Source organism: Enterobacter sp. BNK-18 (genome assembly GCF_047456135.1).
GTDB classification, from domain to species: Bacteria; Pseudomonadota; Gammaproteobacteria; order Enterobacterales; family Enterobacteriaceae; genus Enterobacter; species Enterobacter ludwigii.
In genome coordinates this window covers 400,724-516,066 of record NZ_CP179899.1, presented here as the reverse complement: position 1 = coordinate 516,066, position 115,343 = coordinate 400,724, and the positions used below count along the sequence as shown (strand labels likewise).

The window sequence follows — 115,343 nt, the reverse complement described above, 5'->3', positions numbered from 1 at the left end:
AGACCTGACGCCAGTTCGCGGTGAACCTGAGATTCTGTAGTACGCGCACCGATTGCGCCCCAGCTCATCAGATCCGCCAGATATTGCGGCGTAATCATGTCGAGGAACTCACCGGCAGCCGGCAAACCGCTGTCGTTGATCTCCAGCAGCAGTTTGCGCGCAATACGCAGACCGTCGTTGATCTGGAAACTGTTATCCATATGCGGGTCGTTAATCAGCCCTTTCCAGCCAACGGTCGTACGCGGCTTTTCGAAGTAAACACGCATGACAATTTCCAGCTCGCCTTGCAGTTCTTCGCGAAGCTGGAGCAATCTTGCTGCGTACTCTTTGGCCGCAGCAGGATCGTGAATTGAGCAAGGGCCAATCACCACCAGAAGACGATCGTCATTACCTTTCAGGATCTTATGGATCGCTTTACGAGCATGAGACACCGTGTTTGCGGCATTTTCAGTGGCGGGGAATTTCTCAAGGAGTGCTACAGGAGGTAATAACTCATTGATCTCTTTAATACGTAAATCGTCGTTCTGATAATTCATTTTCTTTCCAGCTCTGCCATATCTTTAGTAATGAAAGCAATCCTTTCAATCTAACTTGCCGACCAGAAAGTGTAAACACGGTTTTACACTTCACGCAGATAATTCCTGGAATTCACCTAAAAATCGCCACAAAATAGCGAAAAACGAGATCTAACCTAAGCTTTTTAACTGTAACAACCACTTTTGTTTGATTAAACGCGATTCCATACTGACGTAAGTCCGTATGACGGAATCTTTCGCCTCTGAAAAAGATGCACTGTTGGAAAATGTTATCCAGCGTAACGATAAGAACAGGAGCACCAAGATGAAAATGACGAAACTGGCAACCCTCTTCCTCACAGCCTCCCTTACCCTGGCAAGCGGCAGCGTCCTTGCCGCTGAGACGGGCTCAACAGATAACAACGGTGATGCAAATGCCGCGGCGGCGGCGGGTCAGGTCGCCCCTGATGCAAAACAGAATATCGCCCCGAATAATGTCGATAACAGCCAGATCAATACCGGGAACACTAATACCGGAGGCACGATGTTGCATCCGGACAGTAGCGGCTCTGGCACCATGAATCATGACACGATGAGTACCGATGAAATGCATAAGAACACCATGTGCAAAGACGGTAAGTGTCCGAATTCGAATGACAAAGTGGGCGACGATGCCAATACCAAAACGGATGGCACAACCCAATAATCCGTGACGGATGTTAACGTAAAAGGAGAGCTCTGGCTCTCCTTTCTTTTTGGAGTAAGCCATTAAAAACGCTACACTAAAAACAATAACAACAAGGAAAACTGATATGGCGCACACGCATTCACACACCCCGTCTCCTGGCGATGACAACGCTAAACGCCTTATGCTGGCCTTCGGCGTCACGGCAACGTTTATGGTTATCGAGGTCATTGGTGGCCTGGTTTCCGGCTCTCTGGCGCTTCTGGCGGATGCCGGACATATGCTTACCGATGCCGCCGCCCTGCTCTTCGCTCTGTTGGCCGTGCAGTTTGCCCGTCGTCCGCCTAACGCGCGTCATACCTTTGGCTGGCTGCGACTGACCACTCTGGCGGCGTTTGTTAACGCTATTGCTCTGGTGGTTATCACCCTTCTTATCGTCTGGGAAGCCATACAGCGCTTTCGTCACCCACAGCCGGTCGCCGGAGCGACAATGATGGTTATCGCCGTAGCAGGTCTACTGGCGAATCTTCTGGCGTTCTGGATTTTGCATCGCGGCAGCGGGGAAAAGAACCTCAACGTGCGCGCTGCGGCCCTGCATGTCATGGGCGATTTACTGGGTTCCGTCGGTGCTATTGTGGCCGCGCTGGTGATCCTTTATACCGGCTGGACGCCCGTCGACCCGATTCTGTCCGTGCTGGTATCGTGTCTGGTATTGCGCAGTGCCTGGCGGCTGCTGAAGGAGAGCGTGAATGAACTGCTTGAAGGGGCGCCGGCATCCGTGGACATTGCCGAGCTTAAACGCAACCTGCGTCGTTCCGTACCCGAAGTGCGCAATGTGCATCATGTCCATGTCTGGCTGGTGGGTGAGAAACCGGTCATGACATTGCACGTCCAGGTGATCCCTACCCATGACCATGATGGCCTGCTTGAGCGCATCCAGCACTTTCTCGAACATCATTATGAGATTGGCCACGCCACCATCCAGATGGAGTACCAGCCCTGTAACGGCCCGGACTGCCACCTGAACGAGGCGCAGTCCGGCCATTCACATCATCACCATCATTAGTTCGAAAGCGCGCGAGAGCCTCGCTCACGCGCGCTGTTAATCCACATCCGGCTCCCGTTCAGGGCAATGAAGGTCAGCAGCAGATACTCCAGCGACATCGCATAGACGCCCTGAAGTGCAAAAATAACCACGCTAATGACGTTAATGACGACCCAGAGCAGCCAGTTCTCAACGTATTTACGGGTCATCAGGATCATCGCAGCAATCGACAGCACCATCATGCAGGAGTCCCAGAACGGGAAAGCATCCGGCTGGAGTGATGGCATAGCGACATTCAGCCCGAGGCCAGACATGACCGACACCGCGACACGGGTCAGGAATGCAAACACCGGGTTGATATAGACGGTCATTAAACCAATGGCGACAACGCAGGCGACAAACCAGGCGATAGCTTTCGGTAAGGGCAGCCAGCGGATTTGCAGCTCTGCCTCCTGCTGGCTGTTCTGCCGCGACCACGCGTACCAACCGTAAATGTTCGCCGCAAAGAAGAACAACTGCAAAAGCAGGCTGGCGTACAGCTGGATCTGGAAGAAGATAATCGCAAAGAGCGTAACGTTAATTAACCCGAACGCGTAGTTGCTGATCTTCTCCAGGCTTGCCAGCCAGATACACAATAACCCAGCCAGCGTACCCACGGCCTCAATCCATGACAGGTCATAGCCACCTGCACCAATCGGTATATGAACCAGAATGTTCTGTGTGCTAAAAAAATCCATCTTTTCCCCAGGGCGTATTGAATTAAGTACGTAGTGTAGCCGCAAAATCCAGCATGCGGTTAAGCGGAATTAACGCACCTTCACGCAGAGCAGCATCCACATGGATTTCATGCGCTGCTCCGCCTTTCTCCAGCCCCTCAGCAATAGCTTTCAGGCCGTTCATCGCCATCCACGGGCAGTGCGCGCAGCTACGACACGTCGCCCCCTCGCCCGCCGTTGGTGCTTCAAGCAGCTCTTTCTCAGGCACGGCCTGCTGCATCTTATAGAAGATACCGCGGTCGGTTGCCACGATGAGCTGCTTGTGCGGCAGCGTCCTGGCAGCATTGATAAGCTGGCTTGTGGATCCCACGGCATCCGCCATGTCGACAATGGACTGCGGTGATTCCGGGTGAACAAGGATCGCTGCGTGCGGGTAAAGCGCCTTCATGCGCGAGAGCGCCTGCGTCTTAAATTCATCATGAACAATACAGGCACCCTGCCAGCAAAGCACGTCAGCGCCGGTCTGCTTCTGCACGTAATTGCCGAGATGGCGGTCAGGCGCCCAGATGATTTTCTCGCCCAGGCTGTCCAGATGCTCAATCAGTTCAACGGCGATGCTTGACGTCACGACCCAGTCTGCCCGCGCTTTCACTGCGGCAGAGGTATTGGCATAGACCACCACGGTACGGTCCGGATGGGCATCGCAGAAGGCCGAGAACGCATCAATCGGACAGCCGAGGTCGAGTGAACACTCCGCATGTAGCGTTGGCATCAGAATGTTTTTTTCAGGGCTGAGAATCTTTGCGGTTTCACCCATAAAGCGAACGCCTGCGACCAGTAACGTGGAAGCAGGATGTCTGGCACCAAAGCGTGCCATCTCCAGAGAGTCAGAGATGCAGCCCCCGGTTTCTTCCGCCAGTTGCTGGATTTCCGGGTCGGTGTAGTAATGTGCAACCATCACTGCATCTCGCTCTTTGAGAAGACGTTTGATCTTCTCACGGTAAAACTGCTTCTCATCCTGACTCAGAGGGACAGGCTTTGGCGGGAAGGGATAGATTGCGGCTTCTGGATCAAACATCACGCTCATTATGGCTTCTCGTTTTACTGGCTTAACATTATTGCCTTTCTTTTGCATGACATAGCAAAACGGACGGCAAATGTGTTTTGTATACTAAACAAGATAGCGAATTTGCGAGAAAAAGTCACCGGAAATAGGTGTGCGTAGCACGCATCGGATGGCGACTTCGCCGGAGTCGACCTGCAAGGTCAAAATATGCGGAATACAGATAGCAAAAAAGCGCCTTTAGGGCGCTTTTTTACATTGGTGGGTCGTGCAGGATTCGAACCTGCGACCAATTGATTAAAAGTCAACTGCTCTACCAACTGAGCTAACGACCCCTTGCGGGATGTACTGCAAATCTATTCAGGCTGGTGGGTCGTGCAGGATTCGAACCTGCGACCAATTGATTAAAAGTCAACTGCTCTACCAACTGAGCTAACGACCCGCTTGGGTGTTGCCTGAATTTTTACTCATACCAATAACCTGGTGGGTCGTGCAGGATGACTCGGCTTTGCCTCGCCCTACGGGCCGTTGCTGTTGCAACGTTATCCTTCACGTTTAATATCTGAGTAAGACATTAAAATTGGTGGGTCGTGCAGGATTCGAACCTGCGACCAATTGATTAAAAGTCAACTGCTCTACCAACTGAGCTAACGACCCGGAGTGGTGGGTGATGACGGGCTCGAACCGCCGACCCCCTCCGTGTAAAGGAGATGCTCTACCAACTGAGCTAATCACCCACTCTGTACTACCGGAACTGCTTTAAGTGGTGGGTCGTGCAGGATTCGAACCTGCGACCAATTGATTAAAAGTCAACTGCTCTACCAACTGAGCTAACGACCCACTTTTACGCTGTTTTCACGTTGTTTGATATCCCGTGGCAACGGCGGCATATATTACTGATTTAAGAATTCAGCGCAACAAAAATTTCGATGAAGATCACTTAACTGCTTACGAATCATGCTGCACGACCAGAAATAACGCGATTTCTGGTCATGCGATAATCATCCCATCGAATTCAGACGTTTTTGCGCCTGCTTCGCACCTTCGGTGCCAGGGAATTTAGCAACCACCTGCTGATAAACCGCTTTCGCTTTCGCAGTGTCACCTTTGTCCTGCATGATGACACCGACTTTAAACATCGCATCAGGCGCTTTTGGCGATTTCGGGTAATTTTTCACCACTGAGGCAAAATAAAACGCCGCATCGTCCTTTTTACCCTTGTTGTAATTCAGCTGACCCAGCCAATAATTTGCATTTGGCAGATAAGTAGAATCAGGGTATTTCTTCACAAAGTTCTGAAACGCAACGATAGCGTCATCCTGACGAGATTGATCCTGTACCAGGGCAATGGCCGCGTTGTAGTCCGTATTCGCGTCACCGCTCTGAACAGGCGCTCCCGTCGAGGCCGAAGCATCTGCCGCAGGAGCAGGGGTCGACGTCGCCGCACCGCTCTGATCGCCTGCTGCTGGCTGCGCAGCTGCGCCACCGCTGCTGAGACTATCCATCTGCAGCAAGATTTGCTTCTGACGTTCCACAACCTGGTTAAGCTGATACTGGCTTTCCTGAATCTGACCACGGAGAGAATCAATATCGTTTTGGTTGTCGGAAAGTTGTTGCTGGAGTTGGGTTAAAAGCTGGCTGTGAGCGTTAGAAATACGCTCGAGTTGAGTGACCCGGTCTTCTACCGAGCCTGAGCCGACACTACTGATTGGTGCCTGAGCAAAAGCGGCCCAGGGGGCCGCTATTCCAACCAGTAACGACAGACTCAACAGATGATGTCTGAAGTTACTGCTCATGCAATTCTCTTAGTAAACCAGTACGGCACGACGGTTTTTGGAGTAAGCCGCTTCGTCGTGACCCAGTACTGCAGGTTTTTCTTTACCGTAAGAAACGATGGAGATCTGGTCAGCAGAAACGCCTTTACCCTGCAGGTACATTTTAACGGCGTTAGCACGACGTTCACCCAGGGAGATGTTGTACTCTGGAGTACCACGTTCGTCCGCGTGACCTTCTACGGTGACTTTGTAAGACGGGTTGCTACGCAGGAAGTTAGCGTGAGCATCCAGCATCGCAGCGAAGTCAGAACGGATGTCGTATTTATCCAGATCGAAGTAAACGATGTTGTTCTGCTGCAGCTGCTGCATCTGAAGACGCGCTTGCTCTTCAGAAGACATGTTGCCATTGCCATTCGCGTCCATACCGGTACCGGCACCCATCATGCCTTCGCCGCTCTGGTCATTGCTTGCATTCTTGTTAGAAGAACACGCTGCGATTGCCATTACAGGCAGAGCGATCATCAGCCCCTTCAGCACTTTGTTCAGTTGCATTTCTATGATTCCTTTAGTAATCAATTAATTATTATTTACAGATACGGCGACCAGGCAGGTGATTTTACCTGTCCATCAGTTGCCGGAATACGCGCTTTGAAACGCCCATCTGTAGAAACCAGATTCAGCACAGATCCCATCCCCTGAGAAGAGCTGTAGATTACCATAGTGCCGTTAGGTGCCAGACTTGGCGTTTCATCCAGGAACGTTGACGACAGAACTTGAACGCCACCCGCTACCAGATCTTGTTTGGCAATGTGCTGCTGCCCACCGTTGGAGCTGACCATTACCATAAATTTACCGTCGCTGCTCACGTCCGCGTTTTGGTTCTGCGAACCTTCCCAGGTAATACGCTGTGGAGCACCGCCGTTGACGTTCACTTTATAGATTTGTGGACGACCTGCCTGGTCAGACGTAAATGCCAGGTTCTGGCTGTCCGGGAACCAGGACGGTTCGGTGTTGTTGCTGCGACCATCGGTCACCTGGCGAATTTGACCAGAGCCAATGTCCATCACGTACAGGTTCAGGCTACCGGTTTTAGAGAGCGCAAACGCCAGTTTGGTACCGTCCGGAGAGAACGAAGGCGCACCGTTGTGACGAGGGAACGACGCAACCTGGCGAACAGCACCGTTAGCCAGCGTCTGGATAACCAGCGCTGAACGACCGCTTTCGAAGGTAACATAAGCCAGTTTAGAACCGTCCGGAGACCAGGCTGGAGACATCAGCGGCTGAGAAGAACGTTTCACCAGGAACTGATTGTAACCATCGTAGTCAGATACGCGCAGCTCATACGGGAACTGACCGCCATTGGTCTGTACCACATAAGCAATACGGGTACGGAACGCACCTTTAATGCCGGTCAGTTTTTCAAATACCGCATCGCTGGCAGCGTGTGCCGCGTAGCGCAGGTACTGTTTAGTGACCTTGTAAGAGTTCTGTGCCAGAACGGTACCCGGTGCACCGCCGGTATCAACCAGCTGCCATGCAACGTTGTAAGAGCCGTCCGGGTTAGGTGTAACCTGACCAACAACGACAGCATCGATACCGAGTGCAGACCATGCGGCAGGCTGTACTTCCTGCGCGCTGCCCGGCTGCTGAGGCAGACGAGAACGATCTAATGGGTTGAATTTACCGCTGTTACGCAGGTCAGCCGCAACGATGCCACCGGCATCTTCAGGCGCAGCGCCAGGACCGGCCCACTGGAACGGAACAACACCGATTGGGCGTGCCGAATCCACCCCCTGGGTGATCTCGATACGTACTTCTGCGTGCAGTACTGCTGCCCACAGCATTAAAAAACCAAATGCTACACGTAATGCCTGCTTCATCATATCTCCCTTATCCGGGTAACCTTACCCACGATAATTTAGCAGAATGTTAACAAACCCAAATAGACAAAACTACTAAACACTCGTTAGGACAATAGACTGTTTTTCATACTTCCGTAAGGACAGTCGATTACAGTTTAAAGTCCAGTTTGGCATCTTTTATCCGTTCATAAACAGCCTCACTAGGCGGTTTAGGAATGTTCGCCGACCTTGCAGCGGCCAATGCTGCCTGACAAAGCGCAGGATCGCCCCCTTCAGAGGTCACGCTTTTCAACCTACCGTCTGGCGCAAGGTTGATATGCAGTACACATTGTTTGCCCTGATAGATGCTTGCATCAAACAGGCGGTTCTGAATCGCAACCTGAATTTGCTTAGCATAAGCGCTGATATCAGCACCCGTCGCCCCACCATTGGCACCAGAAGTACCACTGTCTTTAGAGGGCTGACCACTGCCTTTCGCACCACCGCCCGCTTTCGGCGCATTCTTACCAGAACTCAGATCGCCCAGGAGATCGTCAACGCCAGCGGCATCCGCGGCTTTCTCAGCGGCGGCCGCTTTTTTGGCGGCGGCTTTCTCTGCAGCTGCTTTCTTATCGGCAGCAGCTTTTTCTGCTGCAGCTTTTTTGTCAGCAGCCGCTTTCTCGGCGGCGGCTTTCTTCTCTGCTGCGGCTTTTTCAGCAGCGGCCGCTTTTTCTGCTGCAGCCTTCTCGGCAGCAGCCGCTTTCTTCGCAGCATCGGCAGCAGCTTTCTTCTCTGCTTCCTGAGCGGCTTTCTTCGCGGCTTCCGCTTCAGCTTTTTTCTGAGCATCAGCAGCTGCTTTTTTTGCCGCTTCCGCTTCAGCTTTCTTCTGAGCATCAGCAGCGGCTTTCTTCGCCGCTTCGGCTTCAGCTTTCTTCTGAGCATCGGCTGCGGCTTTCTTCGCCGCTTCCGCCGCTAATTTTGCCTGGGCATCAGCTTGTGCTTTCGCGTCCGCCGCGGCTTTGGCTGCCGCCTCTTCCGCCTGCTTCTGCTGTTCCTGAGCTTTCTTCGCGGCCTCTTCAGCTTGCTTCTGCTGTTCCGCCTGCTCTTTCGCCGCTTCCTGCGCCTGCAAACGTTCTTTCTCAAGCTGCTTCAGTCGCTCCTGCTCAGCGGCCTGCTTTTCACGCAGTTCTTCCGCTTGCTGTTGCGCCTGTTTTTCACGCTGCTCTTCAGCCCGTTTTGCACTCGCCTTCTGCTGTTGCTCGCGGTTATAGTTCTGCACTACCGCACCGGGATCCACCATGACGGCGTCAATGGAAGAGCCTCCACCGCCGCCCGATGATGCATCAATGTGCTCGTCGAACGAACTCCAGATCAGCACTGCAAAAAGAATAACGTGCAGCACTGCGGAGACGATTATCGCTCGCTTAAGCTTGTCGTTCTGTTCGGTTGCCTTTGACACTATCGGTTCCCAAAAACTACGCAGATGATCAAATAGGCTGAGTCATTAAGCCAACTGACTTAACGCCCGCGCTATGTAGCAAGTTCAGCGCTTTAATAATTTCATCGTATGGTACGTCTTTCGCGCCACCGATTAAGAAGACCGTTTTCGGATTTGACTCCAGACGTCGCTGCGCTTCAGCAATAACCTGCTCAGGTGGCAGTTGATCCATACGATCTTTTTCTACCACTACGCTGTATTGCCCTACACCGGAAACCTCAATGATGACCGGAGGATCGTCATTGGTGCTTACCGCCTGTGATTCTGTCGCATCCGGCAGATCAACCTCCACGCTCTGGGTAATGATGGGTGCTGTCGCCATGAAGATCAGCAGTAGTACCAACAGAACGTCCAGCAGTGGAACGATATTGATTTCGGACTTGAGCTCGCGACGATTTCGTCCACGCGATCTGGCCATGGTTTACCCCTTGTTACTCTCGGTACTGGTAAACGCCTGACGGTGCAGAATCGCGGTGAACTCTTCCATAAAGTTGTCGTAGTTCAGTTCCAGTTTATTCACGCGCTGGTTCAGACGGTTGTAAGCCATAACCGCCGGGATCGCCGCAAACAGACCGATAGCGGTCGCAATCAGTGCTTCTGCAATACCCGGGGCAACCATCTGCAACGTCGCCTGCTTCACCGCCCCCAGGGCGATAAAGGCGTGCATAATCCCCCAGACCGTACCAAACAGACCGATATACGGGCTGATGGAACCAACGGTTCCCAGGAAAGGAATATGCGTTTCAAGGTTTTCCAGCTCGCGATTCATGGAGATACGCATCGCACGCGAGGCACCTTCCACAACCGCTTCAGGCGCGTGGCTGTTTGCGCGATGCAAACGAGCAAACTCTTTGAATCCGCTATAGAAAATCTGTTCGGAGCCTACGAGGTTATCACGGCGTCCCTGGCTTTCCTGATACAGACGAGAAAGCTCAATACCCGACCAGAACTTATCTTCAAACGCTTCTGCTTCACGGCCAGCCGCATTGAGGATACGCGTTCTCTGGATGATGATGGCCCAGGATGCGATTGAAAAACCAATCAAAATCAACATGATAAGTTTAACCAGAAGGCTTGCCTTCAGGAACAAATCAAGGATATTCATGTCAGTCACTGCTTAAACTCCGCGACAATAGACTTAGGAAGCGCACGAGGCTTCATTATGGTTGGATCAACACAGACGATCAGGACTTCAGCTGAGTTCAGTACCGTATTTTCTGCATTGACTATCCGCTGCGTGAAAACCATTGAGGTTCCGCGCATTGATGTAATTTCAGTTTGGACTTCGAGCATATCGTCGAGTCTGGCAGGCGCAAAATACTCAAGCGTCATCTTGCGAACCACGAAGGCAACTCGCTCAGCCAACAGCTCCTGTTGACTAAAGTGATGATGGCGCAGCATCTCTGTGCGTGCCCGTTCATAAAAAGCAACGTAGCTGGCGTGGTAAACCACACCCCCGGCATCGGTATCTTCGTAATAGACACGAACCGGCCATCGAAACAGCGTTGTATTCACTTTACATCCCGGTAATGCAACAAAAGTTAGAGCTTTTAAACTTCGCTACTATACGCGCGGGAAAGATGGTTTGGAATGGGAGAAAGTAAACGGAGAGTAAATTTTTATGGGCCAGGGTAAGCCCATATCATTAACGGACATTTCTTATTCAGAAGAAGAAGAAAATCAAGCCAGCGAGAAGCACCAGATCGGCGATAAGTGGGCAGAAAATCCCCTGCCAGTGCAGCGCTTTCGGACGAAAGCCTACGCCGTGGATCACACCTGCGCACACCGCCCACATAATGAGGAAGCCGTGCCAGATCTCAAGCTCGCTGGTCTTCGCTGCAAAGCGCGAAGGGTCCCAGAAGATACAACCTGCCAGCAGTAATGCCATCACTAAAGAAAGCGCCCTTAACGGGCGCTTATCCATTACCGCGTAAAGCGTCGCGATAATGTTCATTAGTGTTTGTCTTCACCTGCTTTAGACGCTTCGACGTGCTCAAGCGCCAGGGCAGTAATGACACCAAATGCACAGGCAAGAAGCGTCCCTAAAATCCATGCGAAATACCACATATTCAGCTCCTTACTTAGTACAGAGAATGAGTGTTGCTTTCAATATCTTCTTTCGTGATACGACCGAACATTTTCCAGTAACACCAGGCGGTGTACAGCAGGATAATCGGTACGAACACGCAAGCAACATACGTCATCAGGTTAAGCGTCAGCTGGCTGGACGTTGCATCCCACATGGTCAGGCTTGCATTCATCATCGTGCTGGACGGCATGACGAATGGGAACATCGCGATACCTGCAGTCAGAATAATGCACGCCAGCGTCAGTGAGGAAAATACAAATGCCAGGGCACCTTTTTCCAGACGTGACGTCAGTATCGTCAGCAGCGGCAGCAACACACCCAGAGCCGGAATAGCCCACAGAACAGGCATATTGTTGAAGTTCACCAGCCACGCGCCAGCCTGTCGTGCCACTTCTTTCGTCAGCGGGTTAGACGGTGCCGTGTGGTTAATTGCAGACGTAATGACATAACCGTCGATACCGTACATCACCCATACGCCGGCCAGTGCGAAGCACACCAGGGTAATAAGCGCAGCAACCTGCGCCGTTGCACGAGAGCGAAGATGCAATTCACCTACGGTACGCATCTGCAGATAGGTCGCACCCTGAGTAATGATCATTGCCACACTCACCACGCCTGCCAGCAGACCAAACGGATTCAGCAGCTGGAAGAAGTTACCGGTGTAGTAAAGACGCATGTATTCATCGATGTGGAACGGTACACCCTGCAGCAGGTTACCGAACGCCACGCCAATCACCAGCGGTGGAACGAAGCTACCAATGAAGATGCCCCAGTCCCACATGTTGCGCCAGCGGGTGTCTTCAATCTTGGAACGGTAGTCGAAACCAACCGGACGGAAGAATAAAGAAGCCAGCACCAGAATCATCGCCACATAGAAACCGGAGAACGCAGCCGCGTAGACCATCGGCCAGGCAGCGAACAGCGCGCCGCCTGCGGTGATCAGCCACACCTGGTTACCGTCCCAGTGCGGGGCGATGGAGTTAATCATGATTCGACGTTCGGTGTCATTACGACCGAGGAAACGGGTGAGCATCCCCACCCCCATGTCGAAACCATCAGTGACTGCGAAACCGATCAGCAGAATACCGACCAGCAGCCACCAGATAAAACGCAATACTTCATAATCGATCATTTGATGACTCCTGTCTTAGCGTGCCGGCTGAGTAGTCGCACCGGACTGCTCGTAGTGATAGCGACCGGTTTTCAGGCTGCTTGGGCCAAGGCGCGCGAACTTGAACATCAGGAACAGTTCAGCCACCAGGAACAGGGTGTACAGACCACAAATCAGCAGCATGGAGAAGATCAGATCGCCTGCAGTCAGAGAGGAGTTCGCTACCGCCGTTGGCAGCACCTCACCGATCGCCCATGGCTGACGGCCATATTCCGCAACAAACCAGCCGGATTCGATAGCAATCCACGGCAGTGGGATACCATACAGCGCGGTACGCAGCAGCCATTTTTTCTCACCGATGCGGTTACGAATCACGGACCAGAAGGACGCCGCAATGATCAGTAGCATGATGATGCCGCAGCCCACCATGATACGGAATGCGAAGTACAGTGGCGCCACGCGTGGAATGGAGTCTTTGGTCGCCATCTGGATTTGCGCTTCCGTCGCGTCGGAGACGTTCGGGGTATAGCGTTTCAGCAGCAGACCGTAACCCAGATCTTTCTTCACATCGTTGAACTGGTCACGCACGGCCTGGTCGGTAGAACCCGCACGCAGCTGCTCCAGCAGCGCGTAAGCTTTCATACCGTTACGGATACGGCCTTCATGCTGCACCATCAGCTCTTTCAGACCCGTCACCTGCTTGTCAACGGAGCGGGTGGCAATGATGCCGAGCGCGTAAGGAATTTGAATGGCGAAGCGGTTTTCCTGTGCATCCTGGTCGGGAACACCGAACAGAGTAAAGGCAGCAGGCGCGGGTTGGGTTTCCCATTCGGCTTCGATAGCGGCCAGTTTGGTTTTCTGCACGTCACCCATTTCGTAACCGGATTCATCACCCAGCACGATAACAGAGAGGATTGCAGCCATACCGAAGCTTGCAGCGATAGCAAAGGAGCGCTTAGCAAACGCGAAGTCACGACCACGCAGCATGTAGTAAGAGCTGATGCCCAGTACAAACATCGCGCCGCACACATAGCCAGACGCCACGGTGTGAACGAATTTAACCTGTGCGACCGGGTTCAGCACCAGCTCGGCAAAGCTGACCATCTCCATACGCATGGTTTCGAAGTTGAAATCAGACGCGATAGGGTTCTGCATCCAGCCGTTCGCGACCAGGATCCACAGTGCGGACAGGTTCGAACCGAGTGCCACCAGCCAGGTCACCGCCATATGCTGGACTTTGCCCAGACGGTCCCAACCGAAGAAGAACAGACCTACAAAGGTGGATTCGAGGAAGAAGGCCATCAGACCTTCAATGGCCAGCGGCGCACCGAAGATATCCCCAACGTAGTGAGAATAGTAAGACCAGTTAGTCCCGAACTGGAACTCCATGGTCAAACCGGTAGCCACGCCCAGTGCAAAGTTGATACCAAACAACTTGCCCCAGAACTTGGTCATATCTTTATAAATCTGTTTGCCGGAGAGGACGTAGACCGTTTCCATGATGGCCAGCAGGAACGCCATACCGAGCGTTAGTGGCACAAACAGGAAGTGGTACATCGCGGTCAAGGCAAACTGTAAGCGCGACAGTTCGACTATATCTAACATCATGACTCCTTGCTCATCGCATGAAGACTCCGAGAGTGAACCCCGTTAGAAAAGGATTCACACACATGCCCCAATACAAATTATTCGCATCCATGTCGTCGCGCTTAGCCTGAGAAAGGATAAAAGCAATGACGATAGGTTACAAATACGTTAATAAAAAACTCAAATTGATCCCGCAAATATAATACGCTGCAAAACCCTTACAATAAACAGGTTTTTATTGAATCACATTTACGTTTTTCGACGGCGATCAATTTATAGCAAAATTACCACTTTTCAGCCATTTTGATCGGGGACAATTTACCGCCTTTCGACACCTTTTTCCAAGGATTAAACTTTGATTTAAATCAAAAAGCACCGTTTCTGTTAACCATGTTTAAATGTAGTGTGAATGGTAAAAACCTTGTTAATGCTATGTGTACGACGAGATATTTGGAGTTATCAAAAGCAAGAAAGAATATAAACAGACGTGATTTATTTTAACGCTGAAGAACAACGCATCTTTACATTCGCGTTAACGTATAAAGGTAGTCGTCAGCGCGTTTTTTTTCCATTGTGCGACGATAGCGGCAGATAATTACATTTATTTTACCTGCGACACGCTTAAAATTAACACCACAATGTGACTATTCAATAAAAAAGGCTGCCCTGCGCGCAGCCTTTTGTTCACTTCAGACGCTACCTTTCCGTTTTCAGGCTAAAAGTCCGCGATTGCCCAGGCCTGAACAGGCCCGTAATGCCCTTTTCTTCTCCCCTGCCTGCCAGTACCTGTTCATTTAAATTCGTCTCGCAACAGCCTTTAAGCGCCTGATTCCACGATAAAGAGGCATCACAGGACACAGACTCCGACGGATTAAACAGACGAAGGATAAGCGCGTCCCGATCCTCCGCCTTTTTTATCGCGCTCATAACACAGCCTGTCGGCGAAAGGGTCAGCAGGCTGTATCTGTCCGGCGTGCTGAACGGCGCACGGTTAAGTTTCATGGCATCCCAGGGGATTTTGTTATAACACTGGACGGGGGTAAGCCACGCTTTCGCCTGCTGAGCAACGCCGGCGTTCTCGGGAGAGCCGCTAAAACTCAGAAGGCTAAAACGGCAATCGAGCCTGCCCCGAAGCTGCGAGTCCGGAACGGCCATTTTTATGCCGGACGGTCGGCCCGGGCGCAACAGCAAATCTTCCTTTCCCAGCACGCCCACACCGCGTAAAAGGGTCAGAGCAAACGCTTTTTCCGCCTCCCCCACCACTTCAAATTCGCGTAACCCTTCTGTGAACAGGGCGAGCCCGTTTCGTTCCTGCTGCAGCACGGCGTAGTTAAGTAAATTCCAGACGGGAACCGGTGCCTCTTTCCAGCCCTCTTCTTGCCAGTTAGCCATCGCGTCATCGCGAACCGGGCGCGTTATGGAGCCAAACTGCGTATCTGACAGTACCTGCTCCGTCATAAACGGCGTCGGGATAAGCACGCGGACCCGGTGATCGTCAGCCTGATTATCCAGACGCGCCACAACATCTACACGCCTGCTGTTATGGCTGAGAGTAACCTCAAATTCAACCGCAAGAGCGCCATTGCGCAGGCGGGCCGACCGCTCGACCAGGTTTGCCGGAACGGCGATGCGATGCTGGATCACCGCCCTGCTCTGCCAGGCTTCCTGTTTCACCTCAACATGATGCTGCCCGTGCGCTGAAGTGAGCCGCCACTCTTCCCGGGAAGGCGAGTAGTCGTACTCATCGCCATCATCCGACCCCTCTTCAATTTCCAGTACGCGGTCATAAATAAGTCCGGATTCTTTATCACGCAGGCGCAGCGTGCCATCGTCATTTATATCAATTTGCCAGAAGGCGTTTTCCAGCAGAGCATCCGTTTTTGCCCTCGCGGGAAGCCTCTTTTCAGGAGCCTGGGGCTCGATGTAAAGCGTGCGGTATCCCATCGCGGGCAGGATCTGACAGATTTGGATATCAAACTCCATAAACGGATCGTAATTACCATAGTGCACGATTTGCCGGTCAATCAGCCCCGGGTCTATTTCCCGGGCGCGGCGAATAAAACAGGGGATCTCATTGCCTTTATCATCCCGCAACCGGAACTGGCTCGCGCGCAGACGAAGGGTGGTGTTAATCACCTCTTCACGGGGCCAGGGCATCAGATTGAACATCACCAGCTTGTCGGCCTCGCTTTGCGGCATATTGTCGACAATCTTGCGCATCGAGAAACGCGTGAGGTTATCGGCCATGTCTTCAGCGAGCGCAAACCGGGCCATAATCTCACGATGCACTTTGTCGCTGCAGCAGCAGCCAATACTGTCGTGAGCATGATTCTTGAGGATCTCTTTCCACATTTTCTCCAGCAAACCGTGGTGATACTCGAAGCCCAGCATCCAGGCGAGCGCCGCCAGCGGTTCGAGGATATTCACGATTTTGTTTTCAATGCGGGCATGAGCAATTTTGATGTCCATCCGTGTGGAGCCGATTGTCCGGTGTACACGCATGTATTTGCCGTCGATAAACTCCCCTTTCAGCGTCGCCAGTTCGTCACGGTGCGCTTCAGTATGTTCAAAGACCTCCTCAAATCGGCTCATCACAAATTTCCGCTGCGGGTACATCTTTCGAAGGGTATCCATCACCGCGAAAATGTTCTGCTGGAGGGGCATCTGGTCGTGACCGTTAGGCAGCAGAATCTCTTTCGTCACGGAAGCGTTCTCCAGCAATGTAAGCCAGGTATCGAGCCGTTTACGCAGCCCCGCTTCATCCTCCGGTAAGTACTTACCAATCGCGTAGCCCAGCGGTAGTACCTGCGCTGTAACTTCGCTGCCGTCTGCGCTCTGCCATAAAAATTCTGTTTTATCGGTGCCGTGACGCTCAGAACATCCGCGCCAGAACAGCGTGCGGGTGATACCAAAGCCGTTATAGATATGCGGAAGTTGCCCGGACATGCCAAACGAATCCGGCAGATACCCTATTTTCATCGGCTCACCGAATTCCATGCAGTCGCGCATCCCGTACATCAGATTGCGAACGATCGATTCGCCGCTGACTATCGTGGTGTCGGTCTGGGTATACCACGGCCCGATAATCAGCTTTCCGCGCTCAACCAGCGCTTTAACCCGGGGCCGGTTGTCCGGCACAACGGCAAAGTAATCCTCCAGTACCGCGGTCTGTCCATCGAGAACGTAGTATTTATACTCTTCGTCCTGCTCCAGACGGGTCAGGATCTCCTCCATGTTATTGACCAAAAGGATCCGCGACGCTTCGGTGGTGAAATACCACTCACGGTCCCAGTGCATATGTGGCGTGATATGAACGCGAGATACAGCTTTCATCTTCGTTTCCTGTAAATGAATTTATGGCGTGACGTCTTCCGTCAGGTATTTGCCTTTTTTTACGCCCTGACGTCGCCAGAACAGTAAGATGAGCGTAGAGAGCATCGTTCCCCCCAGCGCAGCGCCAAACCAGCCTGCCGCCGCGATCGCGCCCCCCATCCCCGCGTCATGCAGTAAAAAGAGAGAGAAGATGCCCGCTCCCGGCGTAGACAACCCGATGCCCATTGCACCGATAATTGCCCCTGTTGCCATTGAGCCAACAACAAACGAGCCAATCACCCGCAGCGGATCTTCAATGGCCATCGGAATTGCCCCTTCGGTGATGCCCGCAAGGCCCAGCAGCCACGTCGACTTGCCGGTTTCGATTTCAAACGGTTTAAAGAGATGCGGTGCCAGCATGGTTGAAGCCGTGACGGTAAAAGCCGAGACCATTTTGACGGAAGCAAAAATGGCATACGGCCCGTAAACGCCGTTGGCCATCGCCCCCAGACAGAACGCATAGGCCGCTTTGTTGACCGGTCCCCCCAAATCGAACGAGCACATAAAACCGAGCAGAGTGCCCAGTAGCAGCGCATTGGCACCGGAGAGCCCGTTAAGCCATGCCGTGAGGGAGGAGTTGATCCACGCGACCGGCTCGCCGATCACGAACAGCATCAGGCTGCCCGCGCCCAGCACGCCAATCACCGGGTAGAGGTAATAGGTTAAAAAGCCGTTATAACGCTGACTCAGACGGATATGGTTTTTCACCCAGCGCATCAGATAGCCGGCAATCAGGCCACCTGCAATCGCCCCTAAAAAACCTGAACCGATCATATTAGCGGCAAGACCGGCCGCAAAACCCGGCGCCAGAGCAGGTTTATCTGCCAGCGAGTAGGCGGTATACGCGGCCAGTACCGGCACCATTAACGTGCCTAACATCCCCCCGCCGAGTTTGCGATACATCCACAGCCATGAGTTCTCTTGCTCAAACAGATGCTGTAATCCCAACATCTGTGCCAGCAATACCGCGACGGCCAGCACCATGCCTCCCGCCACAATCAGCGGCACGGCAAAGGAAATACCGCTGAGCAGGGCCTGCTTAAGCTCCGTTTTAAGGCTTTTGCTCACATCATTGCCGGTGTGTACCTGGCGAGCCGTTCCCGCGGGGGGTAAGGCCAACGCACGCTTAATAAGCGCTTCAGCATGGCGAAGCGGTTCCGCTACCGGCACGGACAGCGTCGGAATGCCGTGAAAACGCTCGCTCTCTTTGAGAGCCACTTCTGCAGCGATGATACAGGCCTGCGCAGTGCGTAACTGCTGCGCGGTCAACCGCCCTTCGATACCGTTCGCCCCCTGCTTTTCCACCACCACGTTTACGCCAAGCTTACGCCCCGCTTTTTCCAGATACTCAGCTGCCATATAGGTATGCGCAATGCCGGCGGGGCATGCAGTTACACAAACGATGGTTGGCGCATCCACGAACGCGACAGCGTCATCTTCCTGTGGCGCATCGTCCAGCGCAGCGAGTAGCGCTGCTGCCGTGGTAGCCGCCATGACGCGCGCCCGAAGAGTTTCATCCGCCAGACGAGAAGTAAGTTCCGTCAGCACCTGGATATGGGTTGAGCCAGCTTCAGCCGGCGGAATGGCAAGCAGGAAAATCAGCTCGACATTTTCCGGGCCATCCACGCCTTCCCAGCTCAGCGGTTCACACAGGGTGGCTACGGCAAAAGCCGCCTCTTTCACCACCGCTGATTTACCATGCGGGACTGCCAGCCCTTCGCCGAGCGCGGTAGGGCCTAGCGATTCCCGATGAAAGACTTCGGTTAAAAACGCATTGCCGTCGGTAATTTTGCCGAGCGTCACCAGCCGCATCGTGAGCTGGCGTATTGCTTCATCACGACTGGTGTACTGCGCCTGCACGCAGACAGCGTCGGGATGGGTCAGGGTCGTCAGGTTCATCAGGATCCTCACACTCAAGGGTAATTGTTCAGGATCGATTGTGACAGACGAACTGATACCTTTATGTGATCATTTTCACTAACACCGATAATTTGTATTTAATTTGTATTATTTACAAATTCTGTGCTGGAGGCATAATTCCGTGAAAAGGTATTAGAAGGCAGACGACATGGGCAATAAACCGATGTACCGGCAGATAGCGGATGCGCTTCGCGAGAAAATTACCGCCAGTGAGTTAAAACCCGGTGATGCGTTACCGACGGAATCCAGCCTGCAGGAGACATTTAGCGTCAGTCGCGTCACGGTGAGGCAGGCACTGAAGCTCCTCACTGAAGAGCAGATTATCGAGAGCATTCAGGGCAGCGGCTCCTATGTGAAAGAGGAGCGCGTCAATTACGACATTTATCAGCTTACCGGCTTTTATGAAAAACTGGCGGACCGAAACGTCGATACCCACAGCGACGTAAAAACATTCGAAGTGATCAAAGCGGATGTGAAACTGGCTGAGACGCTTAACATTCGCCCGGATGACAAAGTGTGGCATGTCAAACGGGTCCGCTTTATTAAGCAAAAACCGGTGAATCTGGAAGAGACGTGGATGCCGCTGGCGATGTTCGCCGACCTCACCTGGGAGGTGATGGAAAATTCCAAATATCACTACATCGAACAGATCAAGAAGATGGTTATCGATCGCAGTGAACAGGAACTGGTTCCGATCATGCCCTCACAGGAGGCGATCGACGCGCTGGCGCTGGATCCGGCAAAACCGATACTGGAAAAGGTGTCACGCGGCTTTCTGAAGGATGGGCGGGTGTTTGAATACAGCCGTAACGTGTTTAACAGCGACGATTACAAATTCACGCTGGTCGCGAAACGCAGGCATTAAAAAAGGCCGCTTTACAGCGGCCAACCATGTCGAAACGGACACTTATTACTTCAACGCTCCCTTTTACAGGGAGCAGAGAGGATTTACTTAATGATGGATTTCAGTGCTTCGCCGATATCCGCCAGGCTGCGAACGGTTTTCACGCCTGCGGCTTCCAGCGCGGCGAATTTCTCATCAGCCGTACCTTTACCGCCTGCGATAATCGCGCCTGCGTGACCCATACGCTTACCTTTCGGCGCTGTCACACCTGCGATATAACCGACGACCGGCTTGGTCACATGTTCTTTGATATACGCAGCCGCTTCTTCTTCTGCGCTACCGCCGATCTCACCGATCATCACGATCGCTTCGGTCTGCGGATCTTCCTGGAACATTTTCAGGATATCAATGAAGTTAGAACCTGGGATGGGGTCACCACCGATGCCCACACAGGTGGACTGGCCGAAACCGTAGTCGGTAGTCTGCTTAACCGCTTCATAGGTCAGCGTACCGGAACGGGAGACGATACCCACTTTACCCGGTTTGTGAATGTGACCCGGCATGATGCCGATTTTGCATTCGCCTGGGGTGATAACGCCCGGGCAGTTCGGGCCGATCATGCGCACGCCAGCTTCATCCAGCTTCACTTTCACGGTCAGCATATCCAGCGTCGGGATACCTTCGGTGATGGTGATGATGAGCTTGATGCCCGCGTCAATCGCTTCCAGAATCGAGTCTTTGCAGAACGGAGCCGGAACGTAGATAACGGTCGCGGTCGCGCCCGTCGCTTCAACTGCTTCGCGCACGGTGTTGAATACCGGCAGGCCCAGGTGCGTGGTGCCGCCTTTACCTGGCGTTACGCCACCAACCATCTGCGTGCCGTAGGCAATCGCCTGTTCGGAGTGGAAAGTCCCCTGGCTACCGGTGAAGCCCTGGCAGATAACCTTGGTATCTTTATTAATTAAAACTGACATTATTTCCCCTCCACTGCGGCAACAACCTGCTGAGCTGCATCCGTCAGACTTTTCGCTGCAATAATATTCAGGCCGCTGTCAGCCAGTTTTTTCGCGCCGAGTTCAGCGTTGTTACCTTCCAGACGCACCACAACCGGGACGTTAACACCCACTTCTTCTACCGCACCGATGATACCGTCTGCGATCAGGTCGCAACGCACGATACCGCCGAAGATGTTAACCAGCACGGCTTTGACGTTGTCATCAGAGAGGATGATTTTGAACGCTTCGGTTACACGCTCTTTGGTTGCGCCACCGCCCACGTCGAGGAAGTTTGCAGGCTCACCGCCGTGCAGCTTAACGATGTCCATGGTGCCCATCGCCAGGCCTGCGCCGTTAACCATGCAGCCGATGTTGCCATCCAGCGCCACGTAGTTCAGTTCCCACTGTGCAGCCTGCGCTTCACGCGGGTCTTCCTGAGACTGGTCGCGCATTTCACGCAGATCCGGCTGGCGGAACAGTGCGTTGCCGTCAGCGCCCAGTTTGCCGTCGAGGCAGATCAGGTCGCCCTGAGTGGTGATGACCAGCGGGTTGATCTCGATCAGCGCCAGGTCGCGCTCCAGGAAGATGGTGGCCAGACCCATGAAGATCTTGGTGAACTGCTGAACCAGCTTGCCTTCCAGACCCAGTTTGAACGCCAGCTCACGGCCCTGGTAAGGCATAGGGCCTGCCAGCGGATCGATCGCCACTTTGTGGATCAGGTGTGGCGTCTCTTCTGCCACTTTCTCGATTTCCACGCCGCCTTCGGTAGACGCCATGAACACCACACGACGGGAGCTACGGTCAACAACCGCGCCCAGGTACAGTTCTTTCGCGATGTCAGTTGCAGCTTCAACCAGGATCTGGTTGACAGGCTGACCGTTCGCATCTGTCTGGTACGTTACCAGACGCTTGCCGAGCCAATGTTCAGCAAACGCACGAATCTCTTCTTTACTCTTAACAACCTTCACACCGCCCGCTTTACCACGGCCACCAGCGTGAACCTGACACTTAACTACCCAAGGGCCGGAACCGATTTTAGATGCGGCTTCTTCTGCTTCACGCGGGGTAGTACAGGCATAACCCACCGGAGCCGGTAAGCCATACCGGGCAAACAGCTGTTTGGCCTGATATTCATGTAAGTTCATGTGTTCTATCCATCCTTCAGGTAATCGTTAGGTAGTGCTTTTGTAGGCCCGGCAGACAACGCGCCGCCGGGCAAGACTGCTAAAACTAGACGTCCAGCAGCAGACGCGTTGGATCTTCCAGCAGCTCTTTAATGGCAACCAGGAAGCCCACGGACTCGCGGCCGTCGATCAGACGGTGATCGTAAGAGAGAGCCAGATACATCATTGGCAGGATCTCCACTTTGCCGTCTACCGCCATTGGACGATCTTTAATGGCATGCATACCCAGGATCGCGCTCTGCGGCGGGTTGATGATCGGGGTAGACATCAGTGAACCGAAAACGCCGCCGTTGGTAATGGTGAAGTTACCGCCGGTCAGATCGTCTACGGTCAGCTTGCCGTCGCGACCTTTTACAGCCAGCTCTTTAATCTTTTTCTCGATGTCAGCCATACCCAGAGTATCGACATCACGCAGAACCGGGGTAACCAGACCGCGTGGCGTAGAGACTGCCATGCTGACGTCGAAGTAGTTGTGGTAAACCACGTCATCGCCATCGATAGAGGCGTTAACTTCCGGGTAGCGTTTCAGCGCTTCAACAACCGCTTTCACGTAGAAGGACATAAAGCCCAGACGGATACCGTGACGTTTTTCAAACGCGTCACCGTACTGCTTACGCAGGTCCATGATTGGCTTCATATTCACTTCGTTGAAGGTGGTCAGCATCGCGGTGGAGTTTTTCGCTTCCAGCAGACGCTCAGCCACACGCTTACGCAGGCGAGTCATCGGCACGCGTTTTTCGCTACGGGCACCCAGCGCAGGCTGTGCTGCCGGCGCCGCTGCCGCTGCTGGCGCTTTAGCTTCTGCCTGAGCAGGGGCTTTCGCCAGGTGCTTCTCGATATCTTCACGGGTCAGACGACCACCGACACCGGTGCCTTTAATGGCAACCGCATCCAGGTTGTGCTCGGCCAGCAGGCGACGGATCGCCGGGCTGAGCGCGTCGTTAGTTTGCTCTTCCAGAGAGGCCTGCTGACGCTGGGCTGGGGTAGACGCTTTTTCGTCAGACTTCGCGCTGGACTCTTTGCCCGCGCTGTTGCCTTCACGCAGGCGACCCAGGATCTGACGGGAGGTTACGGTTGTCCCTTCGTCTTCCAGGACTGCATCCAGAATGCCATCCGCTGAAGCCGGTACTTCCAGTACCACTTTGTCAGTTTCGATTTCTACCAGCACTTCATCGCGCTTAACGCTATCGCCCGGTTTTTTGTGCCAGGTGGCGACGGTCGCATCTGCTACGGACTCAGGCAGGTCGGGAACAAGAATATCTACGCTACTCATTATGTATCCTTTAATTAATCGACGTTCAGCGCGTCATTGACCAGATCTTGTTGCTGCTTCTGGTGAACGGACATATACCCTACCGCCGGAGAGGCGGAGGCCGGGCGACCTGCATAACGCAGGGCAGACCCAAATGGAATGACTTCACGGAAATGATGCTGACTGCAGTACCAGGCGCCCTGGTTGAGCGGCTCTTCCTGGCACCAGACAAAATCATGCACGTGAGCATACGGTTTCAACGCTTCCTGCACCGCCTGGTGCGGGAATGGATAAAGCTGTTCGATACGCACGATGGCGACATCTTTCTGGTCGTTCTTACGGCGCTGTTCCAGCAGGTCGTAATAAACCTTACCAGAACACATCACAACACGCTTAACGGCCTGCGGATCCAGTTCGTCAACCTCACCGATGGCAGGCAGGAAGGTGCCGTTCGCCAGTTCGTCCAGGCTGGACACCGCCAGCGGGTGGCGCAGCAGGGATTTTGGCGACATAACCACCAGCGGACGGCGCATACCGCGCAGCGCCTGACGACGCAGCATGTGGTAGACCTGAGCCGGAGTGGACGGCACGCAGACCTGCATGTTCTGCTCAGCACAGAGCTGCAGATAACGTTCCAGACGGGCGGAGGAGTGCTCCGGACCCTGACCTTCGTAACCGTGTGGCAGCAGCATCACCAGGCCACACATACGGCCCCATTTCTGCTCGCCGGACGAGATGAACTGGTCGATAACGACCTGGGCACCGTTGGCGAAGTCACCGAACTGCGCTTCCCAGATAGTCAGGGTGCGCGGTTCCGCGGTGGCGTAGCCGTATTCGAATGCCAGTACCGCTTCTTCAGACAGAACGGAGTCCCATACCTTGAACTGACCCTGACCGTTATGGACATGCTGCAGCGGAGTATAGGTTGAACCGTTAGTCTGGTTGTGAACTACCGCGTGACGGTGGAAGAAGGTGCCACGGCCCGCATCTTCACCGGACAGACGAACAGGAATGCCTTCATCAACCAGCGTTGCGTAAGCCAGTGTTTCCGCCCCGCCCCAGTCGAACAACTTCTCGCCCGCTGCCATTGATTGACGGTCAGCATAAATTTTCGCTACGCGAGACTGCATCTCGATAGCGTCTGGTACGGTGCTGATGCGTTTAGCCAGCTCCTGCAGGCGCTTCATCTCTACCTTGTTCGGGTAGCTCTCATCCCACTCGTGGTTGAGGTACGGCGACCAGGTAAAGGAGTGCATGTTCATCGGGCGCAGCTCTTTCACTACGCATTCACCCGCATCCAGCGCGTCGCGGTAGAGGTTGACCATTTCGGTCGCATCTTCCAGCGTCGTCACATTGTCGCCTTCCAGCTTGTCAGCATAGATTTTACGTGGCGTCGGGTGTTTTTTGATTTTCTGATACATCAGCGGCTGCGTTGCACTTGGCTCGTCAGCTTCGTTGTGGCCATGACGGCGGTAGCAGAACAGGTCGATGAACACATCGCGTTTGAAGGTGTTACGGTAGTCCAGCGCCAGACGGGTAACGAACGCCACGGCTTCCGGGTCATCCGCGTTAACGTGGAAGATCGGCGCCTGAACCATCTTACCGATGTCGGTGCAGTACGGGGTAGAACGCGCATCCAGTGGGTTAGAGGTCGTGAAGCCCACCTGGTTGTTGATAACAATGCGAACGGTACCGCCCACTTCGTAACCACGCGCCTTGGACATGTTCAGCGTTTCCTGAACCACGCCCTGCCCTGTGACCGCCGCGTCACCGTGAATGGTGATTGGCAGAACTTTGTTGCTGCTCGGCTCGTCCAGACGATCCAGACGCGCACGCACAGAACCGATAACCACCGGGCTCACGATTTCCAGGTGTGACGGGTTAAACGCCAGCGCCAGGTGAACCAGACCGCCTTCGGTTTCGATATCAGACGAGAAGCCCATGTGGTACTTCACGTCACCGGTGCCGAGGTGTTCTTTATGTTTGCCCGCGAATTCGTCGAACAGGTCCTGCGGTTTTTTACCCAGCACGTTGACCAGTACGTTCAGACGACCGCGGTGCGCCATACCCAGCACCACTTCACGGGTACCGCTTTTGCCCGCGTGACGAATCAGCTCTTTCAGCATAGGTACCAGCGCGTCGCCGCCTTCCAGCGAGAAGCGTTTCGCACCCGGGAATTTCGCGCCCAGATAGCGCTCAAGGCCTTCTGCTGCGGTCAGTTCGCTGAGGAAGCGTTTTTTCTCTTCAGCAGAGAAATTCGCGTGGCCCGCCACAGATTCGATGCGCTGCTGGATCCAGCGTTTCTCTTCTGTAGAGGTGATGTGCATATATTCCGCGCCGATGGAGCCGCAGTAGGTTTGCTTGAGCGCGTCAATCAGCTCGCCCAACTTCATCGTGTCTTTGCCGATGGCAAAGGAACCTACGTTAAAGCTTTCCTGGAAATCGGCCTCGGTCAGATCGTGATACGCCGGATCGAGATCCGCCACACGATCTTGTTTCCACAGTCCCAGCGGATCGAGATTCGCATGCTGGTGACCACGGAAGCGATAAGCGTTGATAAGCTGCAGGACTTTAACCTGCTTCGCATTGGTGTCAGGGTCGGAAATCGCAGAAGAGTAACGTGAGGCATCCTTCGCCAGACGACGGAAATAATCACGTGTTTTGGAATGGAATTGATCCGGTTTGACTCCAGTGCCAGGTAACTGCTGGAACATGGAACGCCAGTTTGCGTCCACTGAGTCAGGATCGGTTAAGAAGTCTTCATAGAGCTGTTCTATCCAACTCTGGTTTGAACCAGAGAGGTAAGAAGAGTCCAGCCAGGCTTTCATTGCGCCGTTCTGCATCGTGATCCCTTAAGCATTTTTATGCTTACTTTCGCCGTAGAAACTACCACGTACAACACGTACGTGCCGGGGTTCACCTGCGAGCTCTTATGTTGTCTTGGGCTCGCGAAGGAACCTTTAAAAACTGTCTGCACCTCGGGGCAGTTTTTAGAGGTTTCCTACATTTTATCCCCTCTCCTGTCAGGAGAGGGTCAGGGCGAGGGGAACAACGCTCCCCTCCTGTTACTTATGCACTGCGCTGCAGCAGCATCGACTTAATATGGCCGATGGCGCGCGTCGGGTTCAGTCCCTTAGGACATACACTGACGCAGTTCATGATGCTATGGCAGCGGAATACGCTGAAAGCATCACTCAGTCCTTCCAGACGACTGTCGGTTTCGGTGTCGCGGCTATCGATCAGGAAGCGATAGGCAGCCAGCAGACCGGCCGGGCCGATAAACTTGTCCGGGTTCCACCAGAACGACGGGCAAGAGGTCGAGCAACATGCACAGAGAATACACTCGTACAAACCATCGAGTTTTTCACGCTGCTCAGGAGACTGTAAGTGCTCACGAGCCGGTGGATTTTGCCCATTATTCAATAAGTAAGGCTTAATCTTCTCATATTGTGCATAGAATTGCCCCATGTCTACCACCAAATCACGAACGACTGGCAGACCTGGCAAAGGACGGATAACAATTTTCTGACCCGCGCGCTGCAACGCTGAAATTGGCGTGATGCAGGCCAGACCATTTTTACCGTTCATGTTCACACCGTCAGAGCCACAAACGCCTTCACGGCATGAGCGACGGAACGACAGTGTCGGATCTTTTTCTTTCAGCTGGATTAAGGCATCCAGCAGCATCATGTCACGGCCTTCTTCCGCTTCCAGGGTGTAATCCTGCATACGCGGAGCATCATCTACATCCGGGTTATAACGATAAACTGAGAATTCGAGTTTCATTATCCTGTCTCCGCATTAGTAAGTACGAATCTTCGGCGGGAACGCCGGACGCAGTTTCGGTTCCATATTGACGCTACGACGCGTCATGGATTCCGACTCTGGCAGATACAGGGAATGGCACAGCCAGTTTTCATCGTCACGATCCGGGAAGTCGAAGCGGCTATGCGCGCCACGGCTCTCGGTACGGAAGTTTGCCGACATCGCGGTAGCGAACGCCGTTTCCATCAGGTTATCCAGCTCCAGACACTCAACGCGCTGGGTATTGAACTCGCTGGACGTGTCGTCCAGACGGGCATTTTTCAGACGCTCGCGGATCGCTTTCAGCTGCTCAAGACCTTTGGCCATCGCATCCCCTTCACGGAATACCGAGAAGTTGTGCTGCATACATTCCTGCAGCGCTTTGCGGATTTCCACCGGATCTTCACCATTACGGTTGCCGTTCCAGCGGTTCAGACGCTCAAGCGACGCATCAATTTCATCGTCGGTGGCATCACGCAGCGCACCCTGCTCGGCAATAGACTCTTGCAGATGCAGACCTACCGCACGACCAAATACCACCAGGTCAAGCAGGGAGTTCCCGCCCAGACGGTTTGCACCGTGTACGGATACGCAGGCAATTTCACCGACGGCAAACAGGCCCGGGATAACAACGTCTTCACCCTGCTCGTTCACGGTCAGCGCCTGGCCGGTCACTTTGGTCGGAATACCGCCCATCATGTAGTGACAGGTTGGGATTACCGGGATAGGCTCTTTCACTGGATCGACGTGCGCGAAGGTACGAGACAGCTCCAGAATGCCTGGCAGACGTGATTCCAGAACCTCTTTACCCAGATGGTCGAGTTTCAGCTTCGCGTGTGGACCCCATGGGCCGTCACAGCCGCGTCCTTCACGGATTTCGATCATGATGGAACGCGCCACCACGTCACGACCCGCCAGGTCTTTCGCATTCGGGGCATAACGCTCCATGAAGCGCTCGCCGTGTTTGTTCAGCAGGTAACCCCCTTCGCCACGGCAGCCTTCTGTTACCAGCACGCCGGCACCGGCGATGCCGGTTGGGTGGAACTGCCACATTTCCATATCCTGCACCGGTACGCCGGCGCGGATAGCCATACCTACGCCGTCACCGGTGTTGATGTGGGCGTTGGTGGTAGATTGATAAATACGGCCTGCACCGCCGGTCGCCAGCACGGTAGCACGCGCTTTGAAGTAGACCACTTCACCGGTTTCAATACACAGGGCAGTACACCCCACAACGGCGCCATCGGCGTTTTTCACCAGATCCAGCGCATACCACTCGGAGAAAATAGTCGTGTGGTTTTTCAGGTTCTGTTGATAAAGCGTGTGCAGCAGTGCGTGACCGGTACGGTCAGCCGCAGCTGCGGTACGTGCCGCCTGCTCGCCGCCGAAGTTTTTCGACTGGCCGCCAAACGGACGCTGATAAATGGTGCCATTTTCCAGACGGGAGAACGGCAGACCCATGTGGTCCAGCTCCAGAATCGCTTCCGGGCCAGTCTTACACATATATTCGATAGCATCCTGGTCGCCGATGTAGTCGGAACCTTTGACCGTGTCATACATGTGCCATTCCCAGTTATCTTCATGGGAATTGCCCAGCGCAACGGTAATACCGCCCTGCGCGGAGACAGTGTGGGAACGGGTCGGGAAGACTTTAGAGAGCAGCGCACAGGTCTGGCCGCTCTGGGAAATTTGCAGTGCTGCACGCATACCTGCGCCACCAGCACCAATCACAACAGCATCAAATTCTCTGACTGGCAGTTTCATTACACACCCCACACCACAACGAATCCATAAATAACGTAAACCACCAGTGCAACGACAATGACCAGCTGCAGAGGAAGGCGAATCGCCAGCGGTTTAACGTAATCGGTCAACACCTGCCACATACCAATCCAGGCATGAATAAGGATGGAGAACAGAGCCAGCAGGGTGAACACTTTGGTGAAGGCAGATCCGAAGAACCCACTCCAGGTTTCCCACGTCAGCGTGCCGCTGGTCGCGAAGAAACCAATCATATAGATGATATAAAGGGTGAGAACGATGGCGGTAGCACGGACCAGAATGAAGTCATGTACGCCGTTGCGTCCTAATGCGGAGGCGTTGCTTACCATACGAGAACTCCTGCGAGAAGTGAAAGCACGACAGTCAATACAAATGAAATATTAGCGGAGCGTTTACCGGCTTCGAAAGTCTCTTCCAGGTAGCCAAAGTCCATCAGCATATGACGAATGCCCACGACAACGTGGTACGCCAGCGCAGTCAGAATGCCCCACATGATAAATTTCACGAAGAAGCTGTTCATGATGGCAGAGGCCTGGAGGAATCCTTCAGGAGAAGAGAGGCTGGTACCCAGTAACCACAGCAGAATGCCGACCGCCACAAACGTAATCACACCAGAAACGCGGTGCAGAATGGACGCTATTGCTGTTACAGGGAACCGGATCGTTTTGAGATCCAGATTGACAGGTCTTTGTTTTTTCACATTTCTTATCATGAATAACGCCCACATGCTGTTCTTATTGTTTCCTTCCTCCGGACTGCGATGCGGGTCAGACAGCGTTCCTTTTCTATAACTGCGCGTCATGCAAAACATTGCTTCCAAATGCTAAAACGACACGTTACAACGCTGGGTGGCTCGGGATTGCAGGGTGTTCCGGAGACCTGGCGGCAGTATAGGCCGTTCACAAAATCATTACAATTAACCTACATACAGTTTGTCGGGTTTTCTCTGGAACAGTGATCAGGGTCACGATAACAACATCTTTTTAATTTTTAATCATCTGATTTGACAAATGTTAAACAATATTGTTACAAACGTCATCAGAAAAGGCATATAATGCGCAAAAGTTATGAGGTCTCACTTTCACCTGACAAATAGTTATGTAACAGTGTGATGGTATTGACCGAAGTTATCAGGACAGTTATTAGTGATATACAGGTTTGAATAATTCGGACTGCGAAGACACTGATTTGCTGTTGTTTCACTGATTTTTCATGTTTTTACCTGCAAGGCGCCATAGCTCTGTACCCTGGTTTCTCCTCGTGAGCTGAGCGGTAAGCCAAATAACAAACTGGTAACGGTGAGAAATCAGCAGAATGCAAATCCGGTAATTGGCAGTCTTAAGCAATAAGGCGCTAAGGAGACCGTAAATGGCTGATACAAAGGCAACGCTCACCCTAAATGGTGACACTGCTGTTGAACTGGATGTGCTAAAAGGCACGCTCGGTCAGGATGTTATTGATATCCGTACGCTGGGTTCTAAAGGTGTATTCACCTTCGACCCTGGATTTACCTCTACCGCATCTTGCGAATCCAAAATCACCTTCATTGATGGTGACGAAGGTATCCTGCTCCATCGCGGCTTCCCCATCGATCAGTTAGCCACCGAATCCAACTATCTGGAAGTGTGCTACATCCTGCTGAACGGCGAAAAACCGACGCAGGCACAATACGATGAATTCAAAACCACCGTCACCCGTCACACCATGATTCATGAGCAGATCACTCGTCTGTTCCATGCTTTCCGTCGTGATTCTCACCCAATGGCAGTGATGTGCGGTATTACCGGCGCGCTGGCAGCGTTCTACCACGACTCGCTGGACGTGAATAATCCACGTCACCGTGATATCGCGGCGTTCCGCCTGCTGTCCAAAATGCCGACCATGGCAGCGATGTGTTACAAATACTCCATCGGCCAGCCGTTTGTTTATCCACGTAACGACCTCTCCTACGCCGGTAATTTCCTGCGCATGATGTTCTCCACGCCGTGTGAAGAGTACGAAGTGAACCCGGTGCTGGAACGTGCGATGGACCGTATTCTGATCCTGCACGCCGACCACGAACAGAACGCCTCCACCTCCACCGTCCGTACCGCAGGCTCTTCAGGCGCGAACCCGTTCGCCTGTATCGCTGCGGGTATCGCCTCCCTGTGGGGACCGGCGCACGGCGGCGCGAACGAAGCGGCACTGAAGATGCTGGAAGAGATCAGCTCCGTTGAGCACATTCCTGAATTCGTGCGTCGCGCGAAAGACAAGAATGACTCCTTCCGTCTGATGGGCTTCGGTCACCGTGTGTACAAAAACTACGACCCACGCGCTACCGTTATGCGTGAAACATGCCACGAAGTGCTGAAAGAGCTGGGTACGAAAGACGACCTGCTGGAAGTGGCGATGGAGCTTGAGCACATTGCGCTGAACGACCCGTACTTCATCGAGAAGAAACTCTACCCGAACGTCGATTTCTACTCTGGCATTATTCTGAAAGCGATGGGCATTCCGTCTTCCATGTTCACCGTGATCTTCGCCATGGCACGTACCGTTGGCTGGATTGCGCACTGGAACGAAATGCACAGCGAAGGCATGAAAATCGCCCGTCCTCGTCAGCTGTATACTGGCTACGAGCAGCGTGATTTTAAGTCTGACATCAAACGCTGATGTTAACGGGGTGTGGCCTGATGTCCTCACCCCATCCCTCTCTTACTCCGAGAGAGTGAAGACATTAAAAACGGTAACCCCCTGGGTTACCGTTTTCATTTTACTTCTGGCAGTGCGGACACCAGTAAAACGGTCTCGATGACAGCGTGGTTTTCGCAATTAACCCGCCGCACCGCTCACACGCCTTCCCTTCACGATGAAACACCTTAAAGCGGAACAATGCCCCATGGTGCTTGTTGTCATCCACCACGCCACGCGTGTTGTAGGACAGGCGCGGGATATCCAGCAGTGCGTGGGATAACGCCTCCAGCTGTTCATCACTGAGTTGCGATGCCTTATGCTGCGCCGCCAGGCCCACTTCCCAGAGGATTTCCACCCGCAGGTAATTTCCTAATCCAGCCAGAAACGCCTGATCGAGCAACAATCCGGAAAACTGTCGGTTACGAAACCGAGGTGACACCAGACGGGCTTTCACCTCGCCCGGGGTCAGGCTCATATCCAGCACATCCGGCCCGACGCGCTGCAGGAACGGATGAGTGAGCAGCTGCTCTGGCGTTAACATTTCGATATCGGATGCGCTGTAGAGCAGAACCGCGTTGTCTGCCGTCTGGAGCCTGACGCGCAGCACGCGGGTTGTTTGCGGCTGCTCGTTTGCCTTCACCACGCGCCAAACGCCGTACAGCTGATTATGGCTATATAACGTCAGGTTATGGGAGAAATGCGTGAGCAGCGCTTTGCCGCGCGTTTCAATGTGCGTCACCGTCTGCCCCACCAGCTGGGCTTCAAACGGTTTCAGTTGAGGAAAAGCAAACCAGACATCCGTCAGCGGTTTGCCCTTTATCGCCGCCTCGAGGCTATCCGCTGCACGGCGGATCTCCGGGCCTTCAGGCATTTTTCTGTCCTTATCGTTATGTCATGCACTCACGAGAATACCCTGCTCCGCAAAGGCCGTCCGTAAGCGGCGTGCAAACTGCAGCGCATGCTCACCATCGCCGTGTAAACACACCGTATCCGCCTGGACTCTGGCCGTTGAACCATCAATTGCCTTTACCGAGCCCTCACATACCATCGCCAGCGTTTGCGCCAGCGCCTGTGATTCATCGGTAATAAGCGCACCGGGCAGTGAACGGGGAACCAGGCTGCCGTCCGGCTGATACCCTCTGTCAGCAAAAACTTCCTGACGGGTGGTTAACCCCAGCCGCTGTCCCGCGCGAATAAGCTCGCTCCCCGCCAGCCCCACCAGGATGAGCTGCGGGTTGCAGTCCCGCACCGCGCGGGCAATGGCATCCGCGAGAGCCGGATCTTTGGCCGCCTGATTGTAGAGCATGCCGTGGGGTTTCACATGGCGCAGCACGCCCTGCTGGGAACGCACAATCGCCTCCAGCGCGCCCGTTTGATAAAGCGTCTGGGCATACACCGTCTCAGGAGGGAGATCCATTGCCGTGCGGCCAAAATTATCCCTGTCAGGAAAACTGGGATGTGCCCCTATCGCCACGCCGTGCTTAATCGCATTACGCACGCTGTCCAGCATGGTTTGCGCGTCACCCGCGTGAAACCCGCAGGCAATATTGACCGAAGAGACCAGCGTCATCAGTTCAGCATCGGCACTTCCGCCCTCACCCAGATCGGCGTTTAAATCAATCTTTGCCATCGAGCCTCCATGCCAGTTGTTCCAGATAACGCTGCTGATCCTGGCGTGCCTTCAGCGCCTCCTCCAGCGAACATTGCACAAAATGAATCGGCTGTCCGAGAGGAATTTGCGCCAGATGGTAGCGATCTGCTTCAATGATGCAGGCAATACGCGGGTATCCCCCCGTGGTTTGCGCATCGTTCATCAGCACGATCGGCTGACCGTTACCCGGTACCTGAATGACACCAGGTAATAAACCGTGTGAGAGCAATTCCCGATCTGTCGTACGGGTCAATGGCTGCCCCTGCAGGCGGTATCCCATACGGTTACTTTGCGGGCTGATCTTCCACGGCGAACGCCAGAACGTCTCCTGAGCGACTTCATCGAACTCCTGATATTCCGGCCCCGGTAAGGCACGGATCTGGTTGGTCCATAACAGCTGTTTTACCCCCTGGGCCGTCGAGAAGTGGCGCGTTGAGGGGTTAACCGCCAGACGATCGCCGTCACGCAGCAGGCGCCCTTCATGACCGCCAATGCCGGCTTTCTGATCGGTACTGGATGAACCCAGCACCTCTGGCACATCAATCCCTCCTGCGACCGCAAGATAGCTTCGCACGCCGTGCACAGGACGTTTGAGGGTCAGACGCTGCCCGGCTTTCGCTCGCAGCCGCCAGCCTGTCCAGACCGCTTTGCCATCCAGCTCGGCGTCACAGGCGGCCCCGGTTAAGGCAAACCAGGTCTCCTCGCCGAATTCAATCACACACTGGCCAAGCGTAATTTCGAGTGCCGCCGTGCTGCCAGGGTTGCCCACCAGCACGTTAGCAATCTCCAGCGCAGGCCTGTCCAGCGCACCACAGTAGCTCACGCCCGACTGGCGCATGCCAAAGCGGCCGGCATCCTGTACGGACGTGTAAAGCCCGGCGCGAATCAGCGTTAACATACCCCCTCCTTCTGCGGGATAAAGCGCAGGGTATCGCCGGGACGAAGGAGTATGGGAACCTCCTGCCCTGGTTCAAATAACGGCCTGGACGTATGCCCGATAAGCTGCCAGCCCCCCGGTGACGTCAGAGGATAAATGCCGGTCTGTTCACCACCGATAGCCACCGTGCCCGCCGGCACGCTCAGGCGGGGTTCGGCGCGACGCGGCGTATGCAATTGCGGTGAGAGCCCCCCCAGATAGGGGAAGCCCGGCTGGAAACCTAAGAACCAGACCACGTAATCAACGCAGGCGTGCAATTCAACCACCTGCTTTTCCGTTAATCCGCAGTGTTCCGCCACCACGCCAAGATCGGGTCCATGCTCGCCGCCATACACCACCGGGATCTCAATTGTCCGGGAATCCGGCTCCAGCGCCTCGCTCTCTTCCCACCAGCGCTGCAAACGTTCAATAGCATCCAGCGCCAGCGTATGCGGATTACGCAGCACCACGGTGATGTTATTCATACCCGGAATCGCTTCAACCACTTCCGGCACATCGGCCAGGCGCTGCGTTAGCCGCCAGATACGCTTTTGCGTGGCAAGGGTCACTGGCGGTTCCAGCTCCAGAACCACTGCCGTTTCGCCCAGAAGATAACAACGCGCTCGCTGCACTCAGATACCTCTCATCAGGCCGGGTTAGGGATATCAATAAACGTGACATCCAGATCGGTATTTTCAGTCAGCCATTCACTGAGGGCGCGAATTCCGCCACGCTCGGTGGCATGGTGACCTGCCGCATAAAAATGCAGACCTTGCTCACGCGCCGAATGGACGGTCTGCTCGGACACTTCTCCAGTGATGAAGGCGTCGACACCAAAGCGTGCCGCGCTATCAATAAAGCCCTGACCACCACCAGTACACCAGGCAACCCGCTTCACCGTATCCGGACCGGTGTCACCGCACCAGAGCGGACGGCGTCCCAGACGCGCTTCAATCCATGAGGCCAGCTCCAGGCCGGGCACCGGCATGGCCAGCTCTCCCCAGGGCACCAGCGGCTCAATTTCACCCATTACGGTAATCCCCAACAGCTGCGCGAGCTGTACGTTATTGCCCAGCTCCGGGTGCGCATCCAGCGGCAGATGGTAACCGTACAGGTTGATATCATTTGCCAGCAGCGTTTTCAGGCGGTTTCGCTTCATACCGCGAATGATCGGTGCTTCGTTTTTCCAGAAATAACCGTGATGGACAATAACGGCATCCGCTTCCTGACGGACGGCTTCGTCCAGCAGCGCCTGGCTTGCCGTCACGCCAGTGATAATTTTCTGCACCGTTTCGCGTCCTTCAACCTGGAGGCCGTTCGGGCCGTAATCGCTGAAGGAGGCGCTGTTCAGTTTTTCGTTAATCAGGCTTTCCAGTTCGCTGTTTTTCATCATTACTCTCTTAAGCTTTGCGGGCGGCCTCGTACGCCGCCAGCGTGGCGACACGCGCCTGTTTATGGTCAACAATCGGACGGGGATAATCGAGCTTCACCCTCTGTTTATCCGCCCATGCCCACGGGTCGTGGATCGCTTTTGCAGGGACACTGCTCAGCGCGGGCAACCAGCGGCGGATAAACTCGCCGTCTGCATCAAATTTTTGTCCCTGCGTGGCAGGATTAAAAATACGGAAATAGGGCGCGGCGTCGGTTCCAGTGGACGCCGCCCACTGCCAGCCGCCGTTATTCGCCGCCAGATCGCCATCGATCAGCTGAGAAATAAAATACCGCTCCCCGACACGCCAGTCGATAAGCAGATCCTTCACCAGGAAGCTGGCGGTAATCATTCGCAGCCGGTTGTGCATCCATCCGGTTTCATTGAGCTGGCGCATCGCGGCATCAACAATCGGGAAGCCCGTTTCGCCTTTCTGCCAGGCCTGTAAGTGGCTCTCGTTGTGTTGCCAGTTTACGTTATCAGTCCAGGGTATAAACGGACGATGCTTACATAAATCAGGGTGATACGTCATCAAATGGCGATAAAATTCGCGCCAGATAAGTTCGTTAAGCCAGACGGAGCCGGGCCCCCCGTCCAGTGCCTGCGGTTGTTCCGCCAGAAGACGATGCAGACACTGGCGCGGAGAGAGCACGCCCAGCGCCAGACAGGCCGATAAACGACTGGTGCCCTCTGTCGCGGGAAAATCCCTGCGCGCGTCGTAATCGCCTGCCCCCGCTTTACAAAACTGGCGCAGCTTCGCAATAGCGTTTTTTTCGGTAGCCGGGAACAGAGTCTCATCAAACGCCTGTTGCGGATAGTCAAACTCCCGCTCGGGTATCTCCGTTATGGCCTCTCCCCTCACGGTGGGGGCAGCCACGCATTCCGGCAGCGCCTCCTTCAGTCTTTTAATGAAGGCATTTTTAAACGGCGTAAAGACTTTATACATCTCGTGGTTGCCGGTCATGACACTGCCCGGCGGCAGCATGACGCTGTCATCAAAACCCTGACACTCTACATCCTGCAGGATTTTCTCCAGCTGACGATCCCGCTGACGTTCATTGAATTCGTACTGATAGTTGTAAAAAAGGTGGGTGACATCGTACTGCTCACAGATTGCCTTCACAGCCTGGCATTGCGCGGAGAAGTCACTGACCTCTTTATAAATGAGCGGGATCCCTTTTTCGGCAAGCGAACACTGCAAGCCATTCAGATGTGAGCTGAGGTAAGCCGCCTGGCGTGGTGCCATAGCATGCTGCTGCCACTGCCCGGGGGTGGCGATAAACACCGCCAGCACGCGGGCTTCCGGGGAGCGGCAGGCAGCCGCAAGGGCGAGATTGTCATGTACGCGCAGATCCGCGCGAAACCAAACCAGATGGGTGGGCATAAAACTCCTGGCAATTATCCATTATGTCCGTAAGACCATGCCACTAAAGAGAAAATGCGGCTGGCTTTTATCTACTTTGCCATGAAGTGTAGACGCGATGAAATAAAAAAGGCCGCCCGGGGCGGCCTTAACGCTACGTATCTTGCGCCATCATGGTAAAAGCAATAAACAGTGTCGGTTCATCACGTCTTACCACGAGTACGCTGGCGATAATGAACGCAATGCAAAAAGAGCGTTTCATCATGCGGTCCCTGCTGCTAACCGCTCCACCGTTCACCACCGGTGATAAGTCGGTGGATACACGCTCTGACGGGTGCCCAAAAACGGCCCAACGGACCGCGGATCCTGAGGGATAAAAAAACCGCCACATTGCTGTAGGCGGTTTTTTTATTGCTGTGTGTCGTCTTCGTATCAGTAAAAATCGCAGGTCGCTTTCTCGGCCTGATCCATCCACACCGGCTTCTCGCTGGTTTTGGCCCAGACGCGGTGCAAATAGCTATAAAAACGTGCGCGGTCTTTCCAGAAGAGCATCACCGGCAGGGCCAGCACGCCAGCCACTACGGCGAAAGTGCGACGCATGAAAACGATATGAGCCGGATACGCTTTATAAAGATCCATATTTTCTCCCCTATAGTTGGCCGGAAACATGCTCCGGAAAATTTGAAATCTGTGATCTGGCTAAAATAATACCGCTTTGCTTGTAATTTTACTACTCATCAGACCAGTTATTTTCATCCATTTAGTGAATATTTACATTTCCGCCGTAAGTAAGTTACAAAAAAGTTAACGATTTACTTACCAACAGTTAAATTGTGCCTTTTCCATTTTTATACTTTTTTTACACCCACCCTGCCGATTTTTGCGAAATCTTTGCGCCATAAATCCTACCGTTAACACAAATACAAATGTCACTCGGAGGTGGATTGTGAGTGCAGGTCTGATTACCGGCATCGTGCTGGTGTTCCTGTTATTGGGTTATCTGGTATACGCCCTGATTAATGCGGAGGCCTTCTGATGGCTGCTCAGGCGTTTTTACTTATAGCCAGCTTTTTACTGGTCTTATTGGTGCTTGCCAGACCGCTGGGAACGGGGCTCGCGCGGCTGATCAACAACGTGTCCTTACCGGGTACGGGAAGTATCGAAAAAGGGATCTGGCGCGTACTGGGAATACGCGATCAGGAGATGAACTGGCGTCAGTATCTGGTCGCTATTCTGCTGCTGAATATCGTTGGGCTGGTCGCGCTCTTTGTCATGCTGATGTTGCAGGGTAGCCTGCCGCTGAACCCGCAACAGTTACCGGGCCTGTCCTGGCATCTTGCGCTGAATACGGCCGTCAGCTTTGTCACCAATACCAACTGGCAATCCTACGCCGGCGAAACCACGCTGAGCTACTTCAGCCAGATGGTGGGATTAACCGTACAAAATTTCCTCTCAGCAGCCAGCGGCATCGCGGTTGTCTTCGCGCTGACGCGTGCGTTTGCACGTCAGAATATGGGTACGCTGGGCAATGCCTGGGTTGATCTCACGCGCATTACTCTGTGGGTCTTACTTCCGATTGCTCTGCTCATCGCGCTGTTCTTTATTCAGCAAGGTACGCTGCAAAACCTGCTGCCTTACGCGCCTTATACCTCGCTTGAAGGGGCAAAACAGCTTCTGCCGATGGGGCCTGTGGCCTCACAGGAAGCCATTAAGATGCTCGGTACGAATGGTGGCGGTTTCTTCAATGCCAACTCATCGCATCCGTTTGAAAACCCAACGGCACTGACCAACGCAGTGCAAATGCTGGCGATCTTCCTCATCCCCGCAGCGCTGTGCTTTGCTTTTGGCGATGTGGTGAACGATCGTCGTCAGGGTCGCACCCTACTCTGGACCATGTCGCTCATCTTTGTCGTCTGTGTTGCGCTGGTGATGTGGGCCGAATGGCAAGGTAACCCGCATTTCCTGACGCTGGGCGCTGACGGCACCATGAATATGGAAGGGAAAGAGAGCCGCTTTGGCATTCTCGCCAGCAGCCTTTATGCCGTGGTCACGACGGCGGCATCCTGCGGGGCGGTCAATGCTATGCACGACTCCTTCACGGCACTGGGCGGCATGATCCCGATGTGGCTGATGCAGATCGGTGAAGTGGTATTCGGCGGCGTAGGCTCGGGTCTTTACGGCATGCTGCTGTTTGTTCTGCTGGCGGTGTTCATTGCGGGTCTGATGATTGGTCGCACCCCGGAATATCTGGGCAAAAAAATCGATGTCCGTGAGATGAAGTTAACCGCGCTGGCGATTCTGGTCACCCCCGCCCTCGTGCTGGCTGGTACCGCACTGGCACTGATGACGGAGGCCGGACGCAGCGGCATCTTCAACCCTGGCATCCACGGCTTTAGCGAAGTGCTTTATGCCGTCTCTTCTGCTTCTAACAATAACGGTAGTGCCTTCGCAGGCTTAAGCGCTAATTCACCGTTCTGGAACTGTCTGCTGGCGTTCTGCATGTTCGTGGGCCGTTTCGGGGTCATTGTGCCAGTGCTGGCGATTGCCGGGTCGCTGGTGAGCAAAAAAATTCAACCGACCACCAGCGGGACGTTGCCGACCCACGGCGCGCTGTTTATCGGACTGCTGGCCGGTACCGTGCTGCTGGTCGGCGCCCTGACCTTTATCCCCGCCCTCGCGTTAGGCCCGGTCGCGGAATACCTCTCTTTACGCTGATTTTGCGGAGAATTTGTCATGAGTCGTAAACAAATGGCCCTGTTCGAACCGTCGTTAGTTCGACAGGCCCTCATGGATGCGGTGAAAAAGTTGAGCCCGCGTGTGCAGTGGCACAACCCGGTGATGTTTATCGTCTGGATAGGGAGTTTACTCACCACCGCGCTGGCGATTGCCATGGGAACGGGTCATCTGCAGGGGAATGCGATGTTCACCGGCGCTATCAGCCTGTGGCTGTGGTTCACCGTACTGTTTGCCAACTTTGCGGAAGCGCTGGCGGAAGGCCGCAGCAAAGCGCAGGCCAATAGCCTCAAAGGGGTGAAAAAGACCGCTTTTGCGCGCAAATTACGCGAACCGAAATACGGTGCCCAGATGGACCATGTCCCGGCAGATGAACTGCGTAAAGGTGACGTGGTGCTGGTCGAAGCCGGGGACATTATCCCCTGCGACGGTGAAGTCATCGAAGGCGGCGCGTCGGTAGATGAAAGTGCCATCACCGGGGAATCCGCTCCCGTCATACGTGAATCCGGGGGTGATTTCGCCTCCGTGACGGGCGGGACACGCATTCTCTCCGACTGGCTGGTGATCCAGTGTAGCGTCAACCCGGGTGAAACCTTCCTTGACCGTATGATTGCCATGGTGGAAGGCGCGCAGCGTCGTAAAACACCAAACGAAATTGCCCTGACCATCCTGCTGGTGGCGCTGACGATTGTCTTTCTGCTGGCAACCGCCACGTTATGGCCATTCTCCGCTTACGGCGGTACCGCGGTCACCACCACCGTTCTGGTGGCGCTGCTGGTCTGCCTGATCCCGACCACCATCGGGGGGCTGCTGTCGGCCATCGGTGTGGCCGGTATGAGCCGTATGCTGGGCGCGAACGTCATCGCGACCAGCGGACGTGCGGTCGAGGCCGCAGGGGATGTGGACGTTCTGCTGCTGGATAAAACCGGGACAATTACCCTCGGTAACCGCCAGGCGTCAGAGTTCTTACCTGCCCCCGGAGTGGATGAAAAAACGCTGGCGGATGCGGCGCAACTCTCTTCCCTCGCCGATGAAACGCCGGAAGGCCGCAGTATCGTGATCCTCGCCAAGCAGCGCTTTAACCTGCGCCAGCGCGACGTTCAGAGTCTCCATGCGACTTTCGTTCCCTTCACGGCACAAACCCGAATGAGCGGCATCAACATTCAGGACCGCATGATCCGTAAAGGCTCCGTCGACGCAATTCGTCGCCACATTGAAGCCAACAATGGTCATTTCCCACCAGAAGTGGACAACCTGGTCGAGAGCGTGGCACGTCAGGGCGCGACGCCGCTGGTGGTGGCTGAAGGGGCACATGTGCTGGGGGTGATTTCGCTGAAGGATATCGTAAAAGGCGGGATCAAAGAGCGCTTTGCCCAGCTGCGGAAAATGGGGATCAAAACGGTGATGATCACCGGGGACAACCGTCTGACCGCCGCCGCGATTGCTGCCGAAGCGGGCGTGGATGATTTTCTCTCGGAGGCAACGCCTGAAGCCAAGCTGGCGTTAATTCGTCAGTATCAGGCGGAAGGTCGCCTGGTGGCGATGACGGGTGATGGCACCAACGATGCCCCAGCCCTTGCGCAGGCCGACGTGGCGGTGGCCATGAACTCCGGTACCCAGGCGGCGAAAGAGGCGGGTAACATGGTCGACCTCGACTCGAACCCGACCAAGCTGATTGAAGTTGTGCACATCGGTAAGCAGATGCTGATGACGCGCGGTTCACTGACAACGTTCAGTATCGCCAACGACGTCGCAAAATACTTTGCCATCATTCCCGCGGCGTTTGCGGCCACCTATCCGCAGCTTAATGCGCTGAACGTGATGCATCTGCACTCGCCAGCATCAGCCATTCTCAGTGCGGTTATTTTTAACGCCCTGATTATTGTCTTCCTGATCCCGCTGGCGCTCAAAGGGGTGAGCTATAAACCGCTGACCGCGGCCGCCATGCTGCGCCGCAACCTGTGGATTTACGGGCTGGGTGGGCTGATTGTCCCCTTCATCGGTATCAAGGTTATCGACCTGCTGTTGACGCTGTTTGGGCTGGTTTAAAAGGTGAATCAAATGACGATGTTACGTCCCGCTATACTTCTGTTTATTCTGTTGTCGCTTATTACCGGCGGGCTTTACCCGCTGGTGACCACCGCGCTGGGCCAGTGGTGGTTTAAGGATCAGGCCAACGGCTCGCTGATCATGCAAAACGGTGAAAACCGCGGTTCGCGTCTGATTGGACAGAATTTTACCGACGCCCGTTACTTCCAGGGACGCCCTTCCGCCACTGCCGAAAGCCCGTATAATCCGATGGCATCCGGTGGCAGTAACCTGGCCGGCAGCAACCCGGAGCTGGATAAAGCCATTGCCGAACGTGTAGCCGCCCTGCGCGCCGCAAACCCACAGGCCAGCCGGGAGGTGCCTGTGGAGCTGGTGACGGCCTCTGCAAGCGGGCTGGACTACAGCCTGACGCCGAAGGCGGTGGCATGGCAGATCCCCCGCGTCGCGGCGGCCCGTCAGCTGACGGTGGAACAGGTGAGCAAGCTGGTCGCAGAGCATACGCAAAAACCGCTGGTCAGCTTCATCGGCATGCCCGTGGTGAATATTGTTGAGCTGAATCTGGCGCTGGACGCGCTAAGGAAAAACTAAATGACCGACGAGCCCATGCGCCCGGATCCGGACAGGCTGCTCGAACAGACGGCTGAAGCCCATCGCGGCAAACTGAAAATCTTCTTCGGCGCCTGTGCTGGCGTCGGGAAAACCTTCGCCATGCTGACAGAAGCCCAGCGGCTTCGGGCGCAGGGGCTCGATATTCTTATCGGCGTGGTGGAAACCCACGGCCGGAAAGAGACGGCAGCACTGTTGAAGGGGCTGGCGACACAGCCGCCTCGCCGTATCAGCCATCGTGGGCGTCTGGTCACGGAGTTCGATCTCGACGCCGCCCTCGCCCGCAGGCCCGCGCTTATCCTGATGGACGAACTGGCACACAGTAATGCTTCAGGCTCGCGCCACCCCAAACGCTGGCAGGACGTTGAAGAGCTGCTTGAAGCAGGCATTGATGTTTTCACCACGGTAAATGTTCAGCATCTCGAAAGCCTGAACGACGTGGTCAGCGGCGTGACCGGGATTCAGGTTCGCGAAACCGTACCCGATCCCTTTTTCGACTCTGCGGACGAAGTGGTGCTGGTCGATCTGCCTCCAGACGATCTGCGCCAGCGACTGCATGAAGGAAAAGTCTATATTGCAGGTCAGGCCGAACGCGCCATCGAACATTTCTTTCGCAAAGGCAACCTGATAGCCCTGCGCGAGCTGGCCCTTCGTCGCACGGCGGATCGCGTGGACGATCAGATGCGCGCCTGGCGTGACCTGCAAGGGCAGGAGCGCGTCTGGCATACGCGGGATGCCATTCTGCTGTGTGTGGGTCACGGCAGCGGCAATGAAAAGCTCGTCCGCACCGCAGCGCGCCTGGCGGCCAAGTTTGGCAGCGTCTGGCATGCGGTCTATGTCGAGACGCCGCAGCTTCACGCGCTACCTGAAAACCAGCGCCGCGCGATCTTAAGTTCGCTGCGTCTGGCACAGGAGCTGGGCGCAGAAACCGCCACTCTCTCCGATCCCCAGGAAGATAAAGCCATTCTGCGCTACGCGCGTGAGCACAACCTCGGGAAAATTGTCATTGGCCGTCGTCAGCATCGTCGCTGGTTTAGCCGCGAATCCTTTGCTGACAAACTGGCCCGGCGTGCTCCCGACCTCGATCTGGTGATTGTCGCACTGGATGACAAACCCACCCCTTTACCCAACCGCGCACCGGACAGCCGCACTTTTAATGATAAATGGCGAATTCAGATCCGCGGCTGTCTTGTCGCCGTCGTGCTCTGCGCGCTGATCACCGTGATTGCCAGCCACTGGCTGATTGCCTTCGACGCGGCCAATCTGGTGATGATCTACCTGCTCGGCGTGGTCGTGGTGGCGCTCTTTTACGGGCGCTGGCCCTCGGTACTGGCAACGTTCATCAACGTCATCAGCTTCGATCTGTTCTTTATCGCGCCCCGCGGAACGCTCGCCGTTTCGGATGTGCAGTACATTCTCACCTTTGCCGTGATGCTCACCGTTGGGCTGGTGATCGGTAATCTGACGGCGGGTGTGCGCTATCAGGCCCGTATCGCCCGCTACCGCGAACAGCGCACACGGCATCTTTATGAGATGTCTAAATCGCTGGCGGTTGGCCGTACACCGCTGGATATTGTGCAGACCAGCGAGCAGTTTATCCGCTCGACCTTTCACGCCAGCAACCTGATTTTACTCCCGGACGAACACGGAAAACTACGCCCGCTGACCTCGGCCTCAGGTATGACGCCCTGGGATGAAGCCATTGCGCGCTGGAGCTTTGATAAAGGACTCCCTGCGGGTGCAGGGACGGACACCCTGCCCGGCGTACCGTATCAAATTCTGCCGCTGCGCAGTGCCGATAAAAATCAGGGGCTGGTGATCGTTGAACCTTCGAATCTGCGCCAGCTGATGATCCCCGAACAGCAGCGATTGCTGGAGACATTTACCCTGCTGGTGGCAAGCGCGCTGGAACGGCTGGCGCTTACCGCCAGCGAAGAACAGGCCCGTCTGGCAAGCGAGCGCGAGAGCATTCGTAACTCATTGCTGGCCGCCCTCTCCCACGACCTTCGCACCCCACTCACCGTGCTGTTTGGCCAGTCAGAAATTTTGACGCTGGATTTGGCAGCGGAAGGCTCGAAACATGCGTTGCAGGCCAGCGAGATCCGCCAGCATGTGCTGAACACCACACGCCTGGTAAATAATCTGCTTGATATGGCGCGTATTCAGTCGGGCGGATTTAACCTCAAAAAAGAGTGGCTCACGCTCGAAGAGGTGGTGGGTAGCGCTTTGAAAATGCTGGAGCCGGGCCTCGGTGGGCGCCACATTGCGCTGAACATGCCCGAACCGCTGACGTTAATTCACGTTGATGGCCCGCTGTTTGAACGCGTGCTGATCAATCTGCTGGAAAATGCCGGCAAATACGCAGGAGCAAACGCCCGGATTGGGGTGGATGCCACGGTGGAAGATCACACGCTACGGCTTGACGTCTGGGATACCGGGCCGGGTATCCCTGCCGGACAGGAGTTCGCTATTTTCGAGAAATTTGCCCGCGGTAATAAAGAGTCGGCCATTCCCGGCGTGGGTCTGGGTCTGGCGATTTGCCAGGCGATTATTGACGTTCATGGCGGTACCATTTCGGCGGAGAATCGCCCGGAAGGCGGCGCACGTTTTTGTGTTAAACTTCCTCTGGAAGCCCCGCCAGAACTTAATGAATTACCAGAGGATTTGTGATCAACGTTCTGATTGTTGAAGATGAGATCGCCATTAGCCGGTTTCTGCGTGCTGCGCTGGAAGGCGATGGCCTGCGCGTTCATGACGCCGGCACGCTCCAGCGGGGTTTGATTGAAGCGGCCACGCGCAAACCTGATCTGGTGATCCTCGATCTCGGCCTGCCAGATGGCGACGGCATCGATTTTATTCGTGAGGTTCGACAGTGGAGTCAGATGCCCATTCTGGTGCTGTCAGCCCGTACCGAAGAGTCGGATAAAATCGCGGCGCTGGATGCCGGAGCGGATGACTATCTGATTAAGCCTTTTGGTATTGGCGAACTGCAGGCTCGCCTTCGTGTCGCGCTGCGTCGTCACAGCGCCACCACCCCTGCCGACCCAACATACACGTTTGGTGATATTCGGGTTGATCTGGCAGCACGGCGCATTGTTCGCGGTGAAGAGGAAATCCATCTCACCCCCATCGAGTTTCGGCTACTCGCCGTTTTGCTCAATAATCACGGTAAGGTACTCACCCAGCGCCAGCTATTGAGTCAGGTGTGGGGGCCAAACGCCGTGGAACATAGTCACTATTTACGCATATATATGGGACACCTTCGACAAAAACTGGAAGTTGACCCCGCGCGTCCTCGTCATTTATTAACTGAAACCGGTATCGGTTATCGGTTCATGCTTTGAATAACTATTCAGTTTATTTTTAATAAACACCTACCCTCATCTAAAATACGCGCGAAAATAATCTCCGGGTTATTTTTTGGTGTATTTATGTCCACTCAGCACATTCATAACACAATCCGTTAACGCAACATCAACATATCAGCATTTTGATCTGCGATATTCATCAAAAGCGAATATTTATTTCTGATTTGATCGGTTAACGGTGATCTGTTTCACAGTTAATCGCTTTTTCCAGGATAAAATGTCCATGCTTTCAATTACTGAAAGGAAATGAAACATGGAAAACAATAATCGTTTAATGCCCCATATAAGGCGGACAACTCATATCATGATGTTTGCCCACCGAAACTGTTTTGACTTTCATATCTTTAATGCCCGGTAGTCCTTCGACTTCTGGCGCACCCGCTTGCAGGTTATCCTGAAACACCCTATTTTACAGGCCTTTGCCTGTGAACCCGTGCGCTCATTCATCTTAATTCAGGCTCATCCGCGACCGGGCGGACTGAATTCTATTCAGCAAAAAACGCATTACTGATTTTTTTAATCAGCGGCCTCCTTTTGCTGTTTTCCGGCATATTATCGATTTCTTTTCTGCAAGAAATCGAGGGAATGTTATTACCTAAAATAAAGAGAGAAAGATGAAAAGTTTAAAAATTGCAGCCAGCCGCGCCTGCCCTGATTGCTTTACCACTCACCGTGAACTGGTGGATATCAACGCCACGGATTATATTGATGTTGCCGCCATTGTTCTGGCCGTCAGCGATATTTTCACTGGTCGTATAGAAGAAATAGAAGCAACCGGATTTGGCATTCCTGTTTTTGTCGCGACGCATAAAGAAGAAATTATCCCGGCAGAGTATTTATCGCGGATCCACGGCGTATTCGAAGCATCAGACACCAGCAACGACTTCCACGGACGCCAACTGGAAGCGGCCGCGCAGAAGTATGAAACCCAACTGCGTCCGCCGTTTTTCCGGGCTCTGGTCGACTATGTCAAACAGGGTAACAGCGCCTTCGACTGTCCGGGTCACCAGGGCGGGCAATTCTTCCGCCGTCACCCTGCCGGCAATCAGTTTGTCGATTTCTTTGGCGAAACCCTTTTCCGCTCAGACCTGTGCAACGCCGACGTGGCGATGGGCGATCTGCTGATCCACGAAGGGGCACCCTGCATTGCGCAGCAACATGCGGCCAAAGTCTTTAATGCCGATAAAACCTACTTCGTGCTGAACGGAACCTCATCGTCCAACAAAGTGGTGCTCAACGCCCTTCTCACTCCGGGCGACCTGGTCCTGTTCGATCGCAACAACCATAAATCCAACCACCACGGAGCACTTCTTCAGGCGGGCGCAACGCCGGTCTATCTGGAAACCGCACGTAACCCGTACGGCTTTATTGGCGGCATCGACGCCCACTGCTTCGAGGAGAATTATCTGCGTGAGCTGGTGTCCGAAGTGGCGCCAGGCCGTGCCCGTGACGCGCGTCCGTTCCGCCTGGCGGTGATTCAGCTGGGTACCTACGATGGCACCATCTATAACGCTCGCCAGGTCGTGGATAACATTGGCCATCTGTGCGACTACATCCTGTTTGACTCTGCCTGGGTGGGTTACGAGCAGTTTATACCGATGATGGCCGATTGCTCTCCGCTGCTGCTGGAGCTGAATGAAAACGATCCGGGGATCCTGGTCACCCAGTCAGTCCATAAACAGCAGGCCGGTTTCTCACAGACCTCGCAAATCCACAAGAAGGACAGCCACATCAAAGGCCAGCAGCGCTATGTTCCGCATAAGCGGCTGAATAACGCCTTCATGATGCACGCGTCCACCAGCCCGTTCTATCCGCTGTTTGCTGCACTGGATATCAACGCCCGCATGCATGAGGGACAGAGCGGCCGCAACATGTGGATGGACTGCGTGGTGACCGGTATCGAAGCCCGTAAGCTGATCCTGCAGAACTGCCAGTATCTTCGCCCATTCGTGCCGGAACTGGTTGATGGCCGTCCGTGGGAAAGCTGGGACACCGCTGAGATTGCCACGGACCTGCGCTTCTTCCACTTCGTGCCCGGTGAACACTGGCACGCCTTCGAAGGCTATGCCGAACATCAGTATTTTATCGATCCGTGCAAACTGCTGCTGACCACGCCGGGTATTAACGCCCGGACCGGTGAGTACGAGGATTTCGGCGTCCCCGCCACTATTCTCGCCAACTTCCTGCGTGAAAACGGCATCGTGCCGGAAAAATGCGATCTCAACTCCATCCTGTTCCTGCTCACGCCTGCCGAGGATATGGGCAAACTGCAGCAACTGGTCGCGCAACTGGTGCGCTTCGAAAAACTGCTCGAGACGGATGCCCCCCTCAAAGAGGTACTGCCTTCTGTCTGTAAACAGTATCCGGAGCGCTATGCAGATTACACCCTGCGCCAGATTTGCCAGGAAATGCATGAGCTGTACGCCCGCCACAACGTGAAGCAGCTGCAAAAAGAGATGTTCCGCAAGTCTCACTTCCCGCGCGTCATGATGAACCCGCAAGAGGCGAACTATGCCTACCTGCGGGGTGAGGTCGAGCTGGTCTCACTGCGCGATGCGGAAGGTCGCATTGCCGCCGAAGGTGCCCTTCCTTATCCACCGGGGGTGTTGTGCGTTGTGCCGGGTGAAGTCTGGGGCGGTTCCGTGCTGCGCTACTTTGCTGCGCTGGAAGAGGGTATCAACCTTTTACCGGGCTTCGCGCCGGAACTGCAGGGCGTTTACGTTGAGGAGTGTGACGGTCGTAAGCAGGTTCGTTGTAACGTCATCAAACACGCTGCCGCTCAGCCATCGCTGCTGAAAGGAGAAAAATTATGAGCAAGTCCAATAAAATGGGCGTGGTGCAGCTGACCATTCTCACCATGGTAAACATGATGGGGTCCGGGATCATCATGTTGCCCACCAAGCTTGCGGAAGTAGGAACCATTTCGATTATCTCCTGGATGGTGACCGCCGTGGGGTCAATGGCACTGGCCTGGGCATTCGCCAAGTGCGGTATGTTCAGCCGCAAGCCCGGCGGGATGGGCGGCTACGCCGAATATGCCTTTGGCAAATCCGGTAACTTCATGGCCAACTACACCTACGGCGTCTCTTTGCTGATCGCTAACGTGGCGATTGCCATTTCCGCCGTGGGTTACGGTACGGAGCTATTCGGTGTGGCGCTGACCCCGGTGCAAATCGGGCTGGCCACCATCGGCGTGCTGTGGATCTGCACCGTGGCTAACTTTGGCGGCGCGCGTATTACCGGACAGATCAGCAGTATTACCGTCTGGGGGGTCATTATCCCGGTGGTTGGGCTGTGCATCATCGGCTGGTTCTGGTTTAGCCCCACGCTGTACGTCAACTCCTGGAACCCACACCATGTTCCGTTCTTCACCGCAGTGGGCTCTTCCATCGCCATGACGCTGTGGGCCTTCCTGGGGCTGGAATCTGCGTGTGCTAACGCCGAAGTGGTGGAAAACCCGGAGAAGAACGTACCGATTGCCGTGCTTGGCGGTACGCTGGGCGCTGCGGCCATTTACATTGTCTCAACCAACGTGATTGCAGGGATTGTACCGAACATGGATCTTGCCAGTTCCACGGCACCGTTCGGTCTGGCCTTTGCGCAGATGTTTACGCCGGGTGTCGGGAAAGTGATCATGGGGCTGATGGTGATGTCCTGCTGCGGCTCGCTTCTCGGCTGGCAGTTCACCATCGCTCAGGTCTTTAAATCATCCGCTGACGAAGGGTATTTCCCGAAAATCTTCTCCCGGGTCAGCAAAGCAGAGGCACCGGTTCAGGGCATGCTGGCGATTGTTATCTTCCAGAGTGGGTTATCTTTGATGACCATCAGCCCGTCGCTGAACAGCCAGTTCAACGTGCTGGTCAACCTGGCGGTAGTGACCAATATCATTCCGTATATTCTGTCGATGGCGGCGCTGGTCATCATTCAGAAGGTGGCGAAGGTGGACGCAGGCAAAGCGAGGGTGGCGAATATTGTGGCGCTGATTGGGGCAATTTACAGCTTCTATGCGCTCTACTCTTCCGGCCAGGAAGCCATGCTGTATGGTGCGATGGTGACCTTTATGGGCTGGACGCTGTACGGTCTGGTATCACCACGGTTTGAATTGAAAAATAAACACAGTTAATGCAAAAGCAAAACGGCAACCCTGGGGTTGCCGTTTTGACTGCATCGTGAGGGCATCAGCCCACAGCGATTTACGCGTTTTTCAGCACTTCGCTGACAATCTCTACCGCTTCTTTCTCAATCAGCTTACGGTGTTCGTCGCCGAGGAAACTTTCACAATAGATTTTGTACGCATCTTCCGTACCGGATGGACGCGCGGCAAACCAGCCGTTTTCGGTCATCACTTTCAGACCACCGATAGAGGCACCGTTACCCGGGGCCGCCGTCAGACGGGCCGTGATAGGATCACCGGCCAGCGTGCTGGCACTGACCATCTCCGGAGAGAGTTTAGACAGCGCCGCTTTCTGCGCGGAGGTCGCGCCAGCCTGAATACGGTTATAGCTTGGCGCGCCAAAGCGTGCCGCCAGCTCGTTATAGTGTTCCTGCGGATTTTTACCGGTGACAGCGGTGATTTCCGCCGCCAGCAGGCACATGATGATCCCGTCTTTATCGGTGGACCATGGCGTGCCGTCGAAACGCAGGAAGGATGCGCCCGCGCTCTCTTCACCGCCAAAACCGAAGCTGCCGTCGTGCAGACCGTCAACAAACCATTTGAAGCCTACCGGTACTTCCACCAGCTTACGGCCCAACGCCTCAACCACGCGGTCAATCATCGCCGAGGAGACCAGCGTTTTACCTACAGCCACCTCTTTGCCCCACTGTGGACGATGCTGGAACAGGTAGTTGATGGCAACCGCAAGATAATGGTTCGGGTTCATCAGCCCTGCCGGGGTGACAATACCGTGGCGGTCATAATCCGGGTCGTTGGCAAACGCCAGGTCGAATTTATCACGCAGCGCCAGCAGGCCCGCCATCGCGCACTCGGAAGAGCAGTCCATACGGATTGCGCCGTCTTTATCCAGGTGCATAAAGCGGAAGGTCTGATCAACGTGATCGTTAACGATGGTCAGGTTCAGCTTGTAATGCTCTGCGATGCGTTTCCAGTATTCGATACCGGAGCCGCCGAGAGGGTCAACGCCCAGCTTCAGACCGGCTCTCTGGATTGCCGCCATATCGACGATATCCGCCAGACCTTCCACAAATGGCTGTACCAGATCCTGCTCTTTCACATGGCCGGATGCCATGGCCGCATCCAGAGAGAGGCGTTTCACCCCATTCAGGCCATCCGCCAGCAGCGCATTGGCACGATCTTCAACCACTTTCGTGACGTTCGTGTCTGCCGGTCCACCGTTAGGCGGGTTGTATTTGATCCCACCGTCTTCCGGCGGGTTGTGTGATGGGGTGATCACAATCCCGTCAGCCAGCGCGCCGCCTTTTTTGTTGTGGACAAGGATCGCGTTAGAGACCGCAGGGGTCGGCGTGAAGCCGTTATTTTCCTGAACAATGACGTCAACGCCATTCGCCGTCAGCACTTCCAGCACGGAAATGAACGCCGGTTCAGACAGAGCATGGGTATCTTTTCCCACATAGCACGGACCGGTAACGCCGTTTTTAGCGCGCTCTTCCGCGATGGCCTGAGCAATAGCCAGAATGTGCGGTTCGTTAAAGCTATGGCGCGCCGCGCTACCGCGGTGGCCAGATGTACCAAACTTCACTGCGTGTTCTGCGTTGCCCACGACCGGTTTCAGCACGTAATACTGCGCGGTCAGCTGAGCGACGTTAATCAAATCGCTTTGTTGTGCAGGTTGGCCTGCACGGCTGTGATTTGCCATTACCGGGTCCTTCTGATGCAAGGGTTAAATTGTACCGCAAACCTTTTCAATCAATTCCGCCGGGAACTGCATGGACTGCATGATGTGTTCAACCATGCTGCACTTGCGGCCCGTATTGGTATTGGTGATGACCCAGTACGGTGTGCCCGGGACATGTTTAGGTTTGGTTTGGTTGCCATTTTGCAGCAGCGTTTGCTCGTCGCCCGCGAAATAGACGCGGGTACGACCGTGCAGCGACTCGGTCGCTTCAGCAAACGCTTTGTTATCCAGTGAATAGAGTGTAGACAGCACCAGCATGAAGCGGTTAACCGCTTTTTTCTGCTCGGCGTACTCATCAGAGAGCAGCAACTCGCGCATCGCACGTACTTTGTCTTTCACTTGCGCGACGGCAGGTTTTGCTTGTGCAACAACGTTTTGTTGAGACACGACATCTTTAGTGACTGGGGTAGCAGGCTGTGAGGCGGCGGAAATTTTAAGCATGCGCCGTAAAATGTCGGACGCACTCTCCCCGATATGCCGCGTCTGGCTGGCAATATACTGATAGAGTTCGTCATCAACTTCGATTGTTTTCATCTTAATCCAGTGCGATATCTTATCTGAATACAAGTCGTTGGGATTATAAAGTTAAATTCCAACAGCGGATAGCGTCAAACCAGGTTGGCGGCAAAAGTCAGATTAAACTGGAACCTTGCAGCCGGGCGGCAGAATGGTCAACATGATACCCTAACCTGACATACGTAAAAAAAGAACTTTGCCATGAAATTGAATACCCGAGCGCAAACTGCACAATCGCCGAACAATAATTCTCCCATCGTACTGGTTCACGGGCTTTTTGGCAGCCTGGATAACCTGGGGGTGCTGGCGCGCGATCTGGTTACCGATCACGATATTTTGCAGGTCGATATGCGAAATCACGGTCTTTCCGGGCGTTCAGAGGAGATGACCTACGCGGCAATGGCCCAGGATCTGCTCGATACGCTTGATGCCAACCATCTTCAGAAGGTGACGCTCATCGGGCATTCTATGGGTGGCAAGGCGGTAATGGCCCTGACGGCGCTGGCACCGGACAGAATCAACGGTCTGGTCGTGATCGACGTTGCCCCGGTGGATTACGACGTGCGCCGTCATGACGACATTTTTGCTGCCATCAATGCGGTAACAGAGGCTGGGGTTTCAACCCGCCAACAGGCCACAGCCGTCATGCGCGAACATCTTAATGAAGAAGGCGTTATTCAGTTTCTGCTGAAGTCGTTTGTCGACGGCCAGTGGCGTTTCAACGTACCGGTACTCTGGGCGCAGTACAACAACATCGTCGGCTGGGATACGGTGCCCGCCTGGCAACACCCTACCCTCTTTATTCGCGGCGGTAACTCCCTTTATGTCACCGACGCCTACCGCGACACGTTGCTGGCGCAATTCCCGCAGGCCCGCGCCCATGTCATCGCCGGTGCCGGACACTGGGTTCACGCGGAAAAACCTGACGCCGTGTTACGCGCCATCCGCCGCTATCTCTCTGATACTGCGAATTGATTAAAAAGAGAGCGACTGGAAGGTTGCGGGCTTCCAGTCGTTGGCGTGCCGTTTTTGGTGATGTATGATGGCGCGCTCATCGCCCGGGCAATAGCAGGGCGGCTTGTTTCCCCCGAAGTCTCAGAATCATGGCCAAAGAACAAACGGACCGTACGACACTAGATCTGTTCGCGAATGAGCGTCGACCGGGACGACCGAAAACGAATCCGCTTTCGCGCGATGAACAGCTGCGTATTAATAAACGCAACCAGCTTAAACGCGATAAAAATCGTGGGCTTAAGCGTGTCGAACTGAAGCTCAATGCCGACGCCGTCGATGCGCTTAACGAACTGGCTGAAGCGCGTAATATCAGCCGTAGCGAGCTCATTGAAGAGATGTTGATCGCCCAGCTTGAGACGTTGCGCCGCCAGGCATAAGTCTGAAAATCCCCTTTCTTACCCTTTTCATGTAGCACAGAGTGCAGTCCTGCGCGATAGCTGTTTCCGCGGGGTTGCCAGTTCTGCTATTATTGCCCTTATCCGTGGACAAATTGCGCCACCATACCATTAAGTTTCAAGAGGTTATTTTACTCATGGCAATCATCGGCATTTTCTTCGGCAGTGATACCGGCAATACCGAAAATATCGCAAAAAACATTCAAAAACAGCTCGGTAAAGACGTTGCCGATGTGCATGACATCGCCAAGAGCAGCAAAGAAGATCTCGAAGGCTATGACATCCTGTTGCTGGGTATCCCAACCTGGTACTACGGTGAAGCCCAGTGTGACTGGGATGATTTCTTCCCGACGCTGGAAGAAGTGGACTTCAACGGCAAGCTGGTCGCCCTGTTTGGCTGCGGCGATCAGGAAGACTACGCTGAGTACTTCTGTGACGCGCTGGGCACTATCCGCGATATTATTGAACCGAATGGTGCAGTTATCGTAGGCCACTGGCCAACTGCAGGTTACCACTTCGAAGCGTCTAAAGGCCTGGCCGATGACGACCACTTCGTGGGTCTGGCGATCGACGAAGACCGTCAGCCAGAACTGACCGCAGAGCGCGTTGAGAAGTGGGTGAAGCAGATCCGCGAAGAACTGCACCTGGACGATATTCTTAACGCCTGATTGTTATTGTGGCGCAACCCCGGTTGCGCCCAGGAACCAGGTCAAACGATTAAATTAATCGCTACAATCTTTTAACTTTTTCGCCCAGACCTGTACAATGTCTCCCAGGTAAAATGGGGTGCCATTGAGCAAGTTTGTCGGTGATACCACGTTTTTATAAGCATACTTTGCCTGAGACTTGCAGTTTTCATTTAGCCATGGCAGTTCTATAATGAGACGCATTATTCCAGGTGCATTTTCTGTCACTTCCTCCAGAAGTGAATCGTTTAGCAACAGGACAGATTCCGCATGACTGACAACAATACCGCATTAAAGAAGGCTGGCCTGAAAGTTACGCTTCCTCGGTTAAAAATCCTTGAAGTGCTTCAGGGTCCAGACAATCACCATGTCAGTGCGGAAGACCTTTACAAGCGTCTTATCGACATGGGTGAAGAGATTGGGCTGGCAACCGTCTATCGCGTGCTGAACCAGTTTGATGACGCGGGCATTGTTACCCGTCATAATTTCGAAGGCGGTAAATCTGTATTCGAACTGACCCAGCAGCAGCACCACGATCACCTGATCTGCCTGGATTGTGGCAAGGTCATTGAATTTAGCGATGATTCCATCGAAGCACGTCAGCGTGAAATCGCTGCTCGTCATGGTATCCGCCTGACCAACCATAGCCTGTATCTGTATGGTCACTGTGCTGAAGGTGATTGCCGCGAAGACGATCACGCACACGACGCCAAATAAGTCGAACTTTCATACTCTGAGCCAGCCGCAAGGTTGGCTTTTTTTTGCCTGTCACCCGGCGAAAAAAAGCCCGGTAAGCACAGCGCCACCGGGCCTTAACACACTTAATTAATTTCCGTTGTTACTGCGTATTTCCTTCCAGATCTGGTCGCAACGCTTCGCCACTTCCTGATCGTTACCGGTTTTACGCGCCTGAATGCAGGCCTGATAGTCCATCACGCGAACATTTTCCTGCGTCGCAAACTGCTCATGCGCCTTCTCTTTCTTCAGCACATTCAGCACGCTCTGGCAGGCTTCAATTTTCTCCGGTGAGCCTTCAGCGGTGTTAATGCAGGCGCTGTAAGCCTCCTTCAGGCGAGAATCTTCTTTCGGTGCCGGGTCCTGGGCGCAAGCCACCAGCCCCGAGGCCAGCAACGCGACGATTACCATTTTTTTCATCATGTGCAGTCTCCATTCCGGCGGGACGGAACCCGCCGGAGCGTTCATCAGAAGATAGTGAATGGTGCGATAACCATGAATTTCACGTCACGTTCATCCTGGAAGATGTTGCCGTAACCGCCCGCGTAGCTTGGAATATCAGAGTGGTTGTCATACTGCGTGAAGTGCAGCTTGAACATCGTGCCTTTCGCACGTCCATCCTGCACGGTATAGATGGCATCCAGGCTGTAAGAGGACTCTTTCAGACGGTAGTTCGGATCGTAGTATGCATCCGGTGTGGCCATGTCGCCCGGTTTGGCATCCCAGGCATACGCATAGGAGGCGCCCACCGCCCAGCCCGGCAGGTTCCAGTTTTTCAGGTCATACATTGCGCCGAAGAAGACCGCTTTTTCGCCGTCGGCGTTGAAGTCAGAGCGGTTATCCCACCAGATATCCAGACGACCGTTGGAAGATGCGTAAGTCGGGGTCATACGCTGCAGGAAGTAGCCCTGCTGCCCTTCCGCCTTCACCCATGTTCCTTCCAGACGCAAATCCACCTGACCCACTTTATAGCCAAAGGTCAGCGCCTGCAGCCAGGCCGTGCCGTCATAAATATCGTTGACGCCACCATCGCTGACTTTGTCTCGCGTGCCGTAGAACTGGTAACTGGTACTCAACGGACTCCCTGCGATATCAAATTTGTAGCTGGCTTTGGCAAAATACTGATCGATATAGCCTTCAGCCTGACCAAAGGCGGCTTCTAACACGAGGTCATTTTTAAAATCGTACTTCGCACCCAGCGAGTGGAGGTAATCCACTTTGGTCTTTTTATCGTTCTGGTAAAACTTATCCATTTCGATATGCCACGGGGCTTTGTATTCGTTGGTCCACATATAGGAGAAACTCAACGCACCCGCATCACCGTAGTCAAAGTTAGCGCCAGCTTCAGCGCCCTGGTAAGTACCAGGCATAAAACTCCAGTGTGGCGCTAACAGGGTTTGGCCAGTTGGCTGAATATATCCGCCGCGTGCCCAGACTGGACCATATTTGAATTTTGCAGCGGCTTTATACAGGCTGATACCGCTTTTATCGCCGGACCAGTCTTCTTTATAGGCCTTATTGCTGGACGAGAAGGCAATTTCGTTCGGATGTCCGCTGTCGCCATTTTCCGCCATTTCAATTGCCGTGAATGCGGCAATATCCAGGCCGAACATATCGGCGGCATAGCCTGACTGGAAGTCGAGGTTGGCGTTCCAGGTAGAGTGAGAAAGGTTGGTTTTGTATTTGTCTTCGGTAACGTCTTTACGGTCACGTTCACGCTGCCAGTAATAAATACCGCCCGTGAGGGTAGAATCTTCGATGAAACCTGCTGCCTTAGCCTCTGGCGCAATCACCAGGCCTGACATTGCTGTCACACCGGCGATAGCCAGCGCCAGCGCACTACGTTTGCCACTGAACGTACGCATAGATTATTCCTCTTTGACGAATTAAAACGCCTGAACGGCGAAAAATATAAAAGACCAAAAGGTCAGGGGTAGTCAGAAATACCCTCGAATTAACTACCGCCTTTAGGTTATTTTTCGCGACGCGAATTATCAATGCTTTTCCGTGGGCAAAAGTCAGGATTATGACGAAGTGCACATAATTAGTAGTGCTTTGTAACATTTAGCGGGAGACGAGATTTGGCGGGGCAAGTCATTAAATTTAAGCCAGTAATTGTGTAAATTACTGGCTATTTTCAGGCCTTCACTCTTTTCAGAAATCTACAAACTTTTTTTAGAAAAATAAGTAGCACCACATTGACCTGAATATTGCGCAGACATTATTTTTGCTCGCGCTTAACGATATGATCATTCAATAAAAAAACGCCGCATTGCGCGGCGTTTGTCTCTCATTGACCAGAGCAGCGTTATTATTCGCCGACTTTAGTCCAGGTATCACGCAGGCCAACGGTACGGTTAAACACCGGTTTTTCCGAGGTACTGTGACGGCTGTCGAGGCAGAAGTAGCCTTCACGTTCGAACTGGAACGCTTTGCCCGCTTCAGCGGCTTTCAGAGACGGCTCAGCATACCCCTGCTTGATGACCAGAGATTCCGGGTTGATTGTCGCCAGGAAGTCTTCTGCTGCACCTGGGTTAGGCACGCTGAACAGACGATCGTACAGGCGAATTTCAACCGGCAGCGCATGTGTTGCACTTACCCAGTGGATCACGCCTTTCACTTTGCGGCCATCTGCCGGATCTTTGCTCAGGGTTTCAGCGTCGTAAGAGCAGAAGATGGTGGTGATATTCCCTTCCGCATCTTTCTCAACACGCTCAGCTTTGATCACGTATGCGTTACGCAGACGCACCTCTTTACCCAGCACCAGACGCTTGTACTGCTTGTTCGCTTCTTCGCGGAAGTCAGCACGATCGATCCAGATTTCACCGCTGAACGGCACGTCACGGGTCCCCATTTCCGGTTTGTTCGGATGGTTAGGCATGGAGACCATTTCGCTCGCGCCCTGCGGGTAGTTTTCGATAACCAGTTTTACCGGATCGATGACGGCCATTGCGCGCGGCGCGTTGTCGTTCAGATCTTCACGGATGCAGGATTCCAGAGAGGCGATCTCAATGGTGTTATCCTGCTTGGTCACGCCGATGCGCTTACAGAACTCGCGAATAGACGCGGCAGTATAACCACGGCGACGCAGACCCGAGATGGTTGGCATACGCGGATCGTCCCAGCCCTCAACGTGCTTGTCGGTTACCAGCAGGTTCAGCTTACGCTTGGACATCACCGTGTATTCCAGATTCAGACGAGAGAATTCGTACTGACGCGGATGCACCGGGATCGTGATGTTATCCAGAACCCAGTCGTACAGACGGCGGTTGTCCTGGAACTCCAGCGTACACAGGGAGTGCGTAATGCCTTCCAGCGCATCGCTGATGCAGTGGGTAAAGTCGTACATCGGGTAAATGCACCACTTGTTACCGGTCTGATGGTGTTCAGCGAACTTGATACGGTACAGAACCGGATCGCGCATCACGATGAACGGAGATGCCATGTCGATTTTGGCACGCAGGCACGCTTTACCTTCCTCGAAGCCACCCGCACGCATTTTTTCAAACAGCGCCAGGTTCTCCTCAACGCTGCGATCGCGGAACGGGCTGTTTTTACCCGGCGCGGTCAGCGTGCCGCGGTATTCGCGGATCTCGTCAGCAGACAGCTCGTCGACATACGCCAGACCTTTATTGATAAGCTCGACCGCATAGGCGTACAGCTGATCAAAATAGTCAGAGGAGTAGCAGATATCGCCAGACCAGTTGAAGCCCAGCCATTGCACGTCATTCTTAATAGACTCAACGTATTCGATGTCTTCTTTTACTGGGTTGGTGTCATCGAAACGCAGGTTGCACTGTCCCTGGTAGTCTTGCGCGATGCCAAAGTTCAGGCAGATCGATTTTGCATGACCAATATGCAGGTAGCCGTTTGGCTCCGGCGGGAAACGGGTATGAACTGTGGTGTGCTTACCACTGGCCAGATCTTCATCGATGATCTGACGAATAAAGTTACTCGGGCGGGCTTCAGCCTCACTCATCGTGGATTCCTCAAAGCGTAAACAACGTATAACGGCATATGATCTTATAAGCCGGACGTAGTGACAACCCTTAAAACGTCTCTGAAGAAAATAATGGGGGCAATTGCTGCAAAAAAAAGCGGCGGAGGAAACCCCCCGCCGCTTAAGGCATGACTCTACTCAGGAGCGATTACTTGCCTTTAATCTCATACAGTGGCGTCTGGCCCGCAACGACCTGACCTTTCGCCTGAATCACCAGGCCGCTGAAGTCGTCGATATTGCTGCAAACGACCGGGCTAATCATGGAGCGCGCGTTAGCGTTCAGGTAATCCAGATCCATTTCCAGAATCGGCTGACCTGCCACCACGTCGGCCCCCTCTTCCACCAGGCGAGTAAAGCCCTGACCGTTCAGCGCGACGGTATCGATACCCATATGGACAACGATCTCCGCGCCCTTTTCAGTTTCGAGGCAAAACGCATGGTTGGTGTTGAAGATTTTAACGATGGTCCCGGCAGCCGGTGACACCACGGTTTTGTCCGTTGGTTTCACCGCCACACCGTCACCGACAGCTTTGCTGGCAAACGCTTCGTCAGGCACCTGCTCAATCGCAACCACTTCACCGGTAATCGGTGAAACCAGCGCGGCAATGGTCGTTGCGTTAGGGACGGCCTGCGGTTTTGCCACCGGGGCTTCCGTCACTGGCGCGCTGTTCGCTGCTGAAGCCGCGATCGGTCCACGGGCAACCACTTTCTTCATTTCATCGCCAATCGATTCCGCTTTCGCACCCACGATAACCTGGATGGTCTGCTTGTTCAGTTTCACCACGCCGGATGCGCCAAGGCGTTTACACATGGCATCGTTAACACGCGCAGAATCACCTACCGTCAGGCGCAGACGAGTGATACATGCATCGATAGCTTTCAGGTTATCCGTACCGCCTACTGCGGCAATATAATTGGTTGCCAGCTGGGTCAGCCCTTCTTCGGTATTGCTGTTAGCTTCGCCAGTAACGATGTCGTCTTTCGTATCTTCGCGGCCTGGTGTTTTCAGGTTAAACATACGAATGACTGCGCTGAACAGAACGAAGTAGATAACGAAGAACACCAGACCCATTGCGACCAGCATCCAGACGTTCTTGCTCGCCGCGGGCAGGTTGTACATCAACACGTAGTCGATCGCGCCGGCGGAGAAGGAGAAGCCCGCATGGATACCCAGCAGCGTTGCAACAAACAGGCTAATACCCGTCAGCACAGCGTGCATGAGGTACAGCAGCGGAGCCAGGAACATGAACAGGAATTCCAGCGGCTCAGTAACACCGGTCAGGAACGCGGTGATGGCAACTGACAGCAGCATCCCGCCAACCATTGGACGACGCGCTTTCGGTGCGGCCAGGTACATAGCCAGCGCCGCGCCCGGCAGACCAAACATCATGATAGGGAAGAAGCCCGACATGAACATGCCCGCGGTGCCGTCACCTGCGTAGAAGCGGTTGATATCACCGTGGAATACCGCGCCCGCGGCGTTGGTAAACTCACCAATCTGGAACCAGGCAATGGTGTTCAGCACCTGATGCAGGCCGGTTGGGATCAACAGACGGTTGATGAAACCGAAGATACCCGCACCCACTGCGCCAGCGGAAACAATCCACTCACCGCCCGCATGGATAGCGTGCTGCACCGGTGGCCAGATGTAGCCAAAGATCGCGGCCAGAATCAGACAGAAGAAGCCTGTCGCAATCGGCACAAAACGTTTTCCACCAAAGAAGCTCAGGAAGTCTGGCAGTTTGATCCCCGCCCAACGGTTATAAACAGCCCCGCCGACCAGACCGGTAATGATACCTGCCAGAACGCCCATGTTAATTTCTGGGTTTATCGTCACCATCGCTTTCGTCAGGATGAAGTAACCGACAGCCCCGGCCAGCGCCGCTGCACCCGCGCTGTCTTTTGACCAGCTGGATGCCACACCGATGGCGAAAATCAGCGCCAGATTGTCAAAAATCGCGCCACCCGCTTGCGCGATAAATGGCACATTAAGCAGATCGGGTTGCCCGAATCGCAGCAGCAGTGCTGCAACCGGTAGCACGGCGATAGGGAGCTGCAAAGCCCTACCGAGGCGCTGGAAAAAACCTAAAATATTCATCCTATTCCCCCTACGAGACCCTTATTAAGGCTCGTGCATAAACTATGTTTTTATTGTGTCGACAACGATAAATACAGTTGATGATTCACTGGCATTGTGAGTGTGTGAAAAATTAATTCGTATCGCAAATTAAACACGTATTTTTTGTGATTTTTGTCACCAAATATCGTTAATAACCCTCCCTTTCTCTGGCTAACAGTGAAAACTTATTTTATCATTCAAAAAATCAAGACGGATTGATCCGGCCTGAAAGGTTCCAGGTTACGCTTAGTTCAGGTTCCGATAGCCATCCGCCCACTCTTCTACTTTAACTCTTGAGGTGAACAATGAGACTGATTCCCCTGGCAACTGCTGAACAAGTCGGTAAATGGGCCGCCCGTCATATCGTAAACCGTATTAACGCGTTCAAACCCACCGCCGATCGTCCTTTCGTTCTCGGCCTTCCTACCGGCGGCACGCCGCTGACCGCGTATAAAGCCCTGGTTGAAATGCATAAAGCAGGCCAGGTTAGCTTTAAACATGTTGTGACCTTCAACATGGATGAGTATGTCGGCTTACCCAAGGATCATCCGGAAAGCTACCATAGCTTTATGCACCGTAATTTCTTTGATCACGTTGATATTCCGGCTGAAAACATTAACCTGCTCAATGGAAACGCGCCTGATATTGACGCAGAATGCCGTCAGTATGAAGAAAAAATCCGTTCCTACGGTAAAATCCACCTGTTCATGGGTGGCGTGGGCAACGATGGCCATATCGCGTTCAACGAACCGGCCTCTTCTCTGGCTTCCCGTACGCGTATTAAAACCCTGACCCATGACACGCGCGTGGCAAACTCCCGCTTCTTTGACGGTGATGTTAACCAGGTTCCAAAATACGCCCTGACCGTAGGCGTAGGCACCCTGCTGGATGCCGAAGAAGTGATGATTCTGGTTCTGGGCGGCGTGAAAGCGCAGGCGCTCCAGGCTGCCGTTGAAGGCAACGTTAACCACATGTGGACCATCAGCTGCCTGCAGCTGCATCCAAAATCAGTCATCGTGTGCGACGAACCGTCCACGATGGAGCTGAAAGTGAAAACGCTGAAATACTTCAACGAGTTAGAAGCTGAGAACATCAAAGGTCTGTAATTGAATAACCGCCTCTTCATCAAGAGGCGGCCGCTTTTTTTAACCGGGGGTCGTTATGTACGCTTTAACCCACGGTCGGATTTATACCGGCCATGATATTCTGGATGACCATGCGATTGTTATCGCCGATGGCCTGATTGAACGTGTTTGCCCGCTGGCAGAACTGCCGCCGGGGATTGAACAGCGCTCACTCAATGGAGCAGTAATCTCCCCCGGTTTCATCGACGTACAGCTGAACGGCTGCGGCGGTGTGCAATTTAATGATACCGCGGAGGCGGTGACGGTCGACACGCTGGAAATCATGCAGAAAGCCAACGAGAAATCGGGCTGCACCAGCTATCTGCCAACCCTCATCACCAGCAGTGATGAGCTCATGAAACAGGGTATCCGCGTGATGCGCGACTACCTGGCAAAACACCCTAATCAGGCGCTGGGTCTGCATCTTGAAGGACCGTGGCTGAACATCGTGAAAAAAGGGACGCATAACCCGGATTACGTGCGTAAACCTGACGCTGAGCTGGTCGACTACCTGTGTGCCAACGCCGATGTGATCACCAAAGTGACGCTGGCTCCTGAAATCGCGGGACCTGACGTTATCAGCAAACTGGCCGCCGCCGGGATTGTCGTTTCAGCGGGCCATTCAAACGCAACGCAAAAAGAAGCGAAAGCAGGTTTCCGCGCCGGCATTACCTTTGCGACGCACCTGTACAACGCGATGCCGTATATCACCGGTCGTGAACCTGGGCTGGTCGGGGCAATTCTCGATGAGCAGGACGTTTACTGCGGCATTATTGCTGACGGCTTGCACGTCGATTACACCAACATTCGCAACGCCAAGCGCCTGAAAGGCGACAAACTCTGTCTGGTAACCGATGCCACCGCACCGGCAGGGGCAAATATTGAGCAGTTCATTTTTGCCGGTAAAACAATATACTACCGCAATGGACTGTGTGTTGATGAAAACGGTACGCTGAGTGGTTCCTCCCTGACGATGATTGAAGGGGTGCGTAACCTGGTTGAACATTGCGGGATTGCGCTTGATGAAGTCCTGCGTATGGCGACCCTTTATCCTGCGCGCGCGATGGGCGTAGATAAACAGCTTGGCGGAATTGCACCAGGTATGGTTGCAAACCTGACGGCATTCACACACGATTATAAAATTATCAAGACCATCGTTAATGGTAACGAGGTCGTCACTGAGTAAGTAAAAGTATGACACCAGGCGGACAAGCTCAAATCGGTAATGTCGATCTCGTTAAACAACTTAACAGCGCGGCGGTTTATCGTCTGATTGACCAACACGGGCCAATCTCGCGCATTCAGATAGCCGAACAAAGCCAGCTTGCTCCCGCCAGCGTGACAAAAATTACCCGTCAGCTCATTGAGCGCGGACTGATCAAAGAAGTCGATCAGCAGGCCTCCACCGGAGGCCGCCGCGCCATCTCCATTATTACCGAAACCCGCAATTTTCAGGCGATCGGCGTCCGTCTTGGTCGTCATGACACCACCCTTACGCTCTATGATCTGAGCAGCAAAGCCATCGCGGAAGAACACTACCCGCTTCCGGAGCGCACTCAGGAGACGCTGGAACACGCGCTGCTGAATACCATTGAACACTTTATCGAGAGCTGTCAGCGCAAAATCCGTGAACTGATTGCGATCTCGGTGATCCTGCCAGGCCTGGTGGACCCCGAAAGCGGCGTGATCCGCTATATGCCCCATATAAAGGTTGAGAACTGGGGGCTGGTAGATGCGCTGGAAAAACGCTTTAAAGTGACCTGTTTCGTGGGGCACGACATTCGCTCTCTGGCCCTGGCAGAGCACTACTTTGGTGCGAGCCAGGATTGTGAAGATTCGATTCTGGTGCGCGTACACCGGGGGACAGGGGCAGGCATCATCTCTAACGGCCGCATTTTTATTGGCCGCAACGGTAACGTCGGTGAGATTGGTCATATTCAGGTAGAGCCGCTTGGCGAACGCTGCCACTGCGGAAACTTTGGCTGTCTGGAGACGATTGCCGCCAACACGGCGATTGAACAGCGGGTGCGCCATCTGCTTGAACAGGGTTACCAGAGCCGCGTCACGCTGGACGATTGCAAGATAGGGACGATCTGCAAAGCCGCCAACAAAGGCGACGCGCTGGCCTGTGAAGTTATTGAGCAGGTGGGTCGCCATCTGGGTAAAACCATCGCCATCGCCATCAACCTGTTTAACCCGCAAAAAGTGGTGATCGCCGGTGAGATTGTGGAGGCCGAGAAGGTCCTGCTGCCCGCCATTGAAGGCTGCATTAACACTCAGGCGCTGAAAGCCTTCCGCCAGAACCTTCCCGTCGTTCGTTCTAAGCTTGACCATCGCTCAGCGATAGGCGCATTTGCGCTGGTTAAACGCGCCATGCTCAACGGTATTCTGTTGCAACATTTGCTGGAAAGTTGATCGGGTCTTATAGTAACGCCTTCTTTTTTTGATGTCGGAATGTCCATGACCATTAAGAATGTAATTTGTGATATCGACGGCGTGCTGATGCACGACAACGTTGCTGTACCAGGTGCTGCGGAGTTTCTTCACCGCATCATCGACAAAGGAATGCCTCTGGTTCTTCTCACGAACTACCCTTCTCAGACCGGTCAGGACCTGGCAAACCGCTTTGCCACAGCAGGCGTCAACGTGCCGGACAGCGTGTTTTATACCTCTGCCATGGCCACCGCTGATTTCCTCAAGCGCCAGGAAGGAAAAAAGGCCTACGTGGTGGGTGAAGGGGCGCTGATCCACGAGTTATATAAGGCAGGGTTTACCATCACAGATGTGAACCCGGACTTTGTGATCGTTGGCGAAACGCGCTCCTATAACTGGGAGATGATGCACAAAGCCTCCTACTTTGTTGCCAACGGTGCGCGTTTTATTGCCACCAACCCGGATACCCACGGCCGTGGTTTTTACCCTGCCTGCGGTGCGCTGTGTGCCGGTATCGAAAAGATCTCTGGCCGGAAACCGTTCTACGTGGGCAAGCCCAGCCCGTGGATCATCCGTGCTGCGCTGAACAAGATGCAGGCCCACTCTGAAGAAACGGTGATTGTCGGCGACAACCTGCGCACCGATATCCTGGCCGGATTCCAGGCGGGCCTGGAAACCATTCTGGTGCTTTCCGGTGTCTCCACGCTCGACGATATTGACGCCATGCCCTTCCGGCCGAGCTGGATTTATCCCTCCGTCGAAGAAATTGATATTATCTGATCCCAAACCACGCCTCAGCGCGTGGTTTTTTATTTTCACGCCCGATAAACAACCCCGCATCTAACAAAACAGCCGATTTATTGCATAATCATCAATAAAAGCGTTCATGACGTACTCGTTTTTCACTATTCGGCAATCAGCATTGCACTATTTCCGTTTTATCCCGTAAAACCCTTGCGCGGCCTCCCCCTTTGCGGCATTTTCATAAGCAAGCAACATTACAAAGCAACAGGGTTAACGGAGAAGGTTATGTGTTCAATTTTTGGCGTACTGGATATTAAAACTGACGCAGGCGAACTGCGTAAAAAGGCACTCGAATTGTCCCGCCTGATGCGCCATCGCGGCCCGGACTGGTCCGGCGTTTACGCCAGCGATAAAGCCATCCTGGCACACGAACGTCTGTCCATTGTTGACGTCAACGCCGGTGCTCAGCCGCTGTATAACGAGAAAAAAACACACGCGCTGGCTGTCAACGGTGAAATCTATAACCATCAGGCGCTGCGCGCCGAGTACGGCGACCGTTACGCCTTCCAGACCGGTTCTGACTGTGAAGTGATCCTGGCGCTGTATCAGGAGAAAGGCCCGGAATTCCTCGATGATCTGCAGGGTATGTTTGCCTTCGCCCTGTACGACAGCGAAAAAGATGCCTATCTGATTGGCCGCGACCATATTGGTATTATCCCGCTGTATATGGGTCACGATGAACACGGCAACTTTTATGTCGCCTCAGAAATGAAAGCCCTGGTGCCGGTTTGCCGCACCATTAAAGAGTTCCCGGCAGGAAGTTACCTGTGGAGTAAAGACGGCGAGATCCGTCAGTACTATCAGCGCGACTGGTTCGACTATGATGCGGTTAAAGACAACGTGACTGATAAAGCCGAACTGCGTCAGGCGCTGGAAGATTCTGTTAAAAGCCACCTGATGTCAGATGTGCCTTACGGCGTACTGCTCTCCGGCGGGCTGGACTCGTCCGTGATCTCCGCGATCACCAAGAAATTCGCCGCGCGTCGTGTTGAAGATCAGGAACGTTCAGAAGCCTGGTGGCCGCAACTGCACTCCTTTGCTGTGGGCCTGGAAGGCGCACCGGATCTGAAAGCCGCGCAGGAAGTGGCAAACCATCTCGGTACCGTGCACCATGAGATCCACTTCACCGTGCAGGAAGGCCTGGATGCGATCCGCGATGTTATCTACCACATCGAAACCTACGATGTGACCACCATTCGCGCTTCCACGCCGATGTACCTGATGTCGCGTAAGATCAAAGCGATGGGCATCAAGATGGTGCTCTCCGGTGAAGGGTCTGACGAAGTGTTTGGCGGCTACCTCTATTTCCACAAAGCGCCGAACGCTAAAGAGCTGCATGAAGAGACAGTACGTAAACTGCAGGCGCTGCATATGTTTGACTGCGCACGCGCCAACAAAGCGATGTCTGCCTGGGGCGTGGAAGCGCGTGTTCCCTTCCTGGATAAGAAATTCCTCGACGTGGCAATGCGCATCAACCCGCAGGACAAAATGTGCGGCAACGGCAAAATGGAGAAACATATCCTGCGTGAATGTTTCGAATCCTACCTGCCGGCGAGCGTGGCATGGCGTCAGAAAGAGCAATTCTCTGACGGTGTCGGGTATAGCTGGATCGACACCCTGAAAGAGGTGGCGGCAAAACAGGTTTCCGATCAGCAACTGGAAACTGCGAGCTTCCGCTTCCCGTACAACACGCCAGGCTCCAAAGAAGCGTATCTGTACCGCGAAATCTTTGAAGAGTTGTTCCCGGTGCCGAGTGCGGCGGAGTGTGTTCCTGGCGGCCCGTCCGTTGCCTGTTCTTCGGCTAAAGCCATTGAATGGGATGAATCTTTCAAGTCAATGAACGATCCATCAGGACGTGCGGTAGGCGTACACCAGTCTGCCTATAAGTAATCGAAAAGCATCCAATCAGGCCCTGCGGGGCCTGATTTTTTTTGCCCCCTATTTCACTCCCTAAAAACGATAAATAACCAATAATTGCCGAATATTCGGTCACGCTGTTCGCAACCTAACCAAACAGTCACATTCCGGCTATTTTCGTTGAAAAAGGTGTTGACGCTGCAAGGGTCTATACGCATAATGCGCCCCGCAACGCCGATAAGGTAACGCGAAAAAAAGATGGCTACGTAGCTCAGTTGGTTAGAGCACATCACTCATAATGATGGGGTCACAGGTTCGAATCCCGTCGTAGCCACCATCTTTTTTGCGGGAGTGGCGAAATTGGTAGACGCACCAGATTTAGGTTCTGGCGCCGCAAGGTGTGCGAGTTCAAGTCTCGCCTCCCGCACCATTCCCAGGTAAGCGTTGTACGGATGGGGTATCGCCAAGCGGTAAGGCACCGGTTTTTGATACCGGCATTCCCTGGTTCGAATCCAGGTACCCCAGCCATATTTCTTCGATTTTGCGGTTCTCCGCGGTATTGGGGTATCGCCAAGCGGTAAGGCACCGGTTTTTGATACCGGCATTCCCTGGTTCGAATCCAGGTACCCCAGCCATCGAAGATTGCAGTACTGGCTACGTAGCTCAGTTGGTTAGAGCACATCACTCATAATGATGGGGTCACAGGTTCGAATCCCGTCGTAGCCACCAAATTAGTCATCTGTCGAATGATTCGGTAGACGAGAAAAAATTGTTGGGGTATCGCCAAGCGGTAAGGCACCGGATTCTGATTCCGGCATTCCGAGGTTCGAATCCTCGTACCCCAGCCAATTTAAAAAAGTCGTTAAGCACATTGTTTAACGCAATTGGGGTGTCGCCAAGCGGTAAGGCTCTGGTTTCTGATACCAGCATTCCGGGGTTCGAATCCCTGCACCCCAGCCACTTAGTAACAAAAAAGCCCGCTCTGCGGGCTTTTTTGTTTTTGTTGGATTATGTACCGCATCCGAAAGCCCTCTCCCGCAGGAGAAGGCACTCAGATTAAAGGCCTAACGCGTACTTCAGCGCCTGACGCTTCAGCCCACCGGCACGCTCCGCCGCCATCAACCCAATGTTACGCAGAATGCGCACCGGACCAAGATCGTTACTGAACCCGGCGTAAAACAGATCCATCCCCGACTGCATAATAAAGTTATCCGCCATACGCCGCGTCTGGTAACGTTTCAGTACCGGATGGCTGGCCCAGGCCTCCGCATGAGCGCGCGCATTGCCCAGCACATCCAGTAAAGCCTCAATGTCACGGTATCCCAGGTTCACGCCCTGCCCCGCCAGCGGGTGAATGGTGTGTGCCGCATCCCCCACCAGCGCCAGCCCTGCACGGGCATACTGCAATGCATGGCGACGCGTAAGCGGAAACGCCCCGGCGGCAACCGGCATGACGTAGCCCAGACGGCGTGGGAAGTGCTGATGGATCTCTCGCTGCAGCTGCTCCATTGAAAGCCCCTGCAACTGACGAATGCGCGCCGGTTTGTCATACCACACCAGCGACGCCCAGCGGTCAAACAACGGTAAAAAAGCATGCGGGCCATTCGGGGTAAAGTGCTGCCAGGTGCTCTCACCCGGGTCATTCTCACACTGCACGGTGATCAGCATGCACGCCTGCTGGTACTGCCAGGCATGAATGCCAATTCCCGCCATTTGCCTGACCTGTGAGTTGGCACCATCCGCTCCGACAACCAGCCTCGTAGCCAGCTCATCACCCTTATCCAGCTCAAGCAAATACCCGCCTTCGTGGGGATGCAGTGCTTTAAGTGACGCCGGGACGCGCAGCGCCACTTTCGGATGCGCCTCCAGGGCCTGCCAGAGCGCCAGCTGGAGGACCGTATTTTCCACCATATAACCCAGGCGGGGCAGCTTCAGTTCAGCGGCATCAAACGCGACATGCGCATTCTCCCACTCCCAGGTTTCGAGACGGCTGTAAGGGTGCGCGCGCATCCCGAGCACGGCATCCCAAACGCCCAGCCCGCGCAGCAGATCGACAGAGGCGGCGCTGATAGCTGAAATTCGCACATCCGGCTTTGCCGTCGGGTCAAACGCAACAGAGGCAGCCTGCTCGATAACCGTCACCTCAAATCCCTGCTGCGCCAGCCCCAGCGCGAGTGCGCCGCCGACCATACCGCCGCCGACAACGGCAATTTCGGTTTGTTGGAGAGTCATGGTCAATTATCCTTAATGGTATATACCTTAAGTTTACCGGATTTTTTCGGTCTTGAGGTTGACAACCTTCATACTGGTCACAACCGCAGCAAAGCATTACAATACGCGCCCTGCATTCCTGAGCATGAGCAAGTCGATGACAAAAAAACTCCATATAAAAACCTGGGGCTGTCAGATGAACGAATACGATTCATCCAAGATGGCCGATCTGCTGGATGCCACGCACGGGTATCAACTGACTGACAACGCGAACGAAGCGGACGTGTTGCTGCTCAATACCTGTTCGATCCGTGAGAAGGCGCAGGAGAAGGTGTTCCATCAACTGGGCCGCTGGAAGCTTATCAAACGCAAAAGACCCGATGTGATCATTGGCGTGGGTGGCTGTGTGGCCTCGCAGGAAGGCAAACTGATCCGCCAGCGTGCTCACTATGTTGATATTATTTTTGGCCCGCAGACGCTGCACCGCCTGCCGGAGATGATCAACGCCGTTCGCGAGAATCGCCGCCCGGTGGTTGACGTAAGCTTCCCGGAAATCGAAAAATTTGACCGTCTGCCAGAACCACGCGCGGATGGTCCAACAGCCTACGTCTCCATTATGGAAGGCTGTAACAAGTACTGCACCTATTGTGTCGTACCGTATACCCGCGGCGAAGAAGTGAGCCGTCCAACCGACGACATTCTGTTTGAAGTGGCGCAACTGGCGGCACAGGGTGTGCGTGAAATTCATCTGCTGGGCCAGAACGTCAACGCCTGGCGCGGCGAGAACTACGACGGTACCACCGGCAGCTTTGCAGAACTGCTGCGCCTGGTGGCCGCGATCGACGGCATCGACCGCCTTCGCTTCACCACCAGCCACCCGATGGAATTTACCGATGACATCATTGATGTGTATCGCGACACGCCAGAGCTGGTGAGCTTCCTGCATCTGCCGATTCAGTGCGGTTCCGACCGCGTGCTGAACCTGATGGGACGTCCACATACGGTACTGGAGTACAAATCCATCATCCGCAAGCTGCGTGAAGCCCGTCCTGACATCCAGATTAGCTCCGACTTTATCGTTGGCTTCCCGGGCGAAACCACGGATGACTTTGAGCGCACGATGAAGCTCATTGGCGAAGTGAATTTTGACGTCAGCTACAGCTTTATCTTCTCAGCGCGTCCAGGTACTCCTGCGGCCGATATGGTCGACGATGTGCCGGAAGAAGAGAAAAAGCAGCGTCTGTATATTCTGCAGGAGCGTATCAACCAGCAGGCCAACGCCTGGAGCCGTCGTATGGTCGGCACCGTCCAGCGTATTCTGGTGGAAGGCACTTCCCGTAAGAGCATTATGGAGCTGTCAGGACGCACCGAAAATAACCGCGTCGTGAACTTTGAAGGCACGCCAGACATGGTCGGTAAATTTGTGGACGTGGAGATTGTCGACGTACTGACCAACTCCCTGCGCGCGAAAGTGGTCCGTACCGAAGACGAAATGGGTCTGCGCATCGCACAGTCGCCGGAATCCGTCATGTCCCGCACCCGCAAAGAAAGCGACGCTGGCGTCGGTATTTACCAGCCATAACGCCATCCGGCCTGCCGTTTCGGCAGGCCTTGTATTTCCTCTCATCGCCCCCAATATCTTCCGCAACGCTTGCGCCTTTATTCTATGGCGTGAATAATTTCGGTAATGACCGTTTTATTACGCCAGGTGGCACCGGGTCAGTTAATCAATCAAAGAGGAACAGTTTGAACATAGATACGCGTGAAATTAGCCTTGAGCCAGCAGACAACGCTCGCCTGCTGAGCCTGTGCGGGCCGTTTGATGACAACATCAAACAACTGGAGCGACGTCTGGGTATCGAAATCAATCGTCGCGATAATCATTTCAAACTCACCGGACGCCCTCTCTGCGTCAACGCCGCTGCGGATATTCTGCGTAGCCTGTATGTGGATACCGCCCCAATGCGCGGTGAAATACAGGATATCGAGCCAGAACAGATCCACCTCGCGATCAAAGAGGCGCGCGTGCTTGAGCAAAGCGCAGAAAGTGTGCCGGACTATGGCAAGGCCATCAATATTAAGACCAAACGTGGCGTCATTAAGCCGCGTACGCCAAACCAGGCGCAGTACATCGCCAACATTCTCGACCATGACATCACCTTCGGTGTGGGCCCGGCGGGTACGGGTAAAACCTATCTGGCCGTTGCCGCGGCGGTTGATGCGCTTGAACGCCAGGAGATTCGTCGCATCCTGCTGACCCGTCCGGCGGTGGAAGCGGGTGAAAAACTGGGCTTCCTGCCAGGCGATCTGAGCCAGAAGGTTGACCCTTACCTTCGTCCGTTATACGACGCACTGTTCGAGATGCTCGGCTTTGAGAAAGTTGAGAAGCTGATTGAGCGTAACGTGATTGAAGTTGCCCCGCTCGCCTATATGCGCGGCCGTACGCTGAATGATGCATTCATTATTCTCGATGAAAGCCAGAACACCACCATCGAACAGATGAAAATGTTCCTGACACGTATCGGCTTTAACTCAAAAGCGGTCATTACCGGTGACGTCACGCAGATTGACCTGCCGCGCAGCACCAAATCGGGTCTGCGCCATGCCATTGAAGTGCTGGCCGACGTCGACGAAATCAGCTTTAACTTCTTCCACAGCGAAGACGTGGTCCGTCACCCGGTTGTGGCGCGCATCGTTAACGCTTATGAAGCATGGGAAGAAGCAGATCAGAAGCGTAAGGCCGAACTGGCCGCAGAACGTAAGCGCGAAGCGCAGGAGCAAGAACAAAAATGAGTCAGGTGATCCTCGATTTACAACTGGCATGTGACGATAATTCCGGCTTGCCAGAAGAGGCGCAGTTTCAGACATGGCTGGATGCGGTTATCCCCCCGTTTCAGGAAGAATCAGAAGTCACGATTCGTCTGGTGGATGAAGCCGAAAGCCATGAGCTTAACCTGACCTACCGCGGGAAAGATAAGCCGACCAACGTGCTCTCTTTCCCCTTCGAAGCCCCACCGGGAATTGAGATGCCGCTGCTGGGCGATCTGATCATCTGCCGCCAGGTCGTGGAACAGGAAGCTAAAGAGCAGCAAAAACCGCTGGAAGCTCACTGGGCGCATATGGTGGTACACGGTAGCCTGCATCTGCTCGGCTACGACCATATTGAAGATGACGAAGCGGAAGAGATGGAGTCCCTCGAGACAGAGATAATGCTTGCTCTGGGCTATGAGGATCCGTACATTGCCGAGAAAGAATAGTCAGTCGACCGACTGACTAACATGCCGCCGCGTAGGGAAATAGCGCGGCGGTAAACGTTGAACTAACAAGAGAACCCTTAACAAACGCCATGAGCGACGACAATTCACACAGTAGCGACACGACAAACACCAAAAAGGGATTTTTCTCCCTCATTCTGAACCAGCTTTTCCACGGCGAACCTAAAAACCGTGACGAACTGCTGGAGCTGATTCGTGATTCCGGGCAAAACGACCTTATCGATGAAGATACGCGCGAAATGCTCGAAGGGGTAATGGACATCGCCGACCAGCGCGTTCGCGACATCATGATCCCCCGCTCGCAGATGATCACCCTGAAACGTAACCAGACTCTGGACGAGTGCCTCGATGTGATCATCGAATCCGCACACTCGCGTTTCCCGGTCATCAGCGAAGATAAAGATCACATTGAAGGGATTTTGATGGCGAAAGATCTGCTGCCGTTTATGCGCAGCGATGCCGAAGCCTTCAGCATGGAAAAAGTGTTACGCCAGGCCGTGGTTGTGCCGGAAAGTAAACGTGTGGATCGGATGCTGAAAGAGTTTCGCTCTCAGCGCTACCACATGGCGATTGTTATTGATGAATTTGGTGGCGTTTCCGGTCTCGTCACGATCGAAGATATCCTTGAGCTGATCGTGGGCGAAATCGAAGATGAGTATGACGAAGAAGAGGATATCGACTTCCGTCAGCTTAGCCGTCACACCTGGACCGTTCGCGCGCTGGCCTCGATTGAGGACTTTAACGACGCCTTTAGTACCCATTTCAGCGATGAAGAGGTCGATACTATTGGCGGGCTGGTGATGCAGGCCTTTGGCCACCTTCCGGCACGCGGCGAGACCGTTGACATCGACGGTTACCAGTTCAAAGTGGCAATGGCCGACAGCCGACGTATTATACAGGTTCATGTCAGAACGCCGGACGACTCACCGGTGCCAAAACTGGAAGATTAATGTAAATGGCATTTGCCCCATTACTTGAACGCCAGCGTGTACGTCTGCTGCTGGCGCTGTTACTCGGAGCCAGCGGAACGCTGGCTTTTTCTCCTTACGATATCTGGCCTGCAGCCATTCTCTCCCTGATGGGACTTCAGGGTTTAACCCTGAATCGTCGTCCCGTCCAGGCGGCAGCGATTGGCTACTTCTGGGGACTGGGGCTGTTTGGCTCCGGCATCAACTGGGTCTATGTCAGCATCGCCCAGTTTGGCGGTATGCCAGGACCCGTTAACGTCTTCCTCGTGGTGCTGCTGGCCGCTTATCTCTCGCTCTATATCGGCCTGTTCGCGGGTATCCTTTCTCGCCTGTGGCCAAAAACCACCTGGCTGCGCGTTGCCATTGCTGCGCCGGTTGTCTGGCAAATTACCGAGTTCCTTCGCGGCTGGGTACTGACTGGCTTCCCGTGGCTGCAGTTCGGTTACAGTCAGATTGATGGCCCGCTAAAGGGGCTTGCTCCGGTAATGGGCGTTGAAGCGATTAACTTCCTGTTGATGGTGGTGAGCGGACTGCTGGTCCTGGCGCTGGTCACACGTAGCTGGAAGACGCTGGTCGTGGCGCTGGTGTTGTTTGCCCTGCCTTTCCCACTGCGTTATATCCAGTGGTACAGCCTGGTGCCAGAGCGCACTACACAGGTTTCAATGGTGCAGGGGAATATCCCTCAGTCAATGAAATGGGACGAGAAAGAGCTGCTGAACACACTGAAGATCTACGCTAACGCCACCGAGGCGGTCATGGGTAAATCGCAGCTGATCATCTGGCCAGAGTCGGCGATTCCGGATCTGGAAATTAACCAGCAGCCGTTCCTGAACATGATGAACGATCTACTGCTGGCTCGCGGCAGTACGCTGGTTACCGGGATTGTCGATGCGCGTCTGAATCAGCAGAACCGCTATGACACCTACAACACCATCATTACGCTGGGTAAAGACAGCGAATACAGCTACAACTCCACTGACCGGTATAACAAGAATCACCTGGTTCCGTTTGGCGAATTTGTACCGCTGGAGTCCATTCTGCGCCCGTTAGCACCGTTCTTTGACCTGCCGATGTCCTCATTCAGCCGTGGCCCGTACGTTCAGCCCCAACTGCATGCGCACGGTTTTGCCCTGACGGCGGCCATCTGCTACGAAATTATCCTCGGCGAGCAGGTGCGCGATAACTTCCGTCCGGACACTGACTTCCTGCTGACTATCTCCAACGATGCCTGGTTTGGTAAGTCGATTGGCCCGTGGCAGCACTTCCAGATGGCGCGGATGCGCTCCCTGGAGCTGGCGCGCCCGCTGCTGCGTAGCACCAACAACGGCATTACCGCCGTGATTGGCCCGCAGGGCGAAATCCAGGCCATGATCCCGCAGTTCACCCGTGAAGTGCTGACGACCAACGTCACGCCTGCGACGGGCCTGACGCCTTATGCCCGCACCGGCAACTGGCCGCTGTGGATCCTGACCGCGCTGTTCGGATTTGGCGCGGTGCTGATGAGCTTGCGTCAGCGTCGTCGATAATTTCCCCTCCCTTCCCCTCTCCCGTTGGGAGAGGGCATTTCTGGCACGTCTCTTGCTTTATTTCCCCACGTAAACGCAGTTTGGCTTAACGTGCAACTTCGTCGCACCAGCGTAGATCACCGGTAGCACCGAAACGGTGCAACGAGAGATATTTGCCTCTGATTGGTGCGGCGCGCTTCGCAAAAATAAACAATAACGCAGCAAAATCTTTACATTAAGCCAGACTAAATGTTAACAAGCTTGCATAACACTGCACTCGCATAGCGCGAGATATAACAACATCACAATGGGTATCAATGCGTCACTGGCGCTGATAAGAAAGGAGTTGGGTATGCAATTACGTAAACTGGCCACAGCAATGCTGGTTATGGGGATGTCGGCAAGCGTCGTTCACGCTGAAGATGCTCCGGCTGCCGGGAGCACTCTCGACAAGATTGCCAAAAACGGCGTGATCGTGGTCGGCCACCGTGAATCTTCTGTCCCGTTCTCTTACTACGACAACACGCAAAAAGTCGTGGGCTATTCACAGGATTACTCCAACGCTATCGTTGAAGCTGTGAAGAAAAAGCTGAACAAACCTGACCTGCAGGTGAAGCTGATTCCAATCACTTCACAAAACCGTATTCCACTGCTGCAAAACGGCACGTTCGATTTTGAGTGCGGTTCCACCACCAACAACCTTGAGCGTCAGAAACAGGCTGCCTTCTCTGACACCATCTTCGTCGTGGGCACCCGCCTGCTGACCAAGAAAGGCGGCGAGATCAAAGACTTTGCAGATCTGAAAGGTAAAGCCGTTGTTGTTACCTCCGGTACCACTTCCGAAGTGTTGCTGCACAAGCTGAACGACGAGAAGAAAATGGATATGCGCATCATCAGCGCGAAAGATCATGGCGACTCTTTCCGTACCCTGGAAAGTGGCCGTGCTGTGGCGTTTATGATGGATGATGCCCTGCTGGCAGGCGAACGTGCAAAAGCGAAGAAACCAGACAACTGGGATATCGTCGGCACGGCGCAATCTAAAGAAGCGTACGGTTGTATGCTGCGTAAAGACGATCCGCAGTTCAAGAAGCTGATCGATGACACCATCGCTCAGGTTCAGACCTCCGGTGAAGCGGAAAAATGGTTCGATAAATGGTTCAAGAACCCGATTCCACCCAAAAATCTTAACATGAACTTCGAACTGTCTGACGACATGAAAGCGCTGTTCAAATCACCAAACGACAAGGCTCTTAACTAATTAGAACAACAGGGGCGGGATCTCCTGCCCTCTCGATTGTCGGGAAGCATGGACAGACTATACGTTGAGTGGTCGTTCCCCACTCAGCGCGAAAAATGAGCTTCTCACCAATCTTCGAGGGTAGCGCTGCTACCCTTTTTTTTCTGGAGTTTATTATGTCAATAGACTGGAACTGGGGCATATTCCTGCAACAAGCCCCGTTCGGCAACACCACCTATCTTGGCTGGCTGTGGAGCGGTTTTCAGGTTACCGTCGCCTTATCGATCACGGCGTGGATTATCGCGTTTCTTGTCGGTTCACTGTTCGGTATTTTGCGCACCGTGCCTAACCGTTTTCTCTCATCTCTCGGCACCCTGTATGTGGAACTGTTCCGTAACGTTCCGCTGATTGTGCAATTTTTCACCTGGTATCTGGTCGTCCCGGAACTGCTGCCGGAAAATATTGGCATGTGGTTTAAGTCGGAACTGGATCCGAACGTGCAGTTCTTTGTCTCCTCCATGCTCTGCCTGGGGCTCTTCACCGCCGCGCGCGTTTGCGAGCAGGTGCGTGCCGCCATTCAGTCACTGCCGCGCGGACAAAAAAATGCTGGCCTGGCGATGGGCCTGACGCTGCCACAAACTTACCGCTATGTACTGCTGCCTAACGCTTACCGCGTCATTGTTCCACCAATGACGTCTGAGATGATGAACCTGGTGAAAAACTCGGCCATCGCCTCGACCATCGGTCTGGTGGATATGGCCGCACAGGCGGGCAAGCTGCTGGATTATTCCGCCCACGCGTGGGAATCCTTCACGGCGATCACACTCGCCTATGTTCTGATTAACACTTTCATCATGCTGGTGATGAACCTGGTTGAACGCAAAATCCGCCTGCCGGGCAATCTGGGGGGCAAATAATGTACGAATTTGACTGGAGTTCTATCGTTCCATCCATGCCTTACCTGCTGGATGGTCTGCTGATCACCTTAAAAATCACCGTGATTGCTATTGTGGTGGGTATCGTCTGGGGCACCCTGCTGGCGGTCATGCGCCTGTCGGCCTTTAAACCGTTCGCCTGGTTTGCCACGGCCTACGTTAACGTTTTCCGCTCCATCCCCCTGGTGATGGTACTGCTGTGGTTTTACCTGATTGTTCCCGGCTTTCTGCAAAACGTGCTGGGGCTATCGCCGAAAACCGATATCCGCCTGATCTCCGCGATGGTCGCGTTCTCAATGTTTGAGGCTGCCTACTATTCAGAGATTATCCGAGCGGGTATTCAGAGTATTTCCCGTGGGCAGTCCAGCGCCGCGCTGGCGCTGGGGATGACGCACTGGCAATCCATGCAGCTCATTATTCTGCCGCAGGCGTTTCGCGCCATGGTTCCCCTCCTGCTGACCCAGGGCATCGTACTGTTCCAGGATACCTCTCTGGTCTATGTATTGAGCCTGGCAGACTTCTTCCGTACCGCGTCTACCATCGGTGAACGTGACGGTACGCAGGTCGAAATGGTGCTCTTCGCGGGTGGCGTCTATTTTGTGATTAGTTTAAGCGCGTCGCTGTTGGTCAGCTGGCTGAAGAAAAGGACTGTATAATGATTTCCCTGAAAAATGTTTCTAAATGGTATGGGCACTTTCAGGTGCTGACCGACTGCTCAACCGAAGTGAAAAAAGGTGACGTGGTGGTGGTATGTGGGCCATCCGGCTCCGGTAAATCCACGCTGATCAAAACCGTTAACGGCCTGGAGCCGGTGCAGCAAGGAGAGATCCTCGTCAACGGCACCAAAGTCAATGACAGGAAAACCAACCTTGCTCAGCTGCGTTCCCACGTCGGCATGGTGTTCCAGCACTTTGAGCTGTTTCCGCACCTCTCCATTATCGAGAACCTGACGCTGGCGCAGGTAAAAGTGCTGAAACGCGATAAAAAGCTCGCGCGCGATAAAGGTCTGAAACTGCTGGAACGCGTGGGGCTCTCTGCGCATGCTGATAAATTCCCGGCGCAGCTCTCTGGCGGTCAGCAGCAGCGTGTGGCTATTGCCCGGGCCCTGTGTATGGATCCGGTCGCCATGCTGTTTGATGAACCGACTTCCGCTCTCGATCCCGAGATGATCAACGAAGTGCTGGACGTAATGGTTGAGCTGGCGCACGAAGGGATGACGATGATGGTGGTGACCCACGAAATGGGCTTCGCCCGCAAAGTGGCGAACCGCGTGATCTTCATGGACGAAGGGAAGATTGTTGAAGACTCGCCGAAAGAAGAGTTCTTCGCCAATCCTAAATCCGAGCGAGCAAAAGACTTCCTCGCCAAAATCCTGCACTAATCTCCCCGGTGCGCAATCTGCGGATTGCGCACTGCTTCACGCTTTAACTCTCTTCTTCTCGTCGGCGTCACATTGCAGCGTTAACCTTGTCACAAAATAATGCTACGTATGGAGCACGCTATGGCACAACCTATCCTTCTCGATTGCGACCCGGGTCATGATGACGCGATCGCCCTCGTCCTTGCACTTGCCTCCCCTGAACTGGACGTCAAAGCCGTTACGTCCTCTGCCGGAAACCAGACCCCGGAGAAAACGCTGCGTAACGTCCTGCGTATGCTGACGTTGCTCAAACGCACCGATATTCCGGTCGCCGGTGGTGCCGTCAAACCGCTCATGCGCGATCTGATCATTGCCGACAACGTGCACGGTGAAAGTGGGCTGGATGGCCCGGCACTGCCCGAACCGGGGTTTGAAGCGCAACCCTGCACCGCCGTAGAGCTGATGGCGAAAGTGCTGCGTGAAAGCGCGGAACCGGTCACGCTGGTGGCCACCGGCCCGCAAACCAACGTTGCGCTGCTGCTGAACAGCCATCCGGAATTGCACAGTAAAATCGCCCGAATCGTGATCATGGGCGGCGCAATGGGACTCGGGAACTGGACGCCAGCGGCGGAATTCAACATTTTTGTCGATCCGGAAGCCGCAGAGATTGTCTTCCAGTCTGGCCTGCCGATTGTCATGGCCGGCCTGGACGTCACCCATCGCGCACAAATAATGGCGCACGACATCGCGCGCTTTCGTGCCATTGGCAACCCGGTGGCGACAACCGTCGCAGAGTTGCTGGACTTCTTTATGGCGTATCACAAAGCCGAGAAATGGGGTTTTCACGGCGCGCCGCTGCACGATCCGTGCACCATTGGCTGGCTGCTCAAACCGGAGATGTTTACCACGGTAGAACGGTGGGTAGGCGTGGAAACCCAGGGGAAATACACTCAGGGTATGACGGTGGTGGACTACTATTCGCTGACGGGCAATCAACCCAATACCACGCTGATGGTGGATATCGACCGGGAAGCGTTCGTAGATTTGCTGGCGGAAAGACTCAGCTATTACAGCCATGCCCGGTAAGCGAAGGCTCCCGGGCATGATAGACTGCTCTGCGGCCTGATGCCCTCCCCCTGGCCTGCAGGGAGAGGGCGGCTTTTACTTAGGGCTCAAACGGCCGACGCTGGAACTGATCGTGTCCACACTTTGGACACAGCGGCAACACATCCGGCGTATAGACCGCAATGTGGTGATGGCATTTCTCGCACACCAGATTCCCCAGCCCGACCACTTCTCCGCTGTGATAGACCCCGTGGTGGTTGAGGTCCTGAAAAACTTCACGCCACTCCAGCTGCGTTTTATCGGTGATATCCGCCAGCTCCTGCCACAGGCTTTCTTTAATTACCCGCATAAAAACGCTGTCGGTAACCTCGTTCTGACTCTCTTCGTAGCTTCGCGCAAACTCTTCCAGGTCGCGGCGTACGGCGCGCGTCACCTCTTCCACTTCGGTTCGCGTTAACTCACCCGTTTGCGTCACGCGGGCCCGCGCCTGTTCCACCAGCGCATCGATATCACGCTCGCCGTTACGCAGCCGTTCCGTCAGTGTTGTCACCAGTTCTCGGTAAAATTGAGCAACCTTGTTCATCATTTTGCCTCCCGGGTAAGTAACTGACTCTAATAATAGACCTTATTTCGCCACCGCTTTGCCAGGTGAACCACAGACCCGACAAATTCCTCACGCGCGCATTTGTGCGAAAGGCTGTTTTGGCGCGGGCGTTTGGGCTATGCTATGCGGATCTGAATTACCACATCCATTGGCTACATTTGTAGCTGTATTGAAAACAGGACCACTGGCTGCCATGCAAGAGCAATACCGCCCGGAAGAGATAGAATCAAAAGTCCAGCAACACTGGGACGAGAAGCGCACCTTTGAAGTAACCGAAGACGAGAGCAAAGAGAAGTATTACTGCCTGTCGATGCTTCCCTATCCTTCTGGTCGACTACACATGGGCCACGTGCGTAACTACACCATTGGTGATGTGATTGCCCGCTACCAGCGTATGCTCGGCAAAAACGTCCTGCAGCCAATCGGCTGGGATGCGTTTGGTCTGCCTGCAGAAGGCGCGGCGGTCAAAAACAACACGGCACCTGCCCCGTGGACGTACGACAACATCGCGTACATGAAAAACCAGCTCAAAATGCTGGGCTTTGGCTATGACTGGAGCCGCGAGCTGGCGACCTGCACCCCGGAATACTACCGCTGGGAGCAGAAATTCTTCACCGAGCTGTACAAAAAAGGCCTGGTATACAAGAAGACCTCTGCCGTTAACTGGTGCCCGAACGACCAGACCGTACTGGCGAACGAGCAGGTTATCGACGGCTGCTGCTGGCGTTGTGATACCAAAGTTGAGCGTAAAGAGATCCCACAGTGGTTTATCAAAATCACCGCCTACGCTGACGAGCTGCTGAACGATCTGGATAATCTGGATCACTGGCCTGATACCGTCAAGACTATGCAGCGTAACTGGATCGGCCGTTCAGAAGGCGTGGAGATCACCTTCAACGTTGAGAACGACGATCGGACCCTGACCGTCTACACTACCCGTCCGGACACCTTCATGGGTGCGACCTATCTGGCCGTGGCCGCTGGTCACCCGCTGGCACAGAAAGCCGCGGAAAACAACCCGGAACTGGCGGCCTTCATCGACGAGTGCCGCAACACCAAAGTGGCCGAAGCCGACATGGCGACGATGGAGAAGAAAGGCGTTGATACCGGCTTTAAGGCTATCCATCCCCTGACGGGCGAAGCAATCCCTGTCTGGGCAGCCAACTTCGTGCTGATGGAGTACGGTACGGGTGCCGTCATGGCCGTTCCAGGCCACGATCAGCGTGACTACGAATTTGCCACCAAATATGGCCTGACCATTAAACCTGTCATCCTCGCGGCTGACGGTTCTGAGCCAGACCTCTCCGCACAAGCCCTGACCGAAAAAGGCACCCTGTTCAACTCGGGTGAATTCAGCGGTCTGAGCTTTGAAGATGGCTTCAACGCGATTGCCGACAAGTTAGCGTCGCTGGGCGTCGGTGAGCGTAAAGTCAACTACCGCCTGCGCGACTGGGGTGTCTCTCGCCAGCGCTACTGGGGAGCACCTATCCCAATGGTGACGCTGGAAGATGGTACCGTGATGCCAACGCCAGAAGATCAACTCCCGGTGATCCTGCCGGAAGATGTGATCATGGACGGTATCACCAGCCCAATCAAAGCCGATCCTGAGTGGGCAAAAACGACCGTTAACGGCCAGCCAGCGCTGCGTGAAACTGACACCTTTGATACCTTTATGGAATCGTCATGGTACTACGCGCGTTACACCTGCCCGCAGTATCAGGAAGGCATGCTGGATTCCGATGCAGCAAACTACTGGCTGCCTGTGGACATCTACATCGGTGGTATTGAACACGCCATCATGCACCTGCTCTACTTCCGCTTCTTCCACAAGCTGATGCGTGACGCAGGCATGGTCAACTCTGACGAACCAGCAAAACAGCTGCTGTGTCAGGGAATGGTGCTGGCCGATGCCTTCTACTACGTCGGGGCGAACGGCGAGCGTAACTGGGTGTCTCCGGTTGACGCGATCGTTGAGCGCGACGAGAAAGGCCGTATCGTGAAGGCGAAAGACGCCGAAGGTCATGAACTGGTTTATACCGGCATGAGCAAGATGTCGAAGTCTAAAAACAACGGCATCGACCCTCAGGTGATGGTTGAGCGTTACGGCGCAGATACCGTGCGTCTGTTTATGATGTTTGCCTCTCCGGCTGACATGACCCTGGAATGGCAGGAATCGGGCGTTGAAGGGGCTAACCGCTTCCTGAAGCGTGTCTGGAAACTGGTTTACGAGCACACCTCTCAGGGTGATGCTCCGGCAGTGAACGTCGCGGCACTGACTGAAGATCAGCAGGCGCTGCGTCGTGATGTTCATAAAACGATTGCAAAAGTGACCGATGATATTGGTCGTCGTCAGACCTTCAATACCGCAATTGCGGCTATTATGGAACTGATGAACAAGCTGGCAAAAGCCCCGCAGGACGGCGAGCAGGATCGTGCCTTAATGCGTGAAGCGCTGCTGGCCGTCGTTCGCATGTTGAACCCGTTCACCCCGCACGTCAGCTTCACCCTCTGGCAGGAGCTGAAAGGCGAAGGCGATATCGACAACGCACCGTGGCCAGTGGCTGACGAATCCGCGATGGTGGAAAACACCACGCTGGTTGTGGTCCAGGTTAACGGCAAAGTTCGCGGTAAAATTACCGTGGCGGTCGATGCTACCGAAGAACAGGTTCGCGAACGCGCAGGCCAGGAACATCTGGTTGCGAAATATCTTGAGGGCGTTACCGTACGTAAAGTGATCTACGTACCGGGTAAATTGCTGAATCTGGTCGTTGGCTAAGCGCGGGAGGAAACGTGCGACAACTGGCAACAATACTCTTATCTCTGGCGGTGCTTGTCACCGCTGGTTGTGGCTGGCATCTGCGCAATACCACGGCAGTGCCTGCTGAAATGAAAACGATGATTTTCGACTCATCGGATCCGAATGGTCCACTCAGCCGGGCAATTCGAAACCAGCTGCGTCTTAACGATGTTGAGTTGATTGAGAAAGGGACGTTACGTCAGGATGTTCCATCCCTGCGCGTTCTGGGCTCAACCTTAGCCAAAGACACGGCGTCCATTTTCCAGGACGGCCGTACCGCAGAGTATCAGATGGTCCTGTCGGTTAATGCCGCCGTTCTGATCCCGGGTAAAGACATCTACCCAATCAGCACGAAAGTGTACCGTTCGTTCTTCGATAACCCGCAGACGGCTCTGGCAAAAGACGCCGAGCAGCAGATTATCATTAACGAAATGTACGATAAGGCCGCAGAGCAGCTGATCCGTAAGCTGCCGGGCGTTGCCGCGTCAACGAAACAGGGTTCTGACATCATCGAAAAACCGGATGCCACCACGCCTCCTGTTTCTGCCTCCCTGGGTAACTGATGATCAGGCTGTATCCTGAACAACTCCGCGCGCAGCTCAATGAAGGGCTGCGCGCGGCGTATCTGCTTCTCGGAAACGATCCGCTATTACTTCAGGAAAGCCTGGATGCCGTCCGACAGGCGGCGGCCGCTCAGGGCTTTGATGAACACCACACCGTCCAGCTGGATAACAACACCGACTGGAATGCCCTCTTCTCGCTTTGCCAGGCGATGAGCCTCTTTGCATCGCGCCAGACCATCCAGATCCTGCTGCCGGAGAATGGCCCTAACGCGGCCATCAATGAACAGCTGGCAACGCTGGTCAGTCTGCTGCACAGCGATCTGCTGTTTATTGTGCGCGGCAACAAGCTCACCAAAGCGCAGGAAAACGCGGCCTGGTTTACCCAGCTCGCGGCCAATGCGGTTATGGTGACCTGTCAGACGCCTGAACAATCCCATCTGCCAAAATGGGTCGCGACAAGAGCGAAGCAAAACAATCTTCAGCTGGACGACGCCGCAAACCAGCTCCTCTGCTACTGCTATGAAGGTAACCTGCTGGCACTGGCGCAGGCGCTGGACAGGCTCTCCCTGCTCTGGCCAGACGGTAAGCTGACACTGCCACGCGTGGAGCAGGCCGTTAACGATGCCGCGCACTTTACGCCCTTCCACTGGGTGGATGCACTGCTGGCAGCGAAAAGCAAACGCGCCCTGCATATATTGCAACAGCTGCGTCTGGAAGGTAGCGAACCGGTTATTTTGCTGCGCACTCTTCAGCGTGAATTATTACTGCTGATTACGCTCAAGCGTCAGTCTGCACATACGCCATTACGTTCGCTGTTTGATAAACATCGGGTGTGGCAAAACCGTCGGGCGATGACCACCGAGGCCATCAACCGCCTGAGTCATGAACAGCTGCGTCAGGCCGTGCAGCTTCTGATGCGCGCTGAGCTTACGTTGAAACAAGATTATGGTCAGTCGGTCTGGGCGGAGCTGGAAAGTCTCTCTTTGCTGCTCTGCCATAAGGCGCTGGCAGACGTATTTATCGATGGATAGTATGCATTCTTTACAGGCCCTGTACGGTGGTACCTTCGACCCGGTCCATTACGGACATCTGAAGCCGGTTGAAATTCTGGCGAATCTGATCGGCCTTCAGCGCGTAATCATCATGCCCAATAATGTGCCGCCACACCGTCCGCAACCTGAGGCGAGCAGCGAGCAGAGAAAAGAGATGCTCGCTCTGGCCATCGCGGATAAACCGCTTTTTAGCCTTGATGAGCGAGAATTGCGCCGCAACACACCGTCCTGGACGTCGCAAACGCTGCAGGAGTGGCGAGCCGAGCAAGGGCCGGACACGCCGCTGGCCTTTATTATTGGTCAGGACTCCCTGCTCAATTTTCCCACCTGGCACCAGTATGAAACGATTCTGGAAAACAGCCACCTGCTTGTCTGTCGCCGTCCGGGCTATCCGCTGACCATGCGAGAAGAGCAGTATCAGCAGTGGCTTGAGGCGCATCTCACAGACAATATTGAAGACTTGCACAACCAACCTGCCGGGAAGATTTATCTGGCAGAGACGCCGTGGTTCGATATTTCTGCGACCCTCATTCGCGAGCGTCTGCAGCAGGGATTAGCCTGTGACGATCTGCTGCCATCAGCTGTGCTGGACTACATTCACGCGCATGGGTTGTATCAGAAAAGCGCAGACGCATAGCGGGGGCGCATGAAAAAGCGGCGTAATGATTATCCTGCCTTGACAGGTTAAGCCATACTGTTATCCTCCGCTGCCAGACTTTCCCGCCGATCATTGCTTTACAGAAATTGTTTTACAAAAATGGCGATGCAATCTCAGGCGGAGGGTGGGATGATACCCGCCTTCAAAAGCCCGGCCGGAGACATTTGTCCCGACACTGGCGTCAGTTCAGGTATACTGTCTGGCCACGAATTCATAGTTATACAATCTCATTCACCCCAGGGGGAAAACTTGCAGGGTAAAGCACTCCAGGATTTTGTTATCGACAAAATTGATGACCTGAAAGGTCAGGACATCATCGCTATCGACGTTAAGGGTAAATCCAGCATCACCGACTGCATGATTATCTGCACCGGTACTTCAACGCGTCATGTTGTTTCGATTGCCGACCACGTTGTTCAGGAATCGCGTGCAGCAGGCCTGTTACCGCTTGGCGTTGAAGGTGAAGCGACCGCTGACTGGGTGGTTGTCGATCTCGGCGATGTGATTGTCCATGTCATGCAGGAAGAGAGCCGTCGCCTGTATGAGCTGGAAAAACTCTGGGGTTAATGCGTGAAGTTGCAACTGGTCGCCGTCGGCACCAAAATGCCGGACTGGGTACAAACCGGTTTTACTGAATATCTGCGTCGTTTTCCAAAAGACATGCCGTTCGAACTGGTGGAAATTCCCGCCGGGAAGCGCGGCAAGAACGCCGATATCAAACGTATTCTCGATAAAGAGGGAGAGCTGATGCTGGCTGCCGCAGGCAAAAACCGCATCGTCACCCTCGATATTCCAGGTAAACCCTGGGATACGCCGCAGCTGGCGCACGAACTGGAGCGCTGGAAGCAGGATGGTCGTGACGTCAGTCTGTTGATTGGCGGGCCTGAGGGGTTATCTCCTGCCTGCAAAGCGGCGGCAGAACAAAGTTGGTCTCTCTCCGCGCTGACGCTTCCCCACCCGCTCGTTCGGGTACTGGTGGCAGAAAGCCTGTATCGCGCGTGGAGCATTACTACCAACCACCCATATCACCGCGAGTAGTGACTGACCAGGGTAGATTAAGCAGCGGATGAAACTACAGAATTCTTTTCGCGACTATACGGCTGAGTCCGCGCTGTTTGTGCGCCGGGCGCTGGTCGCCTTTACGGGGATTTTGCTGCTTACCGGCGTGCTGATCGCCAACCTCTATAATCTGCAAATTGTCCGCTTTACCGATTATCAGACGCGTTCAAACGAAAACCGTATCAAGCTGGTGCCCATCGCGCCCAGCCGCGGCATTATCTACGACCGTAACGGCACTCCGCTGGCGTTAAACCGCACCATTTATCAAATCGAAATGATGCCGGAAAAAGTCGATAATGTGCAGGATACGCTTGAAGCGCTAAAAGGCGTTGTCGATCTGACCGACGATGATATCGCCGCGTTCAAAAAAGAGCGTGCCCGCTCCCACCGTTTCACCTCAATCCCGGTTAAAACGAACCTGACGGAAGTCCAGGTGGCCCGCTTTGCCGTGAACCAGTATCGTTTTCCCGGCGTGGAAGTGAAAGGTTACAAGCGTCGCTACTACCCTTACGGTTCCGCGCTGACGCATGTCATTGGTTACGTTTCCAAGATCAACGATAAAGACGTTGAACGCCTCGATAAAGACGGCAAACTGGCAAACTACGCGGCGACGCACGATATCGGTAAGCTGGGGATCGAACGCTACTACGAAGATGTCCTGCACGGGCAGACCGGCTATGAAGAGGTTGAAGTTAACAACCGTGGCCGCGTCATTCGCCAGCTCAAAGAAGTGCCACCGCAGGCGGGGCATGACGTCTACCTGACGCTCGACCTCAAGCTGCAGCAGTATATTGAAACCTTACTGGCGGGCAGCCGTGCTGCCGTTGTCGTCACCGATCCGCGTTCCGGCGGCATTCTGGCGATGGTGTCCATGCCAAGCTACGACCCGAACCTCTTTGTCGATGGTATCTCCAGCAAGGACTATTCCGGTCTGCTCAATGACCCGAATACGCCGCTGGTGAACCGCGCCACACAAGGGGTTTACCCGCCAGCGTCAACGGTAAAACCGTACGTGGCGGTCTCTGCGCTGAGCGCGGGCGTCATCAACCGCAATACCAGTCTGTTTGACCCGGGCTGGTGGCAATTACCAGGCTCTGAAAAACGCTATCGCGACTGGAAAAAATGGGGCCATGGTCACCTCAACGTTACCAAATCGCTGGAAGAGTCTGCGGATACCTTCTTCTACCAGGTTGCGTATGACATGGGCATTGACCGCCTGTCAGAGTGGATGAGCAAATTCGGTTACGGACATTACACCGGCGTTGACCTTTCAGAAGAACGTTCCGGTAACATGCCAACCCGTGAGTGGAAGCTGAAGCGCTTTAAGAAGCCGTGGTATCAGGGTGATACCATTCCGGTGGGTATCGGTCAGGGCTACTGGACGGCGACCCCGATTCAGATGAACAAAGCGATGATGATCCTCATCAACGATGGCGTAGTGAAAGTTCCGCACCTGCTGCAAAGTACGGTTGAAGACGGCAAAAAAGTGCCGTGGATCCAACCGCATGAGGCCCCGGTGGGTGACATTCATTCTGGTTACTGGGAAATTGCCAAAGACGGTATGTACGGCGTGGCGAACCGCCCGAACGGGACCGCACATAAGTATTTCGCCGGCACACCGTATAAAGTGGCCGCCAAATCCGGTACTGCGCAGGTCTTCGGTCTGAAAGCCAATGAAACCTATAACGCGCACCGCATTGCTGAACGTCTGCGTGACCATAAGCTGATGACGGCCTTTGCCCCTTATGATAACCCGCAGGTTGCGGTGGCGATGATTCTGGAAAACGGCGGCGCAGGTCCGGCCGTGGGGACCATCATGCGCCAGATCCTCGACCACATTATGCTGGGTGATAACAACACCGAACTGCCGGCTGAAAACCCGGCCGCCGCTGCGGCGGAGGACCAATAATCATGACGGATAATCCAAATAAAAAATCGCTGTGGGATAAAATCCACATCGACCCAGCCATGCTGCTGATCCTGCTGGCTCTGCTGGTTTACAGCGCCCTGGTTATCTGGAGCGCCAGCGGCCAGGACATCGGCATGATGGAGCGCAAAATCGGCCAGATCGCGATGGGTCTGGTCATTATGGTGGTCATGGCGCAGATCCCGCCGCGGGTCTACGAAGGCTGGGCACCGTACCTGTACATATTCTGTATTGTGCTGCTGGTTGCGGTAGATGCCTTTGGGGCCATCTCTAAAGGCGCGCAGCGCTGGCTGGATCTGGGCGTTGTCCGCTTCCAGCCCTCTGAAATAGCCAAAATAGCGGTTCCCTTGATGGTGGCGCGTTTTATTAACCGTGACGTCTGCCCGCCTTCGCTGAAAAATACCGCCATTGCGCTGGTGCTGATTTTCCTGCCGACGCTGCTGGTTGCGGCGCAGCCTGACCTCGGTACCTCGATTCTTATCGCCCTCTCCGGCCTGTTTGTCCTGTTCCTGTCGGGTTTAAGCTGGCGTCTGATTGGCATTGCAGTCGTGCTGGTGGCAGCATTCATCCCGATTCTCTGGTTCTTCCTGATGCATGATTACCAGCGACAACGCGTCATGATGCTGCTCGATCCGGAAACCGATCCGCTGGGTGCGGGCTATCATATTATTCAGTCCAAGATTGCGATCGGTTCCGGCGGCCTGCGCGGTAAAGGCTGGCTGCACGGCACCCAGTCCCAGCTGGAGTTCTTACCGGAACGCCACACCGACTTTATCTTTGCGGTTCTGGCGGAAGAGCTGGGCCTGGTTGGCATCCTGATTCTGCTGGCGCTGTATGTGCTGTTGATCATGCGAGGGCTGTGGATCGCCGCGCGTGCGCAAACCACCTTTGGCCGCGTGATGGCAGGCGGGTTGATGCTGATTTTATTCGTTTATGTCTTCGTAAATATTGGTATGGTGAGTGGTATTCTGCCGGTTGTTGGCGTCCCGCTCCCGCTGGTGAGCTACGGAGGCTCGGCACTGATCGTGTTGATGGCCGGGTTTGGTATCGTGATGTCGATCCATACCCACAGAAAAATGTTGTCAAAAAGCGTATAAAAATAAGGGGATCGGAATGCGTAAGCAGTGGCTGGGGATCTGCATTGCGGCAAGTTTACTTGCGGCCTGCACAAGTGATGATGGTCAGCAACAGGCAACCGTCGCGCCGCCGCAGCCTGCGGTTTGTAATGGCCCGATCGTTGAAATCAGCGGTGCCGATCCCGTTTATGAACCGCTCAATGCCAGCGCGAATCAGGATTACGAGCGCGACGGCAAAAGCTACAAAATTGTTCAGGATCCCTCCCGCTTTAGCCAGGCTGGCTTTGCCGCCATTTATGATGCCGAGCCAGGCAGCAACCTGACGGCGACCGGCGAAGCGTTCGATCCGATGCAACTGACGGCGGCTCACCCGACCCTGCCTGTCCCGAGCTACGCCCGTATCACCAACCTGGCGAATGGTCGTATGATCGTGGTACGCATTAACGATCGTGGTCCCTACGGTAACGACCGGGTGATCTCCCTGTCACGCGCGGCTGCAGACCGCCTGAACACCTCGAACAATACCAAAGTCCGTATTGACCCGATTATCGTGGCGCAGGATGGCACCCTCTCCGGGCCAGGTACCGCGTGTACGACGGTGGCGAAACAGACTTACGCCCTTCCTGACCGCCCGAACCTGGACGGCGGCATGGGAAGCGTCTCTTCTCCGGCAGAGCCTTCTCAGCCAGCAGGAGAAGTGCGCCCAATCAGCAATGATACGCTGCAAAGCGAAGACACGACGGGTGCGCCGGTAAAGAGTAGCGGCTTCCTGGGCGCGCCGACAACGTTAGCCACCGGCGTGCTGGAAGGCAGCGAACCAACGCCAGCACCGGCTCCTGTTGCCGCTCCTGCCACAGAGCCTGCTCCCGTAACGGCTCCGGCGACGGCGCAAAGCACACCGGTTGCGGCTCCAGCGGCGGCCAGCGGCGGCTTTGTGGTTCAGGTTGGGGCGGTAAGCGATCAGGCCCGTGCGCAGCAGTATCAACAGCGTCTGAGCCAGCAGTTTGGTGTTCCGGGACGCGTTGCGCAAAACGGCGCAGTATGGCGTATTCAGATGGGGCCGTTTGCCAGCAAATCGCAGGCAGCGTCTCTGCAGCAGCGCCTGCAAAATGAAGCCCAACTACAATCATTTATCGCTGTTGCGAAATAATGAACTGGCGGCATCCTAAGTGTCAATTTGTGTAAAACACATTCACAAACTCATGCTTAAAGTCGGATGCCTGCCTGAATAGCATTTGCTATAGTAAGGCACTTTTTTTAATTCCATCACGGATGTCGTTGTTCTGACCATGAAGACCACTTTTTCTGCTCGTTTTGTGCAGCGCATGGCGCTGACCACGGCCCTTTGCGCAACTGCTCTCTCTGCAGCTCACGCCGATGACCTGAATATCAAGACCATGATCCCTGGCGTTCCGCAAATCGACGCGGAATCGTATATCCTGATCGACTACAACTCTGGCAAAGTGCTGGCTGAACAGAATGCCGACGCCCGCCGCGATCCGGCCAGCCTGACCAAAATGATGACCAGCTACGTTATCGGCCAGGCCATGAAAGCAGGGAAGTTCAAAGAAACGGATCTGGTCACCATCGGTAACGATGCGTGGGCAACCGGCAACCCGGTATTTAAAGGTTCATCATTGATGTTCCTGAAACCGGGCATGCAGGTTCCTGTTTCTCAGCTGATCCGTGGTATTAACCTGCAATCCGGTAACGATGCGTGCGTGGCAATGGCCGATTTCGCCGCGGGAAGCCAGGATGCCTTCGTCGGTCTGATGAACAGCTACGTCACCGCGCTGGGTCTGAAGAACAGCCATTTCCAGACCGTACATGGTCTGGACGCAGATGGTCAGTACAGCTCCGCACGTGATATGGCGTTGATTGGTCAGGCGCTGATCCGTGACGTGCCGAACGAATACTCCATCTATAAAGAGAAAGAGTTCACCTTCAACGGTATCCGTCAGACCAACCGTAACGGCCTGCTGTGGGATAACAGCCTGAACGTTGACGGCATCAAAACTGGCCATACCGATAAAGCTGGCTACAACCTGGTTGCTTCTGCCACCGAAGGCCAGATGCGTCTGATCTCTGCCGTGATGGGCGGTCGTACCTTCAAAGGTCGTGAGACGGAAAGCAAGAAACTGCTGACCTGGGGCTTCCGTTTCTTCGAAACCGTGAACCCGCTGAAAGCCGGTAAAGAGTTTGCTTCTGAGCCAGTCTGGTTCGGTGATAACGACCGTGCTTCCCTTGGCGTGGATAAAGATCTGTACCTGACCATTCCTCGTGGTCGCATGAAAGATCTGAAAGCCAGCTACGTGCTGAACACCACTGAGCTGCACGCGCCACTGCAGAAAAACCAGGTGGTGGGCACCATCAACTTCCAGCTGGATGGTAAAACCATCGATCAGCGTCCGCTGGTTGTTCTGCAAGAAATCCCGGAAGGCAATTTCTTCGGCAAAATCATTGATTACATTAAATTGATGTTCCATCACTGGTTTGGCTAAAAATTGAACACTTGAAAGTGTGATTTTGATCCCCATATACTAGATATCCTGATAACTCCCACCTGTCGTGGGAGTTATTCTTTTTGACGTTACGCCGGAGCTGACATGAAAACCAAACTTAACGAACTGCTTGAATTCCCTACCCCGTTTACCTACAAAGTAATGGGTCTGGCGAAACCTGAGCTGGTTGATCAGGTGGTTGAAGTGGTACAGCGCCATGCGCCGGGTGACTACTCTCCGTCAGTAAAACCAAGCAGCAAGGGCAACTACCACTCGGTATCCATTACCATTACCGCAACCCACATTGAGCAGGTTGAGACGCTGTACGAAGAGCTCGGCAATATCGAAATTGTTCGTATGGTGCTGTAGTCCCTCTGCGGTTACCCGGTTTGCCGGGTAACCCGCCTCCCCGCTTGTGATATACTCTTCCTCACCTTTTGTCCCTCGTCTTCGGAGACGTCCTTTTGTATCAGGATAAAATTCTTGTCCGTCATCTCGGGCTGCAACCTTACGAGCCTGTCTCCCAGGCCATGCATGATTTCACCGATTCACGCGATGACACCACCCCTGATGAGATCTGGCTGGTCGAACACCTGCCGGTATTTACACAGGGACAGGCGGGAAAAGCGGAACATTTATTGATGACGGGTGATATCCCGGTAATTCAAAGCGATCGCGGTGGGCAGGTCACGTACCACGGACCTGGGCAGCAGGTGATGTACGTTCTGCTGAACCTGAAGCGCAGAAAGCTCGGCGTTCGCGAACTGGTTACCCTGCTGGAACAAACCGTGGTTAACACGCTGGCGGAATACGGTATTGAAGCCCATCCGCGTGCCGATGCGCCGGGCGTCTATGTGGGAGAAAGTAAGATTTGCTCACTGGGGCTGCGTATCCGCAAGGGCTGCTCCTTCCATGGGCTGGCACTGAATATTAATATGGATCTTACCCCCTTCCAGCGCATAAACCCCTGCGGCTACGCCGGAATGGAGATGACGCAAATGCGCCAGTGGGTTGAAAGCGCAACGCCAGAGAATATTCGTCCTGTGCTTTTGAAGAACGTTTTAGCCCTACTTAACAATCCATCTTACGAATATATCGCTGCTTAATATATTATGCATCATGGCTCGATTATTTGACGGGCCACTGTTTATTTACCGCTTTTACGCTTTACAATAATCCGCTTATTCTATATTTTCGAAGCGCCCGAATATTACCGCTACATATTATTAGCCTCCAGCCAGAACTGCATACAGGGCGTAAGTAACTTGCGTGATAATCACACAACTGTTTGTTTTTGATAAACAAGTGAAACAAAACCAACACTTTACGAATCTCTACAAGCATAATAAATAAATTCAACTATCATTCATAATGTGAATGTATACGGAGTGAAAGCGTGGAGTATAATAATTTACCAGCCAAACGACTGAATGACCCAGGTGGTGAGGACAAGCCACAAATTTTTCGGACTTTACGTAATATTGATCTCAATTTGTTGACTATTTTTGAGGCAGTATATGTCCATAAGGGTATCGTTAATGCTGCGAAAATTCTTAATCTCACGCCTTCAGCAATAAGCCAGTCAATTCAAAAACTGCGCGCTATATTTCCCGACCCGTTATTTATTCGTAAGGGCCAGGGGGTTACGCCGACGGCCTACGCTACCCATCTGCATGAGTACATCAGCCAGGGGCTGGAGTCGATTCTGGGTGCGCTGGATTTAACCGGCAGCTATGACAAACAGAGAACCATCACTATCGGCTGCACCCCGTCTGTCGGCGTGCTGGTGATGCCCGCTATTTTTCAGGCGATAAAAGAGCATGTTCCCCAGCTCCTGCTGCGAAATGTGCCGCTCAACGAGCCTGATATTCAGCTTGCTCAGTTTCAGACCGACCTGATTATAGAAAGCGGCAGCTTTAGCGCCCGAGCGCTCGGACAACATGTCCTGTATGCGGATAACCTGGTGCTGGTATGCCGCCAGCAGCATCCCGCCCTGAGCGGGCCGTTGACCATTGAAAATCTGCGCAACTACGATCATTCGTCTTTCATGACCGAAGGCCAGTCCAACCATGCGCTGCGTCAGCGAATCGATGAGATATTCCCGGAACGCCAGATCAGCTTCAGTAGTTACAATATGTTCACCACTGCCTCCCTGATTGGCAGCAGCGACATGCTCTGCATCATGCCTTCGCGTCTGTATACCTTGTTGCGTAAATGTTGGCCGCTGGAGAGCATTCCTCTCAACCAGCTCAATGCGGAATCTATCGAGATTTCACTGCATTACAACAAACTCAGCTTGCGCGATCCGGTACTGGAAAACGTTATCCGCGTCATCCGCCAGGCCTTCTGACTGGTTGATACAGCACAAGCCCCTGCCCCCTGCCGGGCAAAACGCACAAAACAACAACTATTTTACAAATTGGCGACCTGGCAGGCTGCTTTACCGACCGTTTCAATGATATACTGCCTGTCGTTCGTTCAAAAATAGTTGATAAATACAACATTCCCTTGAATAGAAACGCTTTCCTTCGATATTCGCAACTGGAACACGCACGCTATGAGTAAACCCATTGTGATGGAACGCGGTGTTAAATACCGCGATGCCGATAAAATGGCCCTTATCCCGGTTAAAAACGTGGCTACAGAGCGCGAAGCGCTGTTAAGAAAACCGGAATGGATGAAAATCAAACTTCCGGCTGACTCTTCGCGTATCCAGGGGATCAAAGCGGCGATGCGCAAGAACGGCCTTCACTCCGTCTGTGAAGAAGCCTCTTGCCCGAACCTTGCTGAATGTTTCAATCACGGTACCGCGACGTTTATGATTCTGGGTGCCATCTGTACCCGCCGCTGCCCATTCTGCGATGTGGCTCATGGCCGCCCGGTAGCACCCGACGCCAACGAACCTCAGAAACTGGCACAGACCATCGCCGATATGGCGCTGCGTTATGTCGTTATTACCTCCGTTGACCGTGACGATCTGCGTGATGGCGGTGCTCAGCACTTCGCTGACTGCATTACCGCTATTCGTGAGAAAAGCCCGAACATCAAAATTGAGACGCTGGTTCCAGACTTCCGCGGCCGTATGGATCGCGCGCTGGACATCCTGACCGCGACGCCACCAGACGTGTTTAACCACAACCTGGAGAACGTGCCGCGTCTCTACCGTCAGGTACGTCCTGGTGCGGACTATAACTGGTCTCTGAAGCTGCTGGAGCGTTTTAAAGAAGCGCATCCCCATATTCCAACCAAGTCAGGCCTGATGGTTGGTCTCGGTGAAACGAATGCTGAGATCATCGAAGTGATGCGCGATCTGCGCCGCCACGGTGTGACCATGCTGACGCTGGGACAGTATCTGCAGCCAAGCCGCCACCACCTGCCCGTGCAGCGCTACGTGAGCCCGGATGAGTTTGATGAGATGAAAGCCGAAGCGATGGCGATGGGCTTTACCCACGCAGCCTGCGGCCCATTTGTTCGCTCCTCTTACCATGCCGATATGCAGGCAAAAGGCGAAGAAGTGAAATAAGACTGTAATATTCACTTACAGTAATACAAAAAAACCGGCCTCTTGAGCCGGTTTTTTTTCGCAAGCCCTCAGGCATTGCCGTTACTCTTTGTGAGAAAGCTTCTCTGCCGGGATGTCACCCTCGGCGCTTTTCTTCGCAGCCGCATCATCGTCGTTCATTGCTTTCTTAAAGCCTTTGATGGCGGCACCCAGGTCACCACCCAGCGTGCGTAACTTCTTGGTACCAAACAGCAGGACGACCAGTGCGGCAACCACCAGCAGTTTGGTAATACTAATCTCACCCATAGATACCTTCTTTACATAAACCAGGCTGCATTCAGCGCCAAAAACCTGATTGTATTAACGGTCATTTGACGCGTGCACACAATAGCAATCTGTAACAAGGTGAATCAAGCATTGTTGAAAAAAACATCACAATAATTGCGGTGGCGCAAACCGACGGTTGCGAAGAACCGGTAATTGCTGCCGTGCAAGCGTAATCCTCTCCCGCTGTAACTCTGTCATCAGCAAAACCGGGGCCTCCGCCGCAGCGGCTATCGTAACACCCAGCGGATCCACCACCCTGCTCTGCCCAATGTTCTTATTGCCGCACTCCCCCGAGGCCACAACATAACAGGTAGTATCCAGCGCACGCGCTGTAAGGAGCGTTGCCCAGTGATGCTCTTTAAGCGGCCCCTTGACCCACGCGGCAGGCACAACCAGCACGTCAGCCCCCTTTAACGCGAGCGTAAGTGCCAGCTCAGGAAAACGCAGGTCGTAGCAGGTCATCAACCCAATCTTAAAGCCATCGACATCAAGCAGCGGTGAGATGCTGTCTCCCGGATCCACCCGCCGCGATTCCTGAATGCTGAAGGCATCATAAAGATGGAGTTTGGCATAGCGCGCAACGATCGCGCCGTCACGGATGGCCACGAGCGTATTTACCGCCCGTCCCGCCGTCGAGGGGACATGCACCGTAAAGAGGGTGGTCAAACCATTGCCCGCGCTTTCCGCCAGCAGGTGCTGTAAAAATCCGCCGTCCAGAGGCTGGGCAGACTTCACCGACAGGTCCGGGTCGTTGTCATCTCTTGCCAGCAGCGCCTCCGGCAGCACCAGCAAGGAAGCTTCTTTCAGGCGGGCCTGCCTCATCAGAGAGACACATTTATCTGCATTCTCTTGCCAGTCAGGCGTAACCGCAAACTGTCCTACCGCAACATACATATTTGTCCCCTCAGCAAAAACCGCGTTAAACTCGCCACTCTTACACATCAAATAGCAGGTATTTACAGTGTTACAACTACTTTTAGCCGTTTTTATTGGTGGGGGTACGGGTAGCGTTGCGCGGTGGTTTTTGAGTATGCGTTTTAATCCCCTGCATCAGGCTATTCCAATGGGTACGCTGGCGGCTAACCTGATAGGTGCTTTCATTATTGGCGTGGGGCTGGCCTGGTTTAACCGTATGACGCATATCGATCCCGTGTGGAAGCTATTGATTACCACCGGCTTTTGCGGCGGTTTAACCACCTTCTCAACGTTCTCGGCGGAAGTGGTTTTCCTGTTTCAGGAAGGGCGTGTCGGCTGGGCGCTGATGAACATTGCGATTAATATGCTCGGCTCCTTTGCGATGACGGGGATCGCATTCTGGCTATTTTCTTCCGCCACGACGCACTAACAGACGCTGCGTTAATGTTGGCTTAATTTTTCTCTGTCACTCTGAACGCAATACTGAACAAGGGTGACAGAATGAAACAGAACCTGATGAGCGCAGGTGTGGTGTTGTTGAGCGTGCTGATCGTTGCCAGCTTCCTCAAAATGTATCTGCTTAGCTGATTCAACGCGAAAAAAAACCCGCTCAGTGAGCGGGTTTTGAAATTCTTGCTGACGCGTCTGAATTACAGAGCGATTACGTTAGCAGCAGAAGGGCCTTTGGCACCGTTAGTGATTTCGAACTCTACACGCTGACCTTCAGCCAGAGTTTTGAAACCATTAGACTGGATTGCAGAGAAGTGTACGAACACGTCTTTGCTGCCATCTTCAGGAGTAATGAAACCGAATCCTTTGGACTCATTAAACCACTTAACGTTACCTTTAATCTTAGACATCAAAATTACCTTTACATTAAAAAACGACACAAATGCTGTGTCGGGTACCAGTACATCAATTGTGGGACCTTTTGTCCAGCGGTTCTTTGATAAAAAGTGACTAAAGTCGCGTTAATTTCTGCTGACGGTTTTTTATCTCAACGGAATCAACGGCTGCACATTTTTTCACCAGTACGTGACGTTTTTTCAGTTAAAACTGAAAACGCATCCAGGCGAAGTAAACGTTACCGTTGTTGTATGTCCCCGGAATATAGGTCATCTGGAACGTTGCCGGACCATAGCCGATAGAGGCCAGAGGCAGCAGCACCGGAATCGGAATGTAGTTCCAGTTGTCGCGTGCGGTCACACCGGCGGTGTAGCCCAGCCCCACATGGAAGTTTTCATCGGCTAACGGACGCCAGGTTTTCTCCCAGCCATAACCCCCGATTGGTTCCCACTTGTTAAAGGAATCTTTAAAGGCCATCAGATAGATGCCATGCCAGTTCCCTTTTTCGTCCCAACGCGACTGACCAAAACCAGCCCCCCACGGGCGCTCGTTATATTTGTCAGTCTTTTCTTTGTCATAGGCAAAACGCGCATGCCACGTTATTGCCGGAACATACAGGTCATAATGCTCTGGCGCAGTCCAGGTCTGCGACACATTATCAGTGAAGGTGGAGAACCAGCCTTTATCGGTTGCATTGCTCTCGGCGTGTGCAACAGACGACAATGCTAACTGCCCAAAAATAAACAACAAAATGAGGAAAAATTTATTACGTACAATCACAATGCAATTACCATTCTTAGTATTCGAGGCAAAGTTTACCATAAAATAGTTTAATCAAAGCTTAACAGCATCAGCGTTATTCCTAATTAATCAGCGTCTTCCTGGGAATATTCTGAGAGGAACATACCTTCACGCCATAATAAGCACAACAAAAGTAAGCCTTTATTAGGCTTTAATACGCTGAACAACCTCACCAACGCCAGCAATGACGGTCTCCAGGGCCCGTTCCGGAGGGCTGCCAGCAGCCATTAAAAACCCAATTTCCAAAGGGTTTTTGCCTTTTCTTTCTGTGGCGAATTTAAACCCACAAAATATTTAACAACCCATTATCATTTAATTGACATATAGTGATATCTCTACCGGTCAATATGCTCATGAGATAAATGCCGGAGCGATGGCAAAAATACCGTTAATATCTTCTTTAGTAGTCTGTTTATTGATTTTAATCAGCAAGGACAGAACATTAATTCGGCACATTTCATCCTTCTTTTTTATTGATTATTTGTGCTCTCGGGCAGCAAGTACACAGGGGAAACCATGCTTACGTTTATCGAGCTCCTTATCGGAGTCGTCGTCATTGTCGGTGTAGCGCGCTACATCATTAAAGGTTACTCGGCCACAGGGGTGTTATTTGTCGGCGGGCTAACCCTGCTCATTATCAGCGCCATCATGGGCCATCAGGTGTTACCGGCCAGCGCAGACAGTACGGGCTACACCGCCACAGACATTGTTGAATACATTAAAATCCTGCTCATGAGCCGCGGTGGCGACCTGGGTATGATGATCATGATGCTGTGCGGTTTTGCGGCGTACATGACCCATATCGGCGCGAATGATATGGTGGTTAAACTGGCGTCCAAACCGCTGCAGTACATTAACTCCCCGTATCTGCTGATGGTCGCGGCCTATTTCCTTGCCTGCCTGATGTCCCTTGCCGTGTCGTCCGCAACCGGTCTTGGCGTACTGTTAATGGCCACCCTGTTCCCGATTATGGTTAACGTCGGTATCAGCCGCGGCGCGGCCGCCGCGATTTGCGCCTCGCCGGCCGCCATTATTCTTTCCCCCACCTCCGGTGATGTCGTGCTCGCAGCCAAAGCCGCTGAGATGTCGCTTATCGACTTTGCGTTCAAAACCACGCTGCCCATTTCTATCGTCGCCATTGTCGGCATGGGCATCGCGCACTTCTTCTGGCAGCGCTATCTCGATAAAAAAGAGAACATCAGCCACGAGATGCTGGACGTGAGTGAAATCACCACCACCGCGCCGGCGTTTTATGCCATTCTGCCGTTCACACCTATTATTGGCGTGCTTATTTTTGACGGTAAATGGGGCCCGCAGCTGCACATCATCACCATTCTGGTGATCTGCATGCTGCTGGCCGCCCTGCTGGAGTTTGTGCGTGGGTTTAACACGCAGAAAGTCTTCTCGGGTCTGGAAGTGGCCTATCGCGGTATGGCGGATGCGTTTGCAGGGGTCGTTATGCTGCTGGTTGCAGCAGGCGTCTTCGCCCAGGGCCTGAGCACCATCGGCTTTATTCAGAGCCTGATTTCCATCGCCACCTCGTTCGGCTCGGCCAGTATTATCCTGATGCTGGTTCTGGTAGTGCTGACCATGCTCGCCGCCATGACCACCGGTTCAGGTAACGCGCCGTTCTACGCCTTCGTTGAGATGATCCCGAAACTGGCTCACTCCTCGGGCATTAACCCGGCCTATCTCTCCATCCCCATGCTGCAGGCGTCAAACCTCGGTCGCACCATTTCGCCGGTATCGGGTGTGGTTGTAGCCGTTGCCGGGATGGCAAAAATCTCGCCTTTTGAAGTGATCAAACGCACCTCCGTCCCCGTGATTGTGGGGCTGATTATCGTGATTATTGCCACGCAGGTGCTGGTACCCGGCGCAGCTTAAGCTAAATTCCTGATATCCAGAAAGCGCCTGCGGGCGCTTTTTGTGCTTTAATAATTTCCAGAAATTATTCATGCTCATTCGATCAGGAAATCACATGTTCAGGAAGGATATCGTTATTCCGTCTGGCGCAATCGCGCTGGCACTCTGTGTATTCTCCGCACAGGCCGACCCACTCAAGGCAACGCAGTATGGCGATTTCGATCGCTACGTTCTGGCTCTTTCCTGGCAAACCGGGTTCTGCCAGAGCATGGCCGACCGTAACCGCAACGAGCCCGAAGAGTGCCGTTTACAAAAAGAGAGTGATAACAAAACCGATTTTCTGACCGTGCACGGATTATGGCCGGGGCTGCCAAAATCTGTTGCCGCACGGGGTGTGGATGAACGTCGCTGGATGCGTTTTGGCTGCGCGACCCGTCCAATCCCGAACATGCCGGAGGTGAAGGCCAGTCGCAAATGCGCTGCCGCCGAAACCGGACTGTCGCTTTCAGGTGCTGCGAAGCTGAACAGCGTTATGCCAGGTGCTGGCGGTAACTCCTGCCTGGAACGCTACGAATATGCCAAACACGGCGTGTGCTTTGGTTTTGATCCTGACGCGTATTTCGGCACGATGGTGCGCATGAATCAGGAGATAAAAAACAGCGCGGTCGGCAAGTTCCTCGCCGATAACTACGGAAAAACCGTAAGCCGCAGCGACTTTGACAGCGCCGTGGCCAAAGGCTGGGGCAAGGAGAATGTCAAAGCGTTCAAGCTTACCTGTAATGGCAACCCGTCCTACCTGACCGAAATGCAGATCTCACTGAAGGCAGACACCATTAATAACCCGCTTTCTGCGACCTCATTTGCTCCGCAGCCACATCCGGGTAACTGCGGAAAACAATTCGTCATTGATAAAGCCGGTCACTGATTGACGATCGGTCGGGTCATGTCAAACCGGTGCTCGTCACTAATGCCATAGTAAGCCGTCGGCCCACCCCCACGCAGGATGGGCTGCGCTTTCGCCGTCTGATAAATCCCCTCTTCCAGCAACGTTTCGGCGATGTGAATACCCACCACTTCGCCGAGCACCAGCCAGGTATCAACCGGTGTGCCGTCGGCCCCGGTAAGCTGAATACACTGCGACAGGCGACACTCAAAGTTAACCGGGCTTTCTGCCACCCGCGGGGCGTTCACCAGCTGGCTGGCCGCTGGGGTTAACCCCGCAAAGGTAAATTCATTTTCATCGTGGGGAAGCATAGCCGAGGTCGCATTCATCGCTTCAGCCAGATCGCGCGTCGCCAGGTTCCAGACAAACTCGCCAGTTTCGGTAATATTACGCACGCTGTCTTTCCAGCCGTTGCTGGAAAAACCGATGATGGGCGGACGATAGTTAAAGCAGTTAAAGAAGCTATACGGCGCGAGATTCAGCTGACCGGCGTTGTCGCACGAGGAGATCCAGCCAATCGGGCGTGGGCCAATAATCGCGTTCAGTGGGTCATGCGGCAGGCCGTGTCCCAGAGAAGGTTGATAGAAATACATAGTGCTCTCTTAATGGTGGGGCAGACACGAATTGCGTTTCGCTCAGTACCCTGGATCAGGACACTCAGCGTAACGCAATCCGCCAGGAATTAAGACTGAATAAATTTCAGCAAATCGTCATTGATCTGGTGCTTATGCGTGGTGCATATGCCGTGAGAACCCCCGGCATAGACCTTCAGCTCAGCGTTCGGCAGGATCTCTGCAGCCACCCGACCACAGGTCTCGATCGGGACTATCTGGTCGTCGTCGCCGTGGATCACCAGCGTTGGGATAGTCATCTTTTTCAGATCTTCACGCAGATCGGTTTCAGAGAACGCTTTGACGCAATCATACAGCGCCTTGATCGACCCCTGAAGCCCCTGCTCAACAAAGCTCTCCCGCACCGCTTTGGACTCTTTCGCCCCTGGGCGGTTATAGCCATAAAACGCCTCGGTCAGCGCATAGAAGAAAGCCGCGCGATCGTTAATCACGCCTTCCCGAATACCATCAAACACCTCTTTCGGCACACCGTTCGGGTTGAAATCGGTTTTGATCATAATCGGTGTCACGGCACCAATAAGTACCGCTTTCGCCACGCGATCCGTACCGTGGCGACCAATATAGCGCGCCACTTCGCCACCGCCGGTTGAATGCCCCACGTGAACAGCGTCTTTCAGATTCAGACGCGCCGTCAGCTCAGCCAGGTCGTCGGCGTACTGATCCATATTGTGCCCATCCCACGGCTGCGCTGAGCGGCCATGTCCGCGGCGGTCATGTGCAATTACGCGAAATCCTTTTGATCCCAGGTATAACATTTGGTCTTCAAAGGCATCCGCCGTCAGCGGCCAGCCGTGGCTAAACACCACGGGTTGCCCGCTTCCCCAGTCTTTAAAATATAAATAACTGCCGTCTTTCAACGTAATTTTGTCGTAATCGCTCATGAGATCTCCTGAGAAGAAACACTGAATGCGGATAGTCGCCCGCAGGGGGCGCTTAAAAAGAATAATGCAAATTGGCAAGGGAGCACGTTTTTCACCGAAAATTCATATGACCCATGAATGTGACCTGTATCACTTCAAAGTTGTGCGCTCAGCCAGTATCATCAGAAGAGTTAAACCCTCGCTGCCAGACGGCGAGGGTTTTCTTTTGGATTGGTTTCTGCGTTACACGCAGCATTAACGACATGGAGTAAAAAATGTCCAGACCCACCATTATCATCAATGAGCTTGACGCAGAACGTATTGACAGACTGCTGGAAAAAGCAGAATTCGCTTCGCTTCCGGTGGCTGACGCCCTGAATGAAGAGCTTGACCGGGCGCAGATGTGCACGCCTGAATCCATACCTCACGACGTGGTCACCATGAACAGCCGGGTTAAATTCCGTAACCTGGCCACCGGTGAAGAGCTGACCCGAACGCTGGTCTACCCGGCGCAGATGACCGACAGCAGTGCACAGCTTTCGGTCCTTGCCCCTGTGGGTGCCGCGCTTCTTGGTCTGCGTACGGGAGACACCATCAACTGGGCGTTGCCGGGCGGTGCTGCGGCGCATCTGGAAGTGCTGGAGCTGCTCTACCAGCCAGAAGCCGCGGGCGACTACCTGCGTTAACCCCATCTGAACAAACGCTCCCGCGTTGCACAGAGGATGCACCCGCATCCTCTTTCCGCAAATTCACCCGATTATCCTATATCGCCCGAAAACCCCTTAACCCACGCTTAATCTGTTTGGGTGCCGCGGGGACGGTCATGAGTGAGATAGTGGTTATCACACTTATTTTTCTCATTATTCTGGCGATCATCGTCATGGCGGTGCTTTATCTTGAGCGTCATCGGTAAGCGATAATCTCACACCACCCCACCCGGGAAAGCATTGACCAGGCCTTTCACCTGCTGTGCCGCCGCGTCAGGCGTTTCCGCTCCCGGCACCAGAATGACCTTGCGGCACTCCTCCTCCCGTTTTTCGAAAATCTTGTAGGCGCGTTCCGCATCCGCCAGCGGCAGATAGTGGGTCACAATCTCCTCCGGCGTAAGCAGCCCTTTTTCGATAAGCGGCAGCAACTCGCCCAGCCAGGCGTGGACGTGTGTCTGCCCCATCCTGAAACTCAGCCCTTTATCGAAGGCATCGCCAAACAGGAAGCCGTGAATAAACCCGGCGTAAACGCCAGGGACGCTGACAACGCCGCCGCGCCGGACAGCCGCGATACACTGACGCAACGCTTTGCCGCTGCTGCCTTCAATTTTAAGGTTGCTGAGGATTGTTTCCGTGGTGCTGCCTTTGGCTTCGAACCCGACGGCATCAATCACCGCATCGACACCACGCTGGCCGGCAGTTTGCTCAATGATTTTTTCGGCGGCATCGTTATCATCATCAAAGTTGACAGGGATTGCGCCGTAGCGCGACTGAGCGAATCGCAGGCGATACGGGTGATGGTCGATGACGAAGATCTGTTCCGCCCCGAGCAGCCGCGCGCAGGCAATGGTTAGCAACCCCACCGGCCCGGCACCGAAAACGGCCACGCTCGATCCTTTTTCGATCTGCGCATTTTTTGCCGCCTGCCAGGCGGTGGGTAAAATATCTGACAGGAACAGCGCTTTGTCATCGGACAACAGCGGCGGCACCTTGAACGGCCCAACGTTCCCCTTCGGTACGCGAACATATTCCGCCTGGCCTCCCGGCACGCCGCCGTAGAGATGGCTATAGCCAAACAGCGCGGCTGGCGCGGGAATCTGCTTTTTGTTCAGCGCGGCGCCTTGCCCGGCGTTAGTCGTCTCGCAGGCCGCGTACTGCTGCAGACGGCAGAAGAAACAGTCACCGCAGGCAATCACAAACGGGATAACCACGCGATCGCCCTTCTGTAAATTCTTCACCTCCCTGCCGCACTCAACGATTTCCCCCATAAATTCATGACCAAAAATATCGCCGTGTTGCACCTTCGGGATTTTGCCGCGATAGAGATGCAGATCGGACCCGCAAATCGCCGTAGCCGTGACCCGCAGAATAATATCGTCTGGCTGTTCAATGATGGGATCGGGGACATTCTCGACGCGAACATGATGCGGGCCGTGATACGTGAGTGCTTTCATGCAACCTCCGAAAGGATCCAGGACAGTGTATAAAGGGTAGCTACCCCAGAAGACTTGCCCGTGATGACGGATCTTTTGAGATTTTTCCTGGCGAGATCAAAAAGTGGCGCCGCGCTTACAGAAACCATTCATATTTTGTGGTTGAATGAATTCAGCGTTTATAAACAAGGAGAAACGGGTATGTATCAGACAATCATTATGCCGGTTGATGTTTTCGAGATGGAGCTGAGCGACAAGGCCGTACGCCACGCGGAGTTCCTGGCGCAGCAGGACGGGATCATTCATCTTTTACACGTGTTACCGGGTTCCGCCAGCCTGAGTCTGCACCGCTTTGCCGCCGATGTACGTCGCTTCGAAGAGCATCTTCAGCACGAAGCTGAAAATCGTCTACAAACCATGGTCGGGCATTTCAGCATCGACCCTTCACGTATCAAAACTCACGTCAGGTTCGGCAGCGTGCGGGATGCCGTTAATGAACTGGCCAATGAACTGAAAGCAGACGTCGTGGTGATCGGTTCCCGTAATCCTTCCATTACCACCCACCTGCTGGGCTCTAACGCGTCGAGCGTGATCCGCCACACCCACATTCCGGTGATGGTCGTCAGGTAAAAAAAAGAGGCCACCTTTCGGTGGCCTCTTGCTGTTGCAGGTGTAGTCTTGCTTTCTTTTTATGCCGTTTTGGTGCGAATCAGATAATCGAACGAGCTCAGAGACGCTTTCGCCCCTTCACCGGTGGCAATGATGATCTGTTTGTACGGAACCGTGGTGCAGTCCCCTGCCGCGAACACCCCTTTCACGCTGGTTTCGCATTTCGCATCGATAATAATTTCGCCCATGCGGTTGCGCTCAATCGTGCCGTCCAGCCAGGTGGTGTTTGGCAACAGACCAATCTGTACGAAGATCCCCGCCAGCGCCACGCTATGCACGTCACCGCTCACGCGGTCGCGGTATTCCAGACCGGTCACTTTGCTGCCGTCACCTTTTACTTCCGTGGTCTGCGCATTCAGCACGATATCGACGTTTTTCAGGCTACGCACTTTGTCCTGCAGCACCTGGTCCGCTTTCATTTCTGGGGCGAACTCCAGCAGGGTGACGTGTTCAACGATACCCGCCAGGTCAATCGCCGCTTCCACACCGGAGTTACCGCCGCCGATCACCGCCACGCGTTTACCTTTAAACAGCGGGCCGTCGCAGTGCGGGCAGTAGGTGACGCCTTTGGTGCGATACTGATCTTCACCCGGAACGTTCATGTTGCGCCATTTGGCGCCGGTGGCAATAATAATGCTGCGCGCTTTCAGCACCGCGCCGGAGGCGGTTTCAATCTGGTGTAATCCCCCTTCAACCGCGGCCGGAACCAGCTTGCTGGCGCTCTGGCTGTCGATCACATCCACTTCATAATCGCTGACGTGCGCCTTCAGTGCGCCAGCCAGTTTCTGGCCTTCGGTCTTCGGCACAGAGATGTAGTTTTCGATATCCACGGTGTCGAGCACCTGGCCACCGAAGCGTTCGCCCATCAGGCCGGTACGAATGCCTTTACGGGCGGAGTAAACCGCCGCCGCCGCGCCCGCCGGGCCGGAGCCGACAATCAGAACATCATACGCATCACGTTTGTTCAGCGCTTCTGCCGCACGTTTTTCGGCACCCGTGTCCACTTTGGCAACGATTTCGGTCAGCGTCATACGGCCCTGGCCAAACTCCTGACCGTTCATAAAGACCGCCGGAACGCCCATGACGTTACGGTCGGTGATTTCGTTCTGGAACGTACCGCCGTCAATCGCCGTGTGCTTAATGCGCGGGTTCAGCACCGACATCAGGTTCAGCGCCTGCACCACGTCCGGGCAGTTATGGCAGGAGAGTGAGTAATAGGTTTCAAACTCAAAATCGCCGTCAATATCGCGGATCTGCTCGAGCAGCGCCTGCGCCTCTTTTGACGGATGACCACCGGTCCACAGCAGTGCCAGCACCAGCGAGGTGAATTCGTGGCCCAGTGGAGAACCGGCAAAACGCGGCCCCTGGTCAGAACCCGGATTGGTGATCAGGAAGGAGGGCTTGCGCACCGCCAGACCGTTATCTTCTTTGAAGGTCACGTTCGGTGACAGTTCGGCGATCTCTGCCAGCAGTTCCTTGATCTCTGCCGATTTAGCGCTGTCGTCCAGCGTGGCAATCAGCTCAACAGGTTTGGTCAGTTTCTCAAGGTAGGCCTTGAGCTGGGTTTTCATATTGGTGTCGAGCATTGTTCTTCCCTCTCTAAAAACGTCATCATGCAAGCTGCCTTATTCGGGCGGCCTGAATGCAACTTGCATCATGGTGCTGGAATAAAATGGGCGCGGGCGCGCCCATTACGACTGTCATTTCCGGAGCCTGTCGCGTCAGAGCAGGCGATGCTCTGCGCGAAAGACGGCGGGAAACTTAGATTTTGCCAACCAGGTCTAAAGACGGTGCCAGAGTCGCTTCGCCTTCTTTCCATTTCGCCGGGCAAACTTCGCCTGGGTGAGAAGCAACGTACTGCGCCGCTTTCACTTTACGCAGCAGGTCAGAAGCATCACGGCCGATACCTTCAGCGGTAACTTCGATTGCCTGGATAATGCCCTGCGGGTCAACAACGAAGGTAGCACGGTCAGCCAGGCCTTCATCTTCACGCATGTTGTCGAAGTTACGGGTCAGGGCGCCAGTCGGGTCGCCGATCATCGCATATTTGATTTTCGCGATGGTTTCAGAGCTGCTGTGCCATGCTTTGTGGGTGAAGTGGGTGTCGGTAGAAACAGAGTAAACGTCTACGCCCAGCTTCTGCAGTTCGTCGTAATGGTCTGCAACGTCACCCAGTTCGGTAGGGCAAACGAAGGTGAAGTCAGCCGGATAGAAGAAGAAGACGCTCCAGCGGCCTTCGGTATCTTTCTCGGTCACTTCGATGAATTCACCGTTTTTGAACGCCTGGTTTTTGAAAGGTTTAATTTTGGTATTAATCAAAGACATCTGTACTTCCTCCGTGTTTTCGTTGAGATGTAAGGTAACCAACTTTCGCCGGGTGGGCTAATGCGTTTGCTTTATCAAATCAATCAGCCATACCTAACAACCCGAACAAGACAATGTGATGAACTGAATTAACGAATAGCCAAAAGTAAAAAGGCCGCCCTGGTGGGCGGCCCTGATACCTGAACTTTCCACAGGAACTTTCAGTGCCAGCAATTGCTGGCGTTGCGTTGCGCTCTACATACCTCATATCAAGGCCGTAACAGCGCCTTGATTACAACACCCGCACAGCGCGAGGGCAATGCACATGAGCGCCAATCGTATCTATGGCTGTGATAGGTTTCATCGAACACAGTTTATCGCGCAGGACTGAAGATGCGCCTACGAGGATTAATAAAAATGAATGATAATTATTTGTCTATATATAATTGAGACTATTTTAATGCAAACACTCTCGCAGTTTTAGAGATAAAAATATCTTAATATTCATTGAAGCTCTATTTTATAAATCTGCCATCGTGATATATTAAGTCAACATACAACTCTAATTAAGTAAGTTAATTGCATGGATGGCAAATGATTAACTTCCTTCTATAGTTATCAGTGATGTGTTAACGCAACGCAGTCCACTCAGGATGAAACATGGCTAATCTCTACGATCTGAAAAAATTTGATCTTAATCTGTTGGTAATTTTCGAGTGTATTTATCAGCACCTAAGCATCAGCAAGGCAGCAGAAACGCTCTATATTACGCCCTCGGCGGTCAGCCAGTCGCTGCAAAGGTTGCGTAATCAGCTCAACGATCCCCTGTTCATTCGTTCCGGGAAAGGGATTACGCCCACCACGGTAGGCGTGAACCTGCACCATCATCTTGAGCAAAACCTCAACCAGCTTGAGCAGACGATTAACATCATGCATGGCTCAACGCTAAAAAAGAATTTTGTGGTGTACAGCCCGCAAATCCTGACCACAGAAAACCTGCTGGGCCCGCTTAAATTATTGATGCGTGAGCACAATTACGAGATTGAACTGCATGACATGCTGCTCTCTGCTGACTCCGCAGAGGATCTGCTGGCATACCGTAAAGCAGACTTAATTTTCTCAATGGCCCCGGTTAGCAACCGTTCAATGATTTGTGTGCCATATGCATCCTATTCCGTCCTGCTGGTCTGCAGCCAGGATCATCCGCGGATGAAAGAGGTGGCCACCATGGAAGAGCTTCAGGAAGAGAAGTTTACGATATTCCTCAGTGATGAGCCGGGCGTTAAAACCTATCAATCGATGGCAGAAAAAGTGCATGCGGAAAAGACAATCGGTTTTCGCTGTGACTCTGTATTTACTATTATTTCTATGATAAGTGCCTCTCAGTTAATTGGTTACGTACCCGAAATTTTATTTGATAAATACAGTGAAGTGCTAAGACTCAAAAAAATCACTGCACCCTTCACCCTTCCCTCGCTTAACATTTTTATGATTTATAATCGTTCGGCATTAAACAGTACGGCATTCGCGAAATTTATTAACGAAGTAACAGAAAAATAACAGCGACGGGCTGTGTCGCTCACAGCCCGTTTTCTCTGTTAATACATAATCCTGACTTATATTTTATAACGCGCTTTCGCGTTATTTTGACTGATATTCCTCTCACTTATTATGGGCAGACCGCCGTTATTCTTACGCGAGAGGGATGACACGCTCAGAGTGTACTCAGCCGCTCCGCCGCCGCGAGAAGCGTCGATTCCTGTTTCGCAAAACAGAGCCGGATCAGCTTATGCGGGAACGGGTCGGCGCAAAATACGGACAGCGGAATGGCAGCAACGCCCACCTCTTTTGTCAGCCACTGGCAAAAACTCACGTCATCCCGATCCGAAATCGCGCTGTAGTCCGCCAGCAGGAAGTAGGTCCCTTCGCAGGGTAAAATCTCCAGACGGCTCTGGCTTAGCGCATTCACAAACAGATCCCGACGCTGACGGTAGAATGCCGGCAGGTCGCGGTAGTGCTCCGGTTCGGCGTGCAGCATATCAGCCAGGGCCAGCTGGGCCGGCGTGTTTACGGCAAACGTCAGGTACTGATGCACTTTACGCAGCTCAGCGCTGATGGCTGCGGGAGCCACGCAGTACCCCACCTTCCAGCCGGTCATGTGATAGGTTTTACCAAATGACGATACCGCCACGGCACGCTCGCGAAGCTGCGGATGGGCCAGCACGCTGGCATGCCCTTCCTGCGCAAAACAGATGTGCTCATACACTTCATCGCTCAGCACGTAAATTTCACGCCCGGCAATCGCCTGCCAAAGCTTTGCGAAATCGGCTTTCTGCCATGCAGTCGCCGACGGGTTGTGCGGGGTATTGATAATAACCAGACGGGTTTTGTCGCTCAGCAAGGCAGCAAACGCCTGCCAGTCCGGACGGAAATGCGGTGGCTGTAGCGCGATACGTTTCACCACGCCGCCGGAGAGTTCAACCGCCGGCGCGTAGCTGTCATAACTCGGGTCAAAGCAGATCACCTCATCACCCGTGCGCACCAGCGCGGTAATTGCGGCATACAACGCTTCGGTCGCCCCTGCCGTCACCGTGATGTCGCTGGTAGCGTCTGGCTTATAGCCATACAGCTCAGCCGTTTTGTCTGCAATGGCGTCCCGCAGAGCCTGCACGCCCGTCATCGGTGCATACTGGTTCGCCCCCTGCGCAACGTGGTACGCCAGACGTTCCTGCAAATAACGCGGGCCATCAAAATCAGGGAACCCTTGCGAGAGATTAATGGCGTTGTGCTGCTGGGCCAGTGCGCTCATTTGCGTAAAGATGGTGGTGCCAAGACTGGGAAGTTTACTCTGAGGAATCAATGCTTTATTGCTCATTGTGTTGTGCCTGCATGTAATACTTATGTTGCTGACACTATAACACGATGTTAGTCTTTGGCAATCAAGACGCTTAGACGTCTAAACAATATGAATATTCCTGACCGAGAGGGAAAAAGGAAGATGACCGACAACCTGCAACTCACACACCTGGTCGACGCCTGCCGCTGGATCGGCGCCAAAGGCTGGGCCCCCGCGACCGGCGGCAACATGTCCGTGCGTCAGGATGCGCATCTGTGCTGGCTCAGTGAATCCGGTAAAGATAAAGGCAGCCTGACCACCGACGATTTTCTGCAGGTGGAGATTGCGACCAACCGTGCACCGTCTGGCCGCACGCCGTCGGCTGAAACCGGGCTTCACACGCTCATCTATCGTCTGTCTCCCGAAGCCAACGCGGTTCTGCACGTCCATACCGTCAATGCCACGGTCTTGTCGCGGCTGGTCAAAGAGCCCGAACTGAAGATCACCGGCTTTGAGATGCAAAAATCCCTCTCCGGGCAGAGCACGCATCTGGATACGGTCGCCATCCCGGTGTTTGATAACGACCAGGATATCGACGCGCTCGCCGTGCGCATTGCCGAATACGCTCAGGCGCACCCGTTTAATTATGGTTTTCTTCTGCGCGGTCATGGCTTAACCTGCTGGGGACGCGATGTGGCCGAGGCCCGCCGTCATCTGGAAGGACTGGAATTCTTATTTGAATGCGAAATGCGTTTACGACACTGGGAGAGAGTATGATTCGCGCGATTGTGACGGATATTGAAGGGACCACCAGCGATATCCGTTTTGTCCATGATGTTTTGTTCCCCTACGCGCGTGAGCGTCTGGCGGCCTTTGTGACCGCGCAGCAGTACGCCGAGCCGGTCAAATCGATTCTGGACAACCTGCGTGATGAAATTAACCACCCGCACGCCAGCGTAAGCGATCTTATCGACACACTTTTTACGTTTATGGATGAAGATCGCAAGTCAACCGCGTTGAAGGCGCTACAGGGGATCATCTGGCACGACGGCTACGTTAACGGCGATTTTACCGGCCACCTCTACCCGGACGTACTGCCTGCGCTGGAAAAATGGAAAGCGCAGGGTATTGATCTCTATGTTTATTCCTCAGGCTCCGTCGCGGCGCAGAAACTGTTATTTGGCTACAGCGACGAAGGTGATATTACTCATCTGTTCAGCGGCTATTTTGATACCCACATCGGTGCCAAACGCGACGTCCAGTCTTACCAGAACATTGCGGCACAAACGGGTATCCCCCCGTCGCAGATCCTGTTCCTGTCGGATATACATCAGGAGCTGGACGCCGCTGAGCAGGCAGGTTTTCGCACCCTGCAGCTGATTCGCGGCGATGATGACGGTGCAAGCCATCACCATCAGGTACACCAGTTCGACGAGATTAACCCGGAGCAGATCCCTTCATGAGCGCATTGACCATTTATTCCGATAAAGACCCCAGTCAACCTCGCTGGCACAGCACCGACGCTGCCGACATCGCCCAACAGCTCAACGCCAGAGGGGTGCGTTTTGAACGCTGGGCCGCAGACCGCGACTTAGGCCGCGATCCTGCCCCCGATGCGGTTATCGCGGCTTATCAGCATGCGATCGACACGTTAGTGGCAGAGAAAGGTTATCAGAGCTGGGATGTCATCAGCCTGCGTGCCGACAACCCTCAAAAAGAGGCGCTGCGCGCAAAGTTCCTGAACGAGCATACTCACGGGGAAGATGAAGTGCGTTTCTTTGTTGAGGGTGCGGGGCTTTTTTGCCTGCACATTGGCGACGAGGTGTGTCAGGTATTGTGTGAGAAAAACGACCTGATTTCCGTGCCTGCCGGAACGCCGCACTGGTTTGATATGGGCTCAGAGCCGAACTTTACCGCCATTCGTATTTTTGATAACCCCGAGGGGTGGATTGCGCAGTTCACCGGCGATGCGATTGCGGATGCGTATCCGCGTCTGGCATGATTTTTCCCCTCTCCCTTCAGGGAGAGGGGGCGAAAAAACGTCAGTGTTTCAATCCCTTCGTATACGCCACCAGCTGGTCCAGCACAATGCCCCACCCTTCGTGGAAGCCCATCTGTTCATGCTGCTCGCGGATTTCCGCCGTTGGGTGGCGAGCAATAGCGGTATAACGCGTTTTGCCCTCCCCCACATCATCCAGCAGTAGAATGGCCGTCATAAACGGCTTTTCGGCGGGCTTCCAGCCTTCCGTGTAACCGTCGGTAAAGACCAGCTTCCTACCGGGATCGATTTCGAGAAACACACCCCGGTTATCCATCCGTTGCCCGTCTACCTCAAACACCGTGTTAAACCGCCCGCCAACGCGCAGGTCAAGATCACACTCGGTCACTTTGTGCGGAACCGGAATGAAGAAGTTTTTGATGTGCTCGGGTGTCGTCCAGCAGAGCCACAGCAGATCGCGTGGGGCATCCACCACGCGTTCCAGTTTTAAGTCTGTATCAGGATCAAGCGTCACGTGAATGTCCTCCTAAAGGGAACCCCTTAAAGGATAGTCGTCCTCAGGCGAATTTCCCTTTTGCCACCTCTTTCGGCGTGACGATGCCCGTATCCAGCACCCAACCGCTTATCAATGCCGCTGGCGTGACGTCAAAGGCCGGGTTGTAGACCTGCGCGTTTTCAGGAGCCCACTGCACCGCGCCAAAGCTCCCGGCCACGCCCGTCACTTCGCTGGCCGCACGTTGTTCAATGGGGATTGCCTCACCGTTCGGGCACGCCGGGTCAAGCGTGGTATGCGGGGCAGCGACATAGAACGGAATACCGTGGAACGTTGCCAGAACCGCCAGAGAATAGGTGCCAATTTTATTCGCCACGTCGCCGTTAGCCGCAATACGGTCTGCGCCCACCCACACCGCGTCAACCAGCCCTTTTGCCATCAGGCTGGCGGCCATGGAATCGGCGATCAGCTGGTACGGCACGCCCAGTTCGCCGAGTTCCCATGCGGTCAGTCTTCCACCCTGCAACAGGGGGCGGGTTTCATCCACCCAGACAGAGCTGACGCGTCCTTCCTGATGCGCGCGGGCAATCACGCCGAGCGCGGTGCCAACCCCTGCCGTCGCCAGCCCGCCGGTATTGCAGTGGGTCAACAGACGGCTGCCGGGTTTCACCAGCGTACTGCCGGCATTCGCGATGGCCTCGCACAGCTGCTTGTCTTCATCAATCAGACGCAGCGCTTCCGCCACCAGCGCAGGCACAAAATCCTCCTGCCAGAGAGCCAGCTTCATGCGGTCGAGGTTGTTCATCAGGTTCACCGCCGTCGGGCGGGATGCCCGCAGGGTCTCCAGGGCCACAGCCAGTTCATCACGGCTTTTGCCGTTTTCCGCCAGAAGGGCCAGCAGCAGGCTTGCAGAGAGACCAATCAGCGGTGCCCCGCGTACGCGCAGGGCGTGAATATGGCCGACCAGCGCCTCTACCGTCGAGGCGTCAAGCCAGCGTTTCTCCTGAGGAAGCGCCTGCTGATCGAGAATAAATAACTGATTCTCCGCCACTCGCAGGCTGGTCGTCTGTAATGTCTGCATGTCGTTAATTCCCTGTTGCGTTGTTGTAGCACATTGTGTCAGGATGAAATCCAGATGTATAGACGTCTAAATGTCTTTATTAGCTAAACCAGTGAGGAACAGGCAATGTCGCAATACCGTACCTTTACCGCCCAGGATGCCGTGGAGTATGCAAAGCAGTTCGGCGGCCTTGATGATCCCTCATCGCTGGTGGAGGCGCAGGAAGTGGGCGACGGTAACCTCAATCTGGTGTTCAAAATTTACGATACCGAGGGCGTAAGCCGCATCGTTGTTAAGCAGGCGCTGCCGTATGTGCGCTGCGTCGGCGAATCCTGGCCACTGACCCTGGATCGCGCCCGCCTGGAGGCGCAAACGCTGGTCGAACACTACCAGCACAGCCCGCAGCACACGGTGAAAATCCACCACTTCGACCCCGAACTGGCGGTGATGGTGATGGAAGATCTCTCCAGCCATGCCATCTGGCGCGGGGAGCTGATCAAAAATACCTACTACCCGCAGGCGGCGCGTCAGCTGGGTGAATACCTCGCGCACACGCTGTTCCATACCAGCGACTTTTACCTGCACCCGCATGAAAAGAAAGCACAGGTCGCGAAATTCATTAATCCGGAGATGTGCGAGATCACCGAAGATCTGTTCTTCAACGATCCGTACCAGGTCCACGAACGTAACAACTACCCTGCTGAACTGGAAAAAGACGTTGCCGCCCTTCGCGATGACGCTCAGTTAAAAATTGCCGTGGCCTCGCTGAAGCACCGCTTCTTCTCACACGCTGAAGCCCTGCTGCATGGCGATATTCACAGTGGCTCGATTTTCGTGGCAGACGGCAGTCTGAAAGCCATCGACGCAGAGTTCGGCTACTTCGGCCCCATCGGTTTTGACGTCGGCACCGCCATCGGCAACCTGCTGCTCAATTTCTG

Annotated in this window: 108 protein-coding genes and 12 tRNA genes (2 of these 120 running past the window's edge); 64 read left to right on the top strand and 56 right to left on the bottom strand. The window is 54.0% G+C overall.

Annotated elements, in window-relative coordinates:
* Positions 1-536, bottom strand: partial view of a 3-deoxy-7-phosphoheptulonate synthase AroG gene (gene aroG, locus ACMGG3_RS02510; protein WP_040016953.1) — the 5' portion only. It extends 517 nt beyond the left edge of the window; the window shows 536 of its 1,053 coding nt (coding positions 1-536); the start codon lies at positions 534-536; the stop codon falls past the left edge of the window.
* 304 nt (positions 537-840) lie between these two features.
* On the opposite strand from aroG, the gene ACMGG3_RS02505 reads away from it, so the two are divergent.
* Entirely contained in the window at positions 841-1,221 is a 381-nt protein-coding gene (locus tag ACMGG3_RS02505) for a YbgS-like family protein (RefSeq protein ID WP_025204646.1), read from the top strand.
* 106 nt (positions 1,222-1,327) lie between these two features.
* Positions 1,328-2,266 carry a CDF family zinc transporter ZitB gene (zitB, locus tag ACMGG3_RS02500; RefSeq protein ID WP_020884956.1) on the top strand — a complete coding sequence of 313 codons (939 nt, stop codon included), beginning with the start codon at positions 1,328-1,330 and terminating at the stop codon, positions 2,264-2,266.
* Here zitB and pnuC read toward each other — a convergent pair.
* From pnuC to mngA, 20 genes are all read right to left on the bottom strand, one after another.
* The gene (pnuC, locus tag ACMGG3_RS02495; RefSeq protein WP_020884957.1) at positions 2,263-2,982 is read right to left on the bottom strand and encodes a nicotinamide riboside transporter PnuC; all 720 of its coding nucleotides are present in this window, start codon (positions 2,980-2,982) and stop codon (positions 2,263-2,265) included. The two genes, zitB and pnuC, sit on opposite strands and share 4 nt — an antisense overlap.
* Before the next feature lie 22 nt (positions 2,983-3,004).
* A complete protein-coding gene (nadA, locus tag ACMGG3_RS02490; protein WP_073395772.1) occupies positions 3,005-4,048 on the bottom strand; it encodes a quinolinate synthase NadA in 1,044 nt (347 codons plus the stop codon).
* A 235-nt stretch (positions 4,049-4,283) separates the two neighbouring features.
* A tRNA-Lys gene (locus ACMGG3_RS02485) sits at positions 4,284-4,359 on the bottom strand.
* Between the two features lie 31 nt (positions 4,360-4,390).
* A tRNA-Lys gene (locus ACMGG3_RS02480) sits at positions 4,391-4,466 on the bottom strand.
* Positions 4,467-4,605: 139 nt separating this feature from the next.
* Positions 4,606-4,681: transfer RNA gene (locus tag ACMGG3_RS02475), tRNA-Lys, on the bottom strand.
* A 4-nt stretch (positions 4,682-4,685) separates the two neighbouring features.
* Positions 4,686-4,761: transfer RNA gene (locus ACMGG3_RS02470), tRNA-Val, on the bottom strand.
* 27 nt (positions 4,762-4,788) lie between these two features.
* Positions 4,789-4,864: transfer RNA gene (locus ACMGG3_RS02465), tRNA-Lys, on the bottom strand.
* 161 nt (positions 4,865-5,025) lie between these two features.
* Positions 5,026-5,820: a cell division protein CpoB gene (gene cpoB / locus ACMGG3_RS02460; RefSeq protein WP_014169189.1), complete on the bottom strand. Its 795-nt coding sequence runs from the start codon at positions 5,818-5,820 to the stop codon at positions 5,026-5,028.
* Positions 5,821-5,829: 9 nt separating this feature from the next.
* A complete protein-coding gene (pal, locus tag ACMGG3_RS02455; protein WP_003858578.1) occupies positions 5,830-6,351 on the bottom strand; it encodes a peptidoglycan-associated lipoprotein Pal in 522 nt (173 codons plus the stop codon).
* Positions 6,352-6,386: 35 nt separating this feature from the next.
* Entirely contained in the window at positions 6,387-7,679 is a 1,293-nt protein-coding gene (gene tolB, locus ACMGG3_RS02450) for a Tol-Pal system beta propeller repeat protein TolB (protein ID WP_025204648.1), read from the bottom strand.
* A 130-nt stretch (positions 7,680-7,809) separates the two neighbouring features.
* On the bottom strand, positions 7,810-9,099 hold the full coding sequence (tolA, locus tag ACMGG3_RS02445; RefSeq protein WP_014169186.1) for a cell envelope integrity protein TolA: 1,290 nt from the start codon (positions 9,097-9,099) through the stop codon (positions 7,810-7,812).
* 28 nt (positions 9,100-9,127) lie between these two features.
* Positions 9,128-9,556 carry a colicin uptake protein TolR gene (gene tolR, locus ACMGG3_RS02440; RefSeq protein WP_014169185.1) on the bottom strand — a complete coding sequence of 143 codons (429 nt, stop codon included), beginning with the start codon at positions 9,554-9,556 and terminating at the stop codon, positions 9,128-9,130.
* A gap of 3 nt (positions 9,557-9,559) precedes the next feature.
* A complete protein-coding gene (tolQ, locus tag ACMGG3_RS02435) occupies positions 9,560-10,252 on the bottom strand; it encodes a Tol-Pal system protein TolQ (RefSeq protein ID WP_014169184.1) in 693 nt (230 codons plus the stop codon).
* Positions 10,249-10,653, bottom strand: a complete 405-nt coding sequence (gene ybgC / locus ACMGG3_RS02430; RefSeq protein ID WP_014169183.1) for a tol-pal system-associated acyl-CoA thioesterase — start codon at positions 10,651-10,653, stop codon at positions 10,249-10,251. The genes tolQ and ybgC overlap by 4 nt, the downstream gene beginning before the upstream one ends.
* Positions 10,654-10,801: 148 nt before the next feature.
* On the bottom strand, positions 10,802-11,092 hold the full coding sequence (gene ybgE / locus ACMGG3_RS02425) for a cyd operon protein YbgE (RefSeq protein WP_020884961.1): 291 nt from the start codon (positions 11,090-11,092) through the stop codon (positions 10,802-10,804).
* Positions 11,092-11,205, bottom strand: a complete 114-nt coding sequence (cydX, locus tag ACMGG3_RS02420) for a cytochrome bd-I oxidase subunit CydX (protein WP_014169181.1) — start codon at positions 11,203-11,205, stop codon at positions 11,092-11,094. The genes ybgE and cydX overlap by 1 nt, the downstream gene beginning before the upstream one ends.
* 14 nt (positions 11,206-11,219) lie before the next feature.
* Positions 11,220-12,359, bottom strand: coding sequence for a cytochrome d ubiquinol oxidase subunit II (gene cydB / locus ACMGG3_RS02415; protein ID WP_014169180.1), 1,140 nt, complete (start codon positions 12,357-12,359; stop codon positions 11,220-11,222).
* 15 nt (positions 12,360-12,374) lie between these two features.
* Positions 12,375-13,943, bottom strand: a complete 1,569-nt coding sequence (gene cydA / locus ACMGG3_RS02410; protein WP_020884962.1) for a cytochrome ubiquinol oxidase subunit I — start codon at positions 13,941-13,943, stop codon at positions 12,375-12,377.
* Between the two features lie 678 nt (positions 13,944-14,621).
* Positions 14,622-17,258, bottom strand: a complete 2,637-nt coding sequence (mngB, locus tag ACMGG3_RS02405; protein ID WP_414149545.1) for a mannosylglycerate hydrolase — start codon at positions 17,256-17,258, stop codon at positions 14,622-14,624.
* A 21-nt stretch (positions 17,259-17,279) separates the two neighbouring features.
* Positions 17,280-19,196, bottom strand: coding sequence for a PTS 2-O-a-mannosyl-D-glycerate transporter subunit IIABC (mngA, locus tag ACMGG3_RS02400; protein WP_414149544.1), 1,917 nt, complete (start codon positions 19,194-19,196; stop codon positions 17,280-17,282).
* 169 nt (positions 19,197-19,365) lie between these two features.
* On the opposite strand from mngA, the gene ACMGG3_RS02395 reads away from it, so the two are divergent.
* Positions 19,366-20,082 carry a GntR family transcriptional regulator gene (locus tag ACMGG3_RS02395; RefSeq protein WP_044857123.1) on the top strand — a complete coding sequence of 239 codons (717 nt, stop codon included), beginning with the start codon at positions 19,366-19,368 and terminating at the stop codon, positions 20,080-20,082.
* Between the two features lie 83 nt (positions 20,083-20,165).
* On the opposite strand, the gene sucD is transcribed toward ACMGG3_RS02395, so the two are convergent.
* The 8 genes from sucD to sdhC form a co-directional block, all read right to left on the bottom strand.
* On the bottom strand, positions 20,166-21,035 hold the full coding sequence (gene sucD / locus ACMGG3_RS02390) for a succinate--CoA ligase subunit alpha (protein ID WP_014169173.1): 870 nt from the start codon (positions 21,033-21,035) through the stop codon (positions 20,166-20,168).
* Positions 21,035-22,201, bottom strand: a complete 1,167-nt coding sequence (sucC, locus tag ACMGG3_RS02385; RefSeq protein WP_006809579.1) for an ADP-forming succinate--CoA ligase subunit beta — start codon at positions 22,199-22,201, stop codon at positions 21,035-21,037. Before sucC ends, sucD begins: the two co-directional genes overlap by 1 nt.
* Positions 22,202-22,286: 85 nt before the next feature.
* A complete protein-coding gene (odhB, locus tag ACMGG3_RS02380; RefSeq protein WP_414149543.1) occupies positions 22,287-23,513 on the bottom strand; it encodes a 2-oxoglutarate dehydrogenase complex dihydrolipoyllysine-residue succinyltransferase in 1,227 nt (408 codons plus the stop codon).
* Between the two features lie 14 nt (positions 23,514-23,527).
* Positions 23,528-26,335, bottom strand: coding sequence for a 2-oxoglutarate dehydrogenase E1 component (gene sucA / locus ACMGG3_RS02375; RefSeq protein ID WP_014169171.1), 2,808 nt, complete (start codon positions 26,333-26,335; stop codon positions 23,528-23,530).
* A 226-nt stretch (positions 26,336-26,561) separates the two neighbouring features.
* On the bottom strand, positions 26,562-27,278 hold the full coding sequence (sdhB, locus tag ACMGG3_RS02370; RefSeq protein WP_014169170.1) for a succinate dehydrogenase iron-sulfur subunit SdhB: 717 nt from the start codon (positions 27,276-27,278) through the stop codon (positions 26,562-26,564).
* Between the two features lie 15 nt (positions 27,279-27,293).
* Complete coding sequence (sdhA, locus tag ACMGG3_RS02365) at positions 27,294-29,060, bottom strand: succinate dehydrogenase flavoprotein subunit (RefSeq protein ID WP_014883036.1); 1,767 nt, start codon at positions 29,058-29,060, stop codon at positions 27,294-27,296.
* On the bottom strand, positions 29,060-29,407 hold the full coding sequence (gene sdhD / locus ACMGG3_RS02360) for a succinate dehydrogenase membrane anchor subunit (protein ID WP_414149542.1): 348 nt from the start codon (positions 29,405-29,407) through the stop codon (positions 29,060-29,062). Before sdhD ends, sdhA begins: the two co-directional genes overlap by 1 nt.
* Positions 29,401-29,805 (bottom strand): succinate dehydrogenase cytochrome b556 subunit, encoded by a 405-nt coding sequence (sdhC, locus tag ACMGG3_RS02355; RefSeq protein WP_025204654.1) that lies wholly within the window; start codon positions 29,803-29,805, stop codon positions 29,401-29,403. Before sdhC ends, sdhD begins: the two co-directional genes overlap by 7 nt.
* Before the next feature lie 641 nt (positions 29,806-30,446).
* On the opposite strand from sdhC, the gene ACMGG3_RS02350 reads away from it, so the two are divergent.
* Complete coding sequence (locus tag ACMGG3_RS02350; protein WP_014169167.1) at positions 30,447-31,730, top strand: citrate synthase; 1,284 nt, start codon at positions 30,447-30,449, stop codon at positions 31,728-31,730.
* Between the two features lie 100 nt (positions 31,731-31,830).
* Here the strand turns inward: ACMGG3_RS02350 and nei are convergent, their stop codons facing one another.
* The 7 genes from nei to ACMGG3_RS02315 all read right to left on the bottom strand — a co-directional run bounded on the left by nei (position 31,831) and on the right by ACMGG3_RS02315 (position 37,749).
* Positions 31,831-32,622: an endonuclease VIII gene (nei, locus tag ACMGG3_RS02345; protein ID WP_014169166.1), complete on the bottom strand. Its 792-nt coding sequence runs from the start codon at positions 32,620-32,622 to the stop codon at positions 31,831-31,833.
* Between the two features lie 21 nt (positions 32,623-32,643).
* Positions 32,644-33,381, bottom strand: coding sequence for a 5-oxoprolinase subunit PxpA (gene pxpA, locus ACMGG3_RS02340; protein ID WP_014169165.1), 738 nt, complete (start codon positions 33,379-33,381; stop codon positions 32,644-32,646).
* Positions 33,368-34,300, bottom strand: a complete 933-nt coding sequence (pxpC, locus tag ACMGG3_RS02335) for a 5-oxoprolinase subunit PxpC (protein ID WP_014169164.1) — start codon at positions 34,298-34,300, stop codon at positions 33,368-33,370. Before pxpC ends, pxpA begins: the two co-directional genes overlap by 14 nt.
* Positions 34,294-34,950 carry a 5-oxoprolinase subunit PxpB gene (gene pxpB / locus ACMGG3_RS02330; protein ID WP_014169163.1) on the bottom strand — a complete coding sequence of 219 codons (657 nt, stop codon included), beginning with the start codon at positions 34,948-34,950 and terminating at the stop codon, positions 34,294-34,296. The genes pxpC and pxpB overlap by 7 nt, the downstream gene beginning before the upstream one ends.
* A 14-nt stretch (positions 34,951-34,964) precedes the next feature.
* A complete protein-coding gene (locus ACMGG3_RS02325; RefSeq protein WP_020884971.1) occupies positions 34,965-35,708 on the bottom strand; it encodes a type 2 GTP cyclohydrolase I in 744 nt (247 codons plus the stop codon).
* 10 nt (positions 35,709-35,718) lie between these two features.
* Positions 35,719-37,131, bottom strand: coding sequence for a deoxyribodipyrimidine photo-lyase (phrB, locus tag ACMGG3_RS02320; protein WP_414149541.1), 1,413 nt, complete (start codon positions 37,129-37,131; stop codon positions 35,719-35,721).
* 411 nt (positions 37,132-37,542) lie between these two features.
* Complete coding sequence (locus ACMGG3_RS02315) at positions 37,543-37,749, bottom strand: YbfA family protein (protein ID WP_014883027.1); 207 nt, start codon at positions 37,747-37,749, stop codon at positions 37,543-37,545.
* A gap of 307 nt (positions 37,750-38,056) precedes the next feature.
* Here ACMGG3_RS02315 and kdpF point away from each other — a divergent pair, with 307 nt between their 5' ends.
* The 9 genes from kdpF to potE all read left to right on the top strand — a co-directional run bounded on the left by kdpF (position 38,057) and on the right by potE (position 49,989).
* The gene (kdpF, locus tag ACMGG3_RS02310; RefSeq protein ID WP_015386886.1) at positions 38,057-38,146 is read left to right on the top strand and encodes a K(+)-transporting ATPase subunit F; all 90 of its coding nucleotides are present in this window, start codon (positions 38,057-38,059) and stop codon (positions 38,144-38,146) included.
* Positions 38,146-39,825 carry a potassium-transporting ATPase subunit KdpA gene (gene kdpA, locus ACMGG3_RS02305; RefSeq protein ID WP_020884973.1) on the top strand — a complete coding sequence of 560 codons (1,680 nt, stop codon included), beginning with the start codon at positions 38,146-38,148 and terminating at the stop codon, positions 39,823-39,825. Before kdpF ends, kdpA begins: the two co-directional genes overlap by 1 nt.
* 18 nt (positions 39,826-39,843) lie before the next feature.
* Entirely contained in the window at positions 39,844-41,892 is a 2,049-nt protein-coding gene (gene kdpB / locus ACMGG3_RS02300; RefSeq protein WP_014169157.1) for a potassium-transporting ATPase subunit KdpB, read from the top strand.
* Positions 41,893-41,904: 12 nt separating this feature from the next.
* The gene (gene kdpC, locus ACMGG3_RS02295) at positions 41,905-42,480 is read left to right on the top strand and encodes a potassium-transporting ATPase subunit KdpC (RefSeq protein ID WP_020884974.1); all 576 of its coding nucleotides are present in this window, start codon (positions 41,905-41,907) and stop codon (positions 42,478-42,480) included.
* Positions 42,481-45,168, top strand: a complete 2,688-nt coding sequence (gene kdpD, locus ACMGG3_RS02290) for a two-component system sensor histidine kinase KdpD (RefSeq protein WP_014169155.1) — start codon at positions 42,481-42,483, stop codon at positions 45,166-45,168.
* Positions 45,165-45,842, top strand: a complete 678-nt coding sequence (gene kdpE, locus ACMGG3_RS02285; protein WP_014169154.1) for a two-component system response regulator KdpE — start codon at positions 45,165-45,167, stop codon at positions 45,840-45,842. The genes kdpD and kdpE overlap by 4 nt, the downstream gene beginning before the upstream one ends.
* Before the next feature lie 277 nt (positions 45,843-46,119).
* Positions 46,120-46,224 (top strand): leader peptide SpeFL, encoded by a 105-nt coding sequence (gene speFL / locus ACMGG3_RS02280; protein ID WP_106503839.1) that lies wholly within the window; start codon positions 46,120-46,122, stop codon positions 46,222-46,224.
* A 256-nt stretch (positions 46,225-46,480) separates the two neighbouring features.
* A complete protein-coding gene (speF, locus tag ACMGG3_RS02275) occupies positions 46,481-48,679 on the top strand; it encodes an ornithine decarboxylase SpeF (protein WP_020884975.1) in 2,199 nt (732 codons plus the stop codon).
* On the top strand, positions 48,676-49,989 hold the full coding sequence (gene potE, locus ACMGG3_RS02270; protein ID WP_014169152.1) for a putrescine-ornithine antiporter: 1,314 nt from the start codon (positions 48,676-48,678) through the stop codon (positions 49,987-49,989). Before speF ends, potE begins: the two co-directional genes overlap by 4 nt.
* A gap of 70 nt (positions 49,990-50,059) precedes the next feature.
* On the opposite strand, the gene pgm is transcribed toward potE, so the two are convergent.
* Together pgm and seqA are read right to left on the bottom strand one after the other, a co-directional pair.
* Complete coding sequence (gene pgm, locus ACMGG3_RS02265) at positions 50,060-51,700, bottom strand: phosphoglucomutase (alpha-D-glucose-1,6-bisphosphate-dependent) (RefSeq protein WP_284942827.1); 1,641 nt, start codon at positions 51,698-51,700, stop codon at positions 50,060-50,062.
* Positions 51,701-51,724: 24 nt separating this feature from the next.
* Positions 51,725-52,273 (bottom strand): replication initiation negative regulator SeqA, encoded by a 549-nt coding sequence (gene seqA, locus ACMGG3_RS02260; protein ID WP_020884977.1) that lies wholly within the window; start codon positions 52,271-52,273, stop codon positions 51,725-51,727.
* Between the two features lie 183 nt (positions 52,274-52,456).
* Here seqA and ybfF point away from each other — a divergent pair, with 183 nt between their 5' ends.
* The 4 genes from ybfF to fur all read left to right on the top strand — a co-directional run bounded on the left by ybfF (position 52,457) and on the right by fur (position 55,067).
* Positions 52,457-53,230, top strand: coding sequence for an esterase (gene ybfF / locus ACMGG3_RS02255; RefSeq protein ID WP_196087704.1), 774 nt, complete (start codon positions 52,457-52,459; stop codon positions 53,228-53,230).
* Between the two features lie 128 nt (positions 53,231-53,358).
* Positions 53,359-53,646 carry a LexA regulated protein gene (ybfE, locus tag ACMGG3_RS02250; protein ID WP_014169148.1) on the top strand — a complete coding sequence of 96 codons (288 nt, stop codon included), beginning with the start codon at positions 53,359-53,361 and terminating at the stop codon, positions 53,644-53,646.
* A gap of 155 nt (positions 53,647-53,801) precedes the next feature.
* On the top strand, positions 53,802-54,332 hold the full coding sequence (fldA, locus tag ACMGG3_RS02245) for a flavodoxin FldA (RefSeq protein WP_008501067.1): 531 nt from the start codon (positions 53,802-53,804) through the stop codon (positions 54,330-54,332).
* Between the two features lie 288 nt (positions 54,333-54,620).
* On the top strand, positions 54,621-55,067 hold the full coding sequence (fur, locus tag ACMGG3_RS02240) for a ferric iron uptake transcriptional regulator (protein WP_014169146.1): 447 nt from the start codon (positions 54,621-54,623) through the stop codon (positions 55,065-55,067).
* A gap of 108 nt (positions 55,068-55,175) precedes the next feature.
* Here the strand turns inward: fur and chiQ are convergent, their stop codons facing one another.
* The 4 genes from chiQ to nagE all read right to left on the bottom strand — a co-directional run bounded on the left by chiQ (position 55,176) and on the right by nagE (position 61,183).
* Complete coding sequence (gene chiQ, locus ACMGG3_RS02235) at positions 55,176-55,505, bottom strand: ChiQ/YbfN family lipoprotein (RefSeq protein ID WP_025204664.1); 330 nt, start codon at positions 55,503-55,505, stop codon at positions 55,176-55,178.
* Positions 55,506-55,552: 47 nt separating this feature from the next.
* Complete coding sequence (gene chiP, locus ACMGG3_RS02230) at positions 55,553-56,950, bottom strand: chitoporin ChiP (protein ID WP_020884980.1); 1,398 nt, start codon at positions 56,948-56,950, stop codon at positions 55,553-55,555.
* A gap of 446 nt (positions 56,951-57,396) precedes the next feature.
* On the bottom strand, positions 57,397-59,064 hold the full coding sequence (glnS, locus tag ACMGG3_RS02225) for a glutamine--tRNA ligase (protein WP_040016939.1): 1,668 nt from the start codon (positions 59,062-59,064) through the stop codon (positions 57,397-57,399).
* 169 nt (positions 59,065-59,233) lie between these two features.
* Entirely contained in the window at positions 59,234-61,183 is a 1,950-nt protein-coding gene (gene nagE, locus ACMGG3_RS02220; RefSeq protein ID WP_032677692.1) for a PTS N-acetyl glucosamine transporter subunit IIABC, read from the bottom strand.
* Between the two features lie 326 nt (positions 61,184-61,509).
* Here nagE and nagB point away from each other — a divergent pair, with 326 nt between their 5' ends.
* The 12 genes from nagB to ACMGG3_RS02160 all read left to right on the top strand — a co-directional run bounded on the left by nagB (position 61,510) and on the right by ACMGG3_RS02160 (position 68,382).
* Positions 61,510-62,310, top strand: coding sequence for a glucosamine-6-phosphate deaminase (nagB, locus tag ACMGG3_RS02215; protein WP_008501061.1), 801 nt, complete (start codon positions 61,510-61,512; stop codon positions 62,308-62,310).
* 55 nt (positions 62,311-62,365) lie between these two features.
* A complete protein-coding gene (gene nagA / locus ACMGG3_RS02210; RefSeq protein ID WP_032681419.1) occupies positions 62,366-63,514 on the top strand; it encodes an N-acetylglucosamine-6-phosphate deacetylase in 1,149 nt (382 codons plus the stop codon).
* 8 nt (positions 63,515-63,522) lie between these two features.
* On the top strand, positions 63,523-64,743 hold the full coding sequence (gene nagC, locus ACMGG3_RS02205) for a DNA-binding transcriptional regulator NagC (protein ID WP_014169139.1): 1,221 nt from the start codon (positions 63,523-63,525) through the stop codon (positions 64,741-64,743).
* Between the two features lie 45 nt (positions 64,744-64,788).
* Positions 64,789-65,541 carry a ribonucleotide monophosphatase NagD gene (gene nagD / locus ACMGG3_RS02200; protein ID WP_020884984.1) on the top strand — a complete coding sequence of 251 codons (753 nt, stop codon included), beginning with the start codon at positions 64,789-64,791 and terminating at the stop codon, positions 65,539-65,541.
* A gap of 249 nt (positions 65,542-65,790) precedes the next feature.
* Positions 65,791-67,455, top strand: coding sequence for an asparagine synthase B (asnB, locus tag ACMGG3_RS02195; RefSeq protein WP_010428626.1), 1,665 nt, complete (start codon positions 65,791-65,793; stop codon positions 67,453-67,455).
* 227 nt (positions 67,456-67,682) lie between these two features.
* A tRNA-Met gene (locus ACMGG3_RS02190) sits at positions 67,683-67,759 on the top strand.
* A gap of 8 nt (positions 67,760-67,767) precedes the next feature.
* Positions 67,768-67,852: transfer RNA gene (locus ACMGG3_RS02185), tRNA-Leu, on the top strand.
* Positions 67,853-67,875: 23 nt separating this feature from the next.
* Positions 67,876-67,950 (top strand) — tRNA-Gln (locus ACMGG3_RS02180).
* A 32-nt stretch (positions 67,951-67,982) separates the two neighbouring features.
* Positions 67,983-68,057, top strand: a tRNA-Gln gene (locus ACMGG3_RS02175).
* A 17-nt stretch (positions 68,058-68,074) separates the two neighbouring features.
* A tRNA-Met gene (locus ACMGG3_RS02170) sits at positions 68,075-68,151 on the top strand.
* 44 nt (positions 68,152-68,195) lie between these two features.
* A tRNA-Gln gene (locus ACMGG3_RS02165) sits at positions 68,196-68,270 on the top strand.
* A gap of 37 nt (positions 68,271-68,307) precedes the next feature.
* A tRNA-Gln gene (locus ACMGG3_RS02160) sits at positions 68,308-68,382 on the top strand.
* 96 nt (positions 68,383-68,478) lie between these two features.
* Here ACMGG3_RS02160 and ubiF read toward each other — a convergent pair.
* A complete protein-coding gene (gene ubiF / locus ACMGG3_RS02155) occupies positions 68,479-69,654 on the bottom strand; it encodes a 3-demethoxyubiquinol 3-hydroxylase (RefSeq protein WP_414149540.1) in 1,176 nt (391 codons plus the stop codon).
* 136 nt (positions 69,655-69,790) lie between these two features.
* Between ubiF and miaB the strand changes: the two genes are divergently transcribed.
* The 10 genes from miaB to rihA all read left to right on the top strand — a co-directional run bounded on the left by miaB (position 69,791) and on the right by rihA (position 79,999).
* A complete protein-coding gene (miaB, locus tag ACMGG3_RS02150; protein ID WP_020884986.1) occupies positions 69,791-71,215 on the top strand; it encodes a tRNA (N6-isopentenyl adenosine(37)-C2)-methylthiotransferase MiaB in 1,425 nt (474 codons plus the stop codon).
* Positions 71,216-71,379: 164 nt separating this feature from the next.
* On the top strand, positions 71,380-72,426 hold the full coding sequence (locus ACMGG3_RS02145; protein ID WP_020884987.1) for a PhoH family protein: 1,047 nt from the start codon (positions 71,380-71,382) through the stop codon (positions 72,424-72,426).
* On the top strand, positions 72,423-72,890 hold the full coding sequence (gene ybeY / locus ACMGG3_RS02140) for an rRNA maturation RNase YbeY (RefSeq protein ID WP_040016936.1): 468 nt from the start codon (positions 72,423-72,425) through the stop codon (positions 72,888-72,890). Before ACMGG3_RS02145 ends, ybeY begins: the two co-directional genes overlap by 4 nt.
* 89 nt (positions 72,891-72,979) lie before the next feature.
* Positions 72,980-73,858: a CNNM family magnesium/cobalt transport protein CorC gene (gene corC / locus ACMGG3_RS02135; RefSeq protein ID WP_014169132.1), complete on the top strand. Its 879-nt coding sequence runs from the start codon at positions 72,980-72,982 to the stop codon at positions 73,856-73,858.
* Between the two features lie 5 nt (positions 73,859-73,863).
* Positions 73,864-75,402: an apolipoprotein N-acyltransferase gene (gene lnt / locus ACMGG3_RS02130; protein WP_414149539.1), complete on the top strand. Its 1,539-nt coding sequence runs from the start codon at positions 73,864-73,866 to the stop codon at positions 75,400-75,402.
* 331 nt (positions 75,403-75,733) lie between these two features.
* Entirely contained in the window at positions 75,734-76,639 is a 906-nt protein-coding gene (locus tag ACMGG3_RS02125; RefSeq protein ID WP_020884991.1) for an amino acid ABC transporter substrate-binding protein, read from the top strand.
* Between the two features lie 155 nt (positions 76,640-76,794).
* Entirely contained in the window at positions 76,795-77,535 is a 741-nt protein-coding gene (locus tag ACMGG3_RS02120) for an amino acid ABC transporter permease (RefSeq protein WP_020884992.1), read from the top strand.
* The gene (gene gltK, locus ACMGG3_RS02115) at positions 77,535-78,209 is read left to right on the top strand and encodes a glutamate/aspartate ABC transporter permease GltK (protein ID WP_014169128.1); all 675 of its coding nucleotides are present in this window, start codon (positions 77,535-77,537) and stop codon (positions 78,207-78,209) included. The genes ACMGG3_RS02120 and gltK overlap by 1 nt, the downstream gene beginning before the upstream one ends.
* Complete coding sequence (locus ACMGG3_RS02110; protein WP_014169127.1) at positions 78,209-78,934, top strand: amino acid ABC transporter ATP-binding protein; 726 nt, start codon at positions 78,209-78,211, stop codon at positions 78,932-78,934. The genes gltK and ACMGG3_RS02110 overlap by 1 nt, the downstream gene beginning before the upstream one ends.
* Before the next feature lie 120 nt (positions 78,935-79,054).
* Positions 79,055-79,999, top strand: a complete 945-nt coding sequence (gene rihA, locus ACMGG3_RS02105; RefSeq protein WP_333192360.1) for a pyrimidine-specific ribonucleoside hydrolase RihA — start codon at positions 79,055-79,057, stop codon at positions 79,997-79,999.
* Positions 80,000-80,078: 79 nt separating this feature from the next.
* On the opposite strand, the gene ACMGG3_RS02100 is transcribed toward rihA, so the two are convergent.
* Positions 80,079-80,561, bottom strand: a complete 483-nt coding sequence (locus ACMGG3_RS02100) for a zinc ribbon-containing protein (protein ID WP_025204671.1) — start codon at positions 80,559-80,561, stop codon at positions 80,079-80,081.
* A 214-nt stretch (positions 80,562-80,775) separates the two neighbouring features.
* Here ACMGG3_RS02100 and leuS point away from each other — a divergent pair, with 214 nt between their 5' ends.
* From leuS to lipA, 14 genes are all read left to right on the top strand, one after another.
* Positions 80,776-83,358: a leucine--tRNA ligase gene (leuS, locus tag ACMGG3_RS02095; RefSeq protein ID WP_020884994.1), complete on the top strand. Its 2,583-nt coding sequence runs from the start codon at positions 80,776-80,778 to the stop codon at positions 83,356-83,358.
* Between the two features lie 14 nt (positions 83,359-83,372).
* Complete coding sequence (gene lptE, locus ACMGG3_RS02090; RefSeq protein ID WP_414149538.1) at positions 83,373-83,942, top strand: LPS assembly lipoprotein LptE; 570 nt, start codon at positions 83,373-83,375, stop codon at positions 83,940-83,942.
* Complete coding sequence (gene holA / locus ACMGG3_RS02085) at positions 83,942-84,973, top strand: DNA polymerase III subunit delta (protein WP_014169122.1); 1,032 nt, start codon at positions 83,942-83,944, stop codon at positions 84,971-84,973. Before lptE ends, holA begins: the two co-directional genes overlap by 1 nt.
* A complete protein-coding gene (gene nadD / locus ACMGG3_RS02080; RefSeq protein ID WP_049023577.1) occupies positions 84,966-85,631 on the top strand; it encodes a nicotinate-nucleotide adenylyltransferase in 666 nt (221 codons plus the stop codon). Before holA ends, nadD begins: the two co-directional genes overlap by 8 nt.
* Before the next feature lie 270 nt (positions 85,632-85,901).
* Positions 85,902-86,219 (top strand): ribosome silencing factor, encoded by a 318-nt coding sequence (gene rsfS, locus ACMGG3_RS02075; RefSeq protein WP_003858696.1) that lies wholly within the window; start codon positions 85,902-85,904, stop codon positions 86,217-86,219.
* A gap of 3 nt (positions 86,220-86,222) precedes the next feature.
* Complete coding sequence (gene rlmH, locus ACMGG3_RS02070; protein ID WP_003858701.1) at positions 86,223-86,690, top strand: 23S rRNA (pseudouridine(1915)-N(3))-methyltransferase RlmH; 468 nt, start codon at positions 86,223-86,225, stop codon at positions 86,688-86,690.
* 28 nt (positions 86,691-86,718) lie between these two features.
* The gene (gene mrdA / locus ACMGG3_RS02065) at positions 86,719-88,620 is read left to right on the top strand and encodes a peptidoglycan DD-transpeptidase MrdA (RefSeq protein WP_014169119.1); all 1,902 of its coding nucleotides are present in this window, start codon (positions 86,719-86,721) and stop codon (positions 88,618-88,620) included.
* A 2-nt stretch (positions 88,621-88,622) separates the two neighbouring features.
* The gene (gene mrdB / locus ACMGG3_RS02060) at positions 88,623-89,735 is read left to right on the top strand and encodes a peptidoglycan glycosyltransferase MrdB (RefSeq protein ID WP_014169118.1); all 1,113 of its coding nucleotides are present in this window, start codon (positions 88,623-88,625) and stop codon (positions 89,733-89,735) included.
* A gap of 16 nt (positions 89,736-89,751) precedes the next feature.
* Complete coding sequence (gene rlpA, locus ACMGG3_RS02055) at positions 89,752-90,864, top strand: endolytic peptidoglycan transglycosylase RlpA (RefSeq protein ID WP_025204674.1); 1,113 nt, start codon at positions 89,752-89,754, stop codon at positions 90,862-90,864.
* 139 nt (positions 90,865-91,003) lie between these two features.
* The gene (gene dacA, locus ACMGG3_RS02050) at positions 91,004-92,215 is read left to right on the top strand and encodes a D-alanyl-D-alanine carboxypeptidase DacA (protein WP_014169116.1); all 1,212 of its coding nucleotides are present in this window, start codon (positions 91,004-91,006) and stop codon (positions 92,213-92,215) included.
* 105 nt (positions 92,216-92,320) lie between these two features.
* Complete coding sequence (gene ybeD / locus ACMGG3_RS02045) at positions 92,321-92,584, top strand: DUF493 family protein YbeD (RefSeq protein WP_003858718.1); 264 nt, start codon at positions 92,321-92,323, stop codon at positions 92,582-92,584.
* A 95-nt stretch (positions 92,585-92,679) separates the two neighbouring features.
* Complete coding sequence (gene lipB / locus ACMGG3_RS02040) at positions 92,680-93,321, top strand: lipoyl(octanoyl) transferase LipB (protein WP_041162491.1); 642 nt, start codon at positions 92,680-92,682, stop codon at positions 93,319-93,321.
* 290 nt (positions 93,322-93,611) lie between these two features.
* Positions 93,612-94,565 (top strand): YbeF family transcriptional regulator, encoded by a 954-nt coding sequence (locus ACMGG3_RS02035; protein WP_020885001.1) that lies wholly within the window; start codon positions 93,612-93,614, stop codon positions 94,563-94,565.
* Positions 94,566-94,772: 207 nt separating this feature from the next.
* Positions 94,773-95,738, top strand: coding sequence for a lipoyl synthase (lipA, locus tag ACMGG3_RS02030; RefSeq protein ID WP_014169113.1), 966 nt, complete (start codon positions 94,773-94,775; stop codon positions 95,736-95,738).
* Positions 95,739-95,819: 81 nt separating this feature from the next.
* Here lipA and tatE read toward each other — a convergent pair whose 3' ends face one another.
* Positions 95,820-96,023 (bottom strand): twin-arginine translocase subunit TatE, encoded by a 204-nt coding sequence (gene tatE, locus ACMGG3_RS02025; protein ID WP_014169112.1) that lies wholly within the window; start codon positions 96,021-96,023, stop codon positions 95,820-95,822.
* 126 nt (positions 96,024-96,149) lie between these two features.
* Entirely contained in the window at positions 96,150-96,938 is a 789-nt protein-coding gene (locus ACMGG3_RS02020; protein WP_414149537.1) for a deaminated glutathione amidase, read from the bottom strand.
* A gap of 67 nt (positions 96,939-97,005) precedes the next feature.
* Between ACMGG3_RS02020 and crcB the strand changes: the two genes are divergently transcribed.
* A complete protein-coding gene (gene crcB, locus ACMGG3_RS02015; RefSeq protein ID WP_014169110.1) occupies positions 97,006-97,389 on the top strand; it encodes a fluoride efflux transporter CrcB in 384 nt (127 codons plus the stop codon).
* Between the two features lie 220 nt (positions 97,390-97,609).
* On the opposite strand, the gene cspE is transcribed toward crcB, so the two are convergent.
* A complete protein-coding gene (gene cspE / locus ACMGG3_RS02010; RefSeq protein ID WP_002439184.1) occupies positions 97,610-97,819 on the bottom strand; it encodes a transcription antiterminator/RNA stability regulator CspE in 210 nt (69 codons plus the stop codon).
* Positions 97,820-98,009: 190 nt separating this feature from the next.
* A complete protein-coding gene (gene pagP, locus ACMGG3_RS02005) occupies positions 98,010-98,627 on the bottom strand; it encodes a lipid IV(A) palmitoyltransferase PagP (RefSeq protein WP_014169108.1) in 618 nt (205 codons plus the stop codon).
* Between the two features lie 495 nt (positions 98,628-99,122).
* On the opposite strand from pagP, the gene dcuC reads away from it, so the two are divergent.
* Together dcuC and rna are read left to right on the top strand one after the other, a co-directional pair.
* Positions 99,123-100,490, top strand: coding sequence for an anaerobic C4-dicarboxylate transporter DcuC (dcuC, locus tag ACMGG3_RS02000; RefSeq protein WP_020885003.1), 1,368 nt, complete (start codon positions 99,123-99,125; stop codon positions 100,488-100,490).
* A gap of 94 nt (positions 100,491-100,584) precedes the next feature.
* Complete coding sequence (gene rna, locus ACMGG3_RS01995) at positions 100,585-101,394, top strand: ribonuclease I (RefSeq protein ID WP_020885004.1); 810 nt, start codon at positions 100,585-100,587, stop codon at positions 101,392-101,394.
* Here rna and ACMGG3_RS01990 read toward each other — a convergent pair.
* Together ACMGG3_RS01990 and ACMGG3_RS01985 are read right to left on the bottom strand one after the other, a co-directional pair.
* Positions 101,388-102,005, bottom strand: a complete 618-nt coding sequence (locus ACMGG3_RS01990; RefSeq protein ID WP_333096313.1) for a flavin reductase family protein — start codon at positions 102,003-102,005, stop codon at positions 101,388-101,390. The two genes, rna and ACMGG3_RS01990, sit on opposite strands and share 7 nt — an antisense overlap.
* A gap of 89 nt (positions 102,006-102,094) precedes the next feature.
* Positions 102,095-102,925 carry an alpha/beta fold hydrolase gene (locus ACMGG3_RS01985; protein WP_020885006.1) on the bottom strand — a complete coding sequence of 277 codons (831 nt, stop codon included), beginning with the start codon at positions 102,923-102,925 and terminating at the stop codon, positions 102,095-102,097.
* Between the two features lie 254 nt (positions 102,926-103,179).
* Here ACMGG3_RS01985 and rnk point away from each other — a divergent pair, with 254 nt between their 5' ends.
* Positions 103,180-103,590, top strand: a complete 411-nt coding sequence (gene rnk, locus ACMGG3_RS01980) for a nucleoside diphosphate kinase regulator (protein ID WP_333096311.1) — start codon at positions 103,180-103,182, stop codon at positions 103,588-103,590.
* 137 nt (positions 103,591-103,727) lie between these two features.
* Entirely contained in the window at positions 103,728-103,817 is a 90-nt protein-coding gene (yldA, locus tag ACMGG3_RS01975) for a small membrane protein YldA (protein ID WP_271661446.1), read from the top strand.
* Positions 103,818-103,826: 9 nt separating this feature from the next.
* Here yldA and ACMGG3_RS01970 read toward each other — a convergent pair whose 3' ends face one another.
* Positions 103,827-105,065, bottom strand: coding sequence for a zinc-dependent alcohol dehydrogenase (locus ACMGG3_RS01970; RefSeq protein WP_059306344.1), 1,239 nt, complete (start codon positions 105,063-105,065; stop codon positions 103,827-103,829).
* Positions 105,066-105,245: 180 nt separating this feature from the next.
* Here ACMGG3_RS01970 and uspG point away from each other — a divergent pair, with 180 nt between their 5' ends.
* A complete protein-coding gene (gene uspG, locus ACMGG3_RS01965) occupies positions 105,246-105,674 on the top strand; it encodes a universal stress protein UspG (protein ID WP_020885008.1) in 429 nt (142 codons plus the stop codon).
* Positions 105,675-105,733: 59 nt separating this feature from the next.
* Here the strand turns inward: uspG and ahpF are convergent, their stop codons facing one another.
* The gene (ahpF, locus tag ACMGG3_RS01960) at positions 105,734-107,299 is read right to left on the bottom strand and encodes an alkyl hydroperoxide reductase subunit F (RefSeq protein ID WP_333096307.1); all 1,566 of its coding nucleotides are present in this window, start codon (positions 107,297-107,299) and stop codon (positions 105,734-105,736) included.
* A gap of 175 nt (positions 107,300-107,474) precedes the next feature.
* Complete coding sequence (gene ahpC, locus ACMGG3_RS01955) at positions 107,475-108,038, bottom strand: alkyl hydroperoxide reductase subunit C (RefSeq protein WP_008501015.1); 564 nt, start codon at positions 108,036-108,038, stop codon at positions 107,475-107,477.
* 639 nt (positions 108,039-108,677) lie between these two features.
* Between ahpC and citR the strand changes: the two genes are divergently transcribed.
* Positions 108,678-109,577 carry a DNA-binding transcriptional repressor CitR gene (gene citR / locus ACMGG3_RS01950; protein ID WP_014169094.1) on the top strand — a complete coding sequence of 300 codons (900 nt, stop codon included), beginning with the start codon at positions 108,678-108,680 and terminating at the stop codon, positions 109,575-109,577.
* Positions 109,578-109,731: 154 nt separating this feature from the next.
* Here citR and ACMGG3_RS01945 read toward each other — a convergent pair whose 3' ends face one another.
* Entirely contained in the window at positions 109,732-110,892 is a 1,161-nt protein-coding gene (locus tag ACMGG3_RS01945) for a pyridoxal phosphate-dependent aminotransferase (protein WP_333096302.1), read from the bottom strand.
* A 123-nt stretch (positions 110,893-111,015) separates the two neighbouring features.
* Here ACMGG3_RS01945 and ACMGG3_RS01940 point away from each other — a divergent pair, with 123 nt between their 5' ends.
* Genes ACMGG3_RS01940 through ACMGG3_RS01930 form a run of 3 tightly spaced genes read left to right on the top strand, consistent with a single transcriptional unit; the run spans position 111,016 to position 112,855 of the window.
* Positions 111,016-111,630, top strand: a complete 615-nt coding sequence (locus tag ACMGG3_RS01940) for a methylthioribulose 1-phosphate dehydratase (protein WP_333096299.1) — start codon at positions 111,016-111,018, stop codon at positions 111,628-111,630.
* On the top strand, positions 111,627-112,316 hold the full coding sequence (gene mtnC, locus ACMGG3_RS01935; protein ID WP_041162485.1) for an acireductone synthase: 690 nt from the start codon (positions 111,627-111,629) through the stop codon (positions 112,314-112,316). The genes ACMGG3_RS01940 and mtnC overlap by 4 nt, the downstream gene beginning before the upstream one ends.
* Positions 112,313-112,855, top strand: coding sequence for a 1,2-dihydroxy-3-keto-5-methylthiopentene dioxygenase (locus ACMGG3_RS01930; RefSeq protein ID WP_014169089.1), 543 nt, complete (start codon positions 112,313-112,315; stop codon positions 112,853-112,855). The genes mtnC and ACMGG3_RS01930 overlap by 4 nt, the downstream gene beginning before the upstream one ends.
* A gap of 40 nt (positions 112,856-112,895) precedes the next feature.
* Here ACMGG3_RS01930 and ACMGG3_RS01925 read toward each other — a convergent pair whose 3' ends face one another.
* A complete protein-coding gene (locus ACMGG3_RS01925) occupies positions 112,896-113,366 on the bottom strand; it encodes an SRPBCC family protein (protein ID WP_014169088.1) in 471 nt (156 codons plus the stop codon).
* Positions 113,367-113,409: 43 nt separating this feature from the next.
* Entirely contained in the window at positions 113,410-114,426 is a 1,017-nt protein-coding gene (gene mtnA, locus ACMGG3_RS01920) for an S-methyl-5-thioribose-1-phosphate isomerase (protein WP_073395735.1), read from the bottom strand.
* A 105-nt stretch (positions 114,427-114,531) separates the two neighbouring features.
* On the opposite strand from mtnA, the gene mtnK reads away from it, so the two are divergent.
* A protein-coding gene (gene mtnK / locus ACMGG3_RS01915) for an S-methyl-5-thioribose kinase (protein ID WP_073395733.1) crosses the window boundary here: on the top strand, positions 114,532-115,343 show its 5' portion. It continues 388 nt past the right edge of the window; only the first 812 of its 1,200 coding nucleotides appear in the window; it begins with the start codon at positions 114,532-114,534; the stop codon falls past the right edge of the window.

Bases quoted from the DNA above. Each gene is read 5' to 3' on its own strand.
- ACMGG3_RS02505 (WP_025204646.1), top strand. From the start codon at position 841: ATGAAAATGACGAAACTGGCAACCCTCTTCCTCACAGCCTCCCTTACC.
- zitB (WP_020884956.1), top strand. From the start codon at position 1,328: ATGGCGCACACGCATTCACACACCCCGTCTCCTGGCGATGACAACGCT.
- pnuC (WP_020884957.1), bottom strand. From the start codon at position 2,982: ATGGATTTTTTTAGCACACAGAACATTCTGGTTCATATACCGATTGGT.
- nadA (WP_073395772.1), bottom strand. From the start codon at position 4,048: ATGAGCGTGATGTTTGATCCAGAAGCCGCAATCTATCCCTTCCCGCCA.
- cpoB (WP_014169189.1), bottom strand. From the start codon at position 5,820: ATGAGCAGTAACTTCAGACATCATCTGTTGAGTCTGTCGTTACTGGTT.
- pal (WP_003858578.1), bottom strand. From the start codon at position 6,351: ATGCAACTGAACAAAGTGCTGAAGGGGCTGATGATCGCTCTGCCTGTA.
- tolB (WP_025204648.1), bottom strand. From the start codon at position 7,679: ATGAAGCAGGCATTACGTGTAGCATTTGGTTTTTTAATGCTGTGGGCA.
- tolR (WP_014169185.1), bottom strand. From the start codon at position 9,556: ATGGCCAGATCGCGTGGACGAAATCGTCGCGAGCTCAAGTCCGAAATC.
- ybgE (WP_020884961.1), bottom strand. From the start codon at position 11,092: ATGAACATTATCGCGACGCTTTACGCGGTAATGGATAAGCGCCCGTTA.
- cydX (WP_014169181.1), bottom strand. From the start codon at position 11,205: ATGTGGTATTTCGCATGGATTTTAGGGACGCTTCTTGCCTGTGCATTT.
- cydB (WP_014169180.1), bottom strand. From the start codon at position 12,359: ATGATCGATTATGAAGTATTGCGTTTTATCTGGTGGCTGCTGGTCGGT.
- cydA (WP_020884962.1), bottom strand. From the start codon at position 13,943: ATGTTAGATATAGTCGAACTGTCGCGCTTACAGTTTGCCTTGACCGCG.
- mngB (WP_414149545.1), bottom strand. From the start codon at position 17,258: ATGAAAGCTGTATCTCGCGTTCATATCACGCCACATATGCACTGGGAC.
- mngA (WP_414149544.1), bottom strand. From the start codon at position 19,196: ATGAACCTGACGACCCTGACCCATCCCGACGCTGTCTGCGTGCAGGCG.
- ACMGG3_RS02395 (WP_044857123.1), top strand. From the start codon at position 19,366: ATGGGCAATAAACCGATGTACCGGCAGATAGCGGATGCGCTTCGCGAG.
- sucD (WP_014169173.1), bottom strand. From the start codon at position 21,035: ATGTCAGTTTTAATTAATAAAGATACCAAGGTTATCTGCCAGGGCTTC.
- sucC (WP_006809579.1), bottom strand. From the start codon at position 22,201: ATGAACTTACATGAATATCAGGCCAAACAGCTGTTTGCCCGGTATGGC.
- odhB (WP_414149543.1), bottom strand. From the start codon at position 23,513: ATGAGTAGCGTAGATATTCTTGTTCCCGACCTGCCTGAGTCCGTAGCA.
- sucA (WP_014169171.1), bottom strand. From the start codon at position 26,335: ATGCAGAACGGCGCAATGAAAGCCTGGCTGGACTCTTCTTACCTCTCT.
- sdhB (WP_014169170.1), bottom strand. From the start codon at position 27,278: ATGAAACTCGAATTCTCAGTTTATCGTTATAACCCGGATGTAGATGAT.
- sdhA (WP_014883036.1), bottom strand. From the start codon at position 29,060: ATGAAACTGCCAGTCAGAGAATTTGATGCTGTTGTGATTGGTGCTGGT.
- sdhD (WP_414149542.1), bottom strand. From the start codon at position 29,407: ATGGTAAGCAACGCCTCCGCATTAGGACGCAACGGCGTACATGACTTC.
- sdhC (WP_025204654.1), bottom strand. From the start codon at position 29,805: ATGTGGGCGTTATTCATGATAAGAAATGTGAAAAAACAAAGACCTGTC.
- ACMGG3_RS02350 (WP_014169167.1), top strand. From the start codon at position 30,447: ATGGCTGATACAAAGGCAACGCTCACCCTAAATGGTGACACTGCTGTT.
- nei (WP_014169166.1), bottom strand. From the start codon at position 32,622: ATGCCTGAAGGCCCGGAGATCCGCCGTGCAGCGGATAGCCTCGAGGCG.
- pxpA (WP_014169165.1), bottom strand. From the start codon at position 33,381: ATGGCAAAGATTGATTTAAACGCCGATCTGGGTGAGGGCGGAAGTGCC.
- pxpC (WP_014169164.1), bottom strand. From the start codon at position 34,300: ATGTTAACGCTGATTCGCGCCGGGCTTTACACGTCCGTACAGGATGCC.
- ACMGG3_RS02325 (WP_020884971.1), bottom strand. From the start codon at position 35,708: ATGAAAAACAGCGAACTGGAAAGCCTGATTAACGAAAAACTGAACAGC.
- phrB (WP_414149541.1), bottom strand. From the start codon at position 37,131: ATGCCCACCCATCTGGTTTGGTTTCGCGCGGATCTGCGCGTACATGAC.
- ACMGG3_RS02315 (WP_014883027.1), bottom strand. From the start codon at position 37,749: ATGGATCTTTATAAAGCGTATCCGGCTCATATCGTTTTCATGCGTCGC.
- kdpA (WP_020884973.1), top strand. From the start codon at position 38,146: ATGGCTGCTCAGGCGTTTTTACTTATAGCCAGCTTTTTACTGGTCTTA.
- kdpB (WP_014169157.1), top strand. From the start codon at position 39,844: ATGAGTCGTAAACAAATGGCCCTGTTCGAACCGTCGTTAGTTCGACAG.
- kdpC (WP_020884974.1), top strand. From the start codon at position 41,905: ATGACGATGTTACGTCCCGCTATACTTCTGTTTATTCTGTTGTCGCTT.
- kdpD (WP_014169155.1), top strand. From the start codon at position 42,481: ATGACCGACGAGCCCATGCGCCCGGATCCGGACAGGCTGCTCGAACAG.
- speFL (WP_106503839.1), top strand. From the start codon at position 46,120: ATGGAAAACAATAATCGTTTAATGCCCCATATAAGGCGGACAACTCAT.
- speF (WP_020884975.1), top strand. From the start codon at position 46,481: ATGAAAAGTTTAAAAATTGCAGCCAGCCGCGCCTGCCCTGATTGCTTT.
- potE (WP_014169152.1), top strand. From the start codon at position 48,676: ATGAGCAAGTCCAATAAAATGGGCGTGGTGCAGCTGACCATTCTCACC.
- pgm (WP_284942827.1), bottom strand. From the start codon at position 51,700: ATGGCAAATCACAGCCGTGCAGGCCAACCTGCACAACAAAGCGATTTG.
- seqA (WP_020884977.1), bottom strand. From the start codon at position 52,273: ATGAAAACAATCGAAGTTGATGACGAACTCTATCAGTATATTGCCAGC.
- ybfF (WP_196087704.1), top strand. From the start codon at position 52,457: ATGAAATTGAATACCCGAGCGCAAACTGCACAATCGCCGAACAATAAT.
- ybfE (WP_014169148.1), top strand. From the start codon at position 53,359: ATGGCCAAAGAACAAACGGACCGTACGACACTAGATCTGTTCGCGAAT.
- fldA (WP_008501067.1), top strand. From the start codon at position 53,802: ATGGCAATCATCGGCATTTTCTTCGGCAGTGATACCGGCAATACCGAA.
- fur (WP_014169146.1), top strand. From the start codon at position 54,621: ATGACTGACAACAATACCGCATTAAAGAAGGCTGGCCTGAAAGTTACG.
- chiQ (WP_025204664.1), bottom strand. From the start codon at position 55,505: ATGAAAAAAATGGTAATCGTCGCGTTGCTGGCCTCGGGGCTGGTGGCT.
- chiP (WP_020884980.1), bottom strand. From the start codon at position 56,950: ATGCGTACGTTCAGTGGCAAACGTAGTGCGCTGGCGCTGGCTATCGCC.
- glnS (WP_040016939.1), bottom strand. From the start codon at position 59,064: ATGAGTGAGGCTGAAGCCCGCCCGAGTAACTTTATTCGTCAGATCATC.
- nagE (WP_032677692.1), bottom strand. From the start codon at position 61,183: ATGAATATTTTAGGTTTTTTCCAGCGCCTCGGTAGGGCTTTGCAGCTC.
- nagB (WP_008501061.1), top strand. From the start codon at position 61,510: ATGAGACTGATTCCCCTGGCAACTGCTGAACAAGTCGGTAAATGGGCC.
- nagA (WP_032681419.1), top strand. From the start codon at position 62,366: ATGTACGCTTTAACCCACGGTCGGATTTATACCGGCCATGATATTCTG.
- nagC (WP_014169139.1), top strand. From the start codon at position 63,523: ATGACACCAGGCGGACAAGCTCAAATCGGTAATGTCGATCTCGTTAAA.
- nagD (WP_020884984.1), top strand. From the start codon at position 64,789: ATGACCATTAAGAATGTAATTTGTGATATCGACGGCGTGCTGATGCAC.
- asnB (WP_010428626.1), top strand. From the start codon at position 65,791: ATGTGTTCAATTTTTGGCGTACTGGATATTAAAACTGACGCAGGCGAA.
- ubiF (WP_414149540.1), bottom strand. From the start codon at position 69,654: ATGACTCTCCAACAAACCGAAATTGCCGTTGTCGGCGGCGGTATGGTC.
- miaB (WP_020884986.1), top strand. From the start codon at position 69,791: ATGACAAAAAAACTCCATATAAAAACCTGGGGCTGTCAGATGAACGAA.
- ybeY (WP_040016936.1), top strand. From the start codon at position 72,423: ATGAGTCAGGTGATCCTCGATTTACAACTGGCATGTGACGATAATTCC.
- corC (WP_014169132.1), top strand. From the start codon at position 72,980: ATGAGCGACGACAATTCACACAGTAGCGACACGACAAACACCAAAAAG.
- lnt (WP_414149539.1), top strand. From the start codon at position 73,864: ATGGCATTTGCCCCATTACTTGAACGCCAGCGTGTACGTCTGCTGCTG.
- ACMGG3_RS02125 (WP_020884991.1), top strand. From the start codon at position 75,734: ATGCAATTACGTAAACTGGCCACAGCAATGCTGGTTATGGGGATGTCG.
- ACMGG3_RS02120 (WP_020884992.1), top strand. From the start codon at position 76,795: ATGTCAATAGACTGGAACTGGGGCATATTCCTGCAACAAGCCCCGTTC.
- gltK (WP_014169128.1), top strand. From the start codon at position 77,535: ATGTACGAATTTGACTGGAGTTCTATCGTTCCATCCATGCCTTACCTG.
- ACMGG3_RS02110 (WP_014169127.1), top strand. From the start codon at position 78,209: ATGATTTCCCTGAAAAATGTTTCTAAATGGTATGGGCACTTTCAGGTG.
- rihA (WP_333192360.1), top strand. From the start codon at position 79,055: ATGGCACAACCTATCCTTCTCGATTGCGACCCGGGTCATGATGACGCG.
- ACMGG3_RS02100 (WP_025204671.1), bottom strand. From the start codon at position 80,561: ATGAACAAGGTTGCTCAATTTTACCGAGAACTGGTGACAACACTGACG.
- leuS (WP_020884994.1), top strand. From the start codon at position 80,776: ATGCAAGAGCAATACCGCCCGGAAGAGATAGAATCAAAAGTCCAGCAA.
- holA (WP_014169122.1), top strand. From the start codon at position 83,942: ATGATCAGGCTGTATCCTGAACAACTCCGCGCGCAGCTCAATGAAGGG.
- nadD (WP_049023577.1), top strand. From the start codon at position 84,966: ATGGATAGTATGCATTCTTTACAGGCCCTGTACGGTGGTACCTTCGAC.
- mrdA (WP_014169119.1), top strand. From the start codon at position 86,719: ATGAAACTACAGAATTCTTTTCGCGACTATACGGCTGAGTCCGCGCTG.
- mrdB (WP_014169118.1), top strand. From the start codon at position 88,623: ATGACGGATAATCCAAATAAAAAATCGCTGTGGGATAAAATCCACATC.
- rlpA (WP_025204674.1), top strand. From the start codon at position 89,752: ATGCGTAAGCAGTGGCTGGGGATCTGCATTGCGGCAAGTTTACTTGCG.
- dacA (WP_014169116.1), top strand. From the start codon at position 91,004: ATGAAGACCACTTTTTCTGCTCGTTTTGTGCAGCGCATGGCGCTGACC.
- ybeD (WP_003858718.1), top strand. From the start codon at position 92,321: ATGAAAACCAAACTTAACGAACTGCTTGAATTCCCTACCCCGTTTACC.
- lipA (WP_014169113.1), top strand. From the start codon at position 94,773: ATGAGTAAACCCATTGTGATGGAACGCGGTGTTAAATACCGCGATGCC.
- tatE (WP_014169112.1), bottom strand. From the start codon at position 96,023: ATGGGTGAGATTAGTATTACCAAACTGCTGGTGGTTGCCGCACTGGTC.
- ACMGG3_RS02020 (WP_414149537.1), bottom strand. From the start codon at position 96,938: ATGTATGTTGCGGTAGGACAGTTTGCGGTTACGCCTGACTGGCAAGAG.
- cspE (WP_002439184.1), bottom strand. From the start codon at position 97,819: ATGTCTAAGATTAAAGGTAACGTTAAGTGGTTTAATGAGTCCAAAGGA.
- pagP (WP_014169108.1), bottom strand. From the start codon at position 98,627: ATGGTAAACTTTGCCTCGAATACTAAGAATGGTAATTGCATTGTGATT.
- dcuC (WP_020885003.1), top strand. From the start codon at position 99,123: ATGCTTACGTTTATCGAGCTCCTTATCGGAGTCGTCGTCATTGTCGGT.
- rna (WP_020885004.1), top strand. From the start codon at position 100,585: ATGTTCAGGAAGGATATCGTTATTCCGTCTGGCGCAATCGCGCTGGCA.
- ACMGG3_RS01990 (WP_333096313.1), bottom strand. From the start codon at position 102,005: ATGTATTTCTATCAACCTTCTCTGGGACACGGCCTGCCGCATGACCCA.
- ACMGG3_RS01985 (WP_020885006.1), bottom strand. From the start codon at position 102,925: ATGAGCGATTACGACAAAATTACGTTGAAAGACGGCAGTTATTTATAT.
- rnk (WP_333096311.1), top strand. From the start codon at position 103,180: ATGTCCAGACCCACCATTATCATCAATGAGCTTGACGCAGAACGTATT.
- yldA (WP_271661446.1), top strand. From the start codon at position 103,728: ATGAGTGAGATAGTGGTTATCACACTTATTTTTCTCATTATTCTGGCG.
- ACMGG3_RS01970 (WP_059306344.1), bottom strand. From the start codon at position 105,065: ATGAAAGCACTCACGTATCACGGCCCGCATCATGTTCGCGTCGAGAAT.
- uspG (WP_020885008.1), top strand. From the start codon at position 105,246: ATGTATCAGACAATCATTATGCCGGTTGATGTTTTCGAGATGGAGCTG.
- ahpF (WP_333096307.1), bottom strand. From the start codon at position 107,299: ATGCTCGACACCAATATGAAAACCCAGCTCAAGGCCTACCTTGAGAAA.
- ahpC (WP_008501015.1), bottom strand. From the start codon at position 108,038: ATGTCTTTGATTAATACCAAAATTAAACCTTTCAAAAACCAGGCGTTC.
- citR (WP_014169094.1), top strand. From the start codon at position 108,678: ATGGCTAATCTCTACGATCTGAAAAAATTTGATCTTAATCTGTTGGTA.
- ACMGG3_RS01945 (WP_333096302.1), bottom strand. From the start codon at position 110,892: ATGAGCAATAAAGCATTGATTCCTCAGAGTAAACTTCCCAGTCTTGGC.
- ACMGG3_RS01940 (WP_333096299.1), top strand. From the start codon at position 111,016: ATGACCGACAACCTGCAACTCACACACCTGGTCGACGCCTGCCGCTGG.
- mtnC (WP_041162485.1), top strand. From the start codon at position 111,627: ATGATTCGCGCGATTGTGACGGATATTGAAGGGACCACCAGCGATATC.
- ACMGG3_RS01930 (WP_014169089.1), top strand. From the start codon at position 112,313: ATGAGCGCATTGACCATTTATTCCGATAAAGACCCCAGTCAACCTCGC.
- mtnA (WP_073395735.1), bottom strand. From the start codon at position 114,426: ATGCAGACATTACAGACGACCAGCCTGCGAGTGGCGGAGAATCAGTTA.